General features: G+C 45.8%; 102 protein-coding genes, 9 tRNA genes, 1 rRNA gene, 6 pseudogenes and 2 riboswitches (1 of these 120 running past the window's edge). Of the genes and pseudogenes, 29 read left to right on the top strand and 89 right to left on the bottom strand.

From position 1 onward, the window contains the following. Positions 1 to 15 precede the first annotated feature (15 nt). The 7 genes from MKY62_RS03060 to MKY62_RS03030 all read right to left on the bottom strand — a co-directional run bounded on the left by MKY62_RS03060 (position 16) and on the right by MKY62_RS03030 (position 12,480). A 16S ribosomal RNA gene (locus tag MKY62_RS03060) occupies positions 16 to 1,565 on the bottom strand. Positions 1,566 to 1,722: 157 nt separating this feature from the next. Beyond that, positions 1,723 to 1,796: transfer RNA gene (locus MKY62_RS03055), tRNA-Gly, on the bottom strand. A 12-nt stretch (positions 1,797 to 1,808) separates the two neighbouring features. Continuing rightward, a tRNA-Arg gene (locus MKY62_RS03050) sits at positions 1,809 to 1,885 on the bottom strand. 597 nt (positions 1,886 to 2,482) lie between these two features. Continuing rightward, a complete protein-coding gene (locus tag MKY62_RS03045) occupies positions 2,483 to 3,904 on the bottom strand; it encodes a sugar porter family MFS transporter (protein WP_003179221.1) in 1,422 nt (473 codons plus the stop codon). Positions 3,905 to 4,479: 575 nt separating this feature from the next. After that, entirely contained in the window at positions 4,480 to 5,112 is a 633-nt protein-coding gene (locus tag MKY62_RS03040; RefSeq protein ID WP_003179219.1) for a class A sortase, read from the bottom strand. Positions 5,113 to 5,178: 66 nt separating this feature from the next. Then, positions 5,179 to 11,106: a SpaA isopeptide-forming pilin-related protein gene (locus MKY62_RS03035; protein WP_011197585.1), complete on the bottom strand. Its 5,928-nt coding sequence runs from the start codon at positions 11,104 to 11,106 to the stop codon at positions 5,179 to 5,181. Positions 11,107 to 11,403: 297 nt separating this feature from the next. After that, positions 11,404 to 12,480 carry a response regulator gene (locus tag MKY62_RS03030; RefSeq protein WP_003179215.1) on the bottom strand — a complete coding sequence of 359 codons (1,077 nt, stop codon included), beginning with the start codon at positions 12,478 to 12,480 and terminating at the stop codon, positions 11,404 to 11,406. A 174-nt stretch (positions 12,481 to 12,654) separates the two neighbouring features. Here MKY62_RS03030 and MKY62_RS03025 point away from each other — a divergent pair. Continuing rightward, positions 12,655 to 14,598 (top strand): annotated as a pseudogene (locus tag MKY62_RS03025) (sensor histidine kinase); the annotation flags it as partial. Between the two features lie 48 nt (positions 14,599 to 14,646). Further along, positions 14,647 to 15,750 (top strand): response regulator, encoded by a 1,104-nt coding sequence (locus MKY62_RS03020; RefSeq protein WP_305954424.1) that lies wholly within the window; start codon positions 14,647 to 14,649, stop codon positions 15,748 to 15,750. 39 nt (positions 15,751 to 15,789) lie between these two features. Here the strand turns inward: MKY62_RS03020 and MKY62_RS03015 are convergent, their stop codons facing one another. The 6 genes from MKY62_RS03015 to MKY62_RS02990 form a co-directional block, all read right to left on the bottom strand. After that, the gene (locus MKY62_RS03015) at positions 15,790 to 16,995 is read right to left on the bottom strand and encodes a Bcr/CflA family efflux MFS transporter (RefSeq protein WP_003179212.1); all 1,206 of its coding nucleotides are present in this window, start codon (positions 16,993 to 16,995) and stop codon (positions 15,790 to 15,792) included. Positions 16,996 to 17,183: 188 nt separating this feature from the next. Next, on the bottom strand, positions 17,184 to 19,064 hold the full coding sequence (locus MKY62_RS03010) for an acyltransferase family protein (protein ID WP_003179210.1): 1,881 nt from the start codon (positions 19,062 to 19,064) through the stop codon (positions 17,184 to 17,186). A gap of 230 nt (positions 19,065 to 19,294) precedes the next feature. Beyond that, positions 19,295 to 20,155, bottom strand: a complete 861-nt coding sequence (locus MKY62_RS03005) for a DUF3298 and DUF4163 domain-containing protein (protein ID WP_009330109.1) — start codon at positions 20,153 to 20,155, stop codon at positions 19,295 to 19,297. After that, entirely contained in the window at positions 20,155 to 20,652 is a 498-nt protein-coding gene (locus tag MKY62_RS03000; protein ID WP_003179206.1) for an RNA polymerase sigma factor, read from the bottom strand. Before MKY62_RS03000 ends, MKY62_RS03005 begins: the two co-directional genes overlap by 1 nt. A 341-nt stretch (positions 20,653 to 20,993) precedes the next feature. Continuing rightward, complete coding sequence (locus MKY62_RS02995) at positions 20,994 to 21,629, bottom strand: Yip1 family protein (RefSeq protein WP_003179204.1); 636 nt, start codon at positions 21,627 to 21,629, stop codon at positions 20,994 to 20,996. A 192-nt stretch (positions 21,630 to 21,821) separates the two neighbouring features. Further along, positions 21,822 to 22,457, bottom strand: coding sequence for a DUF2306 domain-containing protein (locus tag MKY62_RS02990; protein WP_003179202.1), 636 nt, complete (start codon positions 22,455 to 22,457; stop codon positions 21,822 to 21,824). A gap of 401 nt (positions 22,458 to 22,858) precedes the next feature. Between MKY62_RS02990 and MKY62_RS02985 the strand changes: the two genes are divergently transcribed. Further along, positions 22,859 to 24,241, top strand: coding sequence for an amino acid permease (locus MKY62_RS02985; RefSeq protein ID WP_003179200.1), 1,383 nt, complete (start codon positions 22,859 to 22,861; stop codon positions 24,239 to 24,241). Between the two features lie 125 nt (positions 24,242 to 24,366). Next, entirely contained in the window at positions 24,367 to 25,149 is a 783-nt protein-coding gene (locus MKY62_RS02980) for a cyclase family protein (protein WP_003179198.1), read from the top strand. A 95-nt stretch (positions 25,150 to 25,244) separates the two neighbouring features. On the opposite strand, the gene MKY62_RS02975 is transcribed toward MKY62_RS02980, so the two are convergent. After that, positions 25,245 to 26,438 carry an MFS transporter gene (locus MKY62_RS02975; protein ID WP_231105880.1) on the bottom strand — a complete coding sequence of 398 codons (1,194 nt, stop codon included), beginning with the start codon at positions 26,436 to 26,438 and terminating at the stop codon, positions 25,245 to 25,247. Here MKY62_RS02975 and MKY62_RS02970 point away from each other — a divergent pair. Beyond that, positions 26,376 to 26,645, top strand: coding sequence for a hypothetical protein (locus MKY62_RS02970; protein ID WP_162013498.1), 270 nt, complete (start codon positions 26,376 to 26,378; stop codon positions 26,643 to 26,645). The two genes, MKY62_RS02975 and MKY62_RS02970, sit on opposite strands and share 63 nt — an antisense overlap. 6 nt (positions 26,646 to 26,651) lie before the next feature. On the opposite strand, the gene MKY62_RS02965 is transcribed toward MKY62_RS02970, so the two are convergent. Both MKY62_RS02965 and MKY62_RS02960 read right to left on the bottom strand, forming a co-directional pair. Beyond that, on the bottom strand, positions 26,652 to 26,873 hold the full coding sequence (locus tag MKY62_RS02965; RefSeq protein WP_003179194.1) for a hypothetical protein: 222 nt from the start codon (positions 26,871 to 26,873) through the stop codon (positions 26,652 to 26,654). An 81-nt stretch (positions 26,874 to 26,954) separates the two neighbouring features. Continuing rightward, complete coding sequence (locus MKY62_RS02960; protein WP_003179192.1) at positions 26,955 to 27,836, bottom strand: LysR family transcriptional regulator; 882 nt, start codon at positions 27,834 to 27,836, stop codon at positions 26,955 to 26,957. Positions 27,837 to 27,967: 131 nt separating this feature from the next. Here MKY62_RS02960 and MKY62_RS02955 point away from each other — a divergent pair. Beyond that, positions 27,968 to 28,547 (top strand): annotated as a pseudogene (locus MKY62_RS02955) (LysE family transporter). Between the two features lie 98 nt (positions 28,548 to 28,645). Here MKY62_RS02955 and MKY62_RS02950 read toward each other — a convergent pair. After that, positions 28,646 to 29,518, bottom strand: coding sequence for a YitT family protein (locus MKY62_RS02950; RefSeq protein ID WP_003179184.1), 873 nt, complete (start codon positions 29,516 to 29,518; stop codon positions 28,646 to 28,648). Positions 29,519 to 29,856: 338 nt separating this feature from the next. Next, on the bottom strand, positions 29,857 to 30,192 hold the full coding sequence (locus MKY62_RS02945; protein WP_003179182.1) for a helix-turn-helix domain-containing protein: 336 nt from the start codon (positions 30,190 to 30,192) through the stop codon (positions 29,857 to 29,859). A gap of 105 nt (positions 30,193 to 30,297) precedes the next feature. On the opposite strand from MKY62_RS02945, the gene MKY62_RS02940 reads away from it, so the two are divergent. Next, positions 30,298 to 31,212 carry an arginase family protein gene (locus MKY62_RS02940; RefSeq protein WP_009330115.1) on the top strand — a complete coding sequence of 305 codons (915 nt, stop codon included), beginning with the start codon at positions 30,298 to 30,300 and terminating at the stop codon, positions 31,210 to 31,212. 393 nt (positions 31,213 to 31,605) lie between these two features. Here the strand turns inward: MKY62_RS02940 and MKY62_RS02935 are convergent, their stop codons facing one another. From MKY62_RS02935 to MKY62_RS02925, 3 genes are read right to left on the bottom strand one after another with little or no spacing between them, the layout of a single operon-like run. Next, positions 31,606 to 32,223: an FMN-binding negative transcriptional regulator gene (locus MKY62_RS02935; protein WP_003179177.1), complete on the bottom strand. Its 618-nt coding sequence runs from the start codon at positions 32,221 to 32,223 to the stop codon at positions 31,606 to 31,608. A gap of 21 nt (positions 32,224 to 32,244) precedes the next feature. After that, positions 32,245 to 32,763 carry a GNAT family N-acetyltransferase gene (locus tag MKY62_RS02930; RefSeq protein WP_003179175.1) on the bottom strand — a complete coding sequence of 173 codons (519 nt, stop codon included), beginning with the start codon at positions 32,761 to 32,763 and terminating at the stop codon, positions 32,245 to 32,247. Positions 32,764 to 32,787: 24 nt separating this feature from the next. Further along, a complete protein-coding gene (locus MKY62_RS02925; protein WP_003179173.1) occupies positions 32,788 to 33,240 on the bottom strand; it encodes a MarR family transcriptional regulator in 453 nt (150 codons plus the stop codon). A gap of 111 nt (positions 33,241 to 33,351) precedes the next feature. On the opposite strand from MKY62_RS02925, the gene MKY62_RS02920 reads away from it, so the two are divergent. Further along, entirely contained in the window at positions 33,352 to 33,957 is a 606-nt protein-coding gene (locus MKY62_RS02920; RefSeq protein ID WP_003179170.1) for a YitT family protein, read from the top strand. A gap of 367 nt (positions 33,958 to 34,324) precedes the next feature. Further along, positions 34,325 to 35,311: a zinc-dependent alcohol dehydrogenase family protein gene (locus tag MKY62_RS02915; protein WP_009330118.1), complete on the top strand. Its 987-nt coding sequence runs from the start codon at positions 34,325 to 34,327 to the stop codon at positions 35,309 to 35,311. Between the two features lie 255 nt (positions 35,312 to 35,566). Here MKY62_RS02915 and cspC read toward each other — a convergent pair whose 3' ends face one another. Beyond that, a complete protein-coding gene (cspC, locus tag MKY62_RS02910; protein ID WP_003179166.1) occupies positions 35,567 to 35,770 on the bottom strand; it encodes a cold shock protein CspC in 204 nt (67 codons plus the stop codon). Positions 35,771 to 36,368: 598 nt separating this feature from the next. On the opposite strand from cspC, the gene MKY62_RS02905 reads away from it, so the two are divergent. From MKY62_RS02905 to MKY62_RS02895, 3 genes are all read left to right on the top strand, one after another. Beyond that, a complete protein-coding gene (locus tag MKY62_RS02905; RefSeq protein ID WP_003179161.1) occupies positions 36,369 to 37,397 on the top strand; it encodes a fatty acid desaturase in 1,029 nt (342 codons plus the stop codon). Between the two features lie 631 nt (positions 37,398 to 38,028). Further along, positions 38,029 to 38,274, top strand: a complete 246-nt coding sequence (locus MKY62_RS02900; protein ID WP_016885180.1) for a helix-turn-helix transcriptional regulator — start codon at positions 38,029 to 38,031, stop codon at positions 38,272 to 38,274. Then, the gene (locus MKY62_RS02895) at positions 38,264 to 38,614 is read left to right on the top strand and encodes a hypothetical protein (protein WP_011197573.1); all 351 of its coding nucleotides are present in this window, start codon (positions 38,264 to 38,266) and stop codon (positions 38,612 to 38,614) included. Before MKY62_RS02900 ends, MKY62_RS02895 begins: the two co-directional genes overlap by 11 nt. A gap of 241 nt (positions 38,615 to 38,855) precedes the next feature. Here the strand turns inward: MKY62_RS02895 and MKY62_RS02890 are convergent. Further along, positions 38,856 to 38,939 (bottom strand): annotated as a pseudogene (locus tag MKY62_RS02890) (hypothetical protein); the annotation flags it as partial. 540 nt (positions 38,940 to 39,479) lie between these two features. On the opposite strand from MKY62_RS02890, the gene MKY62_RS02885 reads away from it, so the two are divergent. Continuing rightward, a complete protein-coding gene (locus MKY62_RS02885; RefSeq protein ID WP_011197572.1) occupies positions 39,480 to 40,364 on the top strand; it encodes a DMT family transporter in 885 nt (294 codons plus the stop codon). Between the two features lie 289 nt (positions 40,365 to 40,653). Here MKY62_RS02885 and MKY62_RS02880 read toward each other — a convergent pair. The 8 genes from MKY62_RS02880 to MKY62_RS02845 all read right to left on the bottom strand — a co-directional run bounded on the left by MKY62_RS02880 (position 40,654) and on the right by MKY62_RS02845 (position 41,869). Next, positions 40,654 to 40,737: transfer RNA gene (locus tag MKY62_RS02880), tRNA-Leu, on the bottom strand. 20 nt (positions 40,738 to 40,757) lie between these two features. Beyond that, positions 40,758 to 40,840, bottom strand: a tRNA-Leu gene (locus tag MKY62_RS02875). 12 nt (positions 40,841 to 40,852) lie between these two features. Beyond that, positions 40,853 to 40,928: transfer RNA gene (locus tag MKY62_RS02870), tRNA-Lys, on the bottom strand. 8 nt (positions 40,929 to 40,936) lie between these two features. Continuing rightward, a tRNA-Gln gene (locus MKY62_RS02865) sits at positions 40,937 to 41,011 on the bottom strand. Positions 41,012 to 41,023: 12 nt separating this feature from the next. Then, positions 41,024 to 41,095 (bottom strand) — tRNA-Glu (locus tag MKY62_RS02860). A gap of 28 nt (positions 41,096 to 41,123) precedes the next feature. After that, a tRNA-Ser gene (locus MKY62_RS02855) sits at positions 41,124 to 41,214 on the bottom strand. Between the two features lie 2 nt (positions 41,215 to 41,216). Beyond that, a tRNA-Asn gene (locus tag MKY62_RS02850) sits at positions 41,217 to 41,291 on the bottom strand. A gap of 116 nt (positions 41,292 to 41,407) precedes the next feature. Then, positions 41,408 to 41,869 carry a SprT family protein gene (locus MKY62_RS02845; RefSeq protein WP_003179155.1) on the bottom strand — a complete coding sequence of 154 codons (462 nt, stop codon included), beginning with the start codon at positions 41,867 to 41,869 and terminating at the stop codon, positions 41,408 to 41,410. A 111-nt stretch (positions 41,870 to 41,980) separates the two neighbouring features. On the opposite strand from MKY62_RS02845, the gene cmpA reads away from it, so the two are divergent. Next, positions 41,981 to 42,091 carry a cortex morphogenetic protein CmpA gene (cmpA, locus tag MKY62_RS02840; protein WP_003179153.1) on the top strand — a complete coding sequence of 37 codons (111 nt, stop codon included), beginning with the start codon at positions 41,981 to 41,983 and terminating at the stop codon, positions 42,089 to 42,091. A 167-nt stretch (positions 42,092 to 42,258) separates the two neighbouring features. Here the strand turns inward: cmpA and MKY62_RS02835 are convergent, their stop codons facing one another. Further along, complete coding sequence (locus MKY62_RS02835; protein WP_339613918.1) at positions 42,259 to 45,378, bottom strand: MMPL family transporter; 3,120 nt, start codon at positions 45,376 to 45,378, stop codon at positions 42,259 to 42,261. A 356-nt stretch (positions 45,379 to 45,734) separates the two neighbouring features. On the opposite strand from MKY62_RS02835, the gene MKY62_RS02830 reads away from it, so the two are divergent. After that, the gene (locus tag MKY62_RS02830) at positions 45,735 to 46,292 is read left to right on the top strand and encodes a TetR/AcrR family transcriptional regulator (RefSeq protein WP_003179149.1); all 558 of its coding nucleotides are present in this window, start codon (positions 45,735 to 45,737) and stop codon (positions 46,290 to 46,292) included. A gap of 49 nt (positions 46,293 to 46,341) precedes the next feature. On the opposite strand, the gene MKY62_RS02825 is transcribed toward MKY62_RS02830, so the two are convergent. The 13 genes from MKY62_RS02825 to MKY62_RS02765 all read right to left on the bottom strand — a co-directional run bounded on the left by MKY62_RS02825 (position 46,342) and on the right by MKY62_RS02765 (position 56,642). Then, positions 46,342 to 48,504: a Tex family protein gene (locus MKY62_RS02825; RefSeq protein WP_011197570.1), complete on the bottom strand. Its 2,163-nt coding sequence runs from the start codon at positions 48,502 to 48,504 to the stop codon at positions 46,342 to 46,344. A gap of 77 nt (positions 48,505 to 48,581) precedes the next feature. After that, positions 48,582 to 49,181 carry a PP2C family serine/threonine-protein phosphatase gene (locus tag MKY62_RS02820; RefSeq protein WP_003179145.1) on the bottom strand — a complete coding sequence of 200 codons (600 nt, stop codon included), beginning with the start codon at positions 49,179 to 49,181 and terminating at the stop codon, positions 48,582 to 48,584. Continuing rightward, entirely contained in the window at positions 49,178 to 49,969 is a 792-nt protein-coding gene (sigB, locus tag MKY62_RS02815; RefSeq protein ID WP_003179144.1) for an RNA polymerase sigma factor SigB, read from the bottom strand. The genes MKY62_RS02820 and sigB overlap by 4 nt, the downstream gene beginning before the upstream one ends. Further along, on the bottom strand, positions 49,935 to 50,420 hold the full coding sequence (rsbW, locus tag MKY62_RS02810; protein ID WP_003179142.1) for an anti-sigma B factor RsbW: 486 nt from the start codon (positions 50,418 to 50,420) through the stop codon (positions 49,935 to 49,937). The genes sigB and rsbW overlap by 35 nt, the downstream gene beginning before the upstream one ends. After that, on the bottom strand, positions 50,420 to 50,746 hold the full coding sequence (locus tag MKY62_RS02805) for an anti-sigma factor antagonist (RefSeq protein ID WP_003179140.1): 327 nt from the start codon (positions 50,744 to 50,746) through the stop codon (positions 50,420 to 50,422). The genes rsbW and MKY62_RS02805 overlap by 1 nt, the downstream gene beginning before the upstream one ends. 58 nt (positions 50,747 to 50,804) lie before the next feature. Continuing rightward, a complete protein-coding gene (locus tag MKY62_RS02800) occupies positions 50,805 to 51,812 on the bottom strand; it encodes a PP2C family protein-serine/threonine phosphatase (protein WP_003179137.1) in 1,008 nt (335 codons plus the stop codon). A gap of 10 nt (positions 51,813 to 51,822) precedes the next feature. Further along, the gene (locus MKY62_RS02795) at positions 51,823 to 52,224 is read right to left on the bottom strand and encodes an anti-sigma regulatory factor (protein ID WP_003179135.1); all 402 of its coding nucleotides are present in this window, start codon (positions 52,222 to 52,224) and stop codon (positions 51,823 to 51,825) included. A gap of 2 nt (positions 52,225 to 52,226) precedes the next feature. Beyond that, entirely contained in the window at positions 52,227 to 52,592 is a 366-nt protein-coding gene (locus MKY62_RS02790) for an STAS domain-containing protein (protein WP_003179132.1), read from the bottom strand. Between the two features lie 3 nt (positions 52,593 to 52,595). Continuing rightward, positions 52,596 to 53,423: an RsbT co-antagonist protein RsbRA gene (locus MKY62_RS02785; protein WP_003179130.1), complete on the bottom strand. Its 828-nt coding sequence runs from the start codon at positions 53,421 to 53,423 to the stop codon at positions 52,596 to 52,598. A gap of 117 nt (positions 53,424 to 53,540) precedes the next feature. Then, complete coding sequence (gene ndoA / locus MKY62_RS02780; protein ID WP_003179128.1) at positions 53,541 to 53,891, bottom strand: type II toxin-antitoxin system endoribonuclease NdoA; 351 nt, start codon at positions 53,889 to 53,891, stop codon at positions 53,541 to 53,543. Between the two features lie 4 nt (positions 53,892 to 53,895). Then, on the bottom strand, positions 53,896 to 54,177 hold the full coding sequence (locus MKY62_RS02775) for a hypothetical protein (RefSeq protein ID WP_006638778.1): 282 nt from the start codon (positions 54,175 to 54,177) through the stop codon (positions 53,896 to 53,898). Positions 54,178 to 54,288: 111 nt separating this feature from the next. Beyond that, entirely contained in the window at positions 54,289 to 55,458 is a 1,170-nt protein-coding gene (alr, locus tag MKY62_RS02770) for an alanine racemase (RefSeq protein ID WP_025807384.1), read from the bottom strand. A gap of 224 nt (positions 55,459 to 55,682) precedes the next feature. Further along, complete coding sequence (locus MKY62_RS02765) at positions 55,683 to 56,642, bottom strand: outer membrane lipoprotein carrier protein LolA (protein WP_152847888.1); 960 nt, start codon at positions 56,640 to 56,642, stop codon at positions 55,683 to 55,685. A gap of 342 nt (positions 56,643 to 56,984) precedes the next feature. Here MKY62_RS02765 and MKY62_RS02760 point away from each other — a divergent pair, with 342 nt between their 5' ends. Next, on the top strand, positions 56,985 to 57,584 hold the full coding sequence (locus tag MKY62_RS02760) for a rhomboid family intramembrane serine protease (protein ID WP_003179118.1): 600 nt from the start codon (positions 56,985 to 56,987) through the stop codon (positions 57,582 to 57,584). On the opposite strand, the gene MKY62_RS02755 is transcribed toward MKY62_RS02760, so the two are convergent. The 6 genes from MKY62_RS02755 to MKY62_RS02730 all read right to left on the bottom strand — a co-directional run bounded on the left by MKY62_RS02755 (position 57,581) and on the right by MKY62_RS02730 (position 64,828). After that, positions 57,581 to 59,062 carry a PH domain-containing protein gene (locus MKY62_RS02755; protein WP_009330132.1) on the bottom strand — a complete coding sequence of 494 codons (1,482 nt, stop codon included), beginning with the start codon at positions 59,060 to 59,062 and terminating at the stop codon, positions 57,581 to 57,583. The two genes, MKY62_RS02760 and MKY62_RS02755, sit on opposite strands and share 4 nt — an antisense overlap. Further along, entirely contained in the window at positions 59,052 to 59,531 is a 480-nt protein-coding gene (locus MKY62_RS02750; protein WP_003179113.1) for a PH domain-containing protein, read from the bottom strand. The genes MKY62_RS02755 and MKY62_RS02750 overlap by 11 nt, the downstream gene beginning before the upstream one ends. A 113-nt stretch (positions 59,532 to 59,644) precedes the next feature. Then, complete coding sequence (locus MKY62_RS02745; protein ID WP_003179112.1) at positions 59,645 to 61,108, bottom strand: DEAD/DEAH box helicase; 1,464 nt, start codon at positions 61,106 to 61,108, stop codon at positions 59,645 to 59,647. A gap of 350 nt (positions 61,109 to 61,458) precedes the next feature. After that, the gene (locus tag MKY62_RS02740; RefSeq protein ID WP_003179110.1) at positions 61,459 to 62,169 is read right to left on the bottom strand and encodes an alpha/beta fold hydrolase; all 711 of its coding nucleotides are present in this window, start codon (positions 62,167 to 62,169) and stop codon (positions 61,459 to 61,461) included. Positions 62,170 to 62,234: 65 nt separating this feature from the next. Then, complete coding sequence (gene murF / locus MKY62_RS02735) at positions 62,235 to 63,605, bottom strand: UDP-N-acetylmuramoyl-tripeptide--D-alanyl-D-alanine ligase (protein WP_003179108.1); 1,371 nt, start codon at positions 63,603 to 63,605, stop codon at positions 62,235 to 62,237. A 137-nt stretch (positions 63,606 to 63,742) separates the two neighbouring features. Further along, positions 63,743 to 64,828 carry a D-alanine--D-alanine ligase gene (locus MKY62_RS02730; protein ID WP_003179106.1) on the bottom strand — a complete coding sequence of 362 codons (1,086 nt, stop codon included), beginning with the start codon at positions 64,826 to 64,828 and terminating at the stop codon, positions 63,743 to 63,745. 160 nt (positions 64,829 to 64,988) lie between these two features. Between MKY62_RS02730 and MKY62_RS02725 the strand changes: the two genes are divergently transcribed. The 3 genes from MKY62_RS02725 to fbpB all read left to right on the top strand — a co-directional run bounded on the left by MKY62_RS02725 (position 64,989) and on the right by fbpB (position 66,041). Further along, the gene (locus MKY62_RS02725) at positions 64,989 to 65,309 is read left to right on the top strand and encodes a thioredoxin family protein (protein WP_339613912.1); all 321 of its coding nucleotides are present in this window, start codon (positions 64,989 to 64,991) and stop codon (positions 65,307 to 65,309) included. Positions 65,310 to 65,724: 415 nt separating this feature from the next. Then, positions 65,725 to 65,883, top strand: coding sequence for a Fur-regulated basic protein FbpA (fbpA, locus tag MKY62_RS02720; protein ID WP_003179102.1), 159 nt, complete (start codon positions 65,725 to 65,727; stop codon positions 65,881 to 65,883). 2 nt (positions 65,884 to 65,885) lie between these two features. Continuing rightward, the gene (gene fbpB, locus MKY62_RS02715; protein WP_003179099.1) at positions 65,886 to 66,041 is read left to right on the top strand and encodes a Fur-regulated basic protein FbpB; all 156 of its coding nucleotides are present in this window, start codon (positions 65,886 to 65,888) and stop codon (positions 66,039 to 66,041) included. Positions 66,042 to 66,114: 73 nt separating this feature from the next. Here the strand turns inward: fbpB and MKY62_RS02710 are convergent, their stop codons facing one another. From MKY62_RS02710 to MKY62_RS02670, 9 genes and pseudogenes are all read right to left on the bottom strand, one after another. Next, complete coding sequence (locus tag MKY62_RS02710) at positions 66,115 to 67,263, bottom strand: acyl-CoA dehydrogenase family protein (protein WP_003179097.1); 1,149 nt, start codon at positions 67,261 to 67,263, stop codon at positions 66,115 to 66,117. 124 nt (positions 67,264 to 67,387) lie between these two features. Next, positions 67,388 to 67,726, bottom strand: a complete 339-nt coding sequence (locus MKY62_RS02705) for a hypothetical protein (protein ID WP_009330142.1) — start codon at positions 67,724 to 67,726, stop codon at positions 67,388 to 67,390. A 117-nt stretch (positions 67,727 to 67,843) separates the two neighbouring features. Next, the gene (locus MKY62_RS02700; protein WP_016886460.1) at positions 67,844 to 68,611 is read right to left on the bottom strand and encodes an ABC transporter permease; all 768 of its coding nucleotides are present in this window, start codon (positions 68,609 to 68,611) and stop codon (positions 67,844 to 67,846) included. Next, positions 68,604 to 69,530 (bottom strand): ABC transporter ATP-binding protein, encoded by a 927-nt coding sequence (locus MKY62_RS02695; protein WP_003179091.1) that lies wholly within the window; start codon positions 69,528 to 69,530, stop codon positions 68,604 to 68,606. The genes MKY62_RS02700 and MKY62_RS02695 overlap by 8 nt, the downstream gene beginning before the upstream one ends. A gap of 69 nt (positions 69,531 to 69,599) precedes the next feature. After that, on the bottom strand, positions 69,600 to 70,844 hold the full coding sequence (locus MKY62_RS02690; RefSeq protein ID WP_003179089.1) for a dicarboxylate/amino acid:cation symporter: 1,245 nt from the start codon (positions 70,842 to 70,844) through the stop codon (positions 69,600 to 69,602). A 74-nt stretch (positions 70,845 to 70,918) separates the two neighbouring features. Further along, positions 70,919 to 71,060: riboswitch (cyclic di-AMP (ydaO/yuaA leader) on the bottom strand. A gap of 71 nt (positions 71,061 to 71,131) precedes the next feature. Further along, positions 71,132 to 72,172 carry an AI-2E family transporter gene (locus MKY62_RS02685; RefSeq protein ID WP_003179087.1) on the bottom strand — a complete coding sequence of 347 codons (1,041 nt, stop codon included), beginning with the start codon at positions 72,170 to 72,172 and terminating at the stop codon, positions 71,132 to 71,134. Between the two features lie 221 nt (positions 72,173 to 72,393). Continuing rightward, a complete protein-coding gene (gene gsiB, locus MKY62_RS02680) occupies positions 72,394 to 72,834 on the bottom strand; it encodes a glucose starvation-inducible protein GsiB (RefSeq protein ID WP_016885174.1) in 441 nt (146 codons plus the stop codon). Between the two features lie 74 nt (positions 72,835 to 72,908). Continuing rightward, positions 72,909 to 73,274, bottom strand: a pseudogene (locus tag MKY62_RS02675) (YdbC family protein); the annotation flags it as partial. Between the two features lie 33 nt (positions 73,275 to 73,307). After that, a pseudogene (locus MKY62_RS02670) lies at positions 73,308 to 73,625 on the bottom strand (cupin domain-containing protein); the annotation flags it as partial. Between the two features lie 128 nt (positions 73,626 to 73,753). Between MKY62_RS02670 and MKY62_RS02665 the strand changes: the two are divergent. Beyond that, positions 73,754 to 75,043, top strand: coding sequence for a Na+/H+ antiporter NhaC family protein (locus MKY62_RS02665; protein ID WP_016885172.1), 1,290 nt, complete (start codon positions 73,754 to 73,756; stop codon positions 75,041 to 75,043). A 39-nt stretch (positions 75,044 to 75,082) separates the two neighbouring features. On the opposite strand, the gene MKY62_RS02660 is transcribed toward MKY62_RS02665, so the two are convergent. Further along, positions 75,083 to 75,907, bottom strand: a complete 825-nt coding sequence (locus MKY62_RS02660) for an EcsC family protein (RefSeq protein WP_003179078.1) — start codon at positions 75,905 to 75,907, stop codon at positions 75,083 to 75,085. 118 nt (positions 75,908 to 76,025) lie between these two features. On the opposite strand from MKY62_RS02660, the gene MKY62_RS02655 reads away from it, so the two are divergent. After that, positions 76,026 to 76,472, top strand: a complete 447-nt coding sequence (locus tag MKY62_RS02655; RefSeq protein ID WP_016886461.1) for a DUF2188 domain-containing protein — start codon at positions 76,026 to 76,028, stop codon at positions 76,470 to 76,472. Positions 76,473 to 76,497: 25 nt separating this feature from the next. On the opposite strand, the gene MKY62_RS02650 is transcribed toward MKY62_RS02655, so the two are convergent. Next, the gene (locus MKY62_RS02650; RefSeq protein ID WP_025805955.1) at positions 76,498 to 77,682 is read right to left on the bottom strand and encodes a macrolide family glycosyltransferase; all 1,185 of its coding nucleotides are present in this window, start codon (positions 77,680 to 77,682) and stop codon (positions 76,498 to 76,500) included. A 308-nt stretch (positions 77,683 to 77,990) separates the two neighbouring features. Between MKY62_RS02650 and aspA the strand changes: the two genes are divergently transcribed. The 5 genes from aspA to MKY62_RS02625 all read left to right on the top strand — a co-directional run bounded on the left by aspA (position 77,991) and on the right by MKY62_RS02625 (position 82,148). Then, a complete protein-coding gene (gene aspA / locus MKY62_RS02645; protein WP_003179075.1) occupies positions 77,991 to 79,412 on the top strand; it encodes an aspartate ammonia-lyase in 1,422 nt (473 codons plus the stop codon). Between the two features lie 95 nt (positions 79,413 to 79,507). Next, a complete protein-coding gene (locus tag MKY62_RS02640; RefSeq protein ID WP_003179074.1) occupies positions 79,508 to 79,756 on the top strand; it encodes a GlsB/YeaQ/YmgE family stress response membrane protein in 249 nt (82 codons plus the stop codon). A 182-nt stretch (positions 79,757 to 79,938) separates the two neighbouring features. Beyond that, on the top strand, positions 79,939 to 81,219 hold the full coding sequence (locus MKY62_RS02635) for an Nramp family divalent metal transporter (protein ID WP_003179070.1): 1,281 nt from the start codon (positions 79,939 to 79,941) through the stop codon (positions 81,217 to 81,219). Positions 81,220 to 81,273: 54 nt separating this feature from the next. Then, the gene (locus MKY62_RS02630) at positions 81,274 to 81,825 is read left to right on the top strand and encodes a GNAT family protein (RefSeq protein ID WP_003179069.1); all 552 of its coding nucleotides are present in this window, start codon (positions 81,274 to 81,276) and stop codon (positions 81,823 to 81,825) included. Between the two features lie 71 nt (positions 81,826 to 81,896). After that, positions 81,897 to 82,148, top strand: coding sequence for a hypothetical protein (locus MKY62_RS02625; RefSeq protein ID WP_003179067.1), 252 nt, complete (start codon positions 81,897 to 81,899; stop codon positions 82,146 to 82,148). A gap of 131 nt (positions 82,149 to 82,279) precedes the next feature. Here the strand turns inward: MKY62_RS02625 and MKY62_RS02620 are convergent. The 5 genes and pseudogenes from MKY62_RS02620 to MKY62_RS02600 form a co-directional block, all read right to left on the bottom strand. Continuing rightward, a pseudogene (locus MKY62_RS02620) lies at positions 82,280 to 82,846 on the bottom strand (lytic polysaccharide monooxygenase); the annotation flags it as partial. 179 nt (positions 82,847 to 83,025) lie between these two features. Beyond that, positions 83,026 to 84,747, bottom strand: a complete 1,722-nt coding sequence (locus tag MKY62_RS02615) for a pyruvate oxidase (RefSeq protein ID WP_003179063.1) — start codon at positions 84,745 to 84,747, stop codon at positions 83,026 to 83,028. 107 nt (positions 84,748 to 84,854) lie between these two features. Beyond that, on the bottom strand, positions 84,855 to 86,675 hold the full coding sequence (locus MKY62_RS02610) for an APC family permease (RefSeq protein ID WP_003179060.1): 1,821 nt from the start codon (positions 86,673 to 86,675) through the stop codon (positions 84,855 to 84,857). Positions 86,676 to 86,774: 99 nt separating this feature from the next. Beyond that, positions 86,775 to 86,918, bottom strand: a riboswitch (cyclic di-AMP (ydaO/yuaA leader). Positions 86,919 to 87,362: 444 nt separating this feature from the next. Beyond that, the gene (locus MKY62_RS02605) at positions 87,363 to 89,546 is read right to left on the bottom strand and encodes a DNA topoisomerase III (protein WP_025805960.1); all 2,184 of its coding nucleotides are present in this window, start codon (positions 89,544 to 89,546) and stop codon (positions 87,363 to 87,365) included. Positions 89,547 to 89,619: 73 nt separating this feature from the next. Next, positions 89,620 to 90,048 carry an Lrp/AsnC family transcriptional regulator gene (locus MKY62_RS02600; protein WP_003179050.1) on the bottom strand — a complete coding sequence of 143 codons (429 nt, stop codon included), beginning with the start codon at positions 90,046 to 90,048 and terminating at the stop codon, positions 89,620 to 89,622. 117 nt (positions 90,049 to 90,165) lie between these two features. Here MKY62_RS02600 and MKY62_RS02595 point away from each other — a divergent pair, with 117 nt between their 5' ends. Together MKY62_RS02595 and MKY62_RS02590 are read left to right on the top strand one after the other, a co-directional pair. Next, positions 90,166 to 90,576: a carboxymuconolactone decarboxylase family protein gene (locus tag MKY62_RS02595; protein WP_003179047.1), complete on the top strand. Its 411-nt coding sequence runs from the start codon at positions 90,166 to 90,168 to the stop codon at positions 90,574 to 90,576. An 83-nt stretch (positions 90,577 to 90,659) separates the two neighbouring features. Further along, complete coding sequence (locus MKY62_RS02590; protein WP_003179046.1) at positions 90,660 to 90,953, top strand: DUF3817 domain-containing protein; 294 nt, start codon at positions 90,660 to 90,662, stop codon at positions 90,951 to 90,953. A 31-nt stretch (positions 90,954 to 90,984) separates the two neighbouring features. Here the strand turns inward: MKY62_RS02590 and MKY62_RS02585 are convergent, their stop codons facing one another. From MKY62_RS02585 to MKY62_RS02575, 3 genes are all read right to left on the bottom strand, one after another. Further along, positions 90,985 to 91,926: an LCP family protein gene (locus MKY62_RS02585; RefSeq protein ID WP_003179044.1), complete on the bottom strand. Its 942-nt coding sequence runs from the start codon at positions 91,924 to 91,926 to the stop codon at positions 90,985 to 90,987. A gap of 164 nt (positions 91,927 to 92,090) precedes the next feature. Next, complete coding sequence (locus MKY62_RS02580) at positions 92,091 to 92,900, bottom strand: lipid II flippase Amj family protein (protein WP_003179042.1); 810 nt, start codon at positions 92,898 to 92,900, stop codon at positions 92,091 to 92,093. 452 nt (positions 92,901 to 93,352) lie between these two features. Further along, positions 93,353 to 93,775 carry a pyridoxamine 5'-phosphate oxidase family protein gene (locus MKY62_RS02575; RefSeq protein ID WP_003179040.1) on the bottom strand — a complete coding sequence of 141 codons (423 nt, stop codon included), beginning with the start codon at positions 93,773 to 93,775 and terminating at the stop codon, positions 93,353 to 93,355. A gap of 85 nt (positions 93,776 to 93,860) precedes the next feature. Here MKY62_RS02575 and MKY62_RS02570 point away from each other — a divergent pair, with 85 nt between their 5' ends. Further along, on the top strand, positions 93,861 to 94,244 hold the full coding sequence (locus MKY62_RS02570) for a DUF2283 domain-containing protein (protein ID WP_003179038.1): 384 nt from the start codon (positions 93,861 to 93,863) through the stop codon (positions 94,242 to 94,244). A gap of 16 nt (positions 94,245 to 94,260) precedes the next feature. Here MKY62_RS02570 and MKY62_RS02565 read toward each other — a convergent pair whose 3' ends face one another. The 19 genes from MKY62_RS02565 to MKY62_RS02475 form a co-directional block, all read right to left on the bottom strand. Next, entirely contained in the window at positions 94,261 to 94,764 is a 504-nt protein-coding gene (locus MKY62_RS02565) for a D-lyxose/D-mannose family sugar isomerase (RefSeq protein ID WP_003179036.1), read from the bottom strand. Between the two features lie 15 nt (positions 94,765 to 94,779). Beyond that, positions 94,780 to 95,649 carry an SDR family oxidoreductase gene (locus tag MKY62_RS02560; protein ID WP_003179034.1) on the bottom strand — a complete coding sequence of 290 codons (870 nt, stop codon included), beginning with the start codon at positions 95,647 to 95,649 and terminating at the stop codon, positions 94,780 to 94,782. A gap of 112 nt (positions 95,650 to 95,761) precedes the next feature. After that, positions 95,762 to 97,840 (bottom strand): transcription antiterminator, encoded by a 2,079-nt coding sequence (locus MKY62_RS02555; protein ID WP_003179031.1) that lies wholly within the window; start codon positions 97,838 to 97,840, stop codon positions 95,762 to 95,764. A gap of 277 nt (positions 97,841 to 98,117) precedes the next feature. Next, positions 98,118 to 99,257 (bottom strand): mannitol-1-phosphate 5-dehydrogenase, encoded by a 1,140-nt coding sequence (locus MKY62_RS02550; RefSeq protein ID WP_003179029.1) that lies wholly within the window; start codon positions 99,255 to 99,257, stop codon positions 98,118 to 98,120. Further along, the gene (locus tag MKY62_RS02545) at positions 99,254 to 99,694 is read right to left on the bottom strand and encodes a PTS sugar transporter subunit IIA (protein WP_003179027.1); all 441 of its coding nucleotides are present in this window, start codon (positions 99,692 to 99,694) and stop codon (positions 99,254 to 99,256) included. Before MKY62_RS02545 ends, MKY62_RS02550 begins: the two co-directional genes overlap by 4 nt. A 66-nt stretch (positions 99,695 to 99,760) precedes the next feature. Continuing rightward, on the bottom strand, positions 99,761 to 101,185 hold the full coding sequence (locus MKY62_RS02540; protein WP_003179025.1) for a PTS mannitol transporter subunit IICB: 1,425 nt from the start codon (positions 101,183 to 101,185) through the stop codon (positions 99,761 to 99,763). Between the two features lie 244 nt (positions 101,186 to 101,429). Then, positions 101,430 to 102,068: a GDSL-type esterase/lipase family protein gene (locus MKY62_RS02535; RefSeq protein ID WP_011197556.1), complete on the bottom strand. Its 639-nt coding sequence runs from the start codon at positions 102,066 to 102,068 to the stop codon at positions 101,430 to 101,432. Positions 102,069 to 102,156: 88 nt separating this feature from the next. Next, the gene (locus MKY62_RS02530; RefSeq protein WP_003179022.1) at positions 102,157 to 102,906 is read right to left on the bottom strand and encodes an IclR family transcriptional regulator; all 750 of its coding nucleotides are present in this window, start codon (positions 102,904 to 102,906) and stop codon (positions 102,157 to 102,159) included. 31 nt (positions 102,907 to 102,937) lie between these two features. After that, positions 102,938 to 103,951, bottom strand: coding sequence for a biotin-dependent carboxyltransferase family protein (locus MKY62_RS02525; RefSeq protein ID WP_003179020.1), 1,014 nt, complete (start codon positions 103,949 to 103,951; stop codon positions 102,938 to 102,940). Continuing rightward, positions 103,948 to 104,658: a 5-oxoprolinase subunit PxpB gene (gene pxpB, locus MKY62_RS02520; RefSeq protein ID WP_044051830.1), complete on the bottom strand. Its 711-nt coding sequence runs from the start codon at positions 104,656 to 104,658 to the stop codon at positions 103,948 to 103,950. The genes MKY62_RS02525 and pxpB overlap by 4 nt, the downstream gene beginning before the upstream one ends. Positions 104,659 to 104,759: 101 nt before the next feature. Continuing rightward, entirely contained in the window at positions 104,760 to 105,533 is a 774-nt protein-coding gene (locus MKY62_RS02515; RefSeq protein WP_339614130.1) for a putative hydro-lyase, read from the bottom strand. Between the two features lie 20 nt (positions 105,534 to 105,553). Then, entirely contained in the window at positions 105,554 to 106,765 is a 1,212-nt protein-coding gene (locus MKY62_RS02510) for an NRAMP family divalent metal transporter (protein WP_003179015.1), read from the bottom strand. 24 nt (positions 106,766 to 106,789) lie between these two features. Continuing rightward, a complete protein-coding gene (pxpA, locus tag MKY62_RS02505; protein WP_003179013.1) occupies positions 106,790 to 107,551 on the bottom strand; it encodes a 5-oxoprolinase subunit PxpA in 762 nt (253 codons plus the stop codon). 286 nt (positions 107,552 to 107,837) lie between these two features. Continuing rightward, positions 107,838 to 108,593, bottom strand: coding sequence for a Cof-type HAD-IIB family hydrolase (locus MKY62_RS02500; protein WP_003179011.1), 756 nt, complete (start codon positions 108,591 to 108,593; stop codon positions 107,838 to 107,840). Between the two features lie 74 nt (positions 108,594 to 108,667). After that, positions 108,668 to 109,618: a transketolase C-terminal domain-containing protein gene (locus MKY62_RS02495; RefSeq protein WP_003179009.1), complete on the bottom strand. Its 951-nt coding sequence runs from the start codon at positions 109,616 to 109,618 to the stop codon at positions 108,668 to 108,670. Further along, a complete protein-coding gene (locus MKY62_RS02490) occupies positions 109,615 to 110,457 on the bottom strand; it encodes a transketolase (RefSeq protein ID WP_011197555.1) in 843 nt (280 codons plus the stop codon). The genes MKY62_RS02495 and MKY62_RS02490 overlap by 4 nt, the downstream gene beginning before the upstream one ends. Before the next feature lie 14 nt (positions 110,458 to 110,471). Continuing rightward, on the bottom strand, positions 110,472 to 111,845 hold the full coding sequence (locus MKY62_RS02485; RefSeq protein WP_003179004.1) for a PTS ascorbate transporter subunit IIC: 1,374 nt from the start codon (positions 111,843 to 111,845) through the stop codon (positions 110,472 to 110,474). Between the two features lie 23 nt (positions 111,846 to 111,868). Further along, positions 111,869 to 112,150 carry a PTS sugar transporter subunit IIB gene (locus MKY62_RS02480; RefSeq protein ID WP_009330165.1) on the bottom strand — a complete coding sequence of 94 codons (282 nt, stop codon included), beginning with the start codon at positions 112,148 to 112,150 and terminating at the stop codon, positions 111,869 to 111,871. A gap of 16 nt (positions 112,151 to 112,166) precedes the next feature. Beyond that, positions 112,167 to 112,646, bottom strand: partial view of a BglG family transcription antiterminator gene (locus MKY62_RS02475; RefSeq protein ID WP_011197553.1) — the 3' end only. It continues 1,572 nt past the right edge of the window; the window shows 480 of its 2,052 coding nt (coding positions 1,573–2,052); its start codon lies beyond the right edge, outside the window — the gene reads right to left on this strand; it ends in the stop codon at positions 112,167 to 112,169.

Genomic DNA, 112,646 nt, shown 5'->3' with positions numbered 1-112,646 from the left:
GTATAATATCCTTAGAAAGGAGGTGATCCAGCCGCACCTTCCGATACGGCTACCTTGTTACGACTTCACCCCAATCATCTGTCCCACCTTCGGCGGCTGGCTCCAAAAGGTTACCTCACCGACTTCGGGTGTTACAAACTCTCGTGGTGTGACGGGCGGTGTGTACAAGGCCCGGGAACGTATTCACCGCGGCATGCTGATCCGCGATTACTAGCGATTCCAGCTTCACGCAGTCGAGTTGCAGACTGCGATCCGAACTGAGAACAGATTTGTGGGATTGGCTTAGCCTCGCGGCTTCGCTGCCCTTTGTTCTGCCCATTGTAGCACGTGTGTAGCCCAGGTCATAAGGGGCATGATGATTTGACGTCATCCCCACCTTCCTCCGGTTTGTCACCGGCAGTCACCTTAGAGTGCCCAACTGAATGCTGGCAACTAAGATCAAGGGTTGCGCTCGTTGCGGGACTTAACCCAACATCTCACGACACGAGCTGACGACAACCATGCACCACCTGTCACTCTGCCCCCGAAGGGGAAGCCCTATCTCTAGGGTTGTCAGAGGATGTCAAGACCTGGTAAGGTTCTTCGCGTTGCTTCGAATTAAACCACATGCTCCACCGCTTGTGCGGGCCCCCGTCAATTCCTTTGAGTTTCAGTCTTGCGACCGTACTCCCCAGGCGGAGTGCTTAATGCGTTTGCTGCAGCACTAAAGGGCGGAAACCCTCTAACACTTAGCACTCATCGTTTACGGCGTGGACTACCAGGGTATCTAATCCTGTTCGCTCCCCACGCTTTCGCGCCTCAGCGTCAGTTACAGACCAGAGAGTCGCCTTCGCCACTGGTGTTCCTCCACATCTCTACGCATTTCACCGCTACACGTGGAATTCCACTCTCCTCTTCTGCACTCAAGTTCCCCAGTTTCCAATGACCCTCCCCGGTTGAGCCGGGGGCTTTCACATCAGACTTAAGAAACCGCCTGCGCGCGCTTTACGCCCAATAATTCCGGACAACGCTTGCCACCTACGTATTACCGCGGCTGCTGGCACGTAGTTAGCCGTGGCTTTCTGGTTAGGTACCGTCAAGGTGCCGCCCTATTCGAACGGTACTTGTTCTTCCCTAACAACAGAGTTTTACGATCCGAAAACCTTCATCACTCACGCGGCGTTGCTCCGTCAGACTTTCGTCCATTGCGGAAGATTCCCTACTGCTGCCTCCCGTAGGAGTCTGGGCCGTGTCTCAGTCCCAGTGTGGCCGATCACCCTCTCAGGTCGGCTACGCATCGTCGCCTTGGTGAGCCGTTACCTCACCAACTAGCTAATGCGCCGCGGGTCCATCTGTAAGTGGTAGCTAAAAGCCACCTTTTATGATTGAACCATGCGGTTCAATCAAGCATCCGGTATTAGCCCCGGTTTCCCGGAGTTATCCCAGTCTTACAGGCAGGTTACCCACGTGTTACTCACCCGTCCGCCGCTGACCTAAGGGAGCAAGCTCCCGTCGGTCCGCTCGACTTGCATGTATTAGGCACGCCGCCAGCGTTCGTCCTGAGCCAGGATCAAACTCTCCATGAAATAATGGAGCGCAGATTAAGTTCGTCACATCCTGTGACAACATCTGCATGACCTGCATCGTGCAGGCCCCTGACTACGCACATTCGCATGTACGATTTATTTAATGAATTAACAGGTACGTTTTGTCTTGTTTAGTTTTCAAAGATCATTCTAAAAATGGAGCGGGTGATGAGAATCGAACTCACGACATCAGCTTGGAAGGCTGAGGTTTTACCACTAAACTACACCCGCATCGCGAATATATGGCGCGCCCGAGAGGAGTCGAACCCCTAACCTTTTGATCCGTAGTCAAACGCTCTATCCAATTGAGCTACGGGCGCTTCATCAGGCGACTTAACTATAATACTATGAATATCAGTTAAAGTCAAGAAGTTTTTTGAAGTTTTTCTGCCGAATGAATGAAGTCTTTTTTGTTTCGACTTTATCCATTATACACATTTTAAGATTTTTGTACACCCTTTAAATGATGAATATAATATCTGTATTTAAAAGCTGTAACTTCGTTGTCTCAGCGACGAATAATAATATATCATGCATCCAACTGATCCGTCAACACTTTTTTCATTTTTTATACCCCTGAAAAAATAATGCTTACAGCCATTCATAATAAATGACGCTTTACTTGCCTTTTCATCTTATGTGATGTTTTATTGAATGTTCCCCAACTTCATTACAATATATACTGAACCGAACTATAAACCATTAACCTCGACAGCACTTTTGCACGGTCATTTAATGAAGCTTTTATTCAAGATCTTCTTTTAGGATATCTAAGACGCCTCCGATACATACAAATATGCAGGCAGAAATCTTCGCTATAGGAAAATTTCCGCCTGCAAACTTCAAATGCTTCATCTATATGCTCTTATGCTCTGCCGTTGAGACTCGACCTGCATGTCCCTCAACAATTCAAATGGTCACCCGCTGATTTTAGCGCTTGCACCGCTTTGTGCTGTTTCCGATTTATAGTTGCGGAAATTATGCTCAAGCTGTTCAAGCGTGAGGCCTTTTGTTTCAGGAAGGAATTTTTTCACGAATGCAATGGAAAGAAGTCCAAGTCCGACAAAAATGTAGAATGTCGAGGACAGCCCAATCGATTCAAGCAGTATCGGAAACGAGAATCCGACAAAGAAATTGGCGATCCACAAACAAAACACGGTGACGCCCATCCCGAGGCCGCGTACGCGAAGCGGGAATATTTCAGAAAGCATGAGCCATGTTACAGGAGAAATGGCGCCTTGTTGGAATGCAAGGAAGGTTACAGTCAGCGTAAGTACGACATAAGGAAGAGCAGCTGAACCTTGAAGGACGTTTGAGAAGATGCCGATAAGCAGCAAAGCTGATGTCGTTCCTATTAAACCGGTCAACAGCATCGGTCTGCGTCCCACTTTTCCTAAAAGCCAAATCCCCACGAACGTCGCCAATACTGAAATGACACCGTTTGCAATATTGCCGATGAGTGCAGCTTTAGTTTCAAACCCGGCATTTTTAAGAATTTCTGTTCCGTAATACATAATAGAGTTTACACCGGTAATCTGCTGAACGACAGCGATACCGATTCCAAGAAATACGATTCGGCGCACCCAAGGAACAGCCAGGTCCTTATAATTCGCTTTTTTCATTTCCGATTCTTTCATGACTGCAGCTTCGATTTCAGCAACTTCCGAATGCGCCCTTTTTTCCTTGCGGATTCTTTTCAGAACACCCAGCGCCGCTTCATTTTTCCCTTTAGAGACAAGCCATCGCGGACTTTCGGGCATTCTCAGCATACCAAAGAACAAGAATACAGCCGGGACTGCGGCAATGGCCAGCATGTAACGCCAAACATGTGAGGAATCGCCCATTGTGGTTCCGAGGATGGCATTGAAGGTAAATGCCAAAAGCTGTCCGGAGACAATCATTAATTCATTTTGGGTAACCATTCGTCCCCTTTTTTCTGAAGGAGACATTTCAGCCAAGTAAGTCGGGACTGTAACAGATGCTCCTCCTACGGCAACTCCGAGCAGGAACCGTGAGATAACCATAACCGTCACATCAGGCGCAAGCGTACATCCAAGCGTCGAGAAAAAGAAAAGTACAGCTAGAAAAATGATGTTCTTGCGGCGTCCGATATAATCGGATAGCCTTCCGCCGAACACCGCTCCCAATGCGGCTCCCAGGAGAAGCGAACTCGCGACCAATCCTTCTGTAAATGCTGTCAGGTTCAGCTGATCTCCTTCAGACATATAAGGCAAGGCTCCGTTGATTACTCCGGTATCATACCCGAATAGAAGCCCGCCGAACGTCGAGACTAAAATAATAGTACGCAAAAATGATTTCTGATTTCCCTGTTCATTCATATTGATTTCCCCCGCCTTTGTTTAAATGAAAATTGATTTATTTCCAAAGGTTTTCGAAACATCCTTAATAGTAGCTCATTTCTTTTTCCTAAAAGCTTCATATCTAACTTTTGAAAGTTTCGCCCCAAGCAACCCCTCCTTAACAGAAAATTAAAAATTTTATTTTGATGGAAGCTGAAGCCTCCTTGCAACCAATTACCCGCAACGGAATATTTTGGAATCGCTTTCATTTCTATTCCGTTTAAATAAATTGTTAGGTTATAGTTATGTTTTTGGTACATCTTTGTTAGGTCTGATATTATCATAATTTTAAAAGCGCTTTCAGTCAATATAAATTTCAGAAAACTTATCTATTTTCATTGAGTAAAATCGCCGCCAACCCCGGTATGAAAGAAAAATATCCAATCCGCATCGTTTCATTTTCTTTTTTTGTTATTTCTCATTACTTTTTTACTCTTGTCATTTCATAGTGATCTTTTTGTCATTTTTTTGTGATGTATAGAATTTTAGTCCCAATAAAAAAATACCAAGGGGCAATCCCTCAGTATTTTTGCCTGCCTGCAGCGGACATTCAATTATCTGTGTACAGCAACATGAATCAGCTTTCCTTTGACAGCAAGGCGTCCTTCGGTTCTCACAGCTTTGTCACATGTAATCAGTGTAATTTCCTTTTTTTTCGTCTCTTGAATCACATCTGTGTCCATTTCAGAAATGAATTGTTTCGACGTCACAGCGTATATATAGTCTTTTTTAAAGTCTGTGATTTTAACGGTATCTCCTTTTTCAATGTTGAGAAGGGGACCGAATAAGAGGCTCTCCCGCTTCATATGATGGCCTGCCAGCGGGTAGTTGCCTTCGCCCATTTTCTGATCGGGTCGCATTGTTGTCGCTCCGTAAAGAAGATTTTGATTGGTTGTGCCCTTCAATATCGGAAGCTTGAGATTGACGCTGCTTATGGTGATCCGGCCGATGACCGCTTTTGATTCACGATCGAGGCTGGCTTTTATTGTTTCCAAAATAGAAGGCGGCTGAATCGCCTCAAAATCAAATGAAGCCTTTTGTGCATTGTTTTGTTCCGCCTGTTCAGCAGTCAAATCAAAATTTTTATTCTTGTTGAGATTGATGATGATGCTTTCTTTAATGAAAGGAGACAAGACGAAGAGTATTCCTGATATGACAAGCACGGCAACGATCATTTTTTTATACATGCCTCACAGTCCTTTCTTTAAAAAAGCACCTGACCGGTTCAATGATCAGGTGCTTCAATGATTCGTTTACGCCTTTCTTTGTTTCTTTCTTGTGAAGAAAGCGAAGGCTCCTCCAGACAGAATCAGCAGGATGCCGATCATGATCGGAATGATGCTGTCTGTGTCACCGGTTTTCGGAAGCGTATCTTTCAAATGACCGTTGTCATTTGTTTTAGGATCTCCTTTCGAATTTCGGTCCGGTGTGCCTTTGTTATCTGTTTTAGGGTCTCCCGAATTCGGGTCCGGTGCGCCTTTATCAACAGCCGGCGTTTTCAGTTTTTCATTGGACGCGATCACCTCGACCGGTTTTGTCTGTCCTTTTTTAATTTCAAAAGGAATCGGTGTTTCATCCAGCTTGTAACCGTCAGGAGCCTTCGTTTCGACAAATTGATAGCGTCCAGGTGCCAATCCCTCCGCTGTGAACTGCCCGTTTTGGTCTGTAGTCCAGACTGCCGGCAGCTTTTTGCTGTTGCCTCCGGCTTTAACTGGCTTTCCATCGGCATCGAGCAGTTTGAATTCGGCTCCTTTTAAAACAGCCTTTTTATTGTTGCTGTCCACTTTCGTCAGTTTCACATCGCCAGGTGTCAATTGGTTCTCTGCAGTCAGTTCGATTTGCTTTGTATCAGTATTTTTGACTGTGAACGATATTGGCGTCTTATCCAATTGATAATGCTTAGGCGCTTTTGTTTCGACAAATTGGTAGTTACCGGGCTTAAGACCGTACACTGTGATCCGGCCGTCTGCGTCTGTTGCCAAACCGGTTTTCAGCACCTTGCCGGTTTCATCTGTCAAATCGAACTGCGCTCCCTGAAGTCCGGCGCTCTTGTCATCCTGGCCGACTTTTGTGAGCACAACGCTGTTTTTCTTGTTGAGAGCCGTCAGTTTAACCTGTTTCGGCTCACCTTCGTGTTTCCCGGTAATGGAAAATGGGATCGGATCTGTTGACAGCAGGTAGCCGTCAGGCGCATGTTTTTCAACAAATTGATAGCTTCCCGGCGCCAAATCGCCAGCCTCGATTTTGCCGCCTTCTTTAGAGATCAAATCGTCTTTGACCGTTTTGCCTTCGCTGTCAATGATTTTAAACACGGCTCCTTCTAATCCATTGCCGTCTTCATCTTTTTTCTCCAAGTAAACAGAACCTTTATAGTTAACGAATGTGCCCGCATCTACATGTTCAGGTTTTCCTTTAGCGGAATCCGGGATGACAAACTCGATTTTCCCGCTGTTCAATACAAATCCATCAGGCGCTTTCGTTTCTACGAAAGCATAGCGCCCAGGCGCCAGGCCTGAAGCCGTAACAGTTCCATTTCGATCTGAGACCAGTTCCTCCTGTACGGTATTCCCGATTTGATCTGCGATCTTAAAAACGGCTCCTTCAAGCTTGTGGCCTTTCGCATCTTCTTTTGTTAAATGAACCGAGCCTTTATAATTAACAGCGGCGCCTGCATCAACCGGCTCCGGTTTCCCTTCAGCTGAGCCCGGGATGGTGAATTCTATTTGATCGTTGTTTAACATAAAGCCCTCGGGCGCCTTCGTTTCCACGAAAGCATAGCGCCCAGGCGCCAGGCCTGAAACTGCGATTTTTCCGTCTTCATCGGAAGTGAGCTTTTCATGAACGGTTTTGCCTTCATGATCAACGATCTTAAACTCAGCGCCCTTCAGCGTACGGCCTTCCGCATCCTCTTTTGTCAAATAAACCGAACCTTTATAGTTGACGGCTTTGCCTGCGTCCACGGATTCCGGTTTTTCTTTTGCCGATTCAGATATGGTAAACTCGATTGCCTTGCTGTTTATCACATAGCCCTCGGGCGCTTTGGTTTCAACAAAGGCATAGCGGCCAGGCGCAAGGTCAGATACCGCGGTTTTCCCGTCTTGATCTGAGGTGAGCTTTTCATGAATGGTTTTGCCTTCATGATCAATGAGCTTGAATTCAGCCCCCTCTAATTGACGGCCTTCTGCATCTTCTTTCGTTAAATGTGCTCTGCCTTTATAGTTGATCAATGTTCCTAAATCAACGTCAGGTACTTGATTCTTATCATTCGTTTTGACGGAGAAGCCGAGTTCTTTTGTATTTAAGAGATAACCTTCAGGCGCTTTCGTTTCCAGCAAACGATAATCGCCGGGCGGCAAACCGTTGATCTCAACTTTTCCGTTTTTGTCGCTCTTAATATTTGTACGTATTGTCGTAAAGGCGCCATCGCCGGATTTTTTCTCCAGCTTGAACACGGCTCCTTCCAACGGATTCTTTTGTTCGTCTTGTTTGATAAGCGTCACCTTATTCTTCTCATTCACGACTTTGTAAAGCGCTCCGGCACTTGAAGAGCTGCTGTTAATCTCAACGGAGACCCCGTCTGCATAGGCGTCGCTGATCGTATATCCGTCAGGCGCCTTGATTTCTTTTAAAATGTAAGTGCCATAGCGAATATTGCCGAATGTCAGCTTGCCGTTGTCGTCAGTCGTTCCTGTCCGCAGGAGCTGCTCATTATCTTTTGTCCGCAATTGAAAATCTGCTCCGGAAAGCGGCGTCCCGTCTTCTCCCGTTTTAAGGATTGTCAGGCTTCCTCTTTCCCCTGAGCCTGAACCGCCGCCGCTTGAAACGGCAACAAAGACCGAGCTGTTGTTTTCCTGGGTCTGTTCCTGGACATTCGTTCCCGAAATCGACACTTTGTTGTTAACATGGCCGCTCGTGCCGGCAATATTGATCAATGATTGATATTGAATAACATAGGCGCGGTCGATTTTTTTGTAATCGCCTGTAAATTTCAGGACAAATGATTGTTCGCCGGTTGCATTGTCGGTCTTGATATCCAGTGTATAGTCCTCGCCTTTCTTAAGCTGAACATCATCCGGGACAAGATTTCCGCTGCTGTCTTTGACTGCACCTTTTTCATCATATTTAGCCTGATAAACTTTAAAAGAATCTTCAGCTAAAATTTGATTGGTATCCGGAGTATCGGTGACTTTTACATCTTCCAACACCGACTGGCTCGCGTTGACATTGATGCTCCAATCGACATAACCTCCGTTTTGTTTGCCTCCTTTGAAAACGAGGCTTCCTCCGTCTGCGACCGAAACGGATGCCGTCAACTCACGCTCTGAATATCCGGCATTATGGTACGTGGCCTTATTGGTGTAAGGATCGTGCTTAATGACCTGTCCTTTTAGCGATGTTTTAAATTCAATAAGATACGGGACGGAATCGTCCGTTTTCAAATGGACGGTCAAAGTTTGTTTATTGGCAGCCGACGGCTCTTCCACATCATATTGGGAGGCGGGCAGGATGTCTCCTTCTGTGATGGAACCGTCTTTATTAACTGAATAGCTCTTGACGACAACCGAGCCTTTTTCAAATTGCTGGTCATCTGCTAAAGAATCTTTAATATAAGGGTTTTTTGACGGCTCTCCATTATAGTTGATGCCGATTTTCCACGTGATTTCTTTTGAAACAGCGTTGTATAAGCCGTGTTTGAAGCCGTTGTGGGATGTCTGGCGATTCGGCGTAAAACTGCTCGCTTCCTTATTTTTGCGTTCAGTGCTGCTGTGATCAGTCCACGTTGATTCTGCCGTGTTTTTGACATTTTCGTTGGAAAAGTCGGCATTCATATTCGTGGTATACGTGATCTTAAGCTGGCTGTTCGTTGTCGCATAATCTCCGATGAGTTCCAGGAGAAAACCTTCATGATCCGGTTTTATTATCAATGTATAGTCTTTGCCTTCTTCAAGCGTTTTGTTATTCGTCACATCCTGAAGGCGGAATGATCCGTCGAGGAGCGTGAGCCCGCCGCTTTCGAAATTGTCATCCAACTTCCAATTGTTCATCGTGTAGTTGTTTTTGTTGATTGCGATCGTCCAATCGACCGTTTTCTTCTTGTAATCAATGTTTGAGTAGCCTTTTATCAAATTCTGCTGAACGGCTGTACCTGAAGCTTTCTTTGATTCTCCTGTTCCGGTCACTGCAGTGTTCGTATAGGTTGTTGATTTATCGATGATTACTCCGCTGTTGACCTCGGTTTGATACGTGATTTTGTAAGCTCCGGTAACATCTTGGTTAAATTTGATTTCAAACCCGCTTCCATTATCAGAGAGCGTATAATCCTTGCCTTCCGTTAGAGGCGTTCCAGCCTGCTCACTGCCGTTCTGATTGAAAGTAATCGGAATCACCTTTAAGGAATCTGAAACAAGATGCAAATCAGCGGAACCAAACGAGTCTGTTATGCTCGCTTTGGATTCGTCGATTTTTTTCTCTCCATAGTTATATAAAATCGTCCAGCTGAACGTCTGTGAATCGCTTTTATAACCTGTCGACGATTTTTCGATCATTTTCCCGTATTTGGCCGTGACAGAGGCCTCTGCAGAAGCCGGTTCCAGATTGTCTCCGCCGAACGTTGCCTTGTTCCTAAATGCAGCGTTTCCGCCTTCGTTCGGTTTTGCGGAGTCATCGATGTCCGTCACATAGATGAGGCGGTAAGCCGAATCTATCTCACCGTCGAATGTGACATTTCCATCTGCGTCTACGGTGTAGCCTGAAAGAACTTCATCTCCCCGGCTGACTGAACCATCTATGTTGACATCCAGCTGATAAACTTTGACAGAACGATAGGTCAGCCCCTCTGGAAAGTTCTGCAGCTTGGCATTTTTCACCTGATCCAATTTTTTGTTGAGGTCGACTGTCCATGTGACCTGCCCGGGGTTGATGCCTTTATCGAAAGTTCCTGATTTATCAATGGTTTTGCTTACTTTTGGTTTGAAATAAACCGTTACTTCCGGAGTGTCTGATTTCACCGGAAAAGGAATCTTTTGAGTCGTCGAGCCTTTTATTTTTTGTGCGTTGAACTGGGTGTTGACAAACAACGTCCCTTTGACATTCGAATCTTCTTTCACTTCGCCGTTAAACGTCATCACAACGTGGCCTTTTGTATCAATTGAAAAATAGCCGTACGTGATGCCGTCTGAGCTTAATGGCTGATTCGTAATGTCGTTGTACATGATAAAAGCTTCAGGCAGATCAAATTCATAGCGGTCGCCGTCGTTTATCGTCTTTCCGAGCTCATTCGGGATGTCCCAAGTAATTGAGATTTTCGCCGGAGAATTCGTGTCGGCTCGATTGCTTTTGTCATAAGGCTTTCCGTGCTCATCCGTCAGCGTCACGCCGGTTAAAATATTTTGGGTGATTTGATTGCCACCGGACGCAAGGCTTCCGGCTGCCGCCAGTCTGGAAGATGCCGCCGGTTTTGAATCGCTGTTCTCAGCGTCGGCAGCTTTTTTCTTCGTTTCCTCTTGGTCCTGTCCTCCTGAAGATTTTGATTGATCGTCTGACTGATCGTCCTCAGATGACGGAGGATCATTTTTCGCCGTTTCCGATTCGGAGCCTGTATTCACGGGTATGATCACTTGCTGTGTCTTGCCTGCTCCGAGTTGAAAGAGAGCTGTGACCGTTTTTGTATCGCTTTTCATATCTGCGGCAAACTTTGCTGACAGCGCAATGGCCCCTTTTGCTCCGGCAGAGCCCTCGGCAGGGCTTTTTAGAGTTACGGTAAAAATGTTGCTGTCCGCTTTCACTTGATAGCTGCCGATGATCTGCTGATCTGCCGATTTCACTTCTCCCTCGGCATCCTGAGCGAATTCGAAGCTTTTAGGTACCTCTACAGTGAAACTGTTTTCGGCGCCGGCTTCTTCATCGTTTTTTAACGACCACTCGTATGTGAGTGTCACTTTGTCTCCCGGCTTTAATGCTGGTTCGTCTCCCTTTGAGCCGTCAACCGTTTGATCTTCGCTGTTTTTGATTGTCACTGAATCAAAAAACACGCTGCCGCCTGTTGATGTGCCGGCAGCCACTGCCGTCAGCGTAAAGCCGACAACTTGACTGAAGATCAAATACAATGCCAGGCAAGTGACCAAAAATGATTTCAGCCCTCTTTTTTTGCTGAGGCTGAACGAATATTTTTTCGATCTCAAATTGTGATTCCTCCCCTTTTATAATGTTTTTGTGTACGGATCGATTGAGCCTGGAAATGGACGGCCTCCCTCCTGAAAAATTTTTTCTATTTGCAGAATGACAGGCTTTTAAAATCGTTGCTGTATGTTTAGCGGCGGTAGTCAAGATGTCGCGGGTATGAATTTTGCTTTATGTCAGCTGACATCATCCGAACCAAACTACATTGTATGGGATGGAACTATACAATTTCTGAACATCGAAATGTAAGCTGAAAATGGCATAAAAAAAGACCGGCTGATCCGGTCTCGCGTTTACCTTTAATTCATTTTGTCCTTCATAAGTTTATAGCGCTCATATTCCTTGATCGCTTCTTCTACATTCCCGGTTTTATTAAACAGCTGCATCTTGTATTGGATGATTTTATGATCGCACGGTTCGATTTTCTCGACCAGCAGACATATATCAAGCCCCCGGCGGTAGTCTTTTTCATGAATAAGAAAATCGACCAGTTCATAAGCTTTTCCAAGCCAGATCCGGGCAAGCCGCGTCTTTTCGGGTTCGGCCCACAAATAACCGTGTTCCATAAAGTAATGGTTTTCGTATGCAAGCAGCAATTCCATGTGCCTGTTGATCGTCGCCATATGGATGGGAGGAGCCTCTTTCAGCGACTTTTCCCATTCGTCAGCATCCACTTTCACACCGGAAATCCGGAGGACATATCCTGTGTCAGTCTTCTCGATGGATTGACCGAAAGGAAGCCTATCGATTAATTTCCTGATTTGATAAATCGCTGAATATAGCTGAGTGCTTGCTTTAGAGACATCATGATCCTGCCAGAACAGGTCGATCAGCACGTCTTTGCTGATCACATGGCCGTGATGATGAAGCAAATACGCGTAAATTTCACGGGCCTTGGATGTTCTCCACTTAACAGGTATATATGTTTTGACTCCCTTCTCTGCTTTGTAAAATTGCAAATTCCCAAAACATTGGATGAAATAGTCCCCTCCGGCATTTACCGCTGAAGCCTTTAGCAAGCTGTTTTCCCTGATCCGTTCAACCGTCTTCACGAGCCGGACGTAATCGACGGGTTTAAGCAAATAATCCACCGCATTTAATTCAAACGCTTTTATGGCAAAATCGTTATAAGCCGTGATAAAAACAACCTGAATGTTTTCATTCATCGATTGAATCGCTTCAGCGAGCTCAATCCCGTTTATCCCCGGCATTTCAATGTCAAGAAACACCGTGTCTATATCCCGAATATCCGGATATTCCAGAACATCAGCCGGATCTTGAAACATTTCAATGAATCGAAAGCAATTTGTTCGTTCAAGCATATTTTTAAAATGAAGCAATGCCAGTTCCTCGTCATCCACAATTAACGCTTTCACGACACACCCACCCCATTTTTCATCGAATCATCTGGAAATTATGATAATGATTATATCATGTCTACGGACCTATTTAGTTGGATTCATTTTCTTAATCTTGTCGTTTATTAACATTTAAGAGTACAATATTCATAAGATTCGACAAGACTGCAGCAGGTGGAATGAGGAGTGCTCATGTTGAAAAAGCTATTTGTTTTCATTTCGATTATTCTCGGCTATGCCGGCTTCTTTTTTATTTTCTTATTCATTAACAACCAATTGTCCGAGCAAAACTACCCTGAAGCGAAGCAAGGAATCATCAATCTGGAAACATGGGATTTTCAGAAAGACGGGAACATCGCGCTCACCGGAGAATGGGCACTATACCGAAACCAGCTTCTCTCCCCAAAGGACATTCATGCAGGCAAAGGAAAAGCCCCCATTTATTCCGATGTGCCTAACAATGTCAAACTTACCGATTCAGGAAAAAACGTGGATTACGGTACATACAGACTGATGATCCGGTCAAAGCAAGACAATGAGATGTTCGGAATCAGCACCTCTTTTATAAACAGCGCAAACCGAGTTTATTTCAACGGCAAATTGATCGGGCAGAGCGGAACCCCTTCAAACAAAGCGAATTTCACGGCGCAAAACAGGCCTTATACGAGTTTTTTCGAGGTTCGCCGCGGAGACAACGAGTTGATTGTACAATTTTCGAACTTCAAAAAAACACCTTCATGGGGGATAGAAAAACCGATTGCCTTTGGGATGCAGCAGCACATTTTACACCAAAGCAAAATCTCTTTTTTAAATGAAACCAGCATGATCACAGCATTCTTTATTACCGGTTTATACTTTCTCGGCTTTTTTCTGCATCGAAGAAAGGATAAGCACTTATTCTTTTTTTCCACGATGTGTCTTCTTTTTTCGGTCATAGTGCTTTTAATCGGAAGAGAACGAATGATCTTTCTTCTCTTTCCGTCTATCTCATTCTCAGCTTTAAGCGTCGTGAGGGCGACCACAATGGTGCTTGTCAGTATGGCGGTTTTTCTCTATCTATATTTCGCTTACAAAGAAATCGTTTCGAAAAAATGGATAATCGCCGCGACTGCATTTTCTGTACTGGTTTTGATGATTGATTTTATTACCTGGGGTTACACAGACCGTCTCGCATATATATTGCACTCTGTTCTTGCAGTCACGACTTTGATTTATATTACGTATGTGTTTGCGATTTCTGCTGTTCGGAAAATGAAAGGCAGCCTTTATCTTACGATTGCAGCGATCTCGATGAGCGCATTCGTCATTTTAACGACAGTTTCTGCTTACAGCGGCAAAAGAGGCTTTTCATTCAATTCGCTCTATGCCGTGCCGTCGATCATCGCTTTGCTGGCGGCTGTACTGATGATGGCGCAGCAATTCGCAGGCGCATTCCGCGAGAACGAAATCCTGTCCTTGAAATTGCTCAGAATGAATCGATTAAAAGACGAGTTTATCGCCAAAACATCACATGAATTTAAAACGCCGCTGAACAGCATGATTAATATATGCCAGACCCTTTTGGCAAGGAAGAGAAAAAGGACGTTAGAGGAAGAAAAAGAAAATCTGCAGCTGGTCATCCGCATGGGATACAGACTCTCCAGTCTGGTGAACGACATTCTCGATTTGGAAAAAATGAAGCAGGGCATGCTGCAGATTCAGGCCGTTCCTGTCGATGCCCATTCGGCGATCAGCACGGAAATGGACTTCTATCGGCTGTTGTCAAAAAATAAAAATGTCCGGATTGTAAACCGTGTTCCATCCGGACTGCCGCTCGTCTTGGCCGACGAAAACCGCTTCCGGCAAATCATGACCAACCTGGTTGATAACGCGATCAAGTATACGCCGGAGGGGCAGATTACGCTCTCCGCCGAAAGGCTCGACCAAGAGAAGGTCAAAATTACAGTAGCAGATACAGGAGTCGGCATACCAAAAGCCGTGCGTCAATTGATATTCGAAGCTTTTCAACAAGCAAAAAACCATAAAGACGACGGAGCCGGGCTTGGTTTAAGCATCGTCAGACAGCTCGTTCAGCTTCAAAATGGAGAGATCTGGGTAGAATCGGAAGAAGGGAAAGGATCGGCATTTCATTTCACACTGCCTGTTGCAAAAAATGACCCTCTTCCTGACGCGAAGAAGGAGAACATGCCTCAACAGCAAGCCGTCAGAGATCTGCCCGATGTTTCTATCAGCACGCCGTACTACTCAAAGAAAATGGATGCTTCAACTGTTTTGATCGTCGATGATAACATCGAAAGCTTAAAAATTTTGGCCGATATGCTTGAAGGCGTTCCTTATCAAGTCATCGCAGCAAAAAGCGGCCATGAGGCTCTCGAAGTCGTCTCCCGTTCAAAGCTTGACTTGGTGATTTTGGACCTGATGATGCCGGATATGACAGGGTTTGAAGTCTGCATGAAAATCCGCGAAAGGTTCACAATGGTGGAACTTCCGGTTCTGATCATTACGGCAGCCATCATCGACCATGATAAATACAAGGCTTTTCACGCTGGGGCAAATGACATTTTGCAGAAACCGTACAACTACACTGAATTTGCAGCCCGCGTTAAAAACCTGATCATGATGAAAGATACGGCAGCCCAAGCGACAAATATGGAGATGGCATTCCTCCAATCGCAGATCAAGCCGCACTTTCTTTTCAATGTATTAAATACCATTATCGCGCTCAGTCATTTGGATATTGAAAAGGCGCGCGAAGTGACGGCTGATTTTACAAACTACTTGAGAATGAGTTTTGACTTTCAAAATACATCAGGGATGAGTTCTTTCAAGCATGAACTGTCGATTGTGAATTCGTATCTTTCCATTGAAAAAACGCGCTTCGGCGATCGGCTGGACGTCATTTACGATATTGAGGAAGACATCGACTTTACCCTTCCGCCTTTAATGATTCAGCCTCTTGTCGAGAATGCCGTCCACCATGGCATCAGCAAGAAAAGAGGCGGAGGCTGGATCAAGCTGACGGCAAAAAAAGAAAGCGAAAACCGCTATTATATCAAGATAGAGGACAACGGAATCGGCATGCCGCCGGAGAAACAACAAGATATCTTTTCTTCTCATTTCACTCATAGTGTCGGTATGAAAAATATCAACCGCAGGCTGAAACACTTCTGCGGAAGTGAACTGAATATCGAAAGTACGCCTGATAGCGGGACCGCTGTCTCAATGGTCATTTCTATCAATGAATCCGCGGACGTCTCAGACTCCGCCATCCAGCGGGCGCCTCTATAACAACAAAAGGACGGAATCAAGTGATTCCGTCCTTTACCTTTACCGCTCCCCCTGGTTTTCCCGCGTTAAAGCAAAAAAAGCGAAAGAGCCGATCACAGCAGTGATGAACATGATCGCACCCATTGGAACGGCCGTTGTTTCATTCATTCCAACGAGAGGCGAAACGATCGAACCGAGCAGCAGCGGAAGCATGCCCAGCATTGCGCTTGCACTGCCCGCACGGTGCCCCTGGTTTTCCATCGCCAGCGTAAATGTGCTTGTCAACGTCATTCCGATGGTTATCATGTAGATAAAGATTGAAATGACAATCGCTGCAAGCGGTCCTTTCAAAATCGTCATCGTCAGGAGAACGGATGTCGCGATGACAGCGGTAATGACCGCGATCCGCAAGAGCTTCCTCTCATGAATGATTCCCCCGAATCGCCCGATAATAAAGCTTCCCGAAATAATGGCGAGGCCGTTAATGCCGAACAGCACGCTGAACACCTGAGGAGAAACCCCATAGATATCCTGATATACAAAAGGCGTTCCGGATACGTAGGCAAAGCTGCCTCCGTGAATGAAACCGACAGTCAGCGCATAGCCGATAAAAGACCGATCCTTCAACAAGCTCCCCATCGTTTTGAGAGACGAACCGATTGAGCTTGGAATCCGTTTTTCGGGCGGCAATGTTTCAGTCAATTTCATCGAGATAACGAGTACTAGTAACAATCCGATCAATGCCAGCGTATAAAAAATCGTATGCCAAGTAGCGAACGGCAAAAGCAGGATGGCTCCCCCCGTCATCGGCGCGACCATCGGCGCAACCGCGGTGATAACCATTAGAAGCGAGAAAAATTTAGAAAGCTCTCTCCCTGTAAACACGTCCCGTACAATGGCGCGCGACAGCACAATTCCAGCCGAAGCGGTAAATCCCTGTAAAAAACGGGCAAGCACTAATGTCGCGATATTAGGCGACAGCGCGCAAAACAGTGAAGACAGCGCAAACAGCGAAATCGAAATTAATAAAGGTTTTCGCCTTCCCTTCGCATCGCTCACAGGCCCAATCACGAGCTGGCCGATGGTAAGGCCGATCAAGCAAGCCGTTAAGCTGAGTTGCACAAGCGACGCACCGGCTCCCAGGTCATCCGCTATTTCAGGGAAGCTCGGCAAATACATATCGATATTAAGAGGTCCAAGTATGGCAAGCATTCCGAGCAGAAAAGCCAATGCCAACCTCTCTTTTCCAACTGGATTATGAAGCATAAAAACATCAAAACCTTTCTATCAACCTAGTTAACATCTCTGTTTCTATTGTTACAGGCTGCAAAACATTTGTATATTGTACCATATTTTTTGAACAGTGAAAGGCGGTTGCATGAAAAATAAATGCACCCAATTGACTTTATTGCCATAAAAAAAGGCCTCCTTAAAGGAGAGCCTCTTTTTATAGATTATTTCATCGCTTTGACGATAAGCGATGCCAAGGCTTCAGCACCTTTCGGCATCAGGTGGACGCCGTCGGCGGTGAAATATTCGGGATGTTGCAGTGCTTCAGCGTGCCAATCGACCAATGTCACATTTTGACGGCTGTCCGCATGCTTCCGAAGCGATTCATTCACCTTGCTCTCCCATTGTCGGGGGACGCGCGTATTCACGAGATAGACATCCGCTTTTGAGAAAGCATCAAGCAAAGCGTCCAATTGGCCGTCCGTAAAATAGCCGTTTGTTCCCAATTCAATGACGACGGCTTTGTCCGGATGATTAAAGGAGGCGTAGGTTGATGTCAATTGAAGCGCTTCCCTCACTTGCCTTCCAACCTGTCCGTCGATTGTGATTCCCGGAATCTTCCGGCGCAGGCTTGAAGCGATGTCCAGCATGACCGAATCCCCGACAGCCAATACTTCTTTTTCGATGCGATCCGGCTCTTTTTCCGCAGACTGCTCATCTTTCGTATCTGACGATTCCTCCCCGTTTCCGGTTTTACTCTCATTTCCGCTCTCAGTTTGTGCTTTCTTATCGTCCTGCCGTTCTTCACTTTTGTCAGCCGGCTGATCCGCTGAGGCGCTTGTTTCCTCATAAGATTTTGAATAGGCCTGCTGCGGCTGTTTCTTTTCGTCGGCCAATCCCGACAGACCCCCTGCAAAAACGAGGAGCGCGGCAAACATCAGGCCGATTGATATTTTGCTTGGAACGGAAGCCGTTTTCCATTCCGTGATCTTATCCAGAAAAACCCGGCTGACAAACGGTTTAAAACCGTCTTTTCGGATCGGCTTCTCAATAAAGCGATACGAAAGTTCCGCCAGAATAAATGTAACGGCGACCTTCATCGCAACATGCCAGTACACCGGATTTCCAATCTCCTGAACAGGCGTGCTCAGCACGATAACGGGATAGTGCCAAAGATAAATGCCGTACGACCTTTTCCCGATCCAGCGCAGCGGCTTCACGGAAAGGGCAAAGCCCAGGAAGCTGCTCGGATGACTGACGCATGCAATCAAAATAGCTGCGATTATGCTGATTATAAGCATTCCGCCGTGATAGAGAAACGGGCTGAATTCATCGACAAAATAAATGCACATCATAAGCAGCGCGAAAGCGGCAAGCTCAGTTCCGTGCAATGCATGCTTGAGGCTGTTGGGGAGCCTGTTCCCAGACAGCCTTTTCATCGGCCACACAAGGGCTAATGCGCATCCGATCAACAGCTCGAAAGCGCGTGTATCCGTCCCGTAATATACACGGCTCGGATCGCCGCCCGGGACGTACAGGATGCTCATCCATATGGCTGAACAAAGCGCACACAGCACAACCGCCGCTGCAAACCTCTCCCGCTTTTTAAATATGTAGATGCCCAACAGCAAAATGATCGGCCAGATAAAATAAAACTGTTCTTCAATCGCCAGTGACCACAAGTTTTTTAAAGGAGACGGCGATCCGAAACTATCAAAATATGACAGGTCGTGAAAGATAAACCACCAATTGCTGACATACAAAAGAGAGGAGATCGCATCTCCCCGTACGGTATGCATCAGCTCTCTGTTAAACAAAGCGACCCATATGACGGTTGCGAAAATCATGAGCGTCGCCGCTGGAAGCAGCCGCCGTATCCGGCGCACCCAAAAATCGCGGAATGTGAGGGAAATGTCATTTCCATACGCCGGCAGGATAATCGATGTAATCAAATATCCTGATAAAACAAAAAAGATATCAACCCCAATGAAGCCTCCGTCGGCCCAGCTCATGTTGAGGTGGTAAGCGATAACCGCCAAAACGGCAAAAGCCCGAAGGCCGTCTAACCCCGGTATGTAACGGTGTTGTTGTGTCTGATCTCGCATGGTATTCCTCCAATGATATGTACGTACGATTCTTCTGTATGTTTCGTGCCTTTTACGGCTCCGATATTATAGACGAAGTCAGGACGGTTTTTTGTTTCAAAAAATCGTCATTTTTATCTTCCCTGAGTAATGCCGTCTCTCTAGTATAAGAGTTTCCTGCAGAATATGTTGTTACAAAGTTGTAAAAAAATAAGAAATCCATGATTTCAGCGAATCATGGATTTCTTTCACTAGCGGATATAGCGGTCGCCGATCAGCAGGTTCGAAATCGCCTTAGTCGGAATTTCAAACTCCACCGCGCCCATATAGCCGGGAGCGACTTCATAATCATCAAACGAAATCACCAGTTTATGATTCTCTGTAATGTAAAAATTTTGGTCGGCCTTGATTCGTTTGAATGGCTCGACTTCTTCGTCACCGATCCAATATATTTTATCAGGATCATCTTTCATTTGCTGTTTCATTTGCTCTTTAATGTTTTCGCTGATGGCGGTGATATACCGGTCGTCTTTAAACAAGCTTTTCAAGGTGAGCAGGACTTCATTCTTTTTGTCAATGGTGATATAGCGCCGTTCGGTATAGCTGGACGCTTCCGTTCTTTCGACGCTTCGCCGAATCGAAATCAAATCTTTCGTATCCGTGACTGTCTCATAATCGCTGTAGATGCTGAGATGCCCTTTTTTATTCCGGGACGTCTCCTTCATGAATTCCCGGTAAAGCTGATGGCTTTCCTTTACATATTTCTCGTTGATGCCATTTTCGAGCTCCCGGTTATTCAAGCCGGAAAGAGCCGGTGTTTTCACGTCAATGCTCGATTCTCCATCTTTCTGTTTGATCTCGGTGAATGTGATGGCTTTAACGACCTTGCCGATGACAGGTATCTGCGACATGGCCTGCGCTGCTCCGGGATTGATATTCACGACGGCAGCCAATAGTACAGCCGCCGCGACCAGCGTTGATGCGGGCCATACCACTATCCTTCTCTTCTTCTTCGGTTTATGCTGAAGCGCAGTCTCGACAACCTGATCCAGCTCCTTCGGAATGGGGACGTTTTGATATGCTTTTCTCAGCTGTTCCAATTTCTTATCCATTAAGAAAGATCCTCCTTCGTCAATTGGATGCGCATAAGCTTCAATCCTCTGTAAAGGCGCGTTTTGATCGTATTCAAGTTTTCGCCTGTGATTTCCGCTATCTCTTCCAGTTTGAGATCCTCGAAAAACCGCAGAACAATAATGGTATGGTAGGGTTGCGGCAACTCATCAAGCGCCTCATGGAGATCTGTATCCCGGTAGGTATCTTCCTTGCCCTGGCTTAAAAACTCGATCGTTTGATCATCCATAACCTTTAGTTTTTTCTGTTTGCGCAAAAAATCGATTGCCGTCCGCACCAAAATTTTATAAAACCAGCTTTTGATCGTATCCGGATTGCGAACGGAATCGACGGAATCGAGCGCTTTTTTGATTGATTCCTGGACAATATCTAAGGCGTCTTCTTGATTTTTCACATAGCTGTATGCCAGCCGGTAAAAGTCTTCTTTCCGGTCTGTTATGCAAGCGACAAGAGACGCTCTGGCTGCTTGTTTCTTCATTGCAATAAAGAACTCCTTTTTCGAATATACGTATATACGGCTGTTACATTAGGATAGACGCGGGAGTGCGAAAAATAGTTTGCGGAAAGACGTGTTTTTTTTAAAGAAAACATCACTTCATTTATTCTACCCTGAAAAATACCGGAAAGGGAGGCGAAGGAAATTGAGTCGCCAGAATGCCGGTTTGCGCAAATCAATGATGAGAAACAAAAAAAGAGCAAACCATATATAAAGGTTTGCTCCGTAGCCCTTGCTCCCTTTTAGCGGATAGAGAAAAAAAACACCGATATAAACCTCGCGAGAAACTGATTTTGTATATTGAAATAATCCGAATCGAAATTCTAAAAAATATCCTCAAACAATGCGGCAAACAAACCAAAAAAACAAGCGAACAAAAACTTGAGAATAAATAAAACTGCAACGGCGATCCATGAAGCCCGTTTCGAAGCTCCACCCGCTTTCTGAAGACCTTCAGCCGCTAACACAAGCGCCCAAACCATAAAGATATCAAACACGCCCAATATGCTTTTATAAGGCTCGACGGCCGAAAAAACATCGTGCAAAGATGTAAACGAAGTCCCTTCCGGCACATTCGCAAAACGATAAACTGTATTGTTTATCACGTCGCCAATGATTTTGGCAAAGCCTACAAAAGACGCCAACGAAAACATCGTCACAAAGTTTGTTTTTCCGCCCCCTATTGTCGCGATCAGCCATAATATTAAAGCTGATACAAACAAATAGATCCCCGTCTTTAAAAACTCCCATAAAAATATGATCATTCCAAAGTAGGTATACGTATCGGGAAAATCTTTTGAAATATAAAGATAAGCAGATAAAACCGATAAAACGAATACAATAAACATCGGCAGAGCAACCGCCGGCCGCCTTTTCATTCTTTCAAACTGCAATGCCGGGTTCGTGATCAAGCCGATTAATGAAGGCATCGGCTCTTTTGTTTCAATTCTGTCATCCATGCTTCTATTCCTCCATATACGGTATCCTTCAAAGTTTACATGACTGACCTTAAACCCAGCTTAAACTTACATAAAAATAAGAGATCAAGAGAAAAATGGTTCCTGCCGCAACAGTTATAGCCCTGTACTTGTTTGTAAGAGCTAAAAAAACAGAATGCCAAGGGCTCAAATACCCTTGGCACAGCGAATTATCTATACCTTATCGAATCCAGCTGTATGCAAAATGTCCACCGCTTTTCTGCGTGTAAAATGAATGACGAACTCAGCTGCCGCCACGTTCAGTGCAATCGCCCCGTAAACGCCTATCGTGTAGCTGATATCGTATGGCAAACCGAATCCGCTTCGGCACACAAACGTGATGAAATGAATAAACAGATTGGTAAAACAGAATAGATAGCTGCGAATCATCCAATTCCGATGCTTTGTAAACTGATTTCGCCGTGCTTTGATGACGGAAATAACAGTGGCCGCCGGCCAATACATGTTCACCATGTTAAAGGCTATGCTGACGGCTCTACCTCCCGTAGAATGGGGTGCCATATAGCCTGATGATAGCGTAACTACCATCACCGAGACGACGTAAATAAAGCCGTTAAGCCGGTGGATTTTGCGGCTTTTGGCCAACAAGCCGCTGGAGAAGTTGACAGCTCCCGAAACCATCGCCAAACAAGCGGCAATGACATGAACATACATCACCTTTAGCCAGATCGGGAGGTGAAAGGAGTCTCGCAGGTGAGATTTATGGCTCAGAAAGGACGTTGATTGCGGATCAAGAATTAAATTTTCAAACAATGTATACAGAACATACACCGCGATTAGGATCAGCATTGCCGAAAAAACCGATTGACTGCGTTTAAATTTATTTTTGTTCAGCTTTTGTCCCTCCTAAAACATCATGCTCTCTCAGGTGCTTATATTGTATCACGAAAGCGGACGAGCGCAGCAGCTTGGCGTTTTAGGACCTCTCAATAACAAAACCATTAAAAACAAGCCGTGTACTGTTTCTTCCCTTTGTTCGGATCTGAGTTTTCCTGGGAAACCGGTATAACTCTGTCATCTTTTGCGGCATACTTTTGAATGATGTCTCTGCTTGAAGTGTTATCGACGATAACAGATGAATTCTATCCCACAAGCCGATATGATCAATTACTTCAAATTTTAATGTTATAATAGACTTTAAAACATGCGGGAGATCAGGCTTAAAAACAAAAAATGGAGGCATACATAAAGTGACAGAAGATGTAACTGACAACGATATACACGAACAAAAATTATCGAGAGGCCTGAAAAACAGGCATATTCAGCTCATCGCCATCGGCGGGGCGATCGGAACGGGGCTGTTTCTTGGTTCGGGGAAATCAATCCATTTTGCAGGACCGTCGATTTTATTTGCTTATCTGATTACGGGAATCATTTGTTTTTTCATTATGCGTTCTCTTGGAGAACTGCTCTTATCCAATTTGGAATACCATTCGTTTGTCGACTTTGTAAGAGACTACTTAGGCGACATGGCGGCATTTATAACGGGGTGGACATACTGGTTTTGCTGGATTTCGCTCGCAATGGCCGATTTAACCGCGGTCGGGCTTTATACCCAATACTGGCTGCCTGATGTACCGCAATGGCTGCCCGGATTGATCGCCCTGATCATTTTGCTGATCATGAACCTGGCCACCGTCAAGCTTTTTGGAGAATTGGAGTTCTGGTTCGCGTTAATCAAAGTCATTGCGATATTGGCGCTGACCGCGATCGGACTTTTCATGATCTTCAAAGGATTTTCCACCCATTCGGGCACTGCCGCCTTTCACAACCTTTGGAGCCACGGCGGCATGTTTCCTAATGGACTGCACGGATTTCTCCTTTCATTCCAGATGGTTGTCTTTGCGTTTGTAGGCATCGAACTTGTGGGGCTGACAGCGGGGGAAACGAAAGATCCCGAAAAGGTCATTCCTAAAGCGATCAACAATATCCCCGTTCGGGTTTTGCTTTTTTATATCGGTGCGCTCCTTGTAATCATGAGCATCTATCCGTGGAATGTCATCAATCCTAATGAGAGTCCGTTCGTCCAAGTCTTCGCAGCGGTCGGCATCATTGCGGCTGCAAGCATCATCAACTTTGTGGTGCTGACATCGGCGGCTTCGGCAAGCAACAGCGCAGTCTTCAGCACAAGCCGGATGATATACTCGCTCGCGAAAGAACATAATGCGCCCGGCGCTATGACCAAACTGACCTCCCGCAAAGTGCCGGGCAATGCATTGTTTTTCTCAGCGGTCGTTATTCTGATTGGCATCATGCTGAACTATATCATGCCTGAGCAAGTGTTTACGCTCATTACAAGCATCTCGACGATATGCTTCATCTTTATTTGGGGAATAACCGTCATCTGCCATTTGAAATACCGCAGAACTAGACCGGATTTAGCGAAAAGAAACAAATTCAAGATGCCGCTTTACCCGTTTTCAAATTATGTGGTTCTCGGTTTTCTTGCGTTTATCCTCATTGTGCTCGCACTGGCGCAGGACACCCGTGTTTCCTTATTTGTCACGCCGGTTTGGTTTATCATGCTGATCGCGATTTACAAGCTGAGAAAACCTAAGTCACGGCAAGTGTAGAAAAAATGCGAATCGCCTGCAGAAAGTTCTGCGGGCTTTTTGTATGGCTCTTGCTGTAAAATTAAAAAGACAACAGCCGCACATCAATTCAATGGTCAGCCGCTTAGGCAGAAAGGGGAAAACAGATGAAAATCAATCAAATTGTAGATTTGTCGGTATCGCTAAGAGGCGATATTCCGTCTGACCCGCCGGGGTTTATCCCTGAAATCGAATATGCGGATCATAAGCAAGGAGCCAAACAGATGGTCCAGAGCTTTCCCGGCCTCTCTTCGCAAGATCTTCCCGGGGGAGAAGGCTGGTCGCTGGAAAAAGTGAAAATGTCAACGCATGCCGGAACGCATATAGACGCTCCATACCATTACCGTTCTGTTACTGATGACGGCAAGCGGATGATGACGATTGACGAAGTTCCGCTTGACTGGTTTCATGGCCCCGGTGTTAAGCTGGATTTCAGACATCTGAAAGACGGGCATATCGTAACCCCTGAAGAAATCGAACAAGAACTTCACCGCATCAATCATAAACTCGCGCCCGGGGATATTGTTCTTGTGAATACGTCGGCCGGTGCCAAATACGGGCAAAGCGATTACCTGGACAGCGGCTGCGGGATGGGGCGCGAAGCAACGCTTTTTTTAACGGAACGGGGCGTGCGCCTTGTCGGAACTGACGCTTGGAGCTGGGACGCTCCATTCAGCATGACCGTCAAGCGCTTTGAACAGGAAAAAGACCCGTCGATTATTTGGGAAGGTCATTATTCAGGAAGCACCATTCCTTACTGCCAAATTGAAAAGCTCGCCAACCTGGATCAATTGCCTTCCACCGGATTTTATGTCATGGCTTTTCCCGTAAAAGTTGAAAAAGCGTCGGCCGGCTGGGCGCGTCCGGTTGCAATTCTTAGCGGTGAATGAAGCCTAGGGATCATCGCGGGGGCTCCCTTGGCATAAAAAAGTATCGTATTTAAACAGCAATGCTTTTTTATGCCTCCTCTACGGGGGAAGCTACTCTATAAAGATACCCGCTTTTCTTTATCTTTGTTATAAGTTCTGTTAAATAAATAAGTTGTTGTTAAAAGAGCAGCAATTACAATGATGAATAAAACGAAGTATCCGTAAACAGTTTGACCCGCCGGCACTACTGTAATCGTCAAGATGCCTATTAAAGCAACTTGTCCCAACAGCTTTACCGCATTAAACAACGAATTGACACGTCCCATATATGCATTATCGACATGATGGAACATATAGCTTTTTCTAAATACTCTGATCGCAGCATTTGAATGCCCCCAAAAGAGGCTTGCCACTATAAATGTCACGGCATTCGGAACGAGGAAGATCGCAATTGTTGCTAGAGCAAATACTGCCATAAACAATATAACACCTTGCATATCAGACCATTTCTTTGATATTTGATATGCGACAAAGCCCGCACCCATAGCTCCAATGGCGTAAACAATATTGGCAATGCCGATAACTGACGGACCTTCGTTTAAATAGTCGTAAATGAAAACCGGATCCAAGTAGTTTGCGACAATAATCACGATGCTTGGTATAAAAGAAGTCAATAAAAGAACAAACAAAACTTTTCGATAACATAAATATTGGAGTGAGGATCTGAAGTTTTTCCAGTAAGATTCATTTTTCATTGTATTGGAATGCTCTTCCGCTTCAGCATTTCTTTGATAAGGAAGTTGGTAGATGAGGATGGAAGCTGCTATAAATGTAGAGATGTTCATAACCAAAATAACTGCCGCATCCATCTTGCCGATCATCATGGCAGCCAGCCCCGAACTAATCATCAGCGCCGCCTGCCCCTGAACTTCAAGACTGCTGTTCACTTTACTATAGTCCTCTTTTTTGAACATTTCCTGTGTTAAAGCGGCTAAAGCAGGATACTTTATCGAATCGTAAGCTGTATGATAAAAAATCAGCATCACAACAAGGGTGATGTCCAACACGGCGGAAACATTGCATAGAACAGAAAAAACGCCCAAGACCACTATTCCTGTAATTTCCATATAGAGGAATATCGCTTTTCGAGAATATCGATCCACCAAACTCCCTAAATAGGGTGAGGCAAAAAACACTAAAATCATCGTTGCCATCGTCAATAACCCATATAAAACGGATTGTTTCAATTGATCAATCAGCAGCCAGACAATCAAATAGGAAGTGATGCCGGTACCTACGGTGGAAATCAAATTAGCGGCAAGCAACAGTTTCAACTTTCGCAATTACAAATCACCCATTTTGGTTTCCAAATGCACACGATGGAATTAGATAAAAGACAAATAGATTTTGGGGTACAGAATGGAAAAGGCTGTTTTCTTTCATTTCATCACGCTCCGTATTTAAAACTCATGATTATAAATGTGACATCCACCTGCTTTTTATTTTTTTCTTTATAATATCAATCACAACACTTGCGTAAACAAACAATAGAATGAATACAATAAACACGCAATCCCAGCCATCATGTTGAAGGTTCCCGATTTTTCATTGTTTGATTTCAACATCATGAAGAACAAACCGGAAAAGAAAAATCCGATAAACCAGCCGATTGGAATTTGGACAAAAGCTAAAATAAAACCAATAATCCCTGTCGTTTGAAAAACTTTAGGTGCAAATTCGCGCAAAAGTATTCCCGCCCTTTTTTTGTATCATAGCACATCTAATCTGCAAAATAAGGAATTCAAGTGAATCTTTCACTATTCATTTTATCCTATTAATCGAGGTTCACGAAACGAATGCAATACCAGATCCGCAAAAGCATCCACAGCAGGCAGCTGCCACTTTTTCTTTTTGATAAGCATCTGGGAATAAAGCGGGTCGAGGTATTGAGAATGAGGAAGGATTTTCAGTTTACCGCTTTCCACTTCGTCTTTCACCGTAATGTAAGGCAAAACAGAAAATCCGAGTCCGCTCATGACCGTTTGTTTTATTGCTTCGATGCTCCACAACTCCATCGTTGGAAAGTAATGAATATCGTTTTTCAAGAGATATTTTTCAAACATGGTTCGATAGCTGCAGTCTTCTTCATTCGTTATAAAAAAATGTTTTTGATATTCTTCTAAATCCTCAGGCCCTTCACTGCTGCCGACAAGGACGATCTTCTCCTCAGCCAACGTGTAGCGAATGCATTTGTCCAGCTCGATTTCGGGATAAACCATTAAAGCGACATCCACATTCCCGCTTAATAAGTCGACTTGGTTTTGTCCGCATGTACCGTTGCTCAGTTTCAATTTGACATGAGGATATTTCAACGAATACTCCCTTATTATTGGCCCCAGCCTATAAATGGTTAAAGACTCGGGCGCAGCCACTTTCAATACCCCCTTCACTTCGTGAGCGCTCTGCAAATTCTTGATCTGATTATGGGTTGACAGCAATTCTTCGGCTAAAGGCATTAACTCCCTTCCTAACTGAGTCAGTTTTAAATTCCTTTTTTCATACGTAAATAAAGCCCCGCCGATCTCATGCTCAAGAGCCTGGATATGAGTGGTGATCGTGGATTGAGTATAGCCTAATTTCGAAGCCGCCCCTGTATAACTTCCCATTTCAACGATGGTCTGAAACGTGATTAAATGTCTGATTTCCATTCGATGTCTCCTTAACACTTGATCTATCGAAAAAATCAATAATGCATTTTGATATTTCAATTTTATTTATAGTTATCATTATCATACAATAAAAACTGCCCACTATGACATTAGCAAATGAAGGTGATTAAATGAGTATTATAGCTTTTCTTTCGTATGTAATTATGACATCCATTACGCCCGGCCCGAGCAATATTTTAATGATGAATGAAGCGCAAAGGTTCGGCTTTACAGGTTCAATGGCGTTTTAGCAGCGGCATCTTGGCGGGGTTTGCAGTACTTGGGATTCTCAGCGATGCCTTTACAATCAGCCTGTACAATTGGATTCCCGTTGTAGAGCCTTATTTTAAACTTGCCGGCGCGTGTTATTTGATTTATTTGGCTTTGCAAGTCGGCTTTATCAAAAATAAAAAACAGGATTCCACAGAAGCCCGCTCCTCTTTTATATCCGGCTTTATATTTCAGCTGATCAATATTAAAAGCATTTTGTTCTTCTTAACCGTAATGAGCGCGTTCGTTTTGCCGTTCAACCATTCCTTGAAATCGACAATCTATTATTTGGCATTAGCCATTGTTCTCGGGTGGCTGGCGCTGCTATTATGGTCGGGATTCGGCTCCGTTTTTAAAAGGGTATTTGCAAAGCACGACCGGGTATTTCGAGTCCTTATGTGCCTGCTGCTCATGTATTCTGCGGTGTCTATTTTCCGATGACTGATCATCAATTTATTGGAAATCGCTTCGAAGGACAAAAAAAACATACCAACAAGACGTGGTATGTTTTTTCTTAGGAAGGCCCTCAAAAATTTTTGCTAATGAATATTAGGTTTTCTAAAATTACTGCCCTTAACTTCAGCTACGTCATATACAGTAACAAAAGCATTTTTATCAACTTCATTAATGATTTCTTTTAATTTGGTGTCTTCTAAGCGGTTGATGACACAGGTGATTTCTTTAAATTTCTCGTGGGAAAAACCCCCGTAAGCTTCTTTATATGTAGCACTTCGGCCCAATTGATCACGAATTGTCTCAACCATTAATTCAGGTTCGCTTGTAATGATTTGAAAAGTTTTAGATCCGCTTAACCCTTCCTCGACAACATGAATGACTTTGGACGCGATGTAGTAGGCAATGACTGACAGCAATGCCCCCTGCAAGCCAAATACAGCGGAAACAAAAATAAACACAAAAAGGTTAAAGAATAGAATAAGATCGCTCGTTCCAAATGGCAATTTTCGCGATAACAAAACAGCAAGCATATCAATTCCGTCCAATGCTCCGCCATTGCGGAGCGCCAGCCCCATTCCAAATCCAAGGATGATCCCCCCGACAACAGTGACTAGCAAGGTATCCCCTTCGATTATAGCTGGAGTGTGGTGCATAAAACCTGTCCCTGCTGCAAGTGATGCGATTCCGATAATGGACAATAGCGCAAAGCTTTTCCCGATTTGCTTATATCCCAGCCAGACAAACGGTATGTTTAAAACCGCGATAAGAATCCCAAGCGGCAAATCAAACAGTTGTGAACCAACAATGCTAAGTCCTGTCACTCCGCCATCAGATACACTGTTTGGAATCAGCACTGTTTCCAATCCATATGCCGCTATGATTCCTCCGATCATGACCATTATGACTTTGAAAATCATCTTCGCTCTAAATTTCCTATGTTTTTCGATTTTATTCATGCCATTCCTCATTTCAATTTTTACGTTATATTTAAATATACCATAATAAATTTATTCTGTTAAAAAGTTCAATCACGTATCATGGTAAGCAGGCTGCCGCGAATACCGCTCTTTACTTGAATTAAGGTACCCCTTTTAGACTTGGAACATTCATGTGCCGACAAAGCTATATTGCAAGCACCCAGTTTTAGCAACACTAAAGGCCCTCTCTTAAGAAGCAACCGACACATCGTTCTGCAGTTAATGTATATTGACATTTCCAGACAAACAAAAGGATTGTTGGCAATAGAACGAAGCTTTTTGATTCTTCCCTCTCCAGTAAGAATGAAACCTTAACTTTATTGGTTTTTTAAACCCCATTCACATAACCCTTCTAAAACCGGCAATAGGGATTCCGCTTTATCCGTGAGACTGTACTCGACCTTAGGGGGAACTTGAGGGTACTCTTTCCGTTTCACCAGTCCATCCGCTTCCAATTCTTTAAGTTGTGAACTCAATGTTTTATAAGTAATAGCCCCTATTTGTCTTTTCAACTCATTGAAGCGAATTGGTTGATTTTCTGCCAGGAGGTAAATAATAACCATTTTCCATTTACCGCCGATAACAGACAATGTGTATCCAAAAGGTGTATCTTGAATATTTTTCACTTTACCTTTATATTCTGCCATACTCATTTTTACACTCTCCTTTTGGATAGTACCTGTCATTAAAGTGCGTACTATTTTTTTATTTGCGTTCATTTTATACTAACCTTACTTTGAAGTAAAGGAGACTAAAACATGGCTAAAAAAACAATTCGTCTGTTAATGCCGCAATGGCAAGGGGGAAACAATCCCAACTACTCTTTTGGAGCAGAACTGCTTGCTTGGCTGGCTCCTGAAAATGATCAGCCCCTTATTCATGTTCCGGTTCAACCTTATGATGGAACTCCGCTTGAAAACGAAAACGGGATAAACGGGAGAAAACAACTGCTGGAACAATTGGAGGCTGCTCAGCATATCATTCATGCTCATAAGCCGGATCGCATTGTCATGTTTGGCGGTGACTGCTTAGTCGAACAAGCACCATTTGCTTATTTAAACGAACGATACGGCGGGGACTTAGGTTTAATTTGGATTGACGCTCATAGCGATTTAGTTAGATATGCCGGTTATGACAACGGTCATACATTACCGCTCGGGAATCTTTTGGGAGAAGGAGATGAAGAGTTCGCAAAACATGTGAAAATTCCCCTGAAACCTGAAAATGTCTTTATTGCGGGATTAGCAGCTCCTACAGAAGAAGAAACAAAAGTGATATCAAATGAACTTCAAAGACAAGGTATAGCTCCCACAGAACCAGACACTGAGGTGATTCAAAGACTTGGGATTAGAACTGCCGGAACTAAAAAGTTAATGACCAGTACCGAACCTATAAAAGAATGGATAAAAGAAAGCAACATCAAGTATCTGGCAATACACCTTGATTTAGACGTGCTTGATCCGAAGGCGTTTCGTTCTTTATTATTCGCCAATCCTGAAGCACCTGTAAATTTTTCTCCTGAGGGAACAATGCAAATGCCGTACCTGCTTCATCTTCTGAAAGAACTCTCTTCCGAAACGGATGTGGTTGGATTAGGTATAACCGAGCATTTGCCGTGGGATTCTATTCATTTGAAGAAATTGCTTAGTGAAATCCCTATTTTAACCCAATAATTTTTTAAACGGGATGACAACAAAATAATAGAGTCGAAACTCTCCATAATAATAGAGATAGCTTTCCATCGCCTTGTCATGTTACATGATTTTTGCCCTTCACATGTTGCTCACTAGAATCAAGTGGAAGAAAGAAATACCAAGGGCTTATCAACCCTTGGTATTCCTATGATGCGGTCGAGACAACTTGAACTTCCGCGGGGTTGTCCCCCTCCCCATTAGGTCCTCGACAAAGTTTATCGCCCTTTTCACAATAAACAACTCTACACGACATAAAAAAAGCAAATCATTCGGCCTGCCTTTTCATTTCTCGCTCTTTATGATGCTGCAAATATGACTGCTCTGATTCCGACCTTTAATTCCTATACGAAAGGGTTGAAGGTAGATTTATATCTAATTTTCCAGCCTCTTTTTCATCGCTGCTGCCAATTGCTCCGAATCTGGATCTCCTTCATTTTGCAATTGATCAATGATGTTCATGTAGTCTGTATCATTTCGGTTCTGACTTAATTTATATGCAGCCTGAATGTCTTCCACCTTAATCTTAAACCCGACAATCGCTTTCAGTTGTCTCTCCAAAAGTTGAGGAGAAAGGTTATCCCATAAAATTGGATTTTCCCGATGCTTCTCGTATTTTTCCATCATGATTGTTAATTCTTCTATTAATTCATCTCTCTCTAGAATGCTTGCTTTACCGTATATATGGACGGCTTGATAATTCCATGTTGGAACATCCTCATGCCCATACCAGGAAGAAGAAATATATGCGTGCGGCCCCTGAAACATGACAAGCACATCTTTACAGGTTTCCAAAGTTCCCACCTGCGGGTTTCCATAAGCGATATGGCCAGTGATATAGTAATCATCGCCTTTTTTATTGAGCCCTAAAGGCAAATGAGTCGCGATTGGCTTCCCTTGTTCTGTCGTAACAATCGTGCCAAAAGAGTTTTTTTGGACAAAATCCAAAATTTCATCAGCATTTTCGACTTTAAAATATTTTGGAATATACATCGTCATCCTCCTTTTAAAAAGTTATAGGATTGTTTTGGCCATGATAAAGTCCGTTTGCTCTTCATCTCCCATATAAAAAGAGTGGGCGCCGGTTTGTACAAACCCCATTTTCTTATAAAAAGCAATCGCATTTTCGTTTTTTTCCCATACGCCCAGCCAGATTTTCTTTTTATTCAGTTCCTTTGCAATTTCCACAGCTTTATTGAACAGATATTTGCCCAGGCCGTGTTTTTGAAAGTTGTTCTTGATATAAATTCTCTCGATTTCAAGTGATTCATCACCCATTTTTTCAGACTGGGCCTCATCGGTGTTGACCTTTAAATATCCAGCGATTTCGTTGTTAAAATAAACAAAAAAGAATTGCGAAGAGCTATTGGATAATTCTTTTTCTAATTGTTTTAAGTTAAATGCCTTGTCCAAGTAGGCTTTCATATTTTCTGGCGAATTCTGATGCTTAAATGTCTCATTAAATGTTTCATAACCAATTTCCTGAAGCTTGTGTAAGTCTTCAAGGGTACACCTTTTTATATTTACTGTCATTTCAATCTGCCGCTCCTTTACGTGTCAATAATTTCTCTTGTTCCCCTTTTTCACGAATTCCCAGTCCTTTTCTACATTTTTTCTTACTCTTTGAAGAAGATTGAAGATGATCTCCGCTTCCCCCTCGGAAAATCCCTCTAATGCCACACGATTCGAATGGTCATTTTCTCTTTTTATAAAAGGAAATACCTCATTTCCCTTTTCCGTCGGAAAAAGTTTTTTTATTTTTTTGTTATGTTCATCATCTCTCCGTTCAATAAAGCCCTTCATTTCAAGTTTTTTTATTGCACGGGCTGCGGTGGTCCTGTCTACTTTAATCATCTCAGCCAGCTTCTCCTGAATGATTCCCGGGTTTTCGCATATTCGGACAAGGTACAAATATTGCCCTTTTGTCAGGTCATGTTCTTTAAATTCGATATTGCTTATAGAATCCAATGCTCGGGCAATCATTCCAATTTCACGCAGAATATCCTTCATCATAAACCCCTTTCGAGCTTTTTGTTGCAAATGCAATATAATTAGCGTACATTAAATATACCGGAATATTGTTGCATTTGCAATAAAAAAACAAAAAGAGGTCGAGTCAAAGTGAAATATCTTTTTTATGTAATAGGAATTTTAATCTTAACCCTTGGTATTGCTTTCACGATTCAATCAGATCTCGGCGCTTCGCCTTTTGACGCACTTTTGGTGGGACTGGCCGTACATGCGGGGCTTACTGTGGGAAGTTGGGAAGTCATCATTGCTCTGCTATTAATAGGCTGCAATTCGTTTTTAAAAAGACAAAGACCGGAAGTTTCGGGGCTGCTAACGGCGTTTATAACCGGTATCGGCATTGACATGTGGCTTTTTTTGCTGCATTTTTTTGTGACACCAGAACAATGGTACAGCAAAGCGGTTTGTTTTGGGATCGGCTTGGTTGTTACAGGATTAGGAACCGCGACATACTTATACACAAATTTTGCTTCGATGCCAATTGACCGTCTAACATTCATCATAAAAGAATTAACAGGAACCAATATATTTTTTTCGAGAACCATCATTTACCTTGTCTTCTTGACAGCGGCCGTCATGTTAAAAGGACCGATTGGCATCGGAACTTTATTAACCGTTTGTTTAGGAGGGCTGGCCCTTCATTTGTTTATGCCGTTTGCTGGAAAAGTGTTGGGTCGCTTTACAGACGCTCGTACATGACGATAAGGAATGTTTTTAATGCCGCTCCCTACTTTTTCACAGAACCTTTATTGAAAATCATCAATATGATTCCGGATGCTATTAAGCTTATAACTAATGTAGAGGTATCTAACCTAAATATATTTTTTATCCCATTAAAGAAAAATGACCATAAAATATATATCGTGATAGCACTTAGCGTAAACATTCTGAACCATCTGGGGATTGCGAGCCAAGCCTTTAAAAGTTTAGTTGAGAAATTCCCTATTTTGTTCCTCCTTATTCATACCCCCCTTCAATATATTAAAAGAAAGACAATATTGACATAATCTCAAATAAGTGCAACTTTATTTATAGAAGTATTAACCTAAGGAGCCAATAACAAATCATGAATAATGTTTCATTAATATATAAGGAATTCGGTGATCCGCTTCAAAAATTACAGCTACATGCCGGAGAAAAGCTTCCTCTTCAGCCAAATGAAATTCTTGTCAAAATGATTGCCAGTCCAATTAATCCATCAGATTTGCTTCCAATTAGAGGAGCCTATTCTCATAGAATTAAGCTGCCGGCTGTTGCAGGATATGATGGTGTGGGGATTGTCATAGATCAGGGCAAAGATGTATCACCATCATTGATTGGAAAAAGGGTCCTCCCTGTAAGAGGAGAGGGAACTTGGCAACAATATGTAACCACAAAAGCTGATTATGCTATAGAACTTCCTCCATCAATAAGTGATAACGACGCCAGTCAACTGTATATTAATCCATTAACAGCCTGGCTAATTTGTACGGAATCATTGCGTGTTCAGCCGAATGAAATTGTTTTAATGAATGGCGGAGGTACATCTATTGCAGGTTTGTTTGCGCAAATTTCCAAAATACTGGGATTCCGTTTAATTGTCATGACAAGAAACAGCCGCAAGATAGAAAAACTTCAAAAACTCGGGGCATGGAGAGCCATCGACGCTTCCAAAGGTTCTATATATGAAAAGATTTCTGATGGTTGCGACATCGGTGTTGACCATGCAATTGACTCTGTGGGAGGAGAAAGCGGCGAACTGCTGGCGAGGGCATTAAAACCTGAAGGGACGTTTGTCAGTTATGGTCTATTGTCAGGTATACCAAACGATTGGCGAAAGCTACACGATGTATACCATGTGTCACCGCAATTATTCGCCTTAAGACTTTGGAATGAGAGACATTCTGTTTCTGAATACCGCAATCGCTTCTCAGAGGTGATTAAGCTTGTTGAGAGCGGAAGAATGGTCATCAATGCCCCAGAAAAAATATATGATTTTGAAGATTTTTATGATGCCTTGAAGCATTATGAACAGCCGGGTTTGAATGGAAAAATACTGTTGAACTTTGCATGAAGGAGATGTAACCAAAAAGAAAGAATGAGAAGTAGTTGTATTCGAAAAGAAAAATAAATAATTTATATACATTCCGCATATTGTCAATCCAGTATGTTATACTGTAAACAACCTTTTAAGCTTGAAATCTTCTTTTTATTGCTTTGCACCATCTCCCTACTCGAACGTTGAGTAGGTTTTCTTATTAAGCATTATACAGAGAACATAAAAAAACAGGCTCTACATAGAGAGCCTGTTTGTATAAACGATTGAAAATTAAGCAGTTTTTTGAACGTTAGCAGCTTGAGCTCCGCGAGGACCTTGCTCAACGTCAAATGTTACTTTTTGACCTTCGTCTAATGATTTGAATCCGTCGCTTTGGATTGCAGAAAAGTGTACGAATACATCGTCTCCATTTTCACGTTCGATAAATCCAAAACCTTTTTCTGCATTAAACCATTTAACTGTACCTTGTTCCATTTTTGTTGCCTCCTAGTGCGTTACCGCACATTGTATTACTATCCTTGCCCAAAGTATCATCAAGACGAAAAGTCAATATTCATACTATCCTTTACACCGAACAAAAATAATTCTCCTTTATCATAACAGGAAACGGAAATAATTGCAATTCCTATTATTGTTTTATTCATGGCATTATTTCTTAAACGCGTGGATATCAGTGCAGAAGCGATAGGCGTCAATCATTCCGCATAAAATTTACAACATATCTTAGAGGGCTAAGAACTATGGTTTGAAAACACCGTGAAAATGAATCACGAGTGTCTTCAAACCTTTTTCTTTGCTAAAATTGATTTTCTTTAAAAAGCTCTGCTGTTTCTTGTTCATCATGTTTGTTAGTTAAACAATCAATGTTCACGGTCTAAAAAAAAACAATTCCCATAGGGAAGCAGGGAGAGAGTTTGGCCCGATAAAGAGCCGGGTATAATTTTCATAAAATTGAGCTGGAAATCAGTTTCGAGTTTCCAATAAAGAGGGCTAAGAACGATACTTATATGATGTATGACGCTTGGACTAACGTAAACTTAGAAACTCATCAGGGAAGGGGAAACTTTTAAAAATGAATGACCAAAATCTAAAGACTTTGAGAAAACTAGTTACACCTTATGAAAAGTCCGATTTACAAAAAAGCATTTACCAAATCATTAACACATTGATACCATTTTTCCTGTTATGGTGTTTAGCATATAAGAGCTTGTCGATTTCTTATTTCCTTACATTAGCGATTTCTATCGTTGCGGCAGGTTTTTTAGTGAGAACCTTCATCATCTTTCATGATTGCTGCCACTATTCCTTTTTTAAGAACAAAAAGGCGAATCGAATCCTTGGAACAATCACAGGAATTCTAACTTTGCATCCTTTTGATCATTGGGGACGCGACCATTCTATCCACCATGCGACAAGCAGCAACCTGGACAAACGAGGTACAGGCGATATTTGGTTGCTGACCGTTGAAGAATATAAGGAAGCCTCAACTAAGACAAAAATAATGTACCGTTTATACAGAAATCCGTTTGTTATGTTTATGATTGGGCCGATTTACGTCTTCGGGATTACCAATCGTTTTAATCGTAAAGGGGCAAAACGCAAAGAACGGATGAATACGTATGTAACGAACTTGGGAATCGCCGCTTTGACAGCACTTTTATGCTGGGCTATTGGCTGGCAAAACTTCCTGCTGGTTCAGGCGCCAATTTTTATGATATCGGGATCTCTCGGAATTTGGATGTTTTATATTCAGCATACGTTTGAGGATTCTTATTTTGAAGAAGATGAGCATTGGGAATATGTAAAAGCAGCAGTTGAAGGAAGCTCTTTTTATAAGCTTCCAAAAGTCATGCAATGGCTAACAGGCAATATCGGTTTCCATCATGTTCATCATTTAAGCCCGAGAGTCCCAAACTATAAGCTTGAAGAAGTGCATAACAACATTGAACCATTGCAAAACGTTCCAACCATTACACTGGCAACAAGTCTTAAGTCGTTAAAGTTCCGACTATGGGATGAAGAAAGCAAAAAATTTGTTGGTTTTAGCCACTTAAAAAAAGCTTCTAAAAGCCAAGTATCAGCGCAACTAAGAACGGATTAAATAAACTTCCCATAATCGATGATAATAGGCAGTGTATCTTGAGAATAAAAGTGCAGACTCGCACAACGGTTTTGTGCAGAGGTCAGCACTTTTTTAGTGCCAAATATACTTGCAGACTTGGACAATGCTGTACATTTTTTGCCGATTTTCCGCAAAAAAATAATACCAAAGGCAATTAAAACTTTGGTATTATTTGGTGTTAAACCGAGAGACCTGAACCTCCCACGGGGGTGGCCCTCAATAAAGTGAAAGCTTATCATGGTTTATGAAAGCTTATTTTCATTGCATCTATTTAATCGATTACACAAAATTTGATTGTTTTTTATTAATTATGGAGTAAGCTTTTCAGTAAAGCTTATCAAAGTTGATTTTCTAGTGAATATTATCACCCGACCGCACCATTCTTACCGGTCTTTGCCCCACCGAAAACCATAAAATGCCCCATTAAAAACCATGAATTACACCAGAGCAAAATGTGAACCTGACGGAACAAGAATTTCGTCAGGTTCTTTCTGCAATTTGGCTCTTGTTATATCAAAGTAACCTAAACAAAAATAAAATTATTTTATCCTTTTGTATAAGTTTACTTTACTTTTATAAAAAGTAAGTTTATAATTTGATTCAAGAGGTGATGGTCGTGAAGAAAGACTTTGGTGATTCGATATCAAATAAGGTTTATGAATATCGTGTACTTGCCAGAATGTCTCAGCAAGAATTAGCGGAGAAAGTCGGGGTTTCCAAACAAACCATTTTCGTAATGGAAAAAGGAAATTATGTTCCGACTCTGCTGTTGGCTTTTCGAATTGCTGAATTTTTTAATGTTGATGTAAACGAAATTTTTACTTATGTGAAAGGAAATGATCAAAATGATAAGTAAGTTTTTCTCAGGTATCCATAACACAATTTTTTCCCCTTTAAGGTCCTGGGCTGAACAATCTCCGGGAAATTGGAATATTCTCATCGTTGTTGGTTTTTTATTGGTTTATGGTAGCGGGATTTTGGTCTATGTATTTTATAAAAAGCTTGGAAAAGACGACGAACGGACAAATAAAATCTATTTGAAAAGTAGTTCCTATATGCTGTTGGTCATTATTCTATGTGACATGATTTTTCCTAAAGATGATATGTGGACCATCTTTTTCTTGTACAAATATGCGCTGGCATTTTTAGCTGCTGGGATTTACCTATCCGTCCAATATAAAAAGGATTTTTCATAAGAAAGGCCGGGGAGTGATTCTCAGCCATGGGCGGAGGATTAGACAATACCTCCTTACAGACTAATGATAATCACCCCCCTTAAGCCAGAGATTGCTGAATTCCTATTTTAAGAAGCCACCAACCTCGTATTGAATGATGATTGGCGGCTTTTTTATAAGCGGTGGTGCAACTTATGATATTCAGTGGTGGATTACACGATATTGGATGGCGCAAAAGATGGTTAGCGTGGCGCAATCGGTCGATAATATTCACTTGGTCAAAAACAACTTCCTCACGGGCGTACTTTTCAATTACAGCCCTAAATCGTTCGATTTCCGGTGCAATCTAATTCGTGGGAAGTAGACATAAAAAAACACCAAGGGCGTCAAAACCCTTGGTATCTCTGGTATGCGGCCGAGAGGACTTGAACCTCCACGGGGTTGCCCCCACTAGGCCCTCAATATAAAGTGAAAGCTTATCATCAGTTACAAAAGCCTGTCATATCAAGCATTCACAGATACTCATTATACTTATCATTTTATGTTCTTTTTGGTCACAAAATGGGGAACTGTTTTCAGACTAAAACAAACATGACTTCTGTGTCACGTATTGAATTTTATCTTCGTCTAAGAAAACACACTTCAAGAAAATCCCACGGCTTACTTCAAACAACTCCCACTATATAAATAGAGGTGTTTGCCGCTTAATAACAGACATTGTATAATAAGTGCAATAATAAAGTTGAGGTGAAAAAACATGTTTTTAGCTCCACTATTTGAAAATGATGTTCCAGTAGCACTTCTCCGCCCTTAATGGAGTAAAGTGACTACTTCTCTCCGTTAGGGCATTTATTGACCTAATTATAAATACGGAGGGAACAAAAAAATGAAAAATACCCTGTTAGGTTCTATATATTTAGCTTTAGCCGCTAGTATCTGGGGCGGCATGTATGTAGTGGTTAAGGTTGTTGTCGCAGTAATTCCGCCTATTGAATTGGTTTGGATTAGGTACGTAATCGCCATCCTTACACTTCTTATCGTTGGTTTAATAAAGAGACAATCTTGGAAAATTCATAAACGTGACCTTTTATTAATTGTTGTCATTGGAATAGTTGGCAACACAATTTCAATTGTTACGCAAGAATATGGAACGATGTTATCTTCAGCACAAATGGGGGCGATTATTACGTCTTCCACACCAGCGTTCATGGTTATTTTTGCTCGTCTATTACTTAAAGAACCATTGAATATAAAAAAAGGAACCTCAATTATTTTAGCGACTATAGGCGTATTATTTATTGTTGGAAACGGTCATATTGATACTTCTAATCAGATTGGTGGTATTTCTCTGCTTGCTGCAGCACTTACATGGGCGCTAATGTCAGTGCTTATCAAACTCGTGCCCAACAGCTATTCGTCTTTACTTGTGACAACGTATTCAACTTTTGTTGCCATTGTGGCACTAACTCCTTTTGTAAAACCTACCGCAATTTTCACGTCACAACTGCTTGACCCTAAAATTCTAGGTGGTCTTTTGTATTTAGGAATTGTTTCAACAGCTTGTGCTTTTTTATTATGGAACCGTGGATTGCAATTATTAAATGCTTCAAGTGGAGGTCTCTTTTTCTTTTTTCAGCCTCTAGTTGGAACCTTACTTGGATGGCTTCTGCTGGGAGAAAAAATAGGCGGGACATTTTGGATAGGTTCGTTTTTAATTCTTATTGGTGTTTTATTAGTTATTAAAGAGAAAGAAAAAGACGTTAATTCATAACAAAAAGAAAAGCAAACTATTTTATATAGTTTGCTTTTCTTTTAACTTTAGTTTCTTCCCTCTATGAGAAATTTGATGATTAATCCTAATAAACCGAAACAGATTCCAAACTCCTTTGATCCAAAGGAGCTACATAACATAACAACACAGAATTGTCTTTCCTCCTCAAATAGCTCACAAGTTAAATGACTTATTTTTAACCAATTGGACACTATTTGGTCACAAGAATCAAAAAACTTGAAGAAACAAAAAAACACCAAGGGCGTCAAAACCCTTGGTATCTCTGGGATGCGGCCGAGAGGACTTGAACCTCCACGGGTTATTCACCCACTAGGCCCTCAACCTAGCGCGTCTGCCATTCCGCCACGACCGCATGATATGTTGTTTTTTAAGTGCGGGTGAAGGGACTCGAACCCCCACGCCGTAAAGACACTAGATCCTAAGTCTAGCGCGTCTGCCAATTCCGCCACACCCGCGTGAAAAAACAATGGTGAGCCATGAAGGACTCGAACCTTCGACCCTCTGATTAAAAGTCAGATGCTCTACCAACTGAGCTAATGGCTCAAATATAATGGCTGGGCTAGCTGGATTCGAACCAACGCATGACGGAGTCAAAGTCCGTTGCCTTACCGCTTGGCTATAGCCCAACATATGAGAAATGACCCGTACGGGATTCGAACCCGTGTTACCGCCGTGAAAGGGCGGTGTCTTAACCACTTGACCAACGGGCCATATGAAGTCAGCATCATATTTTCCTAATGGCGGAGAAGGAGGGATTTGAACCCTCGCGCCGCTTACGCGACCTACACCCTTAGCAGGGGCGCCTCTTCAGCCACTTGAGTACTTCTCCATTGGCTCCACAGGCAGGATTCGAACCTGCGACCGATCGGTTAACAGCCGATAGCTCTACCACTGAGCTACTGTGGAATGATCAGACTCATTTTATTATAAATATGTCGACAAAATGTGTCAAGAAGAACAATTTGTCTTTGTGGCTCGTCTTGCGACGGCTTTTATAATTTATCATAGACAAGCCTGATCAGTCAACCCTTTTTTATGATTTCTTTTATTTTCCCTCCGCACTTGCCGCAAACGTAACGGCTTGTATCCATTTTCCGCTTTCGGAGAAACGTTTGTCCGCATGCTTCACACTTGTATGTGCGTACTTTTCTTTGCGGCTTTTTCTCTTTTTCGAGCGGCGTGCAGAACCGCGGCGCACCGACTTCCTTTAATAGCGTTCTAAAATCCTTGTCGCGGTGCTTGTAGCCTTTTCCTTCAAGATGGAGGTGGTAATGGCACAATTCATGCTTGATGATGCCTTCAAGCTCTTTTTGCCCGTGTTCTGTCAGGTATTTTTTATTCAGCTCGATATTGTGGGAATTCAGCAAATACCTGCCTCCTGTCGTTTTCAGGCGGCTGTTGAAGTAAGCGCGGTGCCGGAACGGTTTTTTAAAGTATGTGAGCGAAAGCTGTTCTGTCAGCTGCTGCAGTTGTTGTTCATCCATTGCTTGGGTCCACCTCATTTTTAAAAACATTGAACAGGACAAATTCCGGGCGGCATAAACTAATACACGACACCCATACTCTTATGATAAGAGCCTGAGGAGGGATGAGCAATGCCGAATTGGCTCAAAAACCAGATGCAGAGAGCTTTTTATGAAAAAGATCATTACCAGATTAAATTGCTGAATCAGTGCTGGTATTTTTACAGAAAAAAACACTGCTGATGAGCAGTGTTCATCCGAGTCCGAATGGAATTTTCTTCTGTTTCCTCATCATCTTCACCGGTCCTTTTATCATCTCACACAATGGCGCCCGTTACTCCCCAAATGGAGCTGACCGCCCGATTTCGGGGAGCATGGGCGAATGGTTCTTCTGCGGATGGACGAGCCGTTTATTCTTTTCTTTTAAACGGAAACCAGTTGGCTGAGCCGAAGATCCGAACCATTACAGGGACGAACAGCGGCAGCATGACGAATGCATACAGCAAAAGACCCGTCAGCACAAGGGTGGCGATTTGCAGAAGCGATAAAACGCCGGACGGCAGCATCGCCGCGAAGGTTCCCGCCAAGATGACAGCGGCTGAAATAATAACCGATCCCATATTTTTCATCGATTCCGTCATCGCCGTCTTAATATCCGTTCCCCGGTATTCGTTAAACCGTTCCATCAGGAAGATCGAATAGTCCACACCAAGCGCCATTAAAATCACAAAGCCAAAGAAAGGCACCGCCCAGTTGAGGCCGGGATAGCCGAAAAACGCCGTGAAAATAAATTCGGTTACACCGATGGATGCAAAGTACGTCAAGACCAGCGATCCGACCAAATACACCGGCATGACGATTGAACGGAACAGCAGGACGAGGATCAGGAAGATTCCGATCATCATATAGATCACCGTGTTGCTGAAGTCCTGGTCTGACAGCTGCTTCAAATCGGCGTTGATGCTGGAAACGCCGCCGACGCCAAACGATGCATCGTGCAAATGCGTGTCGGGAAGAGCCCGTTTTACTGATGCTTCAATGTCTTTGACCTTGGCAATCGCTCCGTTTCCATACGGATTGTCTTCCAATATCACATCGATCGTCGTGATATGGCGGTCGTCTGACATATAGGAATTAAACACCTGCTGAAATTGCTTGTTTTTCAGCACTTCTTTAGGGACAAACCAGCCGGACATTTCTTGATCCGATGCGTTTTTCAGCTGATCCAGGTAGTCGCCTGCTCCCATCAGACCGCTTGAAATTTTTTCGAGGCCGTCCACGCTTGAATTCAGCCCTTTTGTTAATTGATCGAGCTGGCCGGCGAATTCTCCGACTTTTTCCTTCATCTGCTTTTGGCCTTCAGCGACCTCACCTGCGCCTGATTCGAGCTTAGGCAGCGAATCGGCGAGCTGTCCCTGCCCCTTCGATGTCTCTTCAAGCCCTTTTTCGATTTGGCCGAGGCCGTTTATCAGAGCATCGATTTTGCTTGTGTACACTTTTTGCTCTTCCTGCGCTTTTGCGATAAATGCATCTGCTGCTTCAAGCTGCTTTTTCGCGTTTGCCGCCTGCTTCGTGTAAACGGCCGCTTTCTGTGATCCCTGCTTGATTGCCGATGCAAGCTCTGTGTAAGAGCCTTTGATCGCCAAATAAGAAGGATTCTCCTTCACTTCGGGAATTTCGCTTTCAAGATTTTTGAAATTTTGATTTGTCTGCTCAATCATCTTTTGCACGTCAGCCGTTATGCCTTGGGCATTTTCGGCTTGAGACAATGCCGCTTTTAAGATTTTCGATATTTCTTTGTAGGTTTCGATTTGTCCATTTAATTGATCGACTTGCGCCGTCAGCTGTTTTTTCGCAGTTTGGATTTCTTTTTTCGCCTGGGCGACGCCTTGTTTGCTTTGGTCTGTTCCTTCCTTCAGCTTTCTCATGTTGGCTTCAACGTCGCTGATTCCGGCTTGGATCGATTCGGTTCCTTTGATCAGCTGGTTGATTCCTTTTCCGGACGCTTCGATTTGCGGCTTTTGATCCGCGATTGACTTGCTCGCTTCTGCAAGCCCGTCTTTAATCTTTTTCAGACCTTTATTGCCGCTTTCAAGGCCTTTATTCAGCTCGTTCGCCTGTGTTTTGACGTACAGGTCGCTCAGCCCTTTTCCGACCGGCCGGGTCGCACTGCGAACTTTGCTGACGCCGTTTGTCTGTTCAATGGCGCGGCTGATTTTTTCAATCGCGATCAGCCCGTCATTGGTATCGAGCGCATCCGATGTTTTGAGCACGACCGTGACCGGCAAAGATTCTCCCGGCCCGAACTTGTCGGAAATGGTGTTAAATGCGCTGACGGATTCGTATTGATCTCCGATTTCGTCAAGGCTGTTGTAGGAAAGCGTTCCTTTATACATCAAGATCGGCGGCACGGCCACGGCCGCTACGATCAACAGGCTGATCAGCGGCTTACTGAAAGCGAAACGGCCGGCGGTTTCCCATAGCTTTGACTGCGGGTGCCCGATATTTACTCTGACAGGCCAAAACAGCACTTTCCCCAAAACAGCCATGAAAAACGGCACGATCGACAGAAGCGCCAAAATCAAGACCGCGACACCCACCGCTACTGCGACCGCAGACTTGTAAAGCTGGAATTCGGCAAAGCCGATGCAAGTAAAACCGATCAAAACGGCGATTCCGCTGAACAGAACGGTTCTCCCCGCCGTTTTATACGTTGTCAGAATGGCTTCGATCTTGTCTTTCCCGCGGGCGATCTCTTCCTTAAAACGGCTTAAAAGAAGAATGCAGTAATCCGTGCCGATTCCGAACATGATCGCCACCATAAAGATTTGCGTAAACGTGGACAGCGGAAAATCAGCGTATTTGACTAGATAGGCGACGACGGACTGGCTCACAAGGTATGAAAGCGCGACCGCCAAAAGCGGAACAAAAGGCGCAACCGCAGAACGGAATACGAGAATCAGCACGATTAAAATAAAACCGACCGTGATATATTCGGTCTTCTTCAAGCCTTCCTGCGAGCTTGTCATGACATCATCATCGATGAGCGGCTGCCCGGTCATCTCGTAGTCAAGTTTTAAAGTTTTAAGCTTTTCATTGACCTTTGCTTTAAATTCGGCCGCACTGATTTTGTTTGCATCAAATGTGACAGGCACGAGCAGCGTCGTTCGATCCTTTGACAACAGCTGCTTTTGAATATCCTCATCCGCGTTAAAGTACGATGTAATATCTGAGACGTGAAGGGAGGAATCCTTCTCTAAAGTGGTGATCGCTTTTTTTAAAGCCGCCTCCCGATTCGGCAGGAGGTGTTTGTCCTGAAATACGACGACAACCGATTTGTTCGTATCCCCGTCTTTTGACATTTGTTCGAGAAGCTTGTTCGCATAAGAAGACGGATAGCCTTCAGGAACCGCTATCTGGCCCTTCTCCTTTGTTAATTGCCCCATATCGGGCGCCGTGATGAATAAGACGGCGGCCATTGCAATCCAGAGCGCCGCAATGATCCATCTCGCCTTTATAATCGTTCTCATTGATGTTTTATTCCTCCTCTATGAACTTTGCAGGTAGATTGATTTCTTTGTATTTTAAGAAAGTCGGCAGAAAAAGCCGCCTGCTAGCCTTGTCCTTGCTGTTTTTCATTACTTCACCACTTTATTCGCAAAAGTGAAAGATCATTCATTTTACAGGAAAACAGCTGAAACCGCTTGATTAACTTATCGGCTGATAGGCCATTGATATTTGAAGGTTTTAAAAAATAAACACCTATTGATTAATAAACACATGTTCATTATAATTTGGGGCAAATGGGGTGTTCAATCGGCAATTGGGGTTGAGATGTTCAATAATGAACAACATACGTAAATTTGTTTATAAACGGAGGTCACCGATGGAGGACAGAAGGTCAATTAAAACAAAAAGAGCGATAAAAGAGGCTTTTTTAAAGCTGCTCCATGAGAAAGAAATCAATAAAATTACCGTTTCCGATTTATCGAGGCGCGCTGATTTAGGGCGCGGGACTTTTTATCTTCATTATCGGGATGTTTTTGATTTGTATGAACAAATCGAGAATGAGTTGTTTGATCAGCTGGGGAAATTTTACGATGATTATTTTCCAAGCGAAGATCCGCACCATCTGCTCACCTTCATCGAAAAAACGACTGAATATATTTATCAAAACGCTGCAATCTTCACTTTATTGACGAAACCGAAAGGAAACATTTTGACCATCAATAAATTTAAAGATTTTTTCAAGCAGAAGATTTTCGAAGAATTGAGCATGATGCAGCAATCAGGTAATGAGATGGCATGCGATGAAATGGAAATTACATTTCTAGTATCCGGAGCGGTCGGCATTTTTGAAGAGTGGATCAACGGCGGCATGGTTCAGACGCCGGCACATATTGCAGGCGTCGTCCACCGCATCCTGTTGAAAATCGCGATGTAAAAGATAAGCCCGCCGGAAAATAAAGCTTCCGGCGGGCTGACTTCAAGTCCTATCGATCTTTTACCATCGATAAGGAGACCCTTCCTTTTGCAGCGTCGACATCTTCCACCCATACGGTGACGATGTCCCCGACCGACACAACGTCGAGCGGATGCTTGACGAAGGAATGGCTGAGCTTGGAAATGTGGACGAGCCCGTCCTGTTTCACGCCGATGTCGACAAACGCCCCGAAGTCAACGACGTTCCGCACTGTCCCCTGAAGTTCCATCCCCTCTTTTAAGTCCTCCAATTGAAGCACATCGGTTTTTAAGAGCGGTTTAGGGACTTCATCCCTCGGATCGCGCTCAGGCCTCGTCAGCTGGGCGCAAATGTCTTTCAGGGTGATTTCCCCGATCCCCAGCTGTTCAGCTGCTTCGGAAATATTCAGTTCGTTGATTTTGTCCTGAAGCTCTTTTGTGCCGATTTGGGCTGTTGAAAGGCCCAGCTTTTTCAGGAGCTCTCTCGTCTCTTTATAGCTCTCCGGGTGGATGCCTGTCCGGTCGAGCGGTTCATCGCCGTCAGGCACCCTTAAAAAGCCGATGCATTGCTCATACGTTTTCGCGCCCAGGCGCGGAATGTCTTTCAGCTCTTTCCGGCTCGTGAATTTTCCGATCTCATCCCGTTTTTTGACGATGTTGGCCGCGACTGTTTTCGATAGTCCGGCCACATATTGCAAGAGCGCGGCTGATGCAGTATTCACGTTGACGCCGACCTGGTTGACGACGGTTTCCACGACAAAGCGGAGCGAATCGTTTAGTTTTTTCTGGCTGACATCGTGCTGGTACTGGCCGACCCCGACCGACTTGGGATCGATTTTGACGAGTTCGGCGAGCGGGTCTTGGAGTCTGCGTGCGATCGACACGGCGCTCCGTTCTTCAACCTGCAGATCGGGGAATTCTTCCCTCGCAAGCTCTGATGCCGAATAGACGCTGGCTCCCGCTTCATTGACGATCAGATAGTACACCTTTCTGTCGATGTCCTTCAAGAGATCGGCGATAAACTGTTCCGTCTCTCTTGATGCCGTTCCGTTCCCGATTGCGATGACCTCGATTTGAAAGTCTTCGATGATGCGTTTTACTTTTTCGATGGCGGCGCTTTTCTTATTGACGGGAGGGTGCGGGTATATGACGTCGATCTTGAGCATCTTTCCCGTCTCATCCACGACTGCCAGCTTGCAGCCTGTGCGGAATGCCGGGTCGACGCCGAGAACGAGCTTTCCTTTCATCGGCGGCTGCAGCAGCAGCTTGCGCAGATTTTCGGCAAATATGTGAATCGCTTGGTCTTCCGCCTTTTCCGTCAATTCTTTTCTGATTTCCCTCTCGATTGACGGCTGAATCAGGCGCTTATAGCCGTCTTCGATCGCGCTTTTCAGGACATCTTGAGCACTTGTTTGCTTTTGTTGTAAAATCCGTTTTTCCAAGTAAGCTTGGATGCGGTCTGCCGGCGGCTCGACCGACGCTCTCAAAATCTCCTCTTTTTCGCCGCGGTTAACTGCGAGTACGCGATGAGGAACGATTTTTTGAATCGGCTCTTCGTATTCATAATACATTTCATAGATTTTCTTCTCATCCGCTTCGGCATCTTTTGCCGCGGACTTCAGCGTTCCTCTTTTAAAAGTCTCCTGCCTGATCCACTTCCTGTATTCCGGTTCGTCTGAGATCCGTTCAGCCAGTATGTTCTTTGCTCCTTCAAGCGCTTCTTCGGCGCTCATGACTTCCTTTTCTTCATTTATGTACTTGCGGGCTTCGGCTGCTACATCTTCATTACGCGGGAGCGAGATGATGAAATCAGCCAAAGGTTCAAGCCCTTTGCTTTTGGCGATCGTCGCCTTGGTTTTTCGTTTTTGTTTAAACGGTCTGTATAAGTCTTCAACTTCCTGGAGCTTGTCCGCTTTTTCTATATCCAGCTTCAGCTGTCCGGTCAGCTTGCCCTGTTCATCGATCAGCCTGATGACTTCGTCTTTCCGCTGATTTAAATGCTGAATGTATCCCCAGCGTTCGGAGATAGTTTGTATTTGGACTTCATCCATGGAGCCCGTTTGTTCTTTTCGGTATCTCGCAATAAAGGGGACGGTGTTGCCGTCCTCTAATAATTGAATGACACTCTCGACATGCTTTGGCGCAAGCCCCGTTTCTTTTGCGATTTGTTTGACGATTGACGCTAAAGTATCCATTGTAGCCTCCAAAAGAATGTTGTCTTCTTAGTGTACCAAAAGAAACGGAAAAACACCTATATCAAAGGGCAGCTTCCTTAAAAAAGCTGTCCAATGATATAGGTGAGATCGTCTTTTCCCATTCGTGTGTATGATTCAAGCTGATTCGATATATCTCCCGGTGTATGGTGCTGTTTTAAATAAGTCCGGAGGGCGGGTACTTCCAAACCGTCTGAATAAATGATGAATCTTGATCCTTTTTCATACGTATAGGTGAATGTTTTGTATGTTTGCGGTTTTCCCGACATGTATCCCGTCACAGGGAGAGGGTGGATATATTTGTCCGAAGGAGCGTATAAGATAAAGCGAATATTGCCTACAGAGCTGTAAGCGATCGTCCTTGTTCGAAAATCGACTTTTAAAATTGAAACGGTCGCACCGCGCTTATGTTTCAGCGCTTGATTGCACCGTTCCATCAAGCTTTCGACATCTTCATGGCCGTGCTCTTCGACAACTTCGCTGATGACCGAAGAGGATTCGCGTGCCAACGCACCGCTGCCAAGCCCGTCAGCCAGTGCGCACACCATGGTTTCGTCAGTCGCATGGAAATAAAAACTGTCACCGCAGACGGCTTTTCCTTCTTTAGGAAGCTGATAAACAAGCGCTTGCATGTGTTCATTCGACTCAGTCCAAATCATGGTTTAAGCTCCATATACGGATCTTCAGCCAATGCTTCCCTCAGCCTTTTGACAGCTTTGCGCTGCAGCCGTGAGACGTGCATTTGCGATATGCCCAGCATTTCGCCGGTTTCTTTTTGGCTTTTGTTTTGAATGTAAGTCAGCTCAATGATTTGCTTTTCACGGTCGGATAGTACGTGTAATACGCTTTCAAGCATCAGCTTTTGGTTCACCTTTTCATAGCCTTCCTCCTGCGAGCCGACGATGTCCAAGATCGTCACCGTGCTGCCGTCTGCATCAGCTTCAATGCTGTGGTCGACGGAAAGCGCCTGATAGCTTTTGCCCATCTCCATCGTTTCCAGCACTTCTTCTTCTGTAACGTCAAGAAACTCGGCAATCTCATCGACTCTTGGAGACCTTTGCGTTTCAGTCGTTAAATGATCCACCGCCATTTTGATTCTCGGCCCGAGCTCCTTGATCCTTCTCGGAACGTGGACGCTCCAGGTCTTATCTCGGAGAAACCGTTTGATTTCTCCGATGATGGTCGGAATGGCAAACGCTTCAAACGATTTTCCCACATCGGGGTCATAGCGTTTGATGGCTCCAAGCAATCCGAGCATCCCAACCTGGCATAGATCTTCGTGAAAGCTTTTTCCTTTTGAATATTTTTTGGCGAGTGTTTCCACCAGATTTTTATATGTTTGAACAAGGGTCAGCTGAGCGTCTTCATCCTGGTTCTCCTGATATTTTTTAATCAGCGTGTCGACTTCGGTTTTAGTTAGTTTCGTAGTTTTGGACGGTTGTGCCATCATCAACTCGCTCCCTGTTTAAGAACTTTGTCATCGAGACGGTTACGCCTGAGTCAATCTGGACATGCACTTCATCCATGAGCGTCTCCATTAAATATAAACCGAGCCCTCCTTCTGACAATTGATCTACCGTATGCTCAGGGGAATATGGTCCGAGCTCCTTCTGTTTATCCTGAATATCAAAACTGTCTCCCTGATCGGCGACGACGATTTCGAGGCGGTCTTCGAACACGCCGAATCTGACGGAGACCTCTCCTGTGTTGTTGTCTGCTTTATAAGCATGCTGCACAGCGTTTGTGCACGCTTCGCTGACCGCAATTTTCAAGTCTTCGATGTCATCATAAGAATACCCCATCTTGCTTGCAATCCCCGACAGGGTTAAACGAATGATTCCTACGTATTCTGGTTTGGCAGGTGACTTCATTTCAATGTAATCAGCTGCTCTCTTCATTATAATCCACCCTCTGACTTTCCAGAAATGTCAATGATGTCCTTTAAACCTGTAATATCAAACAAACGAATCAAACGCTCTGACAGATTTTCAAGCACTAAAGAACCCCCAGTTCTGTTTACCGCTTTGTAAATGCCGACGAATACACCCAGCCCTGTGCTGTCCATATATGAAACGTCTTTCAGACTAACTTTGAGATCTTTTCCTTCTTCCGCGAGCGGCATCAGCTCATCCCGCAGTGTTGGAGCCGTGTGCACGTCAATTTCGCCCGCAACTTTTACTTCTATCACATGGTCATTTTTATTCGTATCAACTGCCAAATTCACAATATCACCTCTGGTTCTCTTAATGAGCTACTGGTTTATTACCCAGCGAAGAGAAGCTTTAAACCTTTCTTTTTAAAACAATGAGAGTAAAATCATCATGAAGCTGAAAATCCTGAAGCTTGAGCAGATGTTCGTATATATTGTCAACCATTTGCTGAGCCGGTTTCTCCATATGTACAGTAATCAGGTTCTGCAAGTCAGACCGCTCCAAAAACCCGCTGTCTGTCCGGCATTCAGTTACACCATCTGAAAAAAGAACGATCATATCGCCAATATCCAGTTTTTGCTCGTACTGCTCATAGTCGTAATTTGATGAAATGCCAAGAACGAGGCCTTTTGCGTTTAAATCGTAAAATTTATTTTCCCTGCAAGAATAATAAAAGCCAGGTTCATGACCGGCAGATGAAAACGTAAATAGGTGTTTTTGAAGATGATAGTTGCCATAAAACATTGTAATAAACATGCTTGGGTCTACATTTTGTTCGACGACCCTGTTCAGGTTTTTCAGCACCTGTGAAGGAGACGTGCCCGAATCCGGCAGAGAGTCCATCGCATATTTGATCATCGACATGCATAACGCAGCCGGTATTCCTTTCCCGATTACATCCGCAATGGCGATATTAATCGATTCCTTGTCGCGCACAAAATGATAATAATCACCGCTCATTTGCTTGGCCGGAATGCTGACCGCACCGATTTCGAGCGCTTCAACTTTCGGAACCGTCGTCTCAAGCAGCGTTTGCTGGACATTCGCGGCAATTTCAATTTCCGATTTAATTTCCTGCTGAATTCCTCTTAATGTTTGATGTTCTTGATAGGCCAAACCGTATCCAATCATCACTTCAATTAAAAAATCGAGAGAATGGAACACATGGTCTGGAAGATCCGGATATAATTCAGACAGAACTTTTCGGTGTATGCTGATAATCTCTTCCGGCGGCACTTGATGTTCAATCGTTTTTCTGCTGAATTTCTGCCCCTGATAAAGGGATGTCTCTGTTAATTCAGATATATAACGGCTAAGCAGCTGTCGATAGCGCTGCTCAATCACTTCCCTGAAATCCATTCCTTCCCTCCTACCGCAGCCATTTTACGGCTTGTATATCCGTTCCATTTTCCGCGTCCGAATGCAATTCAAATTGGTCCATCAGACGCTTTACTCCCGGCAGGCCCGCTCCGAGGCCGCCTGAGGTTGAAAAACCGTCTTCCATCACTTTTTTGATGTCAGCGATTCCCGGCCCCTCATCCTCCGCTACGATTTTCAACCCCTTTTTTCCTTCTTCCTGAACCTGTTCGATGCAGATTCGGCCTTTTCCGGCATACAAATAAATATTACGCGCCAGCTCTGAGATGGCTGTCGTGATTCTGGCCTGGTCCACTGTGCCGAACCCCAGTTCTTTTGCGACATTTCGCCCAAGCTGTCTGGCGGCCACTATGTCCCATTCAGTCAAAATCTTCACACAGGATTGGTCTGCCATATTTATTCCCCCAATTCCCGCTGCAATGTCTCGAGCCCCTTTTCGAGATCGAGCGCCGTCTCGATCTCGTCCAAAGAAATGCCGAGTTCAATCAATGTCACCGCAACAGCCGGCTGGATGCCAGTCAGAACGACTTTGGCGCCCATCAGTTTTGACATTGTAATGACATCGCCAAGGACTTTGGCGATGAATGAATCGATGATGTCCACTGAAGTCAGATCGATCACCACTCCGTTCGAACCGGTTTCATATATTTTGTTCAGCAGGTCCTCTTGGAATTTCAGAGCGGTTTGGTCATCGAGCTCTACTTGAATGGATACCAATAAACAGTTATACAGCTTCAAAATTGGAATGTTAGGTACCCTCAAAGATTATTCCTCCAATGAAACAATTTTTCTGTCTGTCATTTCTAATGCGGTTTGAATTCCTTTTTGCAGGGTATTTTTTGTAATAACCTGAGTTAAATCGATTCCCAAATTCACAATCGTCTGCGCGATTTCCGGGCGGATTCCGACGAGCAGGCATTTAGCTCCGACAAGTCTGACGGCTTCGGAAGCCTGCATGATGTGGTGTGCGACCATCGTATCGACGACAGGCACGCCCGTAATGTCAATGAGCACGACTTCAGACCGGTGTTTGACGACGCCGCTCAACAGGTTTTCCATAATCTTTTTGGCCCGCTCCGTATCGATCGTGCCGACAAGCGGCATCACCGTAATATTTTCAAAAACCGGGATCAGCGGCGCCGAGAGCTCCTGTAATGCGACCTTTTGCAGAGCAACGGTTTTCTCCCAGGAGATCGCATACTGATTCAAGATTTCGCTGTTGATCGGTTCGATAAATTTATCGATTTCCCAAATCAAATCATAGCACTGCTGATCTTCCGGCACATCCTTGTTCATTTCATAGTAAAGGTGCTTCCAAAAAGCTGATAATCCCGACGACAGCAGCTTCAGCGGAACGCCGAGCTGTACGGCTTTTGAAGAGAACTGGTAGATGGTGTCGATCGATTTTTCATTCCCGTCCCCGGACTCATTCATGAGGATATGAATATATTCATTGCTGATCGTCTCATACATGTGTTCAGTCAGCTTCACGTTTGTCATGTTGCTGTTTAAGTCTTTCAGAATATCCGCCAAATTCCCGGCGAGTACATTTTGGTGTTCCGAGATAAATTTTAACACCGCTTGATTCGACATGTTCATCCCCCTGACTACATCTGATAACATTTTTTGGACTAACAGTTCCATTATATCGTTTGTTATTTTTGAACACAAAAAAAGTTGCTCTTTCGCCTCGAGCAACTTTCATCAATATTAAAAATCAATGAGTGCCAAACTGATTTGTAAGGCTTCGTTGACCTTTTCCATCATTTCATCATCGAGATGGGTGATTTTGTCCGTTAATCTTTGCTTGTCAATCGTCCGAATTTGTTCGAGCAATATAACGGAGTCTCTTTCAAAACCGTAGCGTTTCGCATCAATTTCGACGTGGGTAGGTAATTTTGCTTTCTGTATTTGGGCTGTTATGGCTGCAACAATAGCAGTTGGGCTGAAGCGATTGCCGATGTTGTTTTGAATCACTAAAACCGGGCGCACCCCGCCTTGTTCTGAGCCAACAACAGGAGATAGGTCAGCAAAATAAACATCGCCGCGTTTAACAATCAAATGATTATCCTCCGCTTACTAAGCGCTCTACTGTGTTTTCAGCCTCATACTCTGCAAATTGAGCCTCAGAAGAGATGTTCAAATTGATCTTGGCCATCTCCATATAACCGCGTCTCATCGATTCCCGAATTTGTCGATTTTTGCGTTCGCGTAAATACATTTTTGTGGCTTGGTAAATCAGTTCATTTCTGCTCCCGTTATCTTGCATGACGACACCATCCAGTTCTGATACTAAAGCTTCTGGCAAGCGAATCAATATTTCAGTTGTTGCGCTGGATTCAGACAAAAACATACACCTCCACCAAACTTACGGATACAACACTCTATCCATTCCATTCATAATCATATCATTATTCTTTTCGCAAGCAAAGTTGTTTTTCCGCTAATTCATCAATTTTCAGGATTGATCAGGCAAGATCGGATTCCTTATTTCCATTATACTCCCATTTTCCAAAAACATACGGGGCACCCTTGAACTTATCATACAGGTAATTTCATAATTGATCGTCTGCAAATTTTGGGCGATTTCGTCGACTGAGATCCATTCGTCTTTTTGCTTTCCGATCAAGGTAACCTTTGTGCCGACAGGGTATTCTTCGGCAAGGGAAATCATGAACTGGTCCATGCAGATTCTCCCTGCTATTTTTTGGCGTTTTCCGTCGATCAGCACTTCCGTTCCGGCCAGGCGCCTCAGCCATCCGTCGGCATACCCGACGGGGACTGTCCCGATCCATTCGTCGCGCTGAGCTGTATATGTCGCCCCGTAGCTGACGCTCTCGCCTTTTTTGATTTTTTTCACATGGGTGAGTTCGGTATGAAGCGAAAACACTTCCCGCAGACGAAACGGCAGCTCGTCTTTTATTTCGGTTGACGGCGCCAAACCGTACATGCCGATGCCGAAGCGGACGGCATTAAATAGCTGTTCCCTGAAGCGCAGACCCGCGGCGCTGTTTGACGAATGCACCATCAAACGGTCAAGCGGGAGGGGGCTGATCAGCTCTTTAAAGCGGTCAAGCTGCATGTTGAAATAATCGGTGTCCTTTTCGTCCGCCGTGGCGAAATGAGTGAACACGCCCGTACAATTGAGCTTATCGCTCGATTCGGTCATCTCCATCATTTCTTTGATCTCTTCTTCCGTTTTGCAGCCAAGGCGGCCCATGCCCGTGTCGATCTTCAAATGATATTCAAGAGGAGCTTCGGCCTCATTCAGAAAACCGAGCACGTCTTTCAGCCAGCCGACGGAATAGCCCGTCACGATAATGCGCTTTTCCGCGGCAATGCTTGCATATTCGGGCGGAACTGCACCGAGGACAAGAATCGGTTCTTCAATCCCCTGCGCCCTCAGCGAAAGCGCTTCATCCAATAAAGCCACAGCAAGAATGGACGCCCCTTCTGCAAGAGCCGCCTTCGCTACCTGTGCATCCCCGTGTCCGTAGGCATTCGCTTTAACGACGGCCATCAGGCGGACATGCTCGCCGATGTGCCGCTTCATATTGCGGACGTTTTCTTTTAAAGCCGTTAAATCGATTTCGGCCCATGTCTTTCTATAGAATGGTTTTAAGCTCATCATGACACTTCCTGTTCCTTGTTTCACTCGTCCTTCCCATCATACTAAAAAGTTCGGAGAAAGGGAAATTTTGCACGGGATCATCAGCCCTGAACAAAAGAAAAATTGCTGGCACGGTATACATTTTACGGAAAAGCTGTCGAAATCATACGCTTGCGACGCAAATATAAAAAAGCCTGCTTTCCGCTTCCGGGCGGAAAACAGGCTGCCGGATACGGCACAGTCTATTTCGAAGACTGTCCCTGCATGCTTTTTGCAACCATCAGAAGTTCATCTTGAGAAAGATCTTCTGATGAGATAAAGTAATCGACTCCGTCATATGTCCATGACAACGATTTATCCGTCAGTGCGCCGACCGTGAAGCCGAGGTCAACGGGCTCTCCGTTCATGGATACGGAAGTGGATGTTTTGGCGACGCGGGCTTTTTCCTGAATCAATGTAAAGGATTTTTCACCGCCATATGTGATGACGATCCGTTTGCCGTCTTCAGTCGCCATCTCTTTCTCCTCAAGTTTTTTCACGCCCTGAGGCACATCGAGCGGCGTTTTGACAGCGAAAGAGTCTGACACGTCAGCACTTGTCGCTACGTCAATTTGAGACAGCGTCATATTTTTCTTTTCATCAAAAGAGTCTTTATCGAGCGGCTTATCGAATTCAAAGCTTGTAAACTCAACCTTTACCATCGGTTTGCGGTCGGTATCCATCACTTTAACCGATGAAGGAGCCATGGTCTTTTTATGGAAAACGATTTCCTGAGTCGGCAGCATCTGATTATGCTGATAATTCGTTTTCGTTTCAAAAATGTATTTTGAATCCTTTGCGGAAAAAGAAGCTTCCCCATCATTTTTGACATCCTTTACGAGCGATTCGAATAAGTATACCTGGCTGCTGTTATTGGGCCAGTCGCTGTGAAAGCGGAAGCTTTTATTCAGCGACGGAGTCAAAACAAACACGCCGTTTTCATTGCGCAAGATCACCTGGCTCTGGTCTTTTTTCGGGTTTTCCAAATAGACCCGGTAAAGAGAAGGTTTTTTATGCCAGATTTCCACGTTGTACTCCTGCGGTTCATTTCCCGTTTCAATGGTCATTTTCGCTTTTGCCTTATAGGACGTGTATTCTTTTGCCTTCTTGTCGAGCCCCGTCACAACATCTTCTTGCGATTTTTGGCCGCAGGCAGAAAGCATAAGGATTACAAGCAGCCCCGTTAAAAGCAAAACAAAGCTTTTTCTCACCTTTTTTCAACCCCTTTTTAATCATTGATGTAAAAAGGAAGAAACCGCTTGTTCGACTTTAACGGTACGCCATAAGAACAGGGCCGGCTGTATCGGCGTGCGTACCATAAAAGCCTGCAACGACTCGTCTCCCTTATTGCACTACCCAATATATGAGCGTGTCTCAGACAATATGCAGACTAGCATGACAACCTTCCAAAATCATTTTCTCGTCCGTACTAATCGCCGCTGCCTGTTCATAAACGTGTTACTATATATGTACGAGATCATTGTAAAGGGGCTTAAATCATAAGCATGTTTATCAGAACAGAAAATTTTCAGACGTTTATCAGGCTCTACCCGGTCACATCCGCCATATTGGCCCTGCAGCTTGCCATTTGGATTCTTTTTTTATTTCCGTTTACGGCCGTACAGATGTGGTCTGATTTATTGATTGGCTTTAACTGGGGAATAGCGAACGGAGAATGGTGGAGGTTTGTGACGCCAATCTTTATTCACGCCGGTTTCGGCCACCTGCTCTTTAATTCGATGTCGATCTTTTTGTTTGCCCCCGGGCTGGAACGAATGCTCGGGAAACTCAAGTTTCTCATCGTTTATATCGGAGCAGGAGTGATTGGCAATATCGGCACATATTTCATCGAACCGCTGGAGTATATGCATGTCGGCGCTTCGGGAGCCATTTTCGGCTTGTTCGGCGTGTACCTGTACATCGTGCTGTTTAGAAAAGAGCTGATGGGGAGCGCCAATTCCCAAATCATCGTCACCATCCTCGCCATTTCGGTTTTGATGACGTTTGTAAACCAAAATATCAATATGATGGCGCACATCTTCGGTCTGCTGGGCGGACTCGCCTTGGCTCCGCCATTGTTAAACAAAAGAGTGAACGGCTTTTAACCGTTCACTCTTTTTTCATATGAATACCATGCAATGATATCGTCCGAATCTTTCTCCTCAACATCAGCCACCGAAAACTTCTCCATTAAAACAGACGATTTTGTTGATGTATGAATCGAAACAAGCTGTTTTCTGCGCTGGAAATACGAGCGGCTGACTTCGAAAACCTGCATGCGCCTGCGTTGAATGACAGCGGTTGTTCTGCCGATGAAGCGCGATGACATGATGATTTTGCTGCCGCTGATCTTCCATCCGGCATCGCGGTATGAGAAATAGCCGATGATCCAGTAAAAAGGAATCAATACAGCGGACAAATAGCCCCATGGCGGAAACAGAATGGAAAGCGGAACGACGGCGAGAACCGGCCAGGATGCGCGCAGGATATAGCGGCGCAGCGCGCGTTTCGGCAATCGGTTCAAATCGTCTTCCGGCGCATAATCCGGAATGAATTCGCCGAGACGCTGATTGATTATTTTTTTGCTGATGATTGGAAATAAGATGGCTGATTTATCTTCTTCCAGGACGTTTCCGCCTGCGCTGACGATCGTGACGGCTGCAAGTCCAAAAGGCTGCCTGATCAGGCTCTCCTTGATTTTAATCGCTTGAATCCGCTGGAGCGGAATCGTGATTTGTTGCTTTTCAATCAGCCCTCTGGAAATGACGATTTCTTTCTCTTTACGCACGACAGTAAAATTCGCATATTTCAAAAGCATCCCGACGATGCTGAGCAGCCATGCGATGAAAAGGGCAACAAAGGCGGCCAATGCGATGACGGCGGCACCTGCGCTGTTCAAAAAAGCAAAGCGGTCATACAGCCAATCCAAATCAAAGAAATCATCGACTTGAGTGAAAAAAGCGAATACCCCTGAAATAATAACGCCGATGCCGCTTGAGGTTGAAGCGGCGGTTAAGAGCTCCTGGCCGGTCATTTTGTACATCATTACCGGCTCTTCCGCTTCCTCCGCCTCTTCAGCAGTTTCTTCCAGCGGAACCGGGACATCGGTCCCCGTGTCTTCCGCCGCTTTTTTCCTTTCGAAAAGCGCTTGCTGAATACGTTCGGCTTCTGCCTGGGTAATGGCGACCAGGGAAACTTCCGCTTCCGTTCCTCCGCTTGCCGTTTCGACTTGAAGCTTCACCAGCTTGAACATTTGTTGAATGAGGCCTGCGCTTGTGTTGATCGTTTGAATCCGTTCGATCGGAATATACCTTTTTTTCTTATTGATCAAGCCTTCCTCTATTCGCAATTCATCCTCTTCGATACGGTATGTAAATTTGCTCCACTTGATGATGCTCGTCACAACCAAAGCAATGAAAAACAGCACGGCCGCGGCGATCGCTATCATTTTGACTGTTTGCGATTGATTTAAAAAAATCACCACGCCAAATGGAATGATAAAATTTTTAACCGTCTCAACAAGGCCTTTGATAAAGTTGAGAATGACGGCGGCAGGGTGCATGCGTCTCGGTTCAGACATCATCTTCAGTCACCCTTGCCAGCCTGGAAATGGAATCTCTGAGCTGATCGGCCTCTTCAACATCCAAAGCGGGAATGGAATGGGTCGTCGCTGCTGTTGAAATTTGCACGGAGGCGAGATTATATTTTCTGAGGATGGGGCCCTGCGATGTATCAACATGCTGGACTCTGACCATCGGAACGATCACGCGGGTCACCACAAAGATGCCGTGCTGAATATCAATTTCGTTCTCATGGACTTCGTAGCGCCAGACTCTGTGGCGGATATTCGGAATCATGATAATGATGACAAATGAAATCCCCAGCCAAACGGCCGCTGACAAAATGCCGATCCATACCGGCCACTTAAATATCTCCCCGGCGGCAATCAGGCCTGCTGCAGCCAGCATTAAAACGAATGATGTGATACAAGCCGTGATTCTCCAGACTTTAACGCCATCACGGCTGATTTGATTTTTCGGCTCGCTTCTCAAAACTCGATTCCCCCAATCTCATTCTATTTACGGTCTTCGGTCTGAAAATGTTTCGTTTAAAGGCTTTAGTTTTTAAAAAAAGGCGAATCCGTAAAAAAGGATCCGCCTTTTGATTATGAATTATATGATTTTTTTTGGCGTCTGTCATTCGAAGAACGCTTTTTATCATAAGATGAACGATTGTTCTTTCCTCTGTAGCCGCCGCCGTCTCTGCGTTTTGATGAACGGTGGTGGTGATTTTTGTTTCGCTTCGTTCTGAGCGGAGCCTCTTCCGTCAAACGGACAGGTGTGTTGTCCGGCTCTTTAGTCATCATTTTAATGGCAGCCGCAACAACTGTCACAGAATCATGGTCTTCCAATAATTCCGCTGCAGCCGTCATATAGAAGTTCAGGTTATTTTCCTCGATGATCGTCCGGATGCGGTCAACCGTCACCTGCTGCTGTCCTTCAATGGCCTCATCGAGAGTCGGTGCTTTCATGCGGTCCATTTTGCGTTTTGTCGTCTGCTCGATGGCGCGCAGCATATCCTTTTCACGCGGTGTAATGAAGGTCATCGCCATTCCTGTTTTGCCCGCGCGTCCCGTTCTTCCGATGCGGTGAACATAGCTCTCAGGATCTTGCGGCACATCGAAGTTGTAGACGTGCGTTACACCTGAAATATCAAGGCCGCGAGCCGCAACGTCTGTCGCAACGAGCACTTCAATCGCGCCTTGCTTAAATTTCCGGAGTGCAACCATCCGCTTCGCCTGGGTCAAATCTCCGTGAATTCCTTCAGCTGTATACCCGCGCAGATTAAGCGCTTCTGTCAGTTCATCGACACGGCGCTTTGTCCGGCCGAATACGATCGCCAATTCCGGAGACTGGATGTCAAGAAGGCGTGTCAGCGTATCAAACTTTTTGCGTTCATGAACTTCTAGGTAGAACTGCTGGATGTTTGATACTGTCATTTCTTTTGCTTTCACTTTTACGTGCTCCGGGTTGGTCATGAAACGTTCTGCAATCCGCTTAATCGGAGCAGGCATTGTTGCAGAAAACAGCAATGTCTGGTGTTCAGCAGGCACATTGGAAAGGATGGATTCGATATCTTCGATGAATCCCATGTTCAGCATTTCATCCGCTTCATCAAGCACAACGGTGTTCACTGTTTGAAGACGCATTGTGCGGCGGTTGATATGGTCAAGCAGACGACCAGGTGTGCCGACGATAATATGAGGGTTTTTCTTAAGCGCGCGAATCTGGCGTCCGATATCCTGTCCTCCGTAAATCGGCAGCACGCGAGCGCGTTTATCCTGTCCAATTTTATATAGCTCTTCAGAAACTTGAATGGCTAGTTCACGAGTAGGTGCGATAACAATGGCTTGAATGTTAGGAGACTCGGGGTTGATTTTCTCAACAAGGGGGATGCCAAATGCAGCCGTTTTTCCTGTTCCCGTTTGCGCTTGTCCGATCACATCTTTATTTGCAAGGCCGAGTGGAATCGTTTGTGCCTGAATCGGTGTTGCCTCTTCAAATCCCATACGCTTGATTGCTTTTGTGAGATCAGAACTTAATTGAAAATCTTGAAACGTTATTGTCAATGTATTCAAACTCCTTCTGCTTACTGTTTCAGTAATCGTGTTTTATCAATAAAAACTGCCCTTTGTGCAAAGGACAGGTTCATACTTATGCAAAGCCCGAATTACTTTACATGTTATATTACCATTCCATTATACGTTTTTCAACAAGATGAGAATGAGCGGTGTGCTCTCTCGCCGGTTCGGCAGTCTCCTATGAACCTCGGGCGAAGCCGTCCGTCCGCGCAACTAAAGCCCGCCCGAAGGCGTCCTTTACACATTGTAACACAGGCATGTGCTGCTTTCGACAGCATACGTTCATTTTTTCCCTGTCAGCATCCCGGATTATTTTTTGCAGATTTCCGTTCAATTATTTATTTTTTTATAGATTCAATCGGCGTTTTTTTGAGGAACTCCTCAACGGTTTGAAATAGGATAGAGGAGTTTTCTTCAAGGCAGACATGGTGCTTGGATTCCGGCAAGAGGCACAGCTCTTTTTCTTCGGAAGGAATGGTTTCATACAAGTAATACGCGCTTGACACCGGCACGATGGCATCACACTCCCCCTGAACAATGAGCACAGGGATCCGGAGGTTTTTCAATGCAGGCTTTGTCATCTTGACGAGCTTGCGAAACTGAAATGCAGAAGACACCGGAGTGCTTGTCAGCTTTTGTTTGTACCTTTTGTAAAGCAGATTATCCTCTAGCTTGCCTTGCAGTGAATCTTTGATCACATTCTTCAAATCCTGGATCAGCTGTCCCGGGCTGATGTACTGGGCGGCCGCACTCAACAGGACAAGGCGGCTGACCGGATATTTTCCGGCTAAATAGCCGGCAATCATCCCGCCCATTGAAAATCCGATTAAAAATACCGTATCACACGTTTTCAACAAGCGGATGAGCTCCACTTCAGCACAAGCGATCCATTCCTGAAAACAGACGCCTTTTAAAACCGGCATCTCACCGTGCCCGGGGAGCGTGATCATTTCAACTTGCCAATCTGCCGTTTGTTTTAAATGAGAAGCCAGCGGTTCCAATTCATACGGCGCTCCGGTAAATCCGTGAATGCATAAACATCCTATCATGACCATTCACCCGTTTTCTTTTACTGATCATCACATAAAAAACGACTTTATGATTCAAAGTTCCCTTACAAATCTTTTATAACATCCTCAAGGCGCATGCCTCTGGACGCTTTGACGAGGATTAAATCCCCTGTATTCGCTTTTTCTTTCAGTGTCTTTTTCAAACTGTCTTTTTCTTCCGGGTTGAAATGAAGGACGCGGTGTTCCGGGAAATGTTTAAGCGCCCCTTTTGCAATATATGCACCGAGTTCTCCATACGTAAATAAAAAGTCGATCGAGTCCGGGTTGACCGCCTGCCCGATTTCTTCATGAAACGCTTTTTCTCCTTCTCCGAGCTCCAGCATATCGCCGAGAACAAGAATCTTCTTGCCGTATCCCTTCATCTGTTCGACAAGCTCGATCGCCGCTTTCATCGATGTCGGGCTGGCATTATAGGCGTCATTAATGATCGCAACGCCGTCCGGCGTCTTTACTAGCTCAAGCCGCATTCCGGTCACTTTCAGTTTAGTCAGCCCTTCTGCAATGTGAGCGCGGCTGACATTCAAGAGGTCTCCGGCCGCAATCGCGGCTAATGCGTTTTTCACATTATGCTTTCCAAGGACCGGGATGAAGAACCCGTTTTCGATTCCTCTCACGCGGAATGCCGTCCCCTCTTCAGTCTGTGTCATATCCTCAAGCTGATAATCGAAAGCCGGATCCTCTCCAAACGTCTTTGTATCGTAAGGCGGCTGGTTCAGCCTTTCGGTGAGCAGCGGTTCATCTCCGACATAAATGAGTGTGCCTTCTTTTGAAAGCCCATTGACAATTTCGAGCTTCGCCTCTGCAATTCCTTCTCTTGATCCGAGTTCAAGGAGGTGTGATTCACCAATGTTTGTAATGACTGCAATATCAGGCCGCGCCAGACGAGTGAGAAAATCGATTTCTCCTTTGGCGCTCATCCCCATTTCCAAAATGGCGACTTCTGTGTCTTCGGGCATCGCCAGAATCGTCAGGGGCAGGCCGATATGGTTATTGTAGTTTCCTTCTGTCTTATGCACTTTATACTCAGTGCCCAAAACAGCATGAATCATGTCTTTTGTCGTCGTTTTTCCGTTTGAACCGGTCACGCCGACGACTTTTACGTCCAGCTGATTCCTGTATGCCTTCGCAAGCTTCTGCAGCGCTTCCAGCGTATCGTCAACTAAAATGACCGGCTTCCCTTCCGGAGGATTCGGTTCACTTCGGTTCCACAGCACGGCCGCAACGCCTTCCTGAAAAGCCTGCTCTGCAAAAACGTGTCCGTTGAACCGCTCGCCTGCAAGCGGAATAAACAGTTGGCCTTTCGCCAGTTTTCTCGAATCGGTTGAGACGCCTTTGATGAGACGCCCTTCAAAAGCTTCATTCGTCAAAACGCCTTCCGACATTTCAGCAATTTCTTTTACCGTTCTTGTTATCATGTATGTCCCTCTCTTTCTTCTGCAAGGAAAAGAGACACTACCACAAATAAGGATAGTGTCTGCAGCTGTATCTAAGGGCGAACCGCCTTCAGCGCCTTTCTCCATGAAAGCTCCCGGATTCGGTCCGCTCCGTCCCGTTAAAATGTATGTTTAATCTGCTGTTTTTCTTCGTGGCGCTCGATTGCCAAAGCGACAAGCTTTTCAATCAGTTCAGCGTACTCAACCCCTGATTGCTTCCAGAGAAGCGGAAACATGCTGAACGGGGTGAATCCCGGCATCGTATTGACTTCATTGATCAGGACCCTGCCTTCATTTGTAAGGAAAAAGTCCGCTCTCACAAGGCCTGAACCGTCAATCGCCTGAAACGCTTTGACCGCCATGCTGCGCATTGTTTCGTATTCGTCTTCTGTCAGGGAAGCCGGAATAATCAAATCAGTATCGCCGTCTTCATATTTTGCTTTATAGTCATAAAAGTCTTTCTTCGGAGCGATTTCCCCCGCGACTGAGCAGACAGGTTCATCATTCCCTAAAACGCCGAGTTCTATTTCCCGTCCGATGACGCCCTCTTCAACGACAATTTTCCGGTCATATTGGAATGCAAGCTCAAAGGCTTGGTCAAGCTCTTCACGGCTTCTGCATTTGCTGATCCCGACGCTTGATCCAAGGTTGGCCGGTTTTACAAAGCACGGATAGCCAAGTTCCCCTTCCACTTGAGCATAGCATTCTTCTTTAGACTGACTCCAAGTTTTTTTCAAAAATGAAACGTATTTCGCCTGGTCAAGACCTGCCTGTGCAAACAGATGCTTCATGACCACTTTATCCATGCCCGCAGAGGAAGCCAAGACTCCGTTGCCCACATATGGCACATTCAATAGTTCAAGCATCCCTTGAATGGTGCCGTCTTCCCCATTCGGTCCGTGCAAAAGCGGGAAAACAACATCGATAGAGTCTTCTTTTGCATCAGCTTCGCCAGGAAACATATCGCGGTTCAACACAGCCGGAGAAAATGTCTGGCCCGTCTGTTCAAATTGCAGCATTTTCACATTTGAAACCGGTTCTGTCAGTTGCGGCCCTCTCACCCACTCGCCTTTTTCTGTTATATAAATCGGGTGTATATCAAATTTTTCAGTATCTAATGCTTTCGTGACGGCCAGCGCGGTTTGCAGAGAAACGTTATGCTCCGCTGATTTTCCGCCGTATACCAATCCTAATCTTGTCTTCAATTCGTACTCCCCCCACTGGATTCATCTTTACTATCTTATCACTTTCCCGGGAAAATGATCTAATTATTTTAATACGGTCTAAAAACAGCATATAAAAAGCATTTGTATGTAAATCCTTTTCATTTTATATTAAAATGGCATTGAAAAGGAGAGGTTGCAATTGAAAAAAATCACAACAGAAGCGCAATTTAATGAATTGATCCAATCCGATAAAGAAATCATCGTCAAATTTTACGCTGACTGGTGCCCGGACTGCACACGCATAAACATGTTCATCGGAGACATTCTTGAGGCTTATCAGGAAAATGACTGGTATGAGCTGAATAAAGACGACCTTCCTGAACTTGCCGACAAGTACCAGGTCATGGGCATTCCAAGCCTGTTGATTTTCAAAAACGGCGAAAAAACGGGACACCTTCACAGCGCAAATGCCAAAACGCCTGAAGAAGTGAATGAATTCCTGGCTGAACATATTAGCTAATTCGTTTAAAGTCCTGATTTTTTGTCTGAACCGCCGGACATGGGAGCACCCCCATGTCCTTTTTATACAAGACGGGACAGCAGCAAAATTTGTTTCATAAAAGAATGAGCTTTAAAAAATTCGACACGAGTATTTCCCGGGAAACTTAAAATGTCGAAATTTCATAAAAAGTTCTTGATTCGTTTTTTATATTCCGGTAGAATGTTTTTTGTTCCTATTTTGCAATTATTTTTTCTAGTTGTGAAGCCCTTGTCGGCTTCTTTTTTTATATATTCTTTTGGATAATAATTCATATTTTTCGATTTTATTCAATATTCTTTTGAAGATGTCGCTTTACATTCGGTGATCAGGTTTAGTATAATGCAATTAATTGATAATGATTATCAATATCACTAATGGTTGACGAGGTGATCACATGGCCCCTCAATTAAAGAAAGCGGTGGAAATGAGAAAGAAACAACTCATTCAGCGTCTTATCCAGCTTGGCATATATAAAAAAGAAGAGCGCCACCTCTACGAATTGTCTTTAAGCGAACTTGAAAGCGAATACCAATCCATCAAGAAAGGCGGATAAACATGTCAAAACGGAAGATTAAAACCTTTCATCAGCTTGTCGAAGAATATAAAAAAGAAATCGCCAAGAACCCGAAAGAAATGGAAGTCATTTATGACAAGATCGACCGCAGACACGAGAACCGCCTTTTGGCCATTTCAAAAGCAAAACAAACATAAAAAAGAAGCCGCTGATTTTGAACGGCTTCTTTTAGCGGATCGACACCCCGCTAAAGCTTAAAGAATGACAAAACTATTCGCTGAATGCAATTCCTGCAAGCTTGGCGATTGTCGCATCATCCATCGGCGGGTTGTGGAGGCCCGCCCGGACATCGCGGTAGAATCTTTGGAGCGGGTTCGTTCTTGCGAGACTTTTCGCTCCGACGACTCTCATCGCCTTGTCTACGACAGCAATGGCCGTATTCGTTACCGTGTGCTTAACCGCTCCAAGCTCACCTGTCAAAAGGGCGCGGCGCTCCGGATCATCATAAAGCTCTGCAACATGATACATAAAGTGGCGGGCTTTCATGAGTTCCAGATCGATTTCGCCGATATGGCGCTGAACAGCGGGCACCTCTTTGATCGGACCTTTCAAGCTGTTCGGCTGATAGTCTTTTGCAAATTGGACAGCATAGTCTCTCGCTGCTTGTGCGATCCCTAAATAGACAGCCGGTATATGAAGCAGCCAGCCGTTGATTTTATCGGTTCTTTTACCAGCCAACAGTTCAACAAGCATGGATTCGTCCAGACGGACATCGGTCAGCACCAAATCGTGGCTTCCCGTGCCCCTCATCGCCGCCATATCCCACGTTTCTTCTATTGCCAAGCCTTCCGCATCTTTATGGATCAAGAAAACGCCGATCATTTGCTTCTCTTCAATCCAAGCGGTGACAAGAAAATAGTCGAGAACCGGAGACATCGTTGTGAATGTTTTACGGCCGTTTACAATCCAGCCGCCGTTCTTTTTGACTGCATGGGTTCCGGGGCGTCCTCCTCTTGTCGGGCTGCCTGTCTGCGCTTCACTTGCCGCTCTGTTGATCAGCGCGCCCTTTAATGCTTCATGGGAAAGCGATGAAAACACATCCCGGTCCCAGCTGTTTCCCTCCGCCAGTTCCCCCATCACGCTTAAGTGCCAGCCGATGCTGAGAGCCGTCGGTCCGTCTCCTTTGGCAAGCCGTTCCTGAAACAAAAGCATATCGTAGAGCGAAATGCCTTCTCCTCCGTAATCTTTTCCGACCGTCAGCGCTGTGTAGCCTGAATCCCGCAGCTTTTGAATATGTTCTGCGGGAAATTGTGCATGTTCGTCATAGTACGCTGCTGTTTTCTCAAATTCATCCGCCAATTTTCCGATTTTATCGAGCCATTCCTGCTGCCTTTCCGTTTTCACAAATATTGAACACACGCCGGCATCCTCCTGACCAAATTCCGATAGATTTAATAAGTATTATAGTTCGTTCTCGGCTCGTTGTGCAAATGATAGCCTTGGCAAAACAAAAAGGCCCACCTTCAGCGAGGTGCGCTTTTGACTAAACGGCTTGACCGCCGCGGCGGTCAACCTTCATACCGAGATAAATCAGCATGTAGGTTAAGTAGCCCATCGTGATCGTGAGGCCGCCGAAGAAGAAATCGGAAAAAAGCGGTTCTTCATATGCGGCGATTCCGGCCAGCACGATCCAGCTTCCATAAAGGTATGCCATAAAGAGGCGGACGCCGTTTTTCAATTTATATAACAGAAACAAACCTGCAAGCGAAAATAGTCCGAGCGCAAGTCTAAAATATACGAGATGATCAAAGTTAAAGGCAAAAGAAACAAATGAAAATGACAGCAGCAATACAATCGGCAACGCCGTAATAAACTTTTTCATAGATGTCTCATCCCCCATTCCCTTCCTAAAATTATAATTGAGAATAGGAGATTCACACGGTAATTACGACATATTTCACAAAAATGTCATTCCTTTTGTCACACTTTGGACAATTATTTATACCTTCATATCGCGTTTGCAAAAGCCCCACCATGCCGTTCCGAGAAAAAACACGAGATGGATAAAGACGATGAAGAGCGAGAATAAAGGCGTCATCCCGGCAAAAAGCGGCTTTGCCTCTCCGGCGTACTGCGTTAAATCGGTATTGGCGAACAATAAAAACTTGCCGAGCGGCTTTTCCAAATACGCCATAATCGTCACAAGCATTTTGGCGCCGGACAGCACGACAATCGACACCATGATGCTGAGCGCGCTGCTTTTGAATAATGCCGAGCATAAAAACGCAAATGAAACCATCATCCATACTTCAAACCACTGCGTCCCGATCATTTTCACCGTATTGATAAAGAGCGGCTCCGCTTTTTCGTCGAGCTTCACGCCGAAAAAGAGCAGGCCGAACAATATAGAAAATCCGTAGTAAATAATAAAAAGCCAAATGCTTGCGAGCACGCTCGTCACGTATTTAGAAACGAGAATCTTTTCTCTTCTGACAGGGCGGATCAGCAAAAACTTGATCGTCTTTTTATCATATTCAAAGGATATAATTGAAGCCGCCACCACAATCGAAAGCCCCTGCAAGAGGATATTCAGGTTTGGGGTGAATGAAAAATAGCCGATAAAATGATCCTCTGCCCCGGCGCCCATCAGGATTCTTTTGGTGATGAGCGCGAGGAGAAATTGAAAGACTACAATCAGCGCCAGCGATACAAATGTTACTTTGCGCTTCAGCAATTTAACATGCTCGTTTTGAATCAGTTTAAACATCAGCATTCCTCTCTTCTATTCCATTCGTCCGCGCCATATATTCATCCTCAAGAGACTGCTTAAACGGAGCGATCGAATAGACGTCAATATCATTGGCGACAAGCTGTTGATTTAAAGCCGGAATTTGCGCTTTCTCCACCTTTACGGCAAGCAGGCCTTTTTCGGTGCGAGCTTCGTATCCTTGGTCTTTCAGCCACTGAAGCGCTTTGTCATGAGGCTGTACCTCCAGCATCGCCTTTTCCTGTTTCTCGTCCGCTTGATTAAGGACGACAGTTGATTTGATTTTCCCTTTTTGAAGGATGACGACCCGGTCGCATAAATCTTCCACTTCCTTCAGCAAGTGAGTCGCAAACAGGATCGCCGTTCCTTCTTCTTCGGCGAGTTCACGCAAGTGTTCGCGGAAATCTTTCATTCCCGCCGGGTCCAATCCGTTCGTCGGCTCGTCCAAAATCAGCAGTTTTGGCCGGTGAAGAATCGCCTGGGCAATACCGAGGCGCTGTTTCATTCCAAGCGAGTATGTTTTGACCTTGTCTTCTGCGGCATCTTCAAGGCCGACTCTGCTGATGACTTCCTCCAGTCTTTCCCGTCCGATTCCAGCGTGCATATTTGCATAGTGCTTCAGATTTTCATAGCCTGTCAGATACGGATAGAATTCAGGATTTTCTACAATGGCTCCGACGGACTGGATCGCTTTTTCAAATTGGCGGTCAATCGGAAAGCCGTTTATGACAATTGATCCGCTCTTCATTTTGATTAAACCGGTGATCAATTTGATGAGGGTCGTTTTTCCTGATCCGTTCGGACCAAGCAGACCGATGATCTCCCCTTCATCCGCCGTTAAGCGGATATCTTTCAATATCGTTTTGCCGTCTATGATTTTATCAACATTTTCTATATGTAAAACAGGCTGCTTTGTCATAGCCCCCTCCTCTTTCCAAAAAAATAAACAGTGCCGAAAAGGCACTGTTTGATTATATCATTTCTTAAGTTACACGGACACTTCACTATGAGGGGCTTCGATTTTGCCGTGTTTCTTTTCCGTCTCGGTGACGATGACCGCACATGCTGCATCGCCTGTTGTATTGACAGCCGTACGAATCATGTCCAGAAGTCGGTCAATTCCCAATATTAGCGCAATTCCCTCAACTGGAAGGCCAACTGTTTGAAGAACCATGGCGAGCATAATGAGTCCGACACCCGGAACACCCGCTGTTCCGATGCTGGCAAGCACTGCCGTGAGAACAACCATCAACAGCTGTGTGAGCGACAGGTCATTGCCGTACACCTGAGCGATAAAGACTGTTGCCACCCCTTGCATGATCGCCGTTCCGTCCATGTTGATCGTAGCTCCGAGCGGCTGGACAAAGCTTGAGATTGGCTCTGGAACTTTCAGCTTTCTTTGAGCGACATCCATCGAAACCGGAAGCGTCGCGTTGCTGCTGGACGTACTGAAGGCAACAAGCATAACCTCTGAAAAATCTTTAAAGAATGTGAGCGGGTTCCGCTTTGCCAGAAGCGCAATCGCTGCGCCGTATGTGACGATGGTATGAATGAACAGCGCCAGAATAACGACGATCATATAAAGCCCCATTGCTTTAATGGCGTCCCAGCCCTGGCTTCCGATTGCCCCGGCAATCAAGCCGAACGTACCGTACGGCGCGAACTTCATGACAAGATTGACCAGGTACATCATCAGATCGTTACCCTGTTCAACCACTTTGAGAAGAGCGTCCGCTTTTTTGCCCAGCATCGTAATTCCGAGACCGACCAAAATGGAGAAAGCAATGATTTGCAGCATATTTCCTTCAGCCATTGCCTGAACCGGGTTTGTCGGAATGATATTCAAAAGCGTGTCAGAAATGCTTGGCGCTTTCTGGGCTGAATATTCCGCAGCGCTTGTATCATATGTTCCGATCGTTCCAGGTTTGATGACCAACGCTAAAACAAGTCCGATAATAATGGCAATTGCAGTAGTTATTAAAAAGAAAGAAATCGTTTTGGCACCGATTCTGCCCAATTTCTTTGGATCTCCAAGTCCTGCTACCCCTAAAGTCAGAGAAAAGAAAACAATCGGTACAACGAGCATCTTGATTAAGTTAAGGAAGATCGTGCCGAGCGGCCCGAATAAAAATGTATTAAGCTTGCTGAATAAATCCGGTGAAGTGACGTTCAGTATAATACCGACGACTGCACCGAGCAATAGAGCGATAATAATTTTTGTTGCTAACTTCATATAACATATCTCCCCTTTCTAAAAAAAGCCCATGAGAGATCTCCCACGGGCTTTTACCATTAAAATTGGTTCCACATGACTCTCTTCACGTTGATGAGGTTAGCTGACGGGTTCGGACGAAGAGATGTCCGTCTTTCGGTTCGCACGGGAACAGAAAAATTCACCCCAAATGATCGGGTCCCCCACTCCTACTAAAGGATTAAACGTGTGGCGCTATTTCGTTATATAACAGTTATACCTGAAAATTCGAAATATGTAAACCGAATTTTTCGATTTACAAATATATGCTATTTTCGTGTGCCTGCTGTTCGGTTTTTCTCCTGATTTGTAACATCAAGTATATCAAGCAGGAAAACAAATATTGGAATACCGATAATTAAACCCCAAATCCCAATAAAATGTTCAGAAAAAATCAGCACGATAAACGTGAAGAAAATCGGCAGCTCCGTCTTTGCGGACATCAATTTCGGATTGAGGAAATAGGCCTCTATCGCATGGACGATCATGATGACCAATACCAGTGATACGATATAAGCGATTCCGCCGATGCTGTAGGCGATAATGCTTAACGGAATAAGGGAGAGCACAACGCCTGCGACCGGAACCAGCCCGAGGAAAAACACCATGACGGCAAGGCCGAAAAGCTGAGGAAAACCCATAATGGCGAGGGCAATGGTCGTCAGTGCGCAATTGATGGTGGCGATAATAAACTGAGCCTCAAGCACCTTGCCGAACGTTCTCGTGAATTTTTTCCCAAAGTAAGCAATTTCCTCGTAGAAAATAGCTATTTTGCTCGTCTTAAATTTATCCATTAAGCTCATGACTTTGTCTTTTTCGATCAATAAGAACATGCTGAGAACCAATGACATAACCACCTGCAGGCCAAACGTGCTGATATCCGTGATATATGTATAGATAAAGTTAAGACCCTTTTCCAAATAGGATGTCAAATTGATATCGCCGAACATACCGGTGATCATATCGAGAAAAGGAATGCTGTCAGGGTGAGAAGCGATATGCTTTCCTTGTTTGATCAGCTGCTGAATCTGGGTGACGATTACGGGGTAATAGACCACACCGCCGATCGAAAGCGCGATGGCAAGAGCCGCATACAAACAAGAAATAATCAGTCTCTGGCTGACTTTAATAAAGCGGTTTAAAAAACCGCGGATCACATTTTCCAGACGGTTCATCAAAAACGTAAAGATAAATGTGAGCAATATGAGATTCATCATGCTGCGGAACAGATATAAAACCCCCGCCAATACAACAAAAACTGAAAAACGCCTGACCCCAGGATGCTGAAAAAATTTAATCAACGCTGCCATTCGGTACACTCCCACCAGTACTTTAGTCCTTAACTTTTAGCATTCAAACTTTTATAACTACAATTTGATGCATCATCTGTAAATTATATAACAAAACAGACCGGAAATCTCTTCAGAAGATCAATAATTTATAATAATTTAATATGGGCGTTCAAGCGGCAGCGGCAGGCATCTTCATAAAAAGAGAGGGGCTGTTTGTCAGCCCCTCTCTTCACCGCACATTAACCGCTTCTTCTTTGGCGTCCGCCTTTTTCGCCGTTTTCTTGATAGAACTCCTTGTCATGGTTGCGGCTTGTGGCTTCTCCGCCCTTTTCACCGATTTCTTGGTAGAATTCTTTATCATGGTTGCGGCTTGTGGCTTCTCCGCCTTTTTCGCCGATTTCCTGGTAGAACTCTTTGTCATGGTTGCGGCTTGTGGCTTCCCCGCCTTTTTCGCCGATTTCCTGGTAGAACTCTTTGTCATGGTTGCGGCTTGTGGCTTCCCCGCCTTTTTCGCCGATTTCCTGGTAGAATTCTTTGTCATGGTTTTGGCTTGTAGCTTCTCCGCCTTTTTGACCGATCTCTTGGTAGAATTCTTTATCATGGTTTTGGCTTGTTTTTTCTCCGCCTTTTCTGCCTGCTTCTTCCCTGCTCATTTTGTTGTCGTCATTATTGTTTGCCATTTTTGATTCCTCCTTTTGAAGTGTTATGGTTTTTACATTCCACATTTCAAAAAGAGTAAACACAAATAGCACATTCACGAAAGAGAGTGTGGATCGCGCAATCGTCCGCTGCCCATTACCGTCCATTCCGGTACCGGAGCCGGCGTATTGTTCTGCAGCGTTTCAGATATCTCGGCAGGATCTTCAAACAGCGTAATGTTGATGGATTCGAATGTGCCTTTCTGATGCGTTCTTTCATATATCTCATCATGATGTTCCGCCATAAAGTTCAAATAATCGTGCTTCGATTTCCAAAGCACCAGGACGACGGCTTCCGGCCCGTCTTCTGTTTCCATCCATCCGCCCCACTGCCTGATGAATCCGCTGACGTTTTGCAGCGGAGCCCATTTGGCCTGCGCCTCGCTGAATGCTTGAAGCTTTTGTTCGGCTGATTTGCACCGTATCAGCTTCAGCACATTCCCTTCCGCGAACGGGACGGTTTCCGCATTAGTTTTTTCTATACAAAGGTTAACCGACCTGACACCAGCGCGTGTCCGGTGAATGACGCCTTTCGGAATCAGCAGGGAATCATTCGCTTTCAGAACTTCTGTGGGGCGATCCTGAAAATCGATCAACAGCTCCCCTTCCAAAACAATAAACGGTTCATCTGAGCCGGGATGGATATGCCATACGTATTCGCCCTCCAAAACGGCAATTCGCATACAATGGTCGTTCACTTCCGAAACAAGAAAATTGGCGTGCTTTTCTGCGACTTCCTTTGTCAATTCAAGAAGATTCGTTTTGCGATCCATCGGCTTCCCCCGCTTTTGATTTGATTTTCTCCAGAACTTATTTTACCATTTGACTTTTGCGCGTGCGCCTTTTAAAGTGTTGGATATTGGTGAAAAAACGGTTTGAACCTACAGAAGAGGTGTACATCATGCAAAATCAAAACGGAAAAGCCTCAGGGCTTTTGCCGCTGTTTTTATTTGTTTGTTTATTCGTTGGATCAGGCTTGATCACAGGCGACTTTTACAGCCTGCCAATCGTGGCCGCGGCGCTTGCGGCATCGGTTGTCTCACTGGCGATGAACAGGAAGGAGAAGCTCAGCCAAAAGACGGAGTGGTTTGCGAAGGGCGCCGGGCACCCCGACATAATGATCATGGTGATGATCTTTATTTTGGCCGGAGCGTTTTCATCAGCCGCAAAGGCGATGGGGGCCGTCGAATCAACCGTTAATCTCGCGCTTTCATTTGTACCGGGGCAGTTTATGGTTGCCGGTTTATTTATCATCGCTGCGTTTATCTCTGTGTCGATGGGCACGTCAACCGGAACGATTGCTGCGCTCGCTCCGATCGCAGCGGGGATTAGCGCTGAAATCGGCGTTCCGGCGGCATATTCGGTTGCTGCGGTTGTGGGGGGCGCGATGTTCGGCGATAACTTATCATTTATTTCCGATACGACCATTGCCGCTGTCCGCACTCAAAAGACGAAAATGTCGGACAAGTTTAAAACGAATTTCCTGATCGTTCTGCCTGCCGCGGTTGCCACGGTCATTCTGCTGATGGTGTTCTCAGCCGGAGGGCATCCCGGAGCACAAGCCGGGACTTACAGCTGGGTGAAGGTGCTGCCGTATCTCGGGGTTCTGATATTTGCCCTTCTCGGATTTAATGTTATGGCCGTTATTTTCGGCGGCATCGTATTAGCCGGGGTAATCGGAATTTCCGACGGAAGCCTGACGCTTCATACGTATTTGACGGCGATAACCGAAGGCATCGGCGGGATGTCTGAACTGATCATTTTATCGCTTCTGATTGGCGGAATGGCGGAAATGATGAAGCGAAACGGCGGGATCGCGTTTCTCCTTCAATTTGTATCGCGGAGAATCCGTTCAAAAAAAGGAGCTGAAGCGGGCATTGCCGGCCTTGTCAGCGCGGCAAACCTGGCGACGGCCAACAATACGATTGCCATCATTACAGCGGGGTCGCTGGCAAAAGATTTATCTGACAGGTACGGAATCGACAACAGGAAATCGGCGAGCATCCTTGATATTTTTTCCTGTGCGGTTCAAGGATTGATTCCTTACGGTGCACAAATGCTGTCAGCTGCACAAATCGCGAAAATATCGCCTGTCAGCATCCTTCCTTATTCTTTTTATCCGATTTTAATCGGCGTCTGCGGCATTTGCGCGATTATCTTCAGACTGCCTCGCTTTACAGAAAAAGCGTAACTCTATAAGAAAGGCTGCCGTTATCAAACGGCAGCCTTTTTATCCCTCTGTTTCTGTCGCGTCCAGCTCCGCAAGCCTTTCCATGATGCGCCGCTTTTTATACATCATCATCCCTGTTTCGGCAACACCGTTCACCATCGAACGATTTGAGATTGCACCAAAAAGGATTCCTGCTACTGGCACCATTTGAAACAGCTTTTTCCATCCGAAAGAATCGCGGTATGTATAAACAACTTCCCGCCAGCCTTGAATTTGCGAAATCATATTTTCACGGGAGCCTGATGGTTGATGGTATCGGCTGAGTTCCTGAATGATCGCCCTTTTCCCGACAATATCAGCAGCGCTGAGCTGCAGACATTTAATAATAAACATCCGCTCCGTTTTTTCTTTAGGATCGTAGCCGTAAGATACCGCGATGTCCTGCAATGTCTTTAAAGAAAGGCCGAGGATTGCGGGAATATCGACGGCAAGCGTGAACAAGCCGCCCACACCGGTTGTCGCTCCTTGGACTGCTGCGGTATTCGCCCTGTTTTTCCCGAGATTTTCACATATTTGATCCATCACTTCCAAAGGAGCCCATTGAATATCTTCAATCGTTTCGATCGTTTCATCTGGCAGCTTTTTTTGAAACTGGCGGATCAGATGCTTTTCGGACGTCAAATATTGGCCTCCATTTTGAATAAAGCCGCCGATTTCGTCTAGCAGCAGGCCGATTTTATCTTGAATGAATGCCGGCGTAAGCTTGTCCAGAACTTTGAACGGCAGCCGGCCGATCCTTTCCCAAAACCATGCTTTCTGCTGTTCCTTTTCCCATTTTTCAATTTTTTTCAGTTCGTTTTCCAAATCTGTTTTGTCGTAGCGCACGGAAGGTTCGCCCTCTCATTTGTGTTTTTTTATAGTATACAATGATTCATCTGATGAATCCGTGTTTTTTGATCGGCATCCAGCGGGTAAAACTTTATGAAAAAGGAGGAATGGCCAAATGCCATGGTCAATGGAAGACTATCCTGCTTCATTGAAACATTTGGACAAACCGGTGAAAAAGAAAGCCATTGAAATTGCGAATGCGATGGTTGACGAAGGATACGACGAAAGCCGGGCAATTCCGATTGCGACGAGTCAGGCGAAGGAATGGGCGGATAACAGGAGCAAAAGCGAGCTTACATCCTATGCAGAAAAAGCCGATGAAACAGAACGCGGTGACAGCGGTTCGAGCAGCAGGCCGGAGCTTGCGGAAAAGTGCGAGCATGTCATCAAACATGAAAAAGGCTGGGCAGTCAAAGCCGAAGACGCCAAGCGGGCCAGCGAAGTAAAGGATACAAAAGCAGAAGCCGTCGAACGGGCGAAAGAAATCGCCGAAAATAAAGGAACCGCCGTCGTCGTCCATAAAAAAGACGGCAGTGTTGAGCGGAAGATCAGGATGAACTAGCGAGACGCTCCGTTTTTGGAGCGTCTTACTTTCTCCCCGCCAACTCCAATACGGCATCCGCTGCTTTTTGATAGCCGCCGGCATTGCGGAGCGAGCGGCCGATTTTGGCGGCGTCGTCTTTATAGGAGCGGTTTTCAAGCATATCTTTAATCGTTTTTTGTAAAACAGCCGGGGAAAGTTCATTTTTGTCCAGCTTGATCCCGGCGCCTGTACGTTCCACCTGATCAGCGACGAAAAACTGGTCTGCCCCCATCGGGATGACGATGAGCGGTGTATCAAAGTAAAGGCCTTCATTTGTACTGTTCATACCGCCGTGTGTGACAAATACATCAGCTTGTTTCAAAACCTCCAATTGCGGGATATACGGCCTCACGATAAAATGATCCGGTATGCTGCCGAGATCCCTAGGATCCGTTGATTTCCCGACAGACATGACCACCTTGCCGTCAAAGTCTTTCAGCGCTTCGATACACATATGATACAGCTCTTTTTGCTGATTGAAGATCGTGCCCATCGAGATCACGATGACGGTTTCCCCCTCCAGCTCGGCGAACGGGAAGCTTCCCGGATCCTGCCTGCTCGCAATCGACGGCCCTACAAACAAATAGTCACTTCCAAATCGTTCGGCATGAGGCTGAAACGCTCTGGAAGTAAAGACAATCGTGATATCCCCCGGACAGGAGAATACGTCAAACGGCTTGTCGAGACTGAAAGGATACCGCTCACTTAATTCGCCGAGGGATCCTTTCAATTTTTCAAAATAAGGCGAGCTTTCAAGGTCGCCTTGCGGGGTAAACGTTTTTGCAAACTGCTCGTCCATTGCAAATGTCGTGCATAACGAAACGCTCGGCAGCTCAAGCATTTCAGCAATAATTTTCCCCGCTAAGAAGTGATGGTCATATATCACATAATCATAAGATTCACTCTTGACTTCCCGGTAGATGAACTGAACGATCTCATTGACTTTACTTGACATATTGTAAACCACTTCGGCAAAGTCCATCTTTTCTTTTTTCTTCCCGGGTGATAGAACCTCTCTGAAATCCGGGTATAAACGGACTTCTGCGCCTGTTTTTTTAATTTTTTCAGCGTATTCCTCAACTGCATAATATACGATGCTTTCCCCTCGCCTTTGCAGCTCCTTTGTGACGCCGATAGAAGGATTGATGTGCCCTTCCCCCGGGAAATTAATCATCAGTACATGTCCCATCATAGATCTTCCTTTCTCATACGAAAATTTTATATAAGGAAATTTACTACAAATAGATAAATGAAGTAAAGAAATTTAATTAAGTTAATAATAAATAAACATAATTATTTGACCATTTGTCTGTTTCTTCATATCTTTCCTTTAAATTTTTTTGGCATGCAAATGAGCGTATGTCATTAGATAAAACAGGCTTTTTATTACTTGACAGCCCCATGTCGGAAGACGATTTTCCTTTTTTTAAAAGCAAATTAAAACATGGCGGATCGAGGCACAATACATCATAAGAAACAACCTACGGAGGTTTTGCCATGGATACGAAAGCAACCAGGATCGAGAAGGATTTTCTAGGTGAAAAAGAAGTTCCCGTTGACGCCTATTACGGCGTACAAACCATGAGAGCCGTGGAGAACTTTCCGATTACAGGCTATCAGATTGATGAAGAGCTGATTAAAGCTTTGGCAATGGTCAAAAAAGCGGCGGCTCTCGCCAACATGGATATTAAACGTTTATATAAAGAGCTTGGCGAAGTCATCGTAAAAGCTGCCGGCGAAATAGCGGAAGGGCTCTGGCACGAGCATTTTATTGTCGATCCCATTCAAGGCGGCGCCGGCACTTCAATGAATATGAATACGAATGAAGTTATCGCAAACAGAGGTTTAGAACTTTTAGGGAAAGAAAAAGGGGATTACTTCCATTTAAGTCCGAACACACATGTCAATATGGCCCAATCAACGAATGATGTGTTTCCGACAGCCATTCATCTGGCCACATTGAATCACTTAAAACGGCTCTTATCGACGATGGAGCATATGTTGGATGCCTTCCGCAAAAAAGCGGCGGAATTCGATTCAGTCATTAAAATGGGCCGCACCCATCTTCAGGATGCCGTCCCGATCAGGCTCGGCCAGGAATTCGAAGCCTACTCCCGGGTGATCGAACGCGATATTCAGCGGATCAGGCAGTCGCAGCATCATCTCTATGAAGTCAATATGGGGGCCACGGCCGTCGGCACAGGTTTGAACGCCGATCCGAGATATATTCAAAACGTTGTCGCGCACCTCTCAGATATTAGCGGCTATCAGCTGACCGGCGCAGACCATCTTGTCGATGCCACACAAAACACGGATGCCTACACAGAAGTATCGGCTGCTTTGAAAGTCGGCATGATGAACATGTCCAAGATCGCCAACGATTTACGTTTAATGGCGTCTGGCCCGAGGGCAGGTCTAGCCGAGATCCGGCTGCCGCCCCGCCAGCCCGGCTCCTCCATCATGCCCGGCAAAGTAAATCCGGTGATGCCTGAGCTGATGAACCAGATCGCATTTCAGGTGATCGGCAACGATAATACCATCTGCCTTGCATCAGAGGCGGGTCAGCTTGAGTTAAACGTGATGGAGCCCGTGCTTGTCTTTAATTTGCTGCAGTCGATTAAAATCATGAACAACGGATTTCGCGTATTTACCGATTACTGCATCACCGGGATTGAAGCGAATGAGATCAGGCTGAAGGAATTCGTTGAAAAAAGCGTAGGGACCATTACGGCTGTCAATCCGCACCTTGGCTATGAAGCCGCCGCACGAATTGCGAAAGAAGCGATCGCCACAGGACGATCAGTGCGCGAGCTGTGTTTGCTCCATGATGTTTTAACAGAGGAAGAATTGGATCTCATTCTGGATCCTTATGAAATGACGCATCCGGGCATCGCAGGCGCTTCGCTTCTCGAGGAATAGCCATCCGTCTTTCTCAATATGCTTTCAAGCGTTTATAGACGCCCGAGACGGGCTAAACATTTAATATAAATCAATTGAAAGAGGGTGGAAAGACAATGTTAGGATTTCTCGTTTCTTTAATCGTAGCCATTGTCATCGGATTAATCGGAGGTGCAATCGGAGGCCACGGTGCACCGGGCTCCATGGTCATCGGCTTTATCGGAGCTTGGATCGGCCACGGGCTGTTTGGTACGTGGGGGCCTGATATTGCGGGATTCGCCATCTTTCCGGCGATTATCGGAGCCGCAATTCTCGTCTTCATTTTAAACCTGATCTTCCGCGGAAGAATGGGTTCTCAAGCATAACTTCCAGCCAGCATCGCCCGAAAGCGGTGCTGGTTTTTTTGTTTGGCCGAAACCATTCTCGCATATACTATAGCATCTTATGGTTGACAATTGATCATTGCGGGCATATGATGATGATATAAATTTGCACTAAGGAAACTTTTATGTACAAGGAAAAACAACTGAGAATATAGGTGAATAAAATGGTCAGTCACGATTTGTCCAAACACTCGCAAATATCAAAAGAAGCCCAAGATGCACTGGATGGAAAAAGCAAAGGCTTCAAAAGGCTGCTCCCTTTTTTGGGTCCGGCGTTTATCGCGGCTATAGCCTATATTGATCCAGGCAATTTCGCCACAAATATCGCGGCTGGTTCGAAATACGGCTACTTGCTTTTATGGGTAATCCTTTTTTCAAATATTATGGCTTTGCTGATTCAGTCATTGTCAGCCAAACTGGGAATTGCAACGGGTAAAAACCTGCCCGAAGTCGCCCGGGAAGAATTCCCCAAACCGGTCTCCATCGGCTTGTGGATTCAGGGAGAGCTTGTCGTGATCGCGACGGACTTGGCCGAATTTATCGGAGCTGCTCTCGGGCTCTACTTGCTGTTCGGCATACCGATGCTTGAAGCATCGATTATTGCTGCCGCCGGATCTTTCGCCATTTTGGAACTGCAAAGGCGCGGCGTCAGACCGCTTGAAGCGGCGATAACAGGAATGCTTTTCATCGTCGTGATCGCATTTGCCTTTCAAACGTTTTTTGCAAAACCTGATATCGGATCGGTTTTGGAGGGCATGTTTGTCCCCCGCTTCGATGGTGCTGACAGCATCCTGCTGGCGGCGGGAATCTTGGGAGCGACGGTGATGCCGCATGCCATCTATCTTCATTCCGCTCTCACACAGCGAAGAGTGGTCGGAAAAACGGAAGCGGAAAAGAAAAAGATATTCCGCTTTGAGTTCATCGACATTTTGATCGCCATGCTGATTGCCGGAGCAATCAATGCGAGCATGCTGATCGTAGCCGCTGCACTGTTTTATAAGAACGGCATTTTCGTCGAAGACCTTGATGTGGCCTTCAGCCACTTCAGCAGCATGGTCAGTCCGCTTTCCGCCGTATTGTTCGGCGTCGGCCTGTTAACAGCCGGTTTATCAAGTTCGTCTGTCGGAACGCTTTCAGGAGATATTATCATGCAGGGCTTCATTAATTTCAGGATTCCGCTTTATTTAAGACGGTTCATTACGATTTTGCCGCCGATCGCTATTATTGCTTCAGGGGTGAATCCGACAACCGCTCTTGTCTTGAGCCAGGTCGTCCTGTCATTCGGCATCGCCTTTGCCCTTATCCCGCTTATCTTATTTACGAGCAATAAACGCATTATGGGGAGCCTGAAAAATGCAAAGTGGATAACAGCCGTCTCATGGCTGATCGCTGCCTTAATCGTCGCCCTCAATATTTTCCTGATTTACGATACATTTTCTGGTTAAAAGTCGGCCTCGGTCGGCTTTTTTATATTATACTGAGAAAAAGGGGGATTCTGGATGTTTAAATTAATGGTACGTGATGATCTGTATTTAAAAATGCTCGAACCAAAAGATGCCAGGGCCGTTTATATGCAGATCCAACAGTCTAAAGATGTGTTGCGGAAATGGCTGTTTTGGGTGGACGGCACAAAGCAGCTGGAAGATACCGAAGCTTTTATCGAAGAAAGCATGAAACAGGCCGCTGCAAACAACGGGTTTCAAGCGGGAATATGGCATCAAGGCCAATTTGCCGGAATCATCGGACTCCATTACATTAACTGGATCAACCGCACGACTTCGATCGGCTATTGGCTCGGGGAGCCTTTTCAAGGAAAAGGAATGATGACGGATGCCTGCCGGGCGCTGATCGATACGCTTTTCAGCGAATACGATTTAAACCGGATTGAAATCAGGGCCGCTGTTCAAAACGTAAAAAGCCAGGCCATTCCGGAAAGGCTCGGCTTCACGAAAGAAGGCTGCCTCAGACAATGCGAGTGGCTCCACGACCACTTCGCCGACCATTTCGTATACGGGCTTCTGAAAGAGGAATATGAGGCCCGCAGCAAATGAGTCCGGGATTTGTCACACGCATTTTACGCCGCAATCTGGTATGATAGATTAAAAAATATGGAGTTTTGAACATGAAAGTATTTATACTGTTTTATCTATGGATTGTCCCGCTCGTCATCGGGCTGATATTTTTCCGGGTTACCCAGCGGACAAGTTTTAAAAAAAGGTTTTATCCAGGCTACATCATGATCGTTCTTGCTGCGGCTGTATTTGCCGTCTGCTACTTGATCGGACAGCCTTACCTCGGGAATTTCTTCGGCGGTACGATGCTGTTCGGCACCCTGCTGCCGTTTATGGCTGCCGCAATGAAGAAAAAGAAATAACGAATCTCAAAAACCCCGGCATGTTTTGGAGAGCCGGGGTTTTTGATCGCTTATTTTCTCTGTTTGCACCAAAACCCGCTGATTCACAAATCGGTTTTCCAAACAGATCAAGAAAAGTCCAGGCTTTATTTGTTCACTAGATCAACATCAATCACTTGATAGAAAGCGTTTTCAGTATCAGCCACATCCCAAACGGCAAGTATGACATGATACCCGAGGCGGTCTTCAGGAATATAAATGTGGTGAGATAAATTGCGAGATGCAGGGGAACCGTCATGCGGAACGGCGCCAATCAGTTCAAAGTCTGCGCGCTTAAGCGGTTTGTCAGGATCCCAGCCTTTTTTGGTGATATAGTAGTGCCATTGGCTCGTATTGTGGGGGGCGGTATATGTCCAGGTAAAGGTGTGTTCTCCGCCGGTCATGATATGTTTAAACCAGCGATTTTCCGACTGCTGATCAAGAATTCCGCCGAACAGCCCGCCTGCGGATGCAATTTGTCCATCTGCCGGGCCGCTATGCGGAAACCCTTTTTTCGCTTCCAGGCTTTGCGGCTCATACATCACGCTTCCACAATTCAGATTGAGAAATCCGAAAGCCTCACTGCACAGAGCCGCTCTGCTCCCCGGTTTTTCGATAAAACCATGAGCGAAGGCCTGCTGAGGAACGATGGACATCCACAGCAATCCGGCTGCTAATATGAAAACGGTGCTGAAGGTGGTTTTTGGCAAACGATACACGTTACAATCCCCTCTCTTTTCACAGTGTTGAGACGGGTTTTGATGCAAAAAGAAAACATACGCGGCCATTCCAATATTACCCATTCAATTTTAACATCTGACCGTTATAAAGCCAAGGGACGATCTCCCTTGGCATCATACTAAAAAATCCTTTTTAAACTTTTTTTCAGCGGCGGCAAGTCGAGCTCTTTTTTCTCAACTAGTTTTTTGATCATATATTTGCTGTAGTTTACAGCTTGTGTATAGGATATTTTTCCCGGAAGAGGCGGTTCGTCTTCAATTGCCACATCGATAATCGACGGCTTTTGTGAATGAAAGGCGCTTTTCAAAGCAGGAATAAGCTCTTCGTGCTTTGTCACGCTGAAGCCCTTCCCGCCGCAGGCTTCGGCAAACTTGGCATAATCGACGTTTTCGAGCGCCGTCGCATAATTAACATGCCCTTTTTCCTGCTGTTCATATTGAATCATTCCCAAGTTCTGATTATTTAAAATCACAACAACAATGGGCAGTTCGTATTTGACAGCAGTCGGAAAATCGTGCATAGACATGCTGAAACCGCCGTCTCCGCACACGGCTACAACCTGGCGTTCCGGATGGGAAAGCTTTGCAGAAATCGCGCCTGGAAGACCGCATCCCATCGTGCCAAGCCAGCTTGATATCAAAAAATCCTGATTGGTCATATTAAAATGGCGCGCCGTCCAAACCGTCACATTTCCGACGTCAACGGACAGAACCGCATCATCTGCGACCGCGTCCTCAAGTCTTGCAATCACCTGCTGAGGCTTCAGCGGCTCTGTCGCTACCTGTTCGTCTTTTTCAACTTCATAACGCCACTTCCTCATATGTTGTATACAGCTTTCCAAAAATGCGCGGTTCGATTTCCGTTCAATTGTTTTCGTCAGTTCAAAAAGCCCTTTTTTCGCATCGCAGACAAGGCCGGCGGTGACAGGATACCGTTTGCCGATTTTCGCCGGATTGTTGTCAAGCTGAATAGCCGGGGCATCTTCCGGCAGATAATCGCGGTACGGAAATGAAGTCCCCAGCATGATCAACAGATCGCTTTCCTCCATCGCTTCATATGCAGGCTTTGTGCCGATGTGTCCGAGGTTCCCGAGCATATGCGGGTGCCGATCAGGTACGACCCCTTTCGCTGGGAGTGTGACAATGATCGGAGCGGCCGCTTTATCTGCAAACTCGAGCAGCTCGTCTCTCGCCGATTTCATTCCCCGTCCCGCTAAAATCACCGGTTTTTTTGCCTGGTTAATCAATTGTGCACACTGCATCAGCTGGCTTTTCTTCGGTTCAAGATCGCCTTCGATATAAAGCGCAGACGTATAAACCGGCTTCCGCTTAATCTTTTCTGCAAACAGATCATCGGATACGCTCAGAACGGCGGCCCCTTTTTGGCTGTATGCGGTACGGATCGCCTGATTCAAAAGATCTGGCAGGGCTTCAGCCGAATGCACCTGCTGATTAAAGAGAGCCACATCCTCAAACATTCGTTCAAGACCGATCTCCTGAAAATAATCTCTCCCGATTTCATCCGAAGACACCTGTCCTGTAATCGCAAGCACAGGCGCCCCGTCAGCTTTCGCATCATACAAGCCGTTCAGCAGATGAACGGCGCCCGGGCCCGCTATCGAAAGGCAGACGCCGATTTTGCCTGTCAGCTTTGCATCGGCTGCGGCAGCGAGAGCAGCGGTTTCTTCATGACGCACTTGAATGAAGCGGAGGCTGTTTTCTTCATGCCGCAATTCATCGATAAATTCGTTGACGCTGTCGCCCGGCATGCCGTAAACATGATCAATGTTCCATTCCTTCAGCAGTTCTGCAGCTATTTTTCCTGCGGTTTTGTTTGCCATATCACGTCCTCCTTTGTTTTTTCCATACCTCCTTCCATTTCTGCTGAAACGTTTTGCAGCGTACCCGCCAAAAAAACAGCCTGCAGAGGCATGGCTCTGCAGGTTTTTTACTTTTTAAAATGGTATGGAAGCGTGGCAACAACTATGTCTTTTTTCCACAGGAGCCTCAGCCGCAGCAAAAGCGCGGACTGATTGTGAAGAATGTTGTGCCAGCTTTTTTTCGGAATGAACTGGGGTACGAGAACCATCACAGAGTAGTTGTAGCTCGCCGCTTTGGCTTCAACTGTTTCCAGAAACTTTTCCAATGGGTGGATCAAGCTTCGGTATGAGGAATAAAGCGTTACAAGCCTGACCCCGTTTTGAAGAGCCTCCCATTTCTTCTCAATCTTTTTCTCATCTTCTTTGTCAAATGATACATGAACCGCAATCACTTGATCTGACAAGGTTTTTGCGTATTGGACCGACTTTTCGACGACGCTTGTCACACCCGCGACAGGTACAATGACGATATTTCCTTTTATCGGCTCCAAAGGCTTGCCTGTTATTCTCAGCTGCTCGCTCACCGCTGTATAGTGCTTTTTCACCACATAAAAGGCCCAAATGACAATCGGCATGAAGATGACAATCGGCCAAACAAGCGCAAACTTTGTAATGAATAAAATCAGCAGCACGACAGCGGAGATGGCGGCTCCTGCTGCATTAATGATCATTTTTGCAATCCAGCCGTCCGGCTTTTCCCTCATCCATTTCAAGCACATCCCCGTCTGCGAAAGGGTAAACGGTATAAACACGCCGACCGCATATAAAGGAATGAGATGCTCCGTCTGTCCGTTAAACAGCACAATCAGCACAATCGATGCAATACCGAGAAAGATGATCCCGTTTGAATACCCTAAGCGGTCTCCTCTGACCGTAAACATTCTCGGCATATATTTATCCCGGGCCAAATTAAACGCAAGCTGCGGGAAGGCCGAGAACCCGGTATTTGCCGCCAGCACTAAAATCATTGAAGTCGTGCCCTGAATGAAAAAGTAAAGGAAAGACCGCCCGAATGTTTCCGATGCAATCTGCGAAACAACCGTCTCTTCGCTTTTCGGCGTGATGCCGTAACCGAAAGCAAGCATTGTAATCCCCGAAAACAGGACAGCCAGCAATATCCCCATCATCGCAAGGGTATTTGCGGCATTTTTTGGCGCGGGATCTTTAAAAGCAGGTATCGCATTGGAAATCGCCTCTACGCCGGTTAATGCCGAACAGCCTGAAGAAAAAGCTTTAAGCAGGAGAAACAGGGACAGCCCGGCAACAGGCGTGCCGACTGCAGCATGCTCCGCCGGCTCGATTTGCCCGGTAAGCAGCTTGTAGCTGCCTGCCGCGATCAGAATCAAGAGAGCGGCCACAAATAAATACACAGGGTATGCCAATATTGAAGCCGATTCTGTCAGCCCTCGTAAATTTAAAACCATAATCAAAAGCACCAGCACAATCGCTATCAGAAGATGATACGGATGCAACATAGGAACTGCCGATGTAATGGCGTCGGTTCCCGCGGAAACGCTGACGGCTACTGTCAAAATATAATCGACAAGAAGAGACCCTCCTGCGACCAGCCCCGGGTTCACTCCAAGGTTTTCCCTTGATACAACATAAGCTCCTCCTCCGTGCGGATAAGAAAAAATGATCTGCCGGTATGAAAGAATTAATGCCGTCAATAAAATCATGACGCCTGCGGCAATCGGCAGAGAATACCATAATGCGGCGGAACTGACAGCCGCCAAAACGATCAGAATCTGCTCTGTTCCGTAAGCGACGGAAGACAGGGCGTCAGAGGAAAGCAAAGCCAATGCTTTTGTTTTTGTAATCTTTTGTTCTCTAAGCTCTTTTGATTTCAATGGCTTCCCGATTAAAAACCGCTTTATTGCACTATACATCATTGTCTTCTCCTTCTTTGCTGTTTTTTCAGTATTTTTTCGCACAAAAAAGCGCAGAGGCAAAAGCCCCTGCGGAATCGGATTTTTATTCCCAGGTTATCTCCCTCTCTCTTAACGCTTACGAGGTTAGCTGACGGATTCGGGCTCACGAGAGTTTGCCCTACCTTTAAAAGGATTCACCCCGGAGGCTGTACGCCTCTAAATGGTTCCCCCGCTCTTTTTTAGATTAAGCGATTTTGGATTATTATAGAGAGATCATACTCCCGTTTACGAGCATTGTAAATACTTTTTTAATATAAAAAAAACCGGCGGTAGACAGGCTTTCTGACCTATTGATTGTACATCAATTCTTTTCTTAAACCCGACAGAGCAAAAGAGAAAATCGAGATATCATGCTTCGTTTTCCGGCTGTGCTCAACTTCGCTAAAATTCCCCTGCCACAAAAGTGCGGGGCGATTTTCCAAAGGCGGAGTCGGTCTTTATACAAGAGCGGCTGACAAGGATTTCAACATTGATCGGCATCCAGAATATCCTCATGTTTCAATCCGATTTTCCTGGGCGCGGCTACATGAATTTCCCGGTTTTTTCCGCGCAGTGAATCTCCTTCTATCATCGCGTCATAACAGCAGCTTTTTGTGATATTTGGACAAATTAAAACAGCCTGCCGTCCCCGGCAGGCTTCCCGTTTTATTGATCAAGCTTCAGCTTCTTCAGCTGTTCGGCGAGCGCATTGTTGATCGGCTCATCCTTGTTTTGCTTTTTCATGTAAGAGTGTACATCGCGTTTTGACGCTTTTGAATTTTTGTCTTTGGCTCTGCGCTTTTCGAAAACGGAGAGCTTTTCGCGGTGGCCGCAGACACAGGCAAAGGTTTGGCCTTCCCCGTGGCCGCGCAGCTCCATGCGCTTATGGCAAACCGGGCAGCGGGCGTTCGTCTGTTTGGCGACCGTTTTCCGATGGCCGCACTCCCTGTCCTGGCAGACGAGCATTGTGCCGCGTTTGCCGTTTACTTTCAGCATCAGTTTTCCGCAGTCAGGGCAATGTGTTCCTGTGATATTGTCGTGCTTAAACTTTTGATTGCTGCTTTTGATTTCTCTGATCGTCTGCTTTGCGTACTCCTTCATTTCTTTAATGAAGGCTGAAGATTTCAGCTTTCCTTTCGCAATGCCTGACAGCTTCTGCTCCCATTCGGCGGTGAGGGCCGGAGATTTTAAATCTGACGGAACAAGCTCAAGGAGCTGTTTTCCTTTTGAAGTAATGTAAATATCTTTTCCTTTTTTCTCAATCAGGAACGTGTTGAACAGCTTTTCGATAATATCGGCGCGTGTCGCGACCGTCCCAAGTCCGCCCGTCTCTCCGAGGGTTTTCACAAGGTTTTTTTCTTCTCCCTGCATAAATGCGGCTGGATTCTCCATCGCAGACAGCAATGTTCCTTCATTAAACCGCGCCGGCGGTTTTGTTTCACCCTTCGTCTCTGTCAAAGACCGGACGGAAAGCGTGTCGCCTTTTGCGAGTTTTGGAAGGGTTTGATCCTTTTCTTCCTCGTCATCATCTTCGTCTGCGAAATCGTACACCGCTTTCCAGCCTTGCGACTGAACTGTTTTCCCTTTTGCCGTAAAGGTTTCTCCGCCGATTTCGGCAAACACTTTTGTTTCTTCATATTCAAACGGCGGCATTAAAACAGCGAGGAAGCGCTTCGCGATCAAATCGTAAAGCTTTCTTTCCTTTTCGCTTAACGCGCCGAGCGCAAGCGGCTCTTCCGTCGGAATAATCGCGTGGTGATCGGATACTTTCGCATCGTTGACAAAGCTTTTATTGGCTTTAACCCCCCGCTTCAGGATCCGGGCCACATGCTGGGCATAAGGCTTCACCTGCATGCCTTCCAAACGGTCTTTCAGCGTCGGGACGATGTCATTGGAAAGAAACCTTGAGTCCGTCCGCGGATAGGTGACGAGCTTGTGCTGCTCATAGAGCTTCTGCAAAACGGACAGCGTTTCTTTTGCGGAAAAGCCGAAGCGTTTATGGGCGTCCCTCTGCAGCTCAGTCAGATCATAAAGTCCGGGAGCAAAGCTTTTTTTCGCCGTTTTTTTCAAGTCGACGATGACGGCCGGTTTGCCTTGCAGCGCTCCTGCAAGCTGCGACGTCACAGATGCGTTGAACGTGCGTGTCTGTGACGTCTTTTTGTCCTGCCATGTCAGCGTCATGCCGTCGACCGCTGCGCGCAAGCCGAAATAAGGGACGGGTTTAAAGTTCTTAATATCTTCCTCTCTTTTGGCGATCATTGCCAGCGTCGGCGTCTGTACGCGCCCGCAGGAAAGCTGGGCGTTGAATTTCGTTGTCAGCGCCCTCGTCGCGTTGATGCCGACGATCCAATCGGCTTCAGCTCGAGCCACAGCTGAATGGTAAAGGTTTTCAAAGTCTTTGCCGTTCTTTAAGTTTTTAAATCCGTCTTTGATCGCTTTGTCAGTAACAGATGAAATCCACAGACGCTTCAATGGCTTCGTGACCTTTGCTTTTTCGATGATCCAGCGGGCGACGAGCTCGCCTTCCCGGCCGGCATCGGTTGCAATGACGATGTCTTTGACATCTTTTCTGATCAGCTGCGATTTTACCGCCTGAAACTGTTTTCCGGTCTTTTTGATCACGACGAGCTTTAAAGGCTCAGGGATGATCGGCAGGTCTTCAAGCCGCCAAGACTGGTATTCCTTTCCGTATCCTTCAGGGTCCGCCAATGTGACCAGATGGCCGAGCGCCCATGTCACGATATAGCGGTCGCCTTCAAGATATCCGTTTCCTTTTTTATGACACTTCAGCACGCGGGCCAAGTCACGGCCGACTGAAGGTTTTTCTGCTAAAACAACTGTTTTAGACACGTCCATCATCACATCACTTTCTTGTTCATGCATCCTTATATTATAACAGATGATACAGATGCATCTCTAATGTTCACGATTCCTTTGTTTCAATTTCCGAAAAAATCACGTGTGTCACGGTTTGGGCATATGGAGACGTTTCATTGATAAACGCTTCGATCTTCGCCAGGCTCTCTGCATTGATTTTCAGCATATAGCAGGCAGCTCCCGCGATCCGGTAGCAGAATTCAATGTTCGGGAGGCGTTCGATATACGCTTTAAACCTCTCGTATTCCCCGTTTTTCACCGTTGCTTCAATGATGCAGGAAACGGGAAGACCGACCTTTTGGTAATCGATGTCCAGCGTATATTTTTTTATGACGCCGAACGATTCGAGCCGCCTGACTCTTTCGGTCACAGACGGTGCCGAAAGGCTGATCTTCCTGCCCAGCTCCCGCATCGATAAACGGCTGTCTTTCTTTAATTCGGCTATGATTTTAAAATCGAGATCATCAATTTTCATATGTAACTTTATTCCCTCCATTCTATTTCATTATTTTAATATTTTCACGAAAATTCTTTCGTTCGAAATTCATATTTCTCTTCTGCTTATATATGATTATGAAGAGGTGATCATCATATGACAAGAATCAATTTTTCAGACAGAGGAGAGACGCCGTTTCAGCGGCTGCTCGGACACTCTGAAAGCCTGATGTCAAGCTGGACGGCTTTAGCTGAGGAGCTGTCAGGAGATGGCTTTTTATCAAAGGAACTGAAGGAGCAGGTGCGCCGTGTGCTGGCTCAGGGAAACGGGTGTGAATATTGCAAGGCCAAGGGGAAGCCCGAGATTCCGAATCAGCAGAAAACGAGCTTTGCGATGGGGTTTGCAGAGGTCTTTTTGGCGCAGAGGGAGCGCGTGTCAGACAGGCAGTTTGATGTTTTAAAAGAAGTGTTTTCAGAAGAAGAAATAACGGAATTGACCGCATTTATTTGTTTTACGACTGCCCAGCAATACTTCGGCGCTTTAATGAAGCTTCCGGCAGACGCATAAATCAATCGGAGAAAAACCTGTCATATTTGTCCCCTTTTGGTTTATAGTATAAAGGTAGACTATCACTCCACAGGAGGTATACTATGCTGCAAACGCCGATTGGCCGCCTTCGGTTGATGGGTTTTATTGAAGGCATGTCGCTTTTAATCCTGCTGTTCATCGCCATGCCGCTTAAATATTGGGCGGATTACCCGATGGCCGTTACGATTGTCGGATCGGTTCACGGCGGATTGTTTATTTTGTATTTGTTTGTTCTGTTGTATGCAACTTTTGTGCTGAGGTGGTCTGTGAAATGGCCGGCTGCCGGTCTTGTGGCCGCATTTGTTCCATTCGGCAATTTCCTTTATGACCGGGGACTAAAAAAATATGATCAGTAAAATCCGCCGGGTTTCCCGGCGGATTTTTTGATCACTCATTTAAAAAGCGTTTCAGCTCTTCCTTGTTTTGTTCAAGGTCTAAATCAAGGACTGCCCCGTATTTTGGATCGTCTTTGTTCGTAAATGATCCGTCAACCGGCAGCCTGAAGCTTTTGGTTTCTTTTACGCTTCCAAGCAAAAAGTCTTTGCCGACGGAGAGTATGACGCCGTTCGGAATGTTTGTTTCAATATACGGATCGACGAGCCCCCACAGCTTCGGAAGCTGTGCGATATTTCCGATGCTCACCGCTTCTTTTTGAAGCTTTGAAAAGACTTCCTGCTGCCTTCTGACCCGTCCAAAATCGCTTTCTCTGTCATGCCTGAACCGGACATAGCCCAGCAGCCTTTCACCGTGAAGAACTTGTTTTCCCGGCTGCAGTGTCATGCCGATTCCGTATGACATTTTTTTCGGAACATCGACTTCGATGCCGTCAGGCGCCACCGCATCAACGATTTTGGCAAAACCTTTAAAATCGATGACAGCGTAATAGTTAATGTCCAAATCAAAGGATTCTTTTAATGTTTTTCTGACGAGTTCCGGGCCTCCGTATGCATAAGCCGCATTGACTTTTTGCTTGTCATATCCCGGAATGTCGACATAGCTGTCCCTCATAATCGAAATCAATTTAGGCTGTTTCTGCTTTTTATTATAGTGGATGACCATCATGGAGTCAGACCTTGAATGGTCTTCCCCTCTTGAATCGATCCCAAGAACGAGGATGTTCACTTCATCAAGATCAGAGCCTTCCCCGTTAAATTCAAACTGTCCGTCTTCTTTAAAATCTCCGTCAGATTCAGATAAGCCTTTTTTGTATTCAAAGTAGGTATAACCCGCTGCTGCTATGATAACCAGCAAAGTTAATGTAAACAGGCGCTTTATGATTTTTCGCCTTTTTCTTTTCGGTTTTCTTACTCTTACTCTAACCCTCTCCACTTTTATCACCGCCACACATAAGACTATCACAGGATGAAACAGCGGGCAATTAATAAAAGAAAGATCAAGCTGTCTAACCCTATCGAAAAAGATAATATTTTGTTTTCATTTGTTTCATAATGTAATGAAAATGATCGAATTTTGATCTTTTCGTCAAAAATCGACTACATCCACTTCGTCATCCATGCGATATAGTAAGAAGCGGGAATAAATAGTACTTGGGCAAAAATCGTCCCGGCCACCCTCGATGCTGCCATTGTGATCGAAGCCCATTTCAAATACGTATAGCTCCGCTTCCCTTTTGCTACGTCATCTGCAAGTACCGACACCTTTGGATCGACAAACAGCGCGAGCAGCATCGTCGCAACCCCGTTGACAAGGCCGGAGGCCATCACCGCGGTCGTATGCCTTTCGGGCACAAGGACGCCCGCATAAAGAGCGGCAAGAACGCCGATTGTATAAATCGCCGTAATGACCATGTTCAAGACAAACAGCCGTTTCGGTATATAGCGGAACCGAAAGTCTTTCACATATTCCAGGCTCGGTCTTTTTGCATAATGCTTTGCATGCTTGAAGCTATTTTTTGAAAACGCCTTGCGAAACACTTGCAAAACGGAGCCATTTTCTCCTGCCAAATGAACAATCGCTCTCGAAAATACGGCGACGAATGTCGGCAGAAGCAGCATTCCGAAAATTGTGCCGACGGTTGAACCAAAGATCAAAAACCGAAATTGGCTACCGACGAGGGAAAGCGCATCCGCCCCCGCGACATCAACAAGCTTTCCCGTCACAGGCTGCTGAACCATGTTTGACATTCTCGAGACGATGACCATCACATTAAATAATGACAGAGCCGATGCGATAAATCCGACTCTCGCGCCTGACAGCCGGGCAGCGTAAGCGAGCGTTTCGATGGAATGGATCAACAACAGAAAACAAAAAATCAATAGCACCTTGGATGTTAAAAAGTCCATTTACCTTCCTCCAGTCTATAGGTAAGACTGTTTTTAAAACGGAAACGTTTCGGCAAATCAAAAACCGCTCCGGCAAAAGCCGAAGCGGTCTCAATTATCATATTTATTCGAGCAAATAAATTATTATCCGCTGCCAAAGGCGGTCATTTGAATTTCGTAAAAGATCAGCATCTATCGTTCCGAGCGAAAGTAAACACCATGGAATTTCTGATACAAGACAACGAAAGCCCTACCTCTCATTCGTCCTTGCGGCTCCGAAGCCGCGCCAGTGTGAATTGTGAAACAAAAAGTCTTTTTTCCCTCTATCCTGTTAGGGGCGGGTCAGAGGAAGAAATTAGCATCTTCTAAGAAAGAAAAAAGAAGTTTACTTTCCATTTATTTGCTCTTTTGCGTGTTCCTGTTTTTTATTATACTACAGTTCGCCCTTTATGACAAACTGATTGAGCACAGTGCTACATGTCAAGCGTGACCGGGGTGCTTTCGCCTTCATTCATCAGTCTGATTTCCGAAGGCTCAATCTCAAGCACGGTCAAGTTCGGATCGTCCTTTCCGTCAAACCATTGCTCAAGCCTTTCATCCCAAATTTTGTCCTTTAAATCCTTTGAATGGTTGAGCTTTGCCGTACCTGTAATTTCAAGGTATGCATCGCCTAATCCTTCGCCGTTATAACCCAACAGCACGTGGACGTTCGGATTGTTATCAATCTCTTCCGCCTTGTGCGTCTCATCGCTTGTCGGTGTATAAAGCGTCAGCCCGTCATGGAAAAAGGTCATGTAGCGGGAATGAGGCTTGCCGCTTTCAACCGTTGCAAGCGAACCGATTTTATGATGATCGAGAATATCAAGCACCTTGTTCTTCAATTGCTGCTGATCCATTTTGAGGTTCCCTCCTTTGTATCGTCTCCACTGTTACTTTTCCACAATGTCTTGTATATTAAACAATTGAATGGAGGTTTTTGACGTGAATATTTTCATATCGTTTGATGCCGAGGCTGATATGGGCTACATTGCTTTAACGGAAAGGCGGGCCGGATCGGTATCAGCAACAGATGATATCGGCGACACGGCTTTGTCTGCAGACTTTGACCGCCATCAGCGGATCATCGGTGTCGAATTTCCGGGGGACGAGGCTCCGGAAATCGCGCGGCTTGGAACGCTGACCGGCAGAAAATATAAACTTGAACCGGCTTACCTAAACGGGACGCACGTTCGGCGGTTTCGACCGACGGCACAGGAAGCGGTCAAAACACTTTGTGTGAACGGTGTTCAATTTTATTTTGCCGATCATGACGGACGGCACTTCATCGGCTTTGATGTGATGGAGCGAGCGAAAAAAAGCGAATGAGATGGACTCCCATTCGCTAAATTCTCGGATCTGTGAACACATCGTGATCATCGGTGCTTGTTGAAGAAAACTCCGTGACCACCGCACCTTCACTCCCCGCTTTGAACCAATGCTTCGTGTCCGGCGGAATCGTAAACTGTTCGCCGGGCGTGAGCTGAATTTCGTGCCAAACGGTGAAATGTTCAATATCCTCGTCCGGCGGCATAACGGCCGGGGCTTCCGTTTTTTCTCCTTCTACATACAAATACACTTTTCCGTATCTGCACCTGAATGTCTCTTCCTTCCCTTTCTGCTTGTCTACAGGAGGATGCCGGTGTTCGGGGCATGTTTGTTCAGGGAATAATACGAGCTCTTTGGCGCAGTAGCGGTCTGTGTTGACATAGACGAACAGCTGAAGCCCCAGCTTATCCAGCTTATTTAATCCGTAGTCCATGATTTGGATGTTTTCTTTATCATCGTCGTTCAGCACAATGCCCGCTTTCTCGTAGTATTCAATTACATCTTCCTTTGTCACCTTCACACGAGCTTCCCCCTTTTATGTCGTGATAAAGTCTCCGCCGTTGACGTGGAGGGTCTGCCCTGTCATATACGAAGAATCGTCAGATGCTAAAAGCACATAGCAGCCCACATGGTCGACCGGCTGACCTGGACGGCCCATCGGTGTATCTGTACCGAACTTCGCCACTTCCTCCCCTGAAAACGTTGACGGGATCAGCGGCGTCCAAATCGGTCCCGGTGCAACGGCATTGACACGGATGCCGTCTTTGACGAGCGCCTGTGACATCGACCGTGTAAACGCATTGATCGCCCCTTTTGTTGCCGTGTAGTCAATCAGCTGCGGATTGCCCCGGTAAGGGTTGATCGATGTTGTATTGATGATCGCGCTGCCCGGCTCCAGATAATCAATCGCTTTTTTTGTAAAGTAGAAATAAGAGAAGAAATTTGTTTTAAATGTTTTCTCGAGCTGTTCACTGGAAATCTCTTTAATGCTGTCTTTAGGATGCTGTTCGGCCGCATTATTGACAAGAATATCAAGACGGCCCAGCTCCTTCACCGTCTGCTCAACCGCGTCATTGCAGAAAGCTTCATCCCTGACATCGCCGGGAAGCAGCAGGCATTTGACGCCCTCTTTTTCAACGCGCGCTTTCGTCTCCTGAGCGTCTTCGTGTTCATTCAAGTAGACGATCGAGATGTCCGCGCCTTCTTTAGCATAGGCAACGGCAACAGCTCTGCCGATTCCGCTGTCGCCTCCTGTGATCAGCGCGACCTTTCCTTTCAGTTTATCCGTTCCTTTGTAATTTTCATCCTCATAGATCGGACGCGGATTCATGACGCTTTCGATGCCGGGCTGGCGGTCTTGCGTCTGCGCCGGCTGCCCGTTTGTCTGCTGATTGCGCAAATCCATTTGTGATTCCTCCCTTTAGCTGATGTTACTAGACTTTTAACCGGAGAAATTTTTGTTTAAACATGACCATGTGCGATAAAAATGAAGAAAGCCCCGGGTTAACCCGGGGCTCTCACCACTCTTTATCCTGTATAAACCGGTGAAACAGCACGTTCAGCATGCCGTACAGCTGCTCGCGGTCTCCGGTCTGGTATGCTTTTATGCTCTCATCACTTTCTATCATCGAAGAGCTGATGAAGCTCAGAATCTCGGAACCTTCCGGAGACAGATCGGCCGGCGCCAGCATGATGAGCATCCGCATCATCTTCATGGCGCTTCCGTCCATCCCTTTGATCTCGAACGGTTTGGACAGATCATAAGCTTTAAAGAGGGGAACCGCGGCCGCTTCACTTTTTAAATGAAACAGCGCGAAGGTTGTTCCGGGAATTCCGAGGCCACCCTGTGCTTCTCTTTTCATCAGTCCATCCGCCATCTGCCCTGCATCCTTAACCAGGCCTTGATCTTCCAGGGTTCCGCAAATCCGTTTGACCGTATGTTCCAGGCTTGATTCAGCTTCCATCGTTTCAACCGTAAAATGGCTCAGTATATGTTGAATGCCGGCCGCGTAATGGCCGATTTTCCGCGCAATCTGAAGCATATCTGGAAACGGCTCCGGTTTTTTGGGCGCCATCCGCTTTTTCCGAAGGATGAGCGGGATTTTTCGGGTGAGCTGGTGTTTGATCTGTTTCACATCTTCCGTGTCAAGGAGCGGACTGACGGTGACGCAGTCAATGTTTTCATATGGGATCGGCACGGTTGAAACGATGATGTCAAAGGCATCAGTGTTTTTCGTCTTCAGTTCCATCAGAGAGGATATCTCAAAGGAAGCGATTTCAGGAAGCTCTTTTTTCAACCGCGAGGCCAGCATCTTTGATGAACCGATTCCGCTCGAACAAATCACGAGCGCGTTGATGTCTACTTTTTGTTTGCTCATCTCAAGCGCCGATCCAAAGTGAAGGACGATAAAAGCAATTTCTTCATCTGGAAACCGGATTTCCGGGAAAAATATTTCGACGCCTTCCTCTATGGCCATATATAGGAGAAAATAATCTTTTTTGACCTGCTCTGTTAACGGATTATGCACCGACATCTTTTCTTTGATCCGGATGATCGCCGGTTCAAGGTGGGCGATTAATCCTTCATAAAGCGAATGATTGCCGGTTAAATTCATGCCCGTTTTTTGCGAGATGAAATCGATCAGCTTTTTCGTTCTGAGCGCAGTATCCAGCTCGATATCTTCCGCTCTGTAGTCGATTTTGAAGCTTTTGTTGGCGCTTCTTAAATGCATCGTAATATACCCCGCCTCAGCTTCGGGTATCTTCACGTGAAACGCATCTTCAAGCGCCTTTGCAAGCGCAAGCGCCAGTTCAAACTCTTTCGTACGCTTCAGATCCGTCAATTCTTCTTCATTCATATTGATCATTTCACCGAGCTGTATCCGCTCGATCGCAAACGTCAAGTGGACGACCAGAGCGATGTATGCACTGTCGGAAAGAGAAAGTCCATACTTTTCTTTCATCTGAAACAGCACTTTTTCCGCTTTCAGCAATTTCCCCCGGCTGACGACACCGAATATTTTCTCCGGCGCTTCGTTCTTGCCTTTAATATTCATTTCGATCGTTTCCAGAAACTGCTGAACATCGAGCTTGTCGGCCATCAAGTTTCCGACGATTTTCCGCTTGGCGTCCTCCGGCCCCCTCAGCTCTATACCGTAGCCTCTTTTTCTGATCAGCGAAAGGCCGAATGGAGCGATCCACTTCTCCAGCTCGTCAAGATCGTTGCTGATCGTTGCCGCCGTCACCTGCAAGTCATGGGCAATTGTATAAAGCTTGATCGGCTCTCCCGTTTCAAGCATCGCGCATAAAATCAAAAGCTTTCGTTCATCGGCACTGTATTCGACATGACTGTCCCGGGACAGATCTTCAAGAAGCCGCTGTTTGTCTCTGTAGGCTCCGACCAGTTTCAAGCCTTTTCCCGGCTGCTTATCAAGCTGAAGCCTGTACTTGTCCAGAACGGATTTAACCGCTTTGAGCTCGCGGTGGACCGTTCTTGTGCTGACTTCTATATAGCCGGCAATTTCATTGACTTTGACATAACGGTTTTGATGCAAAAGGTATTTCATTAGTTTTTGTTCCCTTGCTGTCATATACATAAAACGCCGCCTCCGGTGTTGTCGTTTTTGCGGGGGGGGGGTGAAAGGGGTTCCGGCGGTTGAAACGGTATCCCTATCATAAAACGCTGTCAAAAAATCTTCAATTCAAACTAATTAATTTTTTATTAAAATCTGTGCAAATACTTTTCAAGAAGTGAAGAAACATCAGCTCACAGCTGATGTTTCTAGATTAGGTTGCATCTGCGCCGCCCTGTTCATACATTCTGTTTTCGGCAGCCCCCGCCCGGCTGCCGCCCTCTCCCGATTCTATCTAAAGCTATGCTTTCAAATGGCTGATTACCAGTTTGAATAAAGAATGATCCTCTTCGAGTCCGCATACGTCGCGAAGCACGCCGGCATAGCCTTTTTCAGCGATCATGCTTTGAAGCTGAACGGCTTCCGGATCATCGGCACAATCAAACTGCAGCGCCAGGGCAATGCCTTCTGCAAGGCGGACAGGTTCAAAGCCGAGATCGCAAAGCTTCCGGGCCGGGCCGACAAGACGGTCATCCCTGCCAAGCTTGCGAAGCGGCGACCTGGCCACACGGGTGACATCGTCTGACAGGCATTCATTCTCAAAGCGGCCGATAATTTTTGTCATATATGCCCGGTGCTCTTCCTGTGTAAAATCGTATGTTTGGACAAGGTACCGGCCTGTTTCTTCTAGCGCGCCTGCCACCGTTTGGCGGACCTCCGGATGATGAATGGCGTCTTTTATCGTCTTCAAACCTTTCTTATAGCCGGCATACGCCGCCATGGCGTGTCCGGTATTGACCGTAAACAGCTTTCTTTCGATGAATGGCGCAAGATCCGCTACATATGTCACACCTTCAATATCCGGCACTTTTCCGGCGAATTCCGTTTGATCAACGGCCCATTCGAAAAAAGGCTCCACCGTTACTTTCAACGGATCATCATGGTGCTGGATCGGCACGATTCTGTCGACTGCCGAGTTCGGAAAGCCGACTGAATCGCTGATTGCGGCGCGCTCCGTTTCAGTTAAGCGGGCGAAAATTTCCTCGCGAAGATGAGCGCTGCCCCCGATCATATTCTCGCAAGCTATAATATTTAAAGGCTGCTTGTTTATTTTCATCCGACGCTTCAAACCTTCTGCAATCGGCTCTGCGATCAATTTAAGCACCGCCGGGCCTACCGCTGTGGTGACAAGGTCGGCTTTCGCTATCAAATCATACAATTCGTCAAGCTGGGTCGCACTGTTGATCGCCCGGACCGGTCCGATCGTTTCCTGCTTCCTTCCGGCATCGGCCATTTCGACGGTATAGCGGCCCTTATCGTTCAGTTCATTGATCACGGCATCATTTACATCGGCGAACACGACATCATACCCCGATTTGCAGAGCAAGGCTCCGATAAATCCGCGGCCGATGTTCCCCGCACCGAAATGCAGTGCAATCATACCTGGTCACCTTCTTCAAAAACCGCCATTAACTCGTCTTCATTTTTCGCATTGATGATCCGTTCGACATTGTCCGCTTCTGAGCAGACAATCGCAATCTTTGACAAAATCTCCAAATGCTCATCATTTTTTCCGGCAATGCCAAAGATCACTTTAGCAATATTGCCATCGCCGTATTCGACACCTTCCGGAAGCTGGATAACGGATATTCCGGAATGAAGAACATCCTGCTTGCTGTCTTCCGTACCATGCGGAATGGCGATTGCGTTCCCCATGTAAGTGGAAGTGAGGCCTTCCCTCTCCAACATTTTCTCGATATAATCCGCGGTAACATAGCCGGCGTCAACCAGCGCCTTTCCGGCCAGTCTGATCGCTTCTTCCTGCGTTGCGGCAGATTGATTGAGATGAATGTTTTCTTTTGCAAGTACTGGTTTCATTGGGAAATCACTCTCTTTCATACATGTTGTGTGAGCCTGATTTTCAGGCTCACGGGTTCTCAAACTTTACTTTTTAAGCTGATTGATCAGTTCGTCGTATTTTGGACTGTTAAGGAAGTTTTCCACCGATATGTGTCTGGCGCTTGGAAGCTTCGCTTTTGCGCGTTCCGTTAAGTCTTTATGCGTGATGACGATATCGGCATCTTCCGGCAGATTATTGATCGATGTATTGGATACGTCGATATCGAGTTCTGCTTTTTTGACTTTGTTTTTCAAAATTGATGCCCCCATCGCACTGGAGCCCATTCCGGCATCACACGCGAAGATGATCTTGCTGACATTTTCGTACGGAGCCGCTGATTCTTCCGCTTCGTCAGCCGAAGTCAATGCAGAAACGGCCTGGCTCTTCTTGCCTTTCATTTGCTGCATTTTTTCCGCCGCGGCCGTCAAATCTTCTTCGCCGGCTTTAGACGTTTTCAAAATCAAAGAAGCTACAATGAATGAAACGACTGCTGCGACGAGAACACCAAGGATCACGCCGATGTGGTTGCCTTTCGGCGTCATCGCCAGCACCGCAATAATACTTCCAGGTGAAGGAACAGCCGCAAGCCCCGCATTAAAGATGGAAAACGTCAGCACACCGCTCGCTCCGCCCGCTATTGCAGCCAGGATTAACAGCGGTTTCATCAGAATGTAAGGGAAATAAATTTCGTGAATACCGCCTAGGAAATGGATCACTGCAGCGCCCGGAGCGGTCTGCTTTGATGTGCCTCTTCCGAAAATCATGTAAGCTAAAAGAATCCCGAGACCAGGGCCTGGGTTCGCCTCTAAAAGGAATAAAATTGATTTTCCTGTCTGGGCGGCCTGCTCAATACCAATCGGGCTCAAAATACCGTGGTTGATCGCATTGTTAAGGAAAAGAACTTTCGCAGGCTCTACAAAAATACTTGCGAGCGGAAGCAGATTCGCATTGACGATCACTTCCACGCCGGCCGCCAATGTTTTGTTTAAGCCGAGCACCACCGGACCGATTGCAAGAAAGCCGAGCACCGCCAGAATGAAGCCGAGAATTCCGGCTGTAAAGTTGTTGATCAGCATTTCAAATCCGGAACGGACCTTATCTTTGAAAAGCCTGTCCGTCAGTTTCATCAGGTAGCCGCCCAGCGGCCCCATGATCATCGCGCCGAGGAACATCGGAATGTCCGCGCCGACGATAACGCCGATCGCTGCAGTCGCACCGACGACGCCTCCGCGGTGATCGTACACCATCTTACCGCCCGTGTATCCAATCAAGAGCGGCAGCAAAAATTTGATCATTGGATCAACCAATGAAGCAAGCGCTTCATTCGGCATCCATCCCGTCGGAATAAACAATGCGGTAATGATCCCCCATGCGATAAATGCACCGATATTCGGCATGATCATTCCGCTCAAATAGCTTCCGAAACGTTGAATCTTTACTTTGAAATCTTGATTTTGTCTATCTTCCATTTCATAACCCTCCTTTGTTGTCCTTTAAAGCCTGTGATAAAAAAATGATGTCGAATAATGTCGGCTCCCTGTTTCTATATTAAAACGCTTACAGATGACTGCTCAATCGAAAGAAAACGGCACTTTGGCAGGAGCCGTGTGACAAAATTTAATAGTTTCATTTTTTAGTCTGTTTTCGGCTGCTCGCTGAAGAATTGCATAAAAAAAGACCATTCCTGATTGGAATGGTCTTTCTTCATCATATTCAGCCCTCCAGCCGCCCGTAGCCCGCCGCTCTCAGCTTTTCCGACATCGCTTCATACCCTCTGCTGCTTGGATGCACACGGTCAATTGACAAATATTCTTTTTCGCGTCCTTTAAAGACAGCATAAGTATCGATCACCTTGATTTGCGGAGCGGACTCTAGCTGCTTTAAGTGCCTGTTAAAGCCGGAAATCCATTTGTCCGCTAATTCGATTGACGGAAATGGGTTGTATAAATTGAGAAGCCGGACGAGATAACGCGTATCTTTTTCTCCCTTTATTTCTCTGATCTTCTCAAGCATGCCTGAGTAGTTTTTCTGACAGTGGGAGGAAGCTTCCAAAAAGACGTGTTCATCCTTTTCTTTTTCATATATCTCCAGCGATTGCAGAAGATCATTTCCGCAGCCCGTTATCGTGATGACGTCCGCTTTTTTGACCTGTTCCATGATGAAAGGCTCGTTCAGCATCGCTAAAATTTCCGACGTCTCAAGACCGGATTTCGCAAATACAATCAAAGAAACTTCTTCGTTCAAATCCTCTTCCATTTTCCTTTTATAGCGCTGTACAAATCCCGGCTCAAACAAACCTGCACCGACCCCGACGGTTAAAGAGTCGCCGAGAGCCGTATATTGAAGCGTCATATCCTTTCCCCCTCCGATATGCCGTTTTTTCGCGGCAGCTACCATATATGTACTCGGCAGAGGCTCGAAAGGATACTTTTCTTTTTTCCTAAAAACCTAATTTTCTCGAGATGTCAAGCGCCGCCTTTTTCACTCTTTCGGTCAAATAAGGAAGACGGTCTTTCTGAAAGCGGGCTTCAAACCCGGCGATGCTGATCCCAGCTGCGACTTCGCGCTTATGATTGAAAATCGGCGCGGCAATCGCGGAGGTGTAGTCTTCGAGCTCCGAATGACTGACCGTGCAGCCGCTCCGGTACGACTCGTCCACAATGCGGATCAGCTCAGCCTTGTCCCGGATCGTGCCGGAAGCGATCGGCACCAGCTCTGTTTGCTCGATATAGGCATCCCGCTCCTCTTCAGGCAAAAACGTCAGAATGCTTCTCGCACAGGCTCCGGCATATAAAGGGGACCGCCTCCCGATCGCTGTATAGAGGCGAACGGTCTGCGTGCCCTCAATTTTTTCTATATACATTGCTTCATTTCCCTGCCTTACAATTAAATGGACGGCTTCATCCACGTCATCGCGGAGTTCTTCCATGATGGGCAGAGCGATTTTTCGAATATCAAGCCTTTCTGAAACAAGGTGGCCGTATTGCAAAAACAGCAGTCCTAAGCTATACATCCCGTTCTCGTCGCGGTCGAGAAAACCCATTTCTTCGAGAGAACAAACCATGCGGTAGACAGATGTTTTCGGCATGCCTGTCAGCTCAATCATGTCGCCCAGCGAGAGCCTTTCTCTCGTCAGGAACAGATTGAGCAGGGTCATGGCTTTGACGACTGTTTTGTTTTTATGTTCCATGCCTTCCCCCTCCTGATACACATCACACCTATCATAACATGTATTCAAGCTTCAATCGGGCAGAAAGTTCGCTGATTTTCGTCTCCCGTTCGATGTAAACGCGCTCTGCTTCCTGAAGGCTGACAAGCTGAAACTGCACCTGCTCGCCCGGCATCATCTGCGTGACCTGAGAAAAATCAGCTGATGCGATATGGGCGATTCTCGGGTATCCGCCCGCTGTCTGCCTGTCTGCGAGAAGAACGATCGGATTGCCGTCGGGCGGCACTTGAATCGTTCCGAATGATACCGCTTCAGAGATCATTTCCAGAGGCTGAGTGAGTTCGAGCGCCTCTCCTTGAAGACGGTACCCCATCCGGTCGGATTTAGCCGTCACCCGGAATGGACCCGCGAAAAAGCGCTCTTGTGATGATGAGGTAAAGCAAGCAAACTGATCGCCTTTGATGACACGAATGACCGGGTTCTTTTTTAGCGGGAGAAAATATTTGCGGTCGACAGCCCACTTCGGAGCCGCAAAGCCCCGTTCTTTGCCCTCGTCTGCGAGCTTTCTGTGCAGCGCTTCCGACAACGGCGTCGGGCTGCCTAGCGATAACACGTCTCCCTTTTGAAGCGCCCTTCCTTGAAAGCCGCCGAGTCCTGCTCTGACATATGTGCTTTTGCTTTCCATTACAGGCGGCACATCAATTCCCCCGGCCACTGCCATATATGCACGGCTTCCGCGCTTGCACATGCCGAATGTCAACACGCTGCCCTCTTTGATGAAAACCGGGCGCCAAAGCGGGACTTCTTCGTCATTTACCATCAGTGAAAAGTCAGCGCCCGTCACCGCTATAAGAGCAGGTTTTTGAAAGCGGAGAGACGGCCCCGGCCCCATCAGCGTCACTTCAAGCGCAGCTTCGTTCTGGCTGTTCCCCGCGAGCAGATTGGCAATCCGCAAAGAATCGGCATCCATGGCACCGCTGACAAGCACGCCGTATTTTTGAAAACCTGTGCGGCCCAAGTCTTGAACCGTTGTCATCAGACCCGGCTTTAACACTTCTATGCTCAAGATTTCCCCTCCTTCAGCGCGTGATACTCCTCTTCTGTCACGCTGACAAATTTCACGATATCCCCTGCTCTCAGAAGGCTCGGAGGCTGTTCATAAGGCTTGAATAATTCAAGCGGCGTATTGCCGATCAGCTGCCAGCCGCCCGGCGTTGAAAGGGGATAGACGCCTGTTTGCATGCCGGCTATTCCGACTGAACCGGCGGGAATCGAAGTCCGAGGAGATGACCGCCGCGGTGCGGCTATCTTTTCTGACATTCCGCCTAGGTAAGGGAAGCCCGGCGCAAAGCCGATCATATAAACGAGGTACTCACCCGAGGTGTGAATATCGATGACTTCCTGTGCAGTCAGGCCGTTGATGTCGGCCACTTCCTCCAAATCAGGGCCGAAACGGCCGCCGTAACAAACCGGAATTTCCACCGTGCGCTGATCTGTCTCTTCTTCCATTGTGAGCTCTTGGAGATGATGGTCGAGGAGGGCTTTTACCTTTTCATACGGAGAATCAACAGCCTTGCCGCTCTCCATCTTGCGGTATACTTCAAATGGCTGATAGAAAACGGTCACACTCGTGAAAGCCGGCACACACTCAATAAAACCGGGAAACGGATCGTTTTCAATCCGCTTTGTCAGCGCGCTGACGACACGGTGCGTCTGTTCGCTTATCCCCTCTCCAAGCTGGATGATAACCGCGGAGTCGCCGAGCGGAGACATTGTCGCATTCGAAAGATTTTTCAATTCTGTTTCACCTTGCCTTTCATCCCCTTAAATTAAAAATCAATACAGATAAACCGCTCTGTATTGATTTTGAAATCCTATAACACACCAAATTGTTCATCCCGAACATCGGTAACCAGCATATGGCCGGGCGAATGCGTAATCATCAGCTCCGGCCTTGCGTGCATTGCGACTGCCTGAGGGGTGACGCCGCAAGCCCAGAATACCGGAACTTCCCCTTTTTTTATCGTTACCGCATCGCCGAAATCGGGTTTTGCGATGTCTGTTATACCGATGGCTTCTGGACTGCCGATATGGACAGGCCCTCCGTGAACGGCGGGAGGCCTTGATGTAACCTGAACGGCTCGCACCGCCTGCTCTTCCGGAACCGGCCTCATGCTGACGACCATAGGCCCTTGAAAACGGCCTGCCGGGACACAAGGAATATTCGTTTGATACATCGGGACATTTCGCTTTTCTTCAATGTGTCTGACAGGGATTCCGTTATTCATTAACGCTTGTTCGAACGTAAAGCTGCAGCCGATTAAAAAACCGACCATGTCGTCTTCCCATAAAGAAGAGATATCTGTCACTTCATCCGCCAATTCGCCACGCTTGTATACGCGGTATTTTGGAAAATCGGTGCGGATATCAGCGTCCGGCGCCGTGATGGACGGAACCGGAGATCCGGGGTCCGTGACATCAAGAATCGGACACGGCTTTTGATTGCGCTGGCAAAACAGCAAGAACTCAAAAGCGAGCTCTTTTTTCAAAATCACCAGGTTTGCCTGGGTAAAACCCCCGGCCATGCCGGCTGTCGGACCCGTTATTTCCCCTTTTCGAATCAGAGCCCTGACTTCGTCAGGACGCATTTCATTTACATGCAACGAGATCATCCCCATAACTTAGGAATTTCATTGATTAACGTATAGCCTCCCATGATGGCCATGACAATAACGACCAGAATGCCCGGAATTGTAAGCCAGATCGGATGCCTGTAGTCGCCGATGACATTCTTCTTATGCGCGCCGATTAAAAGGGAGCCTAGTGCGATCGGCAAGATTAAGCCGTTTAATGCGCCGGCAAGAACGAGAAGGTTGACCGGCTTTCCAATTGTTACAAAGCAAAGCGTTGATACAATAATAAAGACAATTATAATGCCGCGTGAATTCTTTTCGATTTTCGGAGAAAACGTTTTAAAGAATGATACCGACGTATAAGCAGCACCGATCACGGATGTAATAGCAGCGCTCCACATGACGAGGCCGAAGATTTTGTATCCGACATTTCCTGCGGCATGCTGGAATACTGATGCCGGCGGATTATCCGGATTAATCTGCATACCTTTTGATACGACGCCAAGTACGGCAAGGAAAAGCGCAATCCTCATGACAGACGTGATCAAAATGCCGGAAACAGAGCTTTTCGTTACTTCAGGGATCGCATCCTTCCCTTTAACACCCGCATCAAGCAATCGGTGTCCGCCGGCAAATGTAATGTATCCGCCGACCGTACCGCCGACAAGCGTTATAATCGCAAGATAATCAATGTTATCAGGCATGACCGTCTTCGTTATCGCTTCCCCTACCGGAGGTCCGGTGGTGACAGCGACGTACACCGTCAGTAAAATCATGACAAAGCCTGCGATCAGCGTAAACCGGTCCATCGCTTTTCCCGCTTCTTTAATGACAAAGATCAAAATCGCGATGACGGCGCTGATGATGGCTCCCATCTGCGGCGAAATGCCGAATAAAACCTGCATGCCGAGACCGGCGCCTCCGATATTGCCGATGTTGAAGGCAAGCCCGCCCAGAACGACAAGAAAGGCGATAAAATAGCCGAGTCCCGGTAAGACGAGGTTGGCGATTTCCTGCCCTCTTTTTTCAGAAACCGCAATAATTCTCCACACATTGGTTTGGGCGAAAATATCTAAAATGATGGAAACGAGGATGACAAAGCCGAAGCTTGCGGCCAAAGATTGTGTAAATACTGTGGTTTGTGTTAAAAATCCCGGACCGATTGCAGATGTGGCCATTAAAAAAGCGGCGCCCAAAAGCAACGTCCAGTTGCCTGCCGGCGCTTTTGTTTTTTTATTTTGTTTCAAATGGTATTCCTCCTTTTGTCAACATCATGTAGAAAAAGCTTGTACTTTAATATCTGCTGCTCTGAGTTCGCGGCGGATTTTTTTCGCAAACTGAAGCGCGTGTGCACCATCACCGTGAATGCACACCGTATCTGCTTTAAGGATGACATCCGTTCCCTGCAGGCTGCGGACCTTGCCTTCTTTCACCATGCGGATCACCTGGCCGACGGCTTCATCGTCATCTTGAATCAGCGCATCATTCTGGCGGCGGGAAGTCAGCGTTCCGTCTTCTTGATATGTACGGTCGGCGAAAACTTCGTGAGCCGTTTTTAAACCGGCTCTTTCACCGGCAAGCACAAGTTCGCTTCCCGCCAAACCGAATAAAATCAGTTCCGGGTCTGTTTGATAAACTGCGCGCGCGATCGCATCCGACAGTTCCCGGCTTTGCGCAGCCATATTATATAGTGCGCCATGGGGTTTCACATGCTGCATGGTCACGCCTTCAGCCTTTAGAAATCCTGAAAGCGCACCGATTTGATACACGACAAGATCGTATGCTTCTTCAGGCGTGATCGCCATATTGCGGCGCCCGAATCCCGCTAAATCGGGAAGTCCCGGATGCGCGCCGATTTTCACGCCTTTTTCCGCCGCCATTTTGACGGTTTTGCGCATGACGCCAGGGTCTCCCGCATGAAATCCGCAAGCGATGTTGGCTGATGTAACAAACTCGAGAATCTCCTCATCCAGCCCGATTTTATAAGCGCCGAAGCTTTCTCCAAGATCGCAGTTTAAATCAACTTGATTCATCAAATCCCCCCTATATATTGATGCACATTCGGTCGAATTTTAGTATATCCCTCGTTTTGTTCCGATTTTCGGAACATTAATTCCGAATAATCAAACTTGAATTGATTATATCAAGGATTTGCCCGCTTGGCATCATATTGTTAGGAAACCTCACATAAAATAAATCGTTATACCTAAAAACTTTAGCTGATAAACCTGATTTCACAAGGTTTTTCAGCTTGCTTCAGTCCATGAATATTTTTTATTTTGCACAAAAAAAAGAGCCGCAAATCGGCTCTTTTTTCGGCTAGGACAATACCCAATGCCTGATCGCCTTTGCGACTCCGTGTTCGATATTGGAATCTGTAATCCAGTCCGCGGTTTCTTTGACGATTTCCTGGGCGTTCCCCATGGCAACGCCTAAACCGGCTTCTTTGATCATGGCGATATCATTTAAACTGTCTCCGACCGCCATCACATGTTCCATCGTAAAGCCGAGGCGCTCGCACACTTTTGCCAAAGCGGCCGCTTTATTGATCCCGATGGCATTGACTTCAATATTGGTCGGGCTTGAATTGGTGACTTCCAATTCTTTGTTCTTTTTCAGCTCTTCCAGGACCCGGTTTCTGACGTCGTCATCCGGAATATCAAAGCCGAATTTCAGCCATTCATACGCTTGTATATCCTCAGGAAACTCGCCTCTCCACACTTTATCGACACTGGCGGCCCAGAAATCGGTGTTGTGCAGATTGCGCAAATCCCACATCATTTGGACATGATCGGGATGAAGCAGCTGGCGCTCGACCAGGTTGAAAGACGAATCCCAGATTTCACTGCCGTTTGCCGTGATCAAAAAAGAAGACAGTTCGAGCGACTCCGCCAACTCCCGGCACGTCATCAGCGTCCGCCCGGTGCTAAGCACGACATAAACCCCTTTTTCCTCAGCTTCTTTAATCGCTTTTCTGTTTTCATCAGAAATGGTTTGTTCGTCATTTAACAGTGTTCCATCCATATCCAGAGCTACTAGCTTCACATCGATTCGATTTCTTTGACTGACTGACACGATATTTAAGATACCTCCACTTTTTTTAGGCTTTTATCTATTCTAATATAAAAATCGGCCAGGACAAAGAAATCTTAAACGAGCTGTTCCGCCGCCAGTGCAATGTGTTCTGCGGTCAAACGGTAAGATTTTTTCAAATAATCGATTGTCCCGACCTGCCCGAAGGCTTCATGAACCCCGATTCTTTTAAGCGGCGCGGGATAATGTTCACTCAGCACTTCCGCAACTGCGCTTCCCAATCCGCCTATGACATTATGGTTTTCAGCCGTGACAATCGCATTCGTTTTTTGTGCATAACGAACCACCGTTTCTTGATCAATCGGCTTGATGCAATACATATCGATCACTGCTGCATCGATTCCTTTTTCTTTTAGCAGTTCAGCCGCCTGCAAAGCTTCGGCGACCATGATGCCGCTGGCAAACAGCGCCGCATCGCTGCCATCTTTGAGAACTTTTGCTTTTCCGTCTGCGAATGTTTCGTGTTCATCATAAAGCCTGACAGCCTTTTTTCTGATCGTCCTGATATAGTGAATGCCGTACTCTGCCGCAGCCTTTTTGATCAAAAATTTGAGCATTGCCGCATCGCTTGCTTCATAAACAAAGGCGTTTGGGATCAGCCGGGCGAGTCCCAAATCTTCAAAGGCCATATGGGTTCCGCCGTTATGTTCAGCCGTAATTCCCGAATCTGATCCGAGAATCTTAATGTTTGTTTTGGCATATGCACCTGAAACAAACAGCTGGTCAAAACAGCGTCTTGTCGCAAACTGAGCGAACGTGTGAACAAACGGGATTCTTCCGGTTAACGAAAGCCCGGCCGCAATCCCTATCATATTGGCTTCCATGACACCGCAATTGATCACTTGCTCGGGAATGCGCCGTTTGACTTTGTCCATGGAGATCGAGCTCATCAAATCCGCTTCCAAGGCCACGATGTCCGTGTTTTCTTGAGCCAGTTCATAAACGGCTGAGCTGTATGCCTGCCTCATTTCAACAGCGTCCAGCTCTACATTTGCCGCCTCATTCATGCCCTCACTTCCTTTTCTTCAAGCGTCAAAATGATCCTTTCGATCATGCGGTTTTGCTCTTCATTTGCTCTAATGTGGTGGCTGTTCTCCATTTTTTCAAAATAAGGGATGCCCTTTCCCTTCACCGTATCAAGGATGACGGCAACCGGCCTTTCCCGCTGGGCTTCGCCTCTTTTGACCGCACGATAAATCGCTTCCGGTTCGTGTCCGTTTACCCTTTCGGAATAAAACCCGAAGGCTCTAAATTTGCTGACAAAATCCAGCGGATCGATAATCTCTTTCGTCGGGCCGTCCAGCTGTTGTTTATTATCATCCACAAACACATAAAGATTGCGGAGCTTATGGTGCGCCGCAAATTGGATCGCTTCCCAGCATTGGCCTTCGTTCAGCTCCCCGTCGCCGACAATGACAAAGGTGCGGTTAGCGCGTCCTGAAAGCTTGTGCGACAGCGCGACTCCTGCTGCAGCCGAGATCCCCTGGCCCAGCGACCCGGTCGTCATATCGACTCCCGGTGTTAAATTTCGGTCAGGGTGCGACGGAAGAGCTGTGCCGTTTTGGTTTAGCGTATAGAGCACATCTTCTTCAAAATAGCCGGAAAGATGAAGCGCTGCATATAAGGCGGGGCCGCCGTGCCCTTTTGAAAGGATAAAGAAGTCCCGATCTTCCCACGACGGATTGGCAGGATCTATTTTCATCACCTTTCCATACAAAACGGCCAACACATCGGCGATTGACAAGCTGCCACCATAATGTCCAAAGCCGAGGTGATGAAGCTGTTTCAATGTCAGCAGCCTGATTTGATCACGAAAACGCTCCATATCGATTTCCCTTACTGACATCATTGCCCACTCCTTTATGCTTCGACTTTCTGATCTGGCTTTTCCGCCTTTCCGCGTTTAAAGCCGAACAAGACTGCGCCAACCACTACCGCTGCGATTCCAATTACAACGCCTCCAGATCCCAGCAGTTTCACCGCATGCCCAAGCACGATTCCTGTTGCGGCAAAATCGGTATCGGAAAATGTCGTATTGGCAAAGCCTAAATCACCCATGACCGGCAGCAGGAACACAGGGAAAAACGTGATAATCAGACCGTTGACAAAAGACCCCAAGACCGCTCCCCGTATCCCCCCTGCAGCGTTTCCGAAGACGCCGGCCGAAGCTCCTGTGAAAAAGTGGGGAACCACTCCGGGAAGAACGATGACGGCTCCGGCCGCTCCGAGAATCAGCATGCCGGTGATGCCGCCAATGAAGCTGCAAAAAAAGCCGATTAATACGGCGTTTGGCGCGTACGGAAAAATGATCGGACAATCCAGTGCCGGCTTGGAATCCGGTACGAGTTTGTCAGATATGCCTTTAAAAGCCGGAACGATCTCCGCGAGCACGAGTCTGACTCCCGAAAGAATAATAAACACCCCTGCCGCAAATGTGACCGCTTGAATAACGGAGAAGACAAGATAATGCGTACCGCCGCTCAACTCGCGCTCCACATAGCCCGCCCCTGCAAATAAGGCAATCAAAACGTACAAGATGGTCATAGTGAGCGCAATGCTGACAGAGCTGTCCCTTAAAAATCCGAGGCCGTTTGGAAACCGGATTTTTTCAGTTGAGCGCGAGCCCTTGCCTGCCGCTTTGCCGATTAACCCGGACACAGCGTAACCGATTGAAGAAAAATGGCCGAACGCGACCTTATCATTGCCGGTTATCTTTTTCATAAAAGGCTGAACCATCGCCGGAAACAAACTCATTGTCAAGCCGAGCGAAACAGCTCCGACGCCGATCAAAAACGGGCCCTTCAAACCCGCCACCGCCAGTATAACGGCGATTAAACATGCCATATACAATGTGTGATGCCCGGTCAAAAAAATGTATTTTAATCTGGTAAAACGGGCAATTAAGATGTTGGACAGCATCCCGAAAAACATGATCAGCGCTGTTGCCGTCCCGTATTCATTGAGCGCCATCGCGACAATCGCTTCATTGTTCGGAACGACGCCGTTCACATGAAAGGCTGCTTGAAACATCTTTCCGAACGGCTCAAGCGAGCCAACAAGGATGCCCGCCCCGGCTGAAATCACGATAAAGCCTAAAAACGATTTGGTCGTCCCTTTCACAATTTCATTGGCAGGCTTTTTTTGAAGCAGAAGACCGATAAGAGAAATGGCTGCAATTAATACAGCCGGCTGGCTTAACACATCCATCATCAGCTTTAGTGCTCTTTCACCCATTTGCAGTTCCTCCTTTTCTGTGATTAAAGCACTCCTTTTTCCTGCAATGTTTTAACCAGTTTTGTTTTCAGTTCATCCATGTCTATAATGCTTTCAAGCACGACGATATCGCGCAGGTGGGCCGCTCCTTCTGCGATATCTTTGGCAACGATAAACAAATCCGCTTGATCAGGAGACGCTGAACTCAAATCCGAATGATCCACCTCGATCTCCATAAACCCCATTTCCTGCAAAATATCCTTAATATTCATTTCCAGCATAAAACTGCTTCCGAGTCCTGATCCGCAAACTGCCAATATCTTCATATTATCCCTCCTGTTTTTAATTGGATGAATAGGCTTCGATTAAACGTTTGATATGCTCCAACGACTCGGTTTCCTTTAAGGAATCCTGATTTTCTTTATTGCTGAGAAGCCGGGTCAGTTGGGAAAGTGCTTTCAGATGTGTCGTATGGTCAACCGCCGCAATGCAAAACAAAAGCCTTACCGGATACTGCTCATCATCCAAAAAATAGACCGGCTCCTTCAGTTTCAGGAGACTCATTCCCACCTTTTGGACGCCCTTTTCAGGTCTTGCATGAGGGATGGCAATCTCGGGGCCGATAATCATATAAGGTCCCATCGTTTTGACATTGTCGATCATGGCATCCGTGTATTCCTTCAAGATCACCTCCTTATCAAGCAAAGGCTTTGCCGCTGTTTGAATCGCTTCTTCCCAGCCTTTGATTTGGTCGGCCATTTGAATGGTTTCATCTGTCAGCAGATCTTTCAGCACTGGTCGTTTCCCCCTTGTTTCCGTCAC

The sequence above is a fragment of the Bacillus sp. FSL R7-0646 genome (assembly GCF_037969865.1).
In the GTDB taxonomy this organism is placed as follows: domain Bacteria; phylum Bacillota; class Bacilli; order Bacillales; family Bacillaceae; genus Bacillus; species Bacillus licheniformis.
The sequence above is the reverse complement of the archived record's forward strand: the minus strand, read 5'-3'. Positions and strand labels throughout refer to the sequence as shown.

Coding starts and splice junctions, on each gene's coding strand:
- MKY62_RS03045 (WP_003179221.1), bottom strand. CDS start 3,904: ATGAATGAACAGGGAAATCAGAAATCATTTTTGCGTACTATTATTTTA.
- MKY62_RS03040 (WP_003179219.1), bottom strand. CDS start 5,112: ATGTATAAAAAAATGATCGTTGCCGTGCTTGTCATATCAGGAATACTC.
- MKY62_RS03020 (WP_305954424.1), top strand. CDS start 14,647: ATGCCTCAACAGCAAGCCGTCAGAGATCTGCCCGATGTTTCTATCAGC.
- MKY62_RS03015 (WP_003179212.1), bottom strand. CDS start 16,995: ATGCTTCATAATCCAGTTGGAAAAGAGAGGTTGGCATTGGCTTTTCTG.
- MKY62_RS03010 (WP_003179210.1), bottom strand. CDS start 19,064: ATGCGAGATCAGACACAACAACACCGTTACATACCGGGGTTAGACGGC.
- MKY62_RS03005 (WP_009330109.1), bottom strand. CDS start 20,155: ATGGATAAGAAATTGGAACAGCTGAGAAAAGCATATCAAAACGTCCCC.
- MKY62_RS03000 (WP_003179206.1), bottom strand. CDS start 20,652: ATGAAGAAACAAGCAGCCAGAGCGTCTCTTGTCGCTTGCATAACAGAC.
- MKY62_RS02995 (WP_003179204.1), bottom strand. CDS start 21,629: ATGGATGACAGAATTGAAACAAAAGAGCCGATGCCTTCATTAATCGGC.
- MKY62_RS02990 (WP_003179202.1), bottom strand. CDS start 22,457: ATGCTGATCCTAATCGCGGTGTATGTTCTGTATACATTGTTTGAAAAT.
- MKY62_RS02980 (WP_003179198.1), top strand. CDS start 24,367: ATGAAAATCAATCAAATTGTAGATTTGTCGGTATCGCTAAGAGGCGAT.
- MKY62_RS02960 (WP_003179192.1), bottom strand. CDS start 27,836: ATGGAAATCAGACATTTAATCACGTTTCAGACCATCGTTGAAATGGGA.
- MKY62_RS02950 (WP_003179184.1), bottom strand. CDS start 29,518: ATGAATAAAATCGAAAAACATAGGAAATTTAGAGCGAAGATGATTTTC.
- MKY62_RS02945 (WP_003179182.1), bottom strand. CDS start 30,192: ATGAGTATGGCAGAATATAAAGGTAAAGTGAAAAATATTCAAGATACA.
- MKY62_RS02940 (WP_009330115.1), top strand. CDS start 30,298: ATGGCTAAAAAAACAATTCGTCTGTTAATGCCGCAATGGCAAGGGGGA.
- MKY62_RS02935 (WP_003179177.1), bottom strand. CDS start 32,223: ATGTATATTCCAAAATATTTTAAAGTCGAAAATGCTGATGAAATTTTG.
- MKY62_RS02930 (WP_003179175.1), bottom strand. CDS start 32,763: ATGACAGTAAATATAAAAAGGTGTACCCTTGAAGACTTACACAAGCTT.
- MKY62_RS02925 (WP_003179173.1), bottom strand. CDS start 33,240: ATGAAGGATATTCTGCGTGAAATTGGAATGATTGCCCGAGCATTGGAT.
- MKY62_RS02915 (WP_009330118.1), top strand. CDS start 34,325: ATGAATAATGTTTCATTAATATATAAGGAATTCGGTGATCCGCTTCAA.
- cspC (WP_003179166.1), bottom strand. CDS start 35,770: ATGGAACAAGGTACAGTTAAATGGTTTAATGCAGAAAAAGGTTTTGGA.
- MKY62_RS02905 (WP_003179161.1), top strand. CDS start 36,369: ATGAATGACCAAAATCTAAAGACTTTGAGAAAACTAGTTACACCTTAT.
- MKY62_RS02900 (WP_016885180.1), top strand. CDS start 38,029: ATGGTCGTGAAGAAAGACTTTGGTGATTCGATATCAAATAAGGTTTAT.
- MKY62_RS02895 (WP_011197573.1), top strand. CDS start 38,264: ATGATAAGTAAGTTTTTCTCAGGTATCCATAACACAATTTTTTCCCCT.
- MKY62_RS02885 (WP_011197572.1), top strand. CDS start 39,480: ATGAAAAATACCCTGTTAGGTTCTATATATTTAGCTTTAGCCGCTAGT.
- MKY62_RS02845 (WP_003179155.1), bottom strand. CDS start 41,869: ATGGATGAACAACAACTGCAGCAGCTGACAGAACAGCTTTCGCTCACA.
- cmpA (WP_003179153.1), top strand. CDS start 41,981: ATGCCGAATTGGCTCAAAAACCAGATGCAGAGAGCTTTTTATGAAAAA.
- MKY62_RS02835 (WP_339613918.1), bottom strand. CDS start 45,378: ATGAGAACGATTATAAAGGCGAGATGGATCATTGCGGCGCTCTGGATT.
- MKY62_RS02830 (WP_003179149.1), top strand. CDS start 45,735: ATGGAGGACAGAAGGTCAATTAAAACAAAAAGAGCGATAAAAGAGGCT.
- MKY62_RS02825 (WP_011197570.1), bottom strand. CDS start 48,504: ATGGATACTTTAGCGTCAATCGTCAAACAAATCGCAAAAGAAACGGGG.
- MKY62_RS02820 (WP_003179145.1), bottom strand. CDS start 49,181: ATGATTTGGACTGAGTCGAATGAACACATGCAAGCGCTTGTTTATCAG.
- sigB (WP_003179144.1), bottom strand. CDS start 49,969: ATGGCACAACCGTCCAAAACTACGAAACTAACTAAAACCGAAGTCGAC.
- rsbW (WP_003179142.1), bottom strand. CDS start 50,420: ATGAAGAGAGCAGCTGATTACATTGAAATGAAGTCACCTGCCAAACCA.
- MKY62_RS02800 (WP_003179137.1), bottom strand. CDS start 51,812: ATGGATTTCAGGGAAGTGATTGAGCAGCGCTATCGACAGCTGCTTAGC.
- MKY62_RS02795 (WP_003179135.1), bottom strand. CDS start 52,224: ATGGCAGACCAATCCTGTGTGAAGATTTTGACTGAATGGGACATAGTG.
- MKY62_RS02785 (WP_003179130.1), bottom strand. CDS start 53,423: ATGTCGAATCAAGCGGTGTTAAAATTTATCTCGGAACACCAAAATGTA.
- alr (WP_025807384.1), bottom strand. CDS start 55,458: ATGAGCTTAAAACCATTCTATAGAAAGACATGGGCCGAAATCGATTTA.
- MKY62_RS02765 (WP_152847888.1), bottom strand. CDS start 56,642: ATGCTTTCTGCCTGCGGCCAAAAATCGCAAGAAGATGTTGTGACGGGG.
- MKY62_RS02760 (WP_003179118.1), top strand. CDS start 56,985: ATGTTTATCAGAACAGAAAATTTTCAGACGTTTATCAGGCTCTACCCG.
- MKY62_RS02755 (WP_009330132.1), bottom strand. CDS start 59,062: ATGATGTCTGAACCGAGACGCATGCACCCTGCCGCCGTCATTCTCAAC.
- MKY62_RS02740 (WP_003179110.1), bottom strand. CDS start 62,169: ATGATAGGATGTTTATGCATTCACGGATTTACCGGAGCGCCGTATGAA.
- murF (WP_003179108.1), bottom strand. CDS start 63,605: ATGATAACAAGAACGGTAAAAGAAATTGCTGAAATGTCGGAAGGCGTT.
- fbpA (WP_003179102.1), top strand. CDS start 65,725: ATGGCCCCTCAATTAAAGAAAGCGGTGGAAATGAGAAAGAAACAACTC.
- fbpB (WP_003179099.1), top strand. CDS start 65,886: ATGTCAAAACGGAAGATTAAAACCTTTCATCAGCTTGTCGAAGAATAT.
- MKY62_RS02705 (WP_009330142.1), bottom strand. CDS start 67,726: ATGAAAAAGTTTATTACGGCGTTGCCGATTGTATTGCTGCTGTCATTT.
- MKY62_RS02700 (WP_016886460.1), bottom strand. CDS start 68,611: ATGTTTAAACTGATTCAAAACGAGCATGTTAAATTGCTGAAGCGCAAA.
- MKY62_RS02695 (WP_003179091.1), bottom strand. CDS start 69,530: ATGACAAAGCAGCCTGTTTTACATATAGAAAATGTTGATAAAATCATA.
- MKY62_RS02690 (WP_003179089.1), bottom strand. CDS start 70,844: ATGAAGTTAGCAACAAAAATTATTATCGCTCTATTGCTCGGTGCAGTC.
- MKY62_RS02685 (WP_003179087.1), bottom strand. CDS start 72,172: ATGGCAGCGTTGATTAAATTTTTTCAGCATCCTGGGGTCAGGCGTTTT.
- gsiB (WP_016885174.1), bottom strand. CDS start 72,834: ATGGCAAACAATAATGACGACAACAAAATGAGCAGGGAAGAAGCAGGC.
- MKY62_RS02665 (WP_016885172.1), top strand. CDS start 73,754: ATGCAAAATCAAAACGGAAAAGCCTCAGGGCTTTTGCCGCTGTTTTTA.
- MKY62_RS02655 (WP_016886461.1), top strand. CDS start 76,026: ATGCCATGGTCAATGGAAGACTATCCTGCTTCATTGAAACATTTGGAC.
- MKY62_RS02650 (WP_025805955.1), bottom strand. CDS start 77,682: ATGGGACATGTACTGATGATTAATTTCCCGGGGGAAGGGCACATCAAT.
- aspA (WP_003179075.1), top strand. CDS start 77,991: ATGGATACGAAAGCAACCAGGATCGAGAAGGATTTTCTAGGTGAAAAA.
- MKY62_RS02640 (WP_003179074.1), top strand. CDS start 79,508: ATGTTAGGATTTCTCGTTTCTTTAATCGTAGCCATTGTCATCGGATTA.
- MKY62_RS02635 (WP_003179070.1), top strand. CDS start 79,939: ATGGTCAGTCACGATTTGTCCAAACACTCGCAAATATCAAAAGAAGCC.
- MKY62_RS02630 (WP_003179069.1), top strand. CDS start 81,274: ATGTTTAAATTAATGGTACGTGATGATCTGTATTTAAAAATGCTCGAA.
- MKY62_RS02625 (WP_003179067.1), top strand. CDS start 81,897: ATGAAAGTATTTATACTGTTTTATCTATGGATTGTCCCGCTCGTCATC.
- MKY62_RS02615 (WP_003179063.1), bottom strand. CDS start 84,747: ATGGCAAACAAAACCGCAGGAAAAATAGCTGCAGAACTGCTGAAGGAA.
- MKY62_RS02610 (WP_003179060.1), bottom strand. CDS start 86,675: ATGTATAGTGCAATAAAGCGGTTTTTAATCGGGAAGCCATTGAAATCA.
- MKY62_RS02600 (WP_003179050.1), bottom strand. CDS start 90,048: ATGAAAATTGATGATCTCGATTTTAAAATCATAGCCGAATTAAAGAAA.
- MKY62_RS02595 (WP_003179047.1), top strand. CDS start 90,166: ATGACAAGAATCAATTTTTCAGACAGAGGAGAGACGCCGTTTCAGCGG.
- MKY62_RS02590 (WP_003179046.1), top strand. CDS start 90,660: ATGCTGCAAACGCCGATTGGCCGCCTTCGGTTGATGGGTTTTATTGAA.
- MKY62_RS02580 (WP_003179042.1), bottom strand. CDS start 92,900: ATGGACTTTTTAACATCCAAGGTGCTATTGATTTTTTGTTTTCTGTTG.
- MKY62_RS02575 (WP_003179040.1), bottom strand. CDS start 93,775: ATGGATCAGCAGCAATTGAAGAACAAGGTGCTTGATATTCTCGATCAT.
- MKY62_RS02560 (WP_003179034.1), bottom strand. CDS start 95,649: ATGGATTTGCGCAATCAGCAGACAAACGGGCAGCCGGCGCAGACGCAA.
- MKY62_RS02555 (WP_003179031.1), bottom strand. CDS start 97,840: ATGTATATGACAGCAAGGGAACAAAAACTAATGAAATACCTTTTGCAT.
- MKY62_RS02550 (WP_003179029.1), bottom strand. CDS start 99,257: ATGATTGCACTGCATTTCGGTGCGGGGAACATCGGCCGCGGATTTATC.
- MKY62_RS02545 (WP_003179027.1), bottom strand. CDS start 99,694: ATGAAACCAGTACTTGCAAAAGAAAACATTCATCTCAATCAATCTGCC.
- MKY62_RS02540 (WP_003179025.1), bottom strand. CDS start 101,185: ATGGAAGATAGACAAAATCAAGATTTCAAAGTAAAGATTCAACGTTTC.
- MKY62_RS02535 (WP_011197556.1), bottom strand. CDS start 102,068: ATGACGCTTCAATATACGGCTCTCGGCGACTCTTTAACCGTCGGGGTC.
- MKY62_RS02530 (WP_003179022.1), bottom strand. CDS start 102,906: ATGGAACATAAAAACAAAACAGTCGTCAAAGCCATGACCCTGCTCAAT.
- pxpB (WP_044051830.1), bottom strand. CDS start 104,658: ATGTCTCCGCTCGGCGACTCCGCGGTTATCATCCAGCTTGGAGAGGGG.
- MKY62_RS02515 (WP_339614130.1), bottom strand. CDS start 105,533: ATGCGTCCTGACGAAGTCAGGGCTCTGATTCGAAAAGGGGAAATAACG.
- pxpA (WP_003179013.1), bottom strand. CDS start 107,551: ATGAATCAAGTTGATTTAAACTGCGATCTTGGAGAAAGCTTCGGCGCT.
- MKY62_RS02495 (WP_003179009.1), bottom strand. CDS start 109,618: ATGAATGAGGCGGCAAATGTAGAGCTGGACGCTGTTGAAATGAGGCAG.
- MKY62_RS02490 (WP_011197555.1), bottom strand. CDS start 110,457: ATGTCAGTAAGGGAAATCGATATGGAGCGTTTTCGTGATCAAATCAGG.
- MKY62_RS02485 (WP_003179004.1), bottom strand. CDS start 111,845: ATGGGTGAAAGAGCACTAAAGCTGATGATGGATGTGTTAAGCCAGCCG.
- MKY62_RS02480 (WP_009330165.1), bottom strand. CDS start 112,150: ATGAAGATATTGGCAGTTTGCGGATCAGGACTCGGAAGCAGTTTTATG.